107 protein-coding genes and 2 pseudogenes (1 of these 109 running past the window's edge) are annotated in these 115343 nt (G+C 63.4%); 45 read left to right on the top strand and 64 right to left on the bottom strand.

The features are described from left to right. The 3 genes from L6637_RS08920 to petA form a co-directional block, all read right to left on the bottom strand. Positions 1–163, bottom strand: partial view of a dienelactone hydrolase family protein gene (locus tag L6637_RS08920; RefSeq protein ID WP_237866686.1) — the 5' portion only. It extends 512 nt beyond the left edge of the window; only the first 163 of its 675 coding nucleotides appear in the window; it begins with the start codon at positions 161–163; the stop codon falls past the left edge of the window. Positions 164–311: 148 nt separating this feature from the next. Further along, positions 312–2375, bottom strand: coding sequence for a cytochrome b/c1 (gene fbcH / locus L6637_RS08915; protein WP_237866685.1), 2064 nt, complete (start codon positions 2373–2375; stop codon positions 312–314). A 62-nt stretch (positions 2376–2437) separates the two neighbouring features. After that, the gene (petA, locus tag L6637_RS08910; RefSeq protein ID WP_092227410.1) at positions 2438–2968 is read right to left on the bottom strand and encodes a ubiquinol-cytochrome c reductase iron-sulfur subunit; all 531 of its coding nucleotides are present in this window, start codon (positions 2966–2968) and stop codon (positions 2438–2440) included. 280 nt (positions 2969–3248) lie between these two features. Here petA and L6637_RS08905 point away from each other — a divergent pair, with 280 nt between their 5' ends. From L6637_RS08905 to L6637_RS08875, 7 genes are all read left to right on the top strand, one after another. Next, positions 3249–3707: a tRNA (cytidine(34)-2'-O)-methyltransferase gene (locus L6637_RS08905; RefSeq protein ID WP_237870154.1), complete on the top strand. Its 459-nt coding sequence runs from the start codon at positions 3249–3251 to the stop codon at positions 3705–3707. Positions 3708–3726: 19 nt separating this feature from the next. Further along, positions 3727–4359, top strand: coding sequence for a 7-carboxy-7-deazaguanine synthase (queE, locus tag L6637_RS08900; RefSeq protein ID WP_237870152.1), 633 nt, complete (start codon positions 3727–3729; stop codon positions 4357–4359). A 14-nt stretch (positions 4360–4373) separates the two neighbouring features. Then, entirely contained in the window at positions 4374–4739 is a 366-nt protein-coding gene (locus L6637_RS08895; protein ID WP_237866682.1) for a 6-pyruvoyl trahydropterin synthase family protein, read from the top strand. Between the two features lie 4 nt (positions 4740–4743). Beyond that, positions 4744–5643: an oxygen-dependent coproporphyrinogen oxidase gene (hemF, locus tag L6637_RS08890; protein ID WP_377802707.1), complete on the top strand. Its 900-nt coding sequence runs from the start codon at positions 4744–4746 to the stop codon at positions 5641–5643. Beyond that, positions 5634–6386 carry an HAD family hydrolase gene (locus L6637_RS08885; RefSeq protein ID WP_237870150.1) on the top strand — a complete coding sequence of 251 codons (753 nt, stop codon included), beginning with the start codon at positions 5634–5636 and terminating at the stop codon, positions 6384–6386. Before hemF ends, L6637_RS08885 begins: the two co-directional genes overlap by 10 nt. A 322-nt stretch (positions 6387–6708) precedes the next feature. Then, positions 6709–7953, top strand: a complete 1245-nt coding sequence (locus tag L6637_RS08880) for an ABC transporter substrate-binding protein (RefSeq protein WP_237870148.1) — start codon at positions 6709–6711, stop codon at positions 7951–7953. 232 nt (positions 7954–8185) lie between these two features. Further along, on the top strand, positions 8186–8398 hold the full coding sequence (locus L6637_RS08875) for a YodC family protein (RefSeq protein ID WP_237870146.1): 213 nt from the start codon (positions 8186–8188) through the stop codon (positions 8396–8398). A 241-nt stretch (positions 8399–8639) separates the two neighbouring features. On the opposite strand, the gene L6637_RS08870 is transcribed toward L6637_RS08875, so the two are convergent. Together L6637_RS08870 and L6637_RS08865 are read right to left on the bottom strand one after the other, a co-directional pair. Beyond that, entirely contained in the window at positions 8640–9446 is an 807-nt protein-coding gene (locus tag L6637_RS08870) for a substrate-binding periplasmic protein (RefSeq protein WP_237870144.1), read from the bottom strand. A 449-nt stretch (positions 9447–9895) separates the two neighbouring features. Further along, positions 9896–11392 (bottom strand): DUF1254 domain-containing protein, encoded by a 1497-nt coding sequence (locus L6637_RS08865; RefSeq protein ID WP_377802775.1) that lies wholly within the window; start codon positions 11390–11392, stop codon positions 9896–9898. A gap of 893 nt (positions 11393–12285) precedes the next feature. Between L6637_RS08865 and L6637_RS08855 the strand changes: the two genes are divergently transcribed. The 3 genes from L6637_RS08855 (at position 12286) to L6637_RS08845 (ending at position 15841) form a co-directional block, all read left to right on the top strand. Beyond that, positions 12286–13506, top strand: coding sequence for an acyltransferase family protein (locus L6637_RS08855; RefSeq protein WP_237870140.1), 1221 nt, complete (start codon positions 12286–12288; stop codon positions 13504–13506). Positions 13507–13805: 299 nt separating this feature from the next. Then, positions 13806–14807 carry a tryptophan--tRNA ligase gene (trpS, locus tag L6637_RS08850; protein WP_237866669.1) on the top strand — a complete coding sequence of 334 codons (1002 nt, stop codon included), beginning with the start codon at positions 13806–13808 and terminating at the stop codon, positions 14805–14807. A gap of 80 nt (positions 14808–14887) precedes the next feature. Further along, positions 14888–15841 (top strand): alpha/beta hydrolase, encoded by a 954-nt coding sequence (locus L6637_RS08845; RefSeq protein ID WP_237866429.1) that lies wholly within the window; start codon positions 14888–14890, stop codon positions 15839–15841. A 543-nt stretch (positions 15842–16384) separates the two neighbouring features. Here L6637_RS08845 and L6637_RS08840 read toward each other — a convergent pair. Beyond that, positions 16385–17458 (bottom strand): TauD/TfdA family dioxygenase, encoded by a 1074-nt coding sequence (locus L6637_RS08840; RefSeq protein ID WP_237870138.1) that lies wholly within the window; start codon positions 17456–17458, stop codon positions 16385–16387. Between the two features lie 715 nt (positions 17459–18173). Here L6637_RS08840 and L6637_RS08835 point away from each other — a divergent pair. The 4 genes from L6637_RS08835 (at position 18174) to L6637_RS08820 (ending at position 20502) form a co-directional block, all read left to right on the top strand. Then, complete coding sequence (locus L6637_RS08835; protein WP_237870136.1) at positions 18174–18473, top strand: hypothetical protein; 300 nt, start codon at positions 18174–18176, stop codon at positions 18471–18473. A gap of 177 nt (positions 18474–18650) precedes the next feature. Further along, positions 18651–19346, top strand: coding sequence for a helix-turn-helix transcriptional regulator (locus L6637_RS08830; RefSeq protein WP_237870134.1), 696 nt, complete (start codon positions 18651–18653; stop codon positions 19344–19346). A gap of 60 nt (positions 19347–19406) precedes the next feature. Further along, on the top strand, positions 19407–19790 hold the full coding sequence (locus L6637_RS08825) for a VOC family protein (RefSeq protein WP_237866433.1): 384 nt from the start codon (positions 19407–19409) through the stop codon (positions 19788–19790). Between the two features lie 145 nt (positions 19791–19935). Then, entirely contained in the window at positions 19936–20502 is a 567-nt protein-coding gene (locus L6637_RS08820) for a hypothetical protein (RefSeq protein WP_237870718.1), read from the top strand. A gap of 20 nt (positions 20503–20522) precedes the next feature. Here the strand turns inward: L6637_RS08820 and L6637_RS08815 are convergent. Then, a pseudogene (locus L6637_RS08815) lies at positions 20523–20660 on the bottom strand (sulfite exporter TauE/SafE family protein); the annotation flags it as partial. Between the two features lie 68 nt (positions 20661–20728). On the opposite strand from L6637_RS08815, the gene L6637_RS08810 reads away from it, so the two are divergent. Beyond that, a complete protein-coding gene (locus L6637_RS08810) occupies positions 20729–22240 on the top strand; it encodes a glucan biosynthesis protein G (protein WP_237870132.1) in 1512 nt (503 codons plus the stop codon). After that, positions 22228–24369, top strand: a complete 2142-nt coding sequence (gene mdoH / locus L6637_RS08805) for a glucans biosynthesis glucosyltransferase MdoH (RefSeq protein ID WP_237866435.1) — start codon at positions 22228–22230, stop codon at positions 24367–24369. The genes L6637_RS08810 and mdoH overlap by 13 nt, the downstream gene beginning before the upstream one ends. 39 nt (positions 24370–24408) lie before the next feature. On the opposite strand, the gene L6637_RS08800 is transcribed toward mdoH, so the two are convergent. The 5 genes from L6637_RS08800 to L6637_RS08780 are packed head-to-tail and all read right to left on the bottom strand — an operon-like array spanning position 24409 to position 27976. Next, a complete protein-coding gene (locus L6637_RS08800; protein WP_237870130.1) occupies positions 24409–25176 on the bottom strand; it encodes a sulfite exporter TauE/SafE family protein in 768 nt (255 codons plus the stop codon). After that, the gene (locus L6637_RS08795) at positions 25173–26426 is read right to left on the bottom strand and encodes a CCA tRNA nucleotidyltransferase (RefSeq protein ID WP_237866437.1); all 1254 of its coding nucleotides are present in this window, start codon (positions 26424–26426) and stop codon (positions 25173–25175) included. Before L6637_RS08795 ends, L6637_RS08800 begins: the two co-directional genes overlap by 4 nt. A 10-nt stretch (positions 26427–26436) precedes the next feature. Continuing rightward, positions 26437–26700, bottom strand: a complete 264-nt coding sequence (locus L6637_RS08790) for a DUF6111 family protein (protein WP_237866438.1) — start codon at positions 26698–26700, stop codon at positions 26437–26439. Beyond that, positions 26697–27368, bottom strand: a complete 672-nt coding sequence (locus tag L6637_RS08785) for a CoA pyrophosphatase (protein WP_237866439.1) — start codon at positions 27366–27368, stop codon at positions 26697–26699. The genes L6637_RS08790 and L6637_RS08785 overlap by 4 nt, the downstream gene beginning before the upstream one ends. Then, positions 27365–27976, bottom strand: a complete 612-nt coding sequence (locus L6637_RS08780) for a DUF1285 domain-containing protein (protein ID WP_237870128.1) — start codon at positions 27974–27976, stop codon at positions 27365–27367. Before L6637_RS08780 ends, L6637_RS08785 begins: the two co-directional genes overlap by 4 nt. 261 nt (positions 27977–28237) lie before the next feature. On the opposite strand from L6637_RS08780, the gene L6637_RS08775 reads away from it, so the two are divergent. The 6 genes from L6637_RS08775 to L6637_RS08750 all read left to right on the top strand — a co-directional run bounded on the left by L6637_RS08775 (position 28238) and on the right by L6637_RS08750 (position 38134). Next, positions 28238–29236, top strand: a complete 999-nt coding sequence (locus L6637_RS08775; protein ID WP_237866441.1) for an AAA family ATPase — start codon at positions 28238–28240, stop codon at positions 29234–29236. Further along, complete coding sequence (locus L6637_RS08770; protein WP_237866442.1) at positions 29236–30180, top strand: DUF58 domain-containing protein; 945 nt, start codon at positions 29236–29238, stop codon at positions 30178–30180. The genes L6637_RS08775 and L6637_RS08770 overlap by 1 nt, the downstream gene beginning before the upstream one ends. Further along, positions 30177–32990 carry a DUF4159 domain-containing protein gene (locus L6637_RS08765; protein WP_237870126.1) on the top strand — a complete coding sequence of 938 codons (2814 nt, stop codon included), beginning with the start codon at positions 30177–30179 and terminating at the stop codon, positions 32988–32990. Before L6637_RS08770 ends, L6637_RS08765 begins: the two co-directional genes overlap by 4 nt. A 94-nt stretch (positions 32991–33084) precedes the next feature. Beyond that, positions 33085–35148 (top strand): hypothetical protein, encoded by a 2064-nt coding sequence (locus L6637_RS08760; RefSeq protein ID WP_237870124.1) that lies wholly within the window; start codon positions 33085–33087, stop codon positions 35146–35148. A 157-nt stretch (positions 35149–35305) separates the two neighbouring features. Beyond that, on the top strand, positions 35306–35716 hold the full coding sequence (locus L6637_RS08755; protein ID WP_237870690.1) for a DUF2946 family protein: 411 nt from the start codon (positions 35306–35308) through the stop codon (positions 35714–35716). Between the two features lie 150 nt (positions 35717–35866). Continuing rightward, positions 35867–38134: a TonB-dependent receptor gene (locus L6637_RS08750; protein WP_237870122.1), complete on the top strand. Its 2268-nt coding sequence runs from the start codon at positions 35867–35869 to the stop codon at positions 38132–38134. A gap of 55 nt (positions 38135–38189) precedes the next feature. Here the strand turns inward: L6637_RS08750 and L6637_RS08745 are convergent, their stop codons facing one another. From L6637_RS08745 to L6637_RS08730, 4 genes are all read right to left on the bottom strand, one after another. Then, positions 38190–38573 carry a RidA family protein gene (locus tag L6637_RS08745; RefSeq protein ID WP_237866447.1) on the bottom strand — a complete coding sequence of 128 codons (384 nt, stop codon included), beginning with the start codon at positions 38571–38573 and terminating at the stop codon, positions 38190–38192. Between the two features lie 25 nt (positions 38574–38598). Beyond that, the gene (locus L6637_RS08740; RefSeq protein ID WP_237870120.1) at positions 38599–40209 is read right to left on the bottom strand and encodes an N-acyl-D-amino-acid deacylase family protein; all 1611 of its coding nucleotides are present in this window, start codon (positions 40207–40209) and stop codon (positions 38599–38601) included. Between the two features lie 10 nt (positions 40210–40219). Beyond that, entirely contained in the window at positions 40220–41539 is a 1320-nt protein-coding gene (locus tag L6637_RS08735; RefSeq protein ID WP_237870118.1) for an MFS transporter, read from the bottom strand. A gap of 277 nt (positions 41540–41816) precedes the next feature. Beyond that, entirely contained in the window at positions 41817–42587 is a 771-nt protein-coding gene (locus L6637_RS08730) for an IclR family transcriptional regulator (protein WP_237866450.1), read from the bottom strand. A 444-nt stretch (positions 42588–43031) separates the two neighbouring features. Between L6637_RS08730 and L6637_RS08725 the strand changes: the two genes are divergently transcribed. Next, positions 43032–46214, top strand: coding sequence for a hypothetical protein (locus L6637_RS08725; RefSeq protein WP_237870116.1), 3183 nt, complete (start codon positions 43032–43034; stop codon positions 46212–46214). Between the two features lie 116 nt (positions 46215–46330). Here L6637_RS08725 and L6637_RS08720 read toward each other — a convergent pair whose 3' ends face one another. Genes L6637_RS08720 through L6637_RS08700 form a run of 5 tightly spaced genes read right to left on the bottom strand, consistent with a single transcriptional unit; the run spans position 46331 to position 50021 of the window. Continuing rightward, entirely contained in the window at positions 46331–46798 is a 468-nt protein-coding gene (locus tag L6637_RS08720) for a DUF1801 domain-containing protein (protein ID WP_237870114.1), read from the bottom strand. A 27-nt stretch (positions 46799–46825) separates the two neighbouring features. Beyond that, a complete protein-coding gene (locus L6637_RS08715) occupies positions 46826–47341 on the bottom strand; it encodes a GNAT family N-acetyltransferase (protein WP_237870112.1) in 516 nt (171 codons plus the stop codon). 57 nt (positions 47342–47398) lie between these two features. Beyond that, positions 47399–48334, bottom strand: coding sequence for a glycosyltransferase family 2 protein (locus tag L6637_RS08710; RefSeq protein ID WP_237870110.1), 936 nt, complete (start codon positions 48332–48334; stop codon positions 47399–47401). Next, positions 48331–49482, bottom strand: coding sequence for a hypothetical protein (locus tag L6637_RS08705; protein WP_237870108.1), 1152 nt, complete (start codon positions 49480–49482; stop codon positions 48331–48333). Before L6637_RS08705 ends, L6637_RS08710 begins: the two co-directional genes overlap by 4 nt. 47 nt (positions 49483–49529) lie before the next feature. Further along, a complete protein-coding gene (locus tag L6637_RS08700) occupies positions 49530–50021 on the bottom strand; it encodes an NUDIX domain-containing protein (protein WP_237870106.1) in 492 nt (163 codons plus the stop codon). Positions 50022–50125: 104 nt separating this feature from the next. Between L6637_RS08700 and L6637_RS08695 the strand changes: the two genes are divergently transcribed. Continuing rightward, positions 50126–51007 (top strand): metallophosphoesterase family protein, encoded by an 882-nt coding sequence (locus tag L6637_RS08695; RefSeq protein WP_237870688.1) that lies wholly within the window; start codon positions 50126–50128, stop codon positions 51005–51007. A 35-nt stretch (positions 51008–51042) separates the two neighbouring features. Here L6637_RS08695 and L6637_RS08690 read toward each other — a convergent pair whose 3' ends face one another. From L6637_RS08690 to L6637_RS08680, 3 genes are all read right to left on the bottom strand, one after another. Beyond that, complete coding sequence (locus L6637_RS08690) at positions 51043–51600, bottom strand: hypothetical protein (protein WP_237870104.1); 558 nt, start codon at positions 51598–51600, stop codon at positions 51043–51045. Between the two features lie 190 nt (positions 51601–51790). Next, a complete protein-coding gene (locus L6637_RS08685) occupies positions 51791–52000 on the bottom strand; it encodes a DUF4170 domain-containing protein (RefSeq protein ID WP_008137787.1) in 210 nt (69 codons plus the stop codon). 23 nt (positions 52001–52023) lie between these two features. Continuing rightward, the gene (locus L6637_RS08680) at positions 52024–53658 is read right to left on the bottom strand and encodes an isocitrate lyase (RefSeq protein WP_237870102.1); all 1635 of its coding nucleotides are present in this window, start codon (positions 53656–53658) and stop codon (positions 52024–52026) included. A gap of 234 nt (positions 53659–53892) precedes the next feature. Here L6637_RS08680 and L6637_RS08675 point away from each other — a divergent pair, with 234 nt between their 5' ends. After that, positions 53893–55338, top strand: a complete 1446-nt coding sequence (locus L6637_RS08675) for a helix-turn-helix domain-containing protein (RefSeq protein ID WP_237870099.1) — start codon at positions 53893–53895, stop codon at positions 55336–55338. A 139-nt stretch (positions 55339–55477) separates the two neighbouring features. On the opposite strand, the gene L6637_RS08670 is transcribed toward L6637_RS08675, so the two are convergent. Continuing rightward, on the bottom strand, positions 55478–55771 hold the full coding sequence (locus L6637_RS08670; protein ID WP_074120044.1) for an antibiotic biosynthesis monooxygenase: 294 nt from the start codon (positions 55769–55771) through the stop codon (positions 55478–55480). Between the two features lie 229 nt (positions 55772–56000). Here L6637_RS08670 and L6637_RS08665 point away from each other — a divergent pair, with 229 nt between their 5' ends. Continuing rightward, a complete protein-coding gene (locus L6637_RS08665; RefSeq protein ID WP_237870097.1) occupies positions 56001–56813 on the top strand; it encodes a hypothetical protein in 813 nt (270 codons plus the stop codon). Positions 56814–56988: 175 nt separating this feature from the next. Then, positions 56989–57357 carry a hypothetical protein gene (locus L6637_RS08660; protein WP_237866462.1) on the top strand — a complete coding sequence of 123 codons (369 nt, stop codon included), beginning with the start codon at positions 56989–56991 and terminating at the stop codon, positions 57355–57357. Positions 57358–57370: 13 nt separating this feature from the next. Here the strand turns inward: L6637_RS08660 and L6637_RS08655 are convergent, their stop codons facing one another. From L6637_RS08655 to htpX, 3 genes are all read right to left on the bottom strand, one after another. Continuing rightward, entirely contained in the window at positions 57371–58012 is a 642-nt protein-coding gene (locus L6637_RS08655) for a tetratricopeptide repeat protein (RefSeq protein WP_237866463.1), read from the bottom strand. A gap of 172 nt (positions 58013–58184) precedes the next feature. Beyond that, the gene (locus L6637_RS08650; RefSeq protein WP_237866464.1) at positions 58185–58364 is read right to left on the bottom strand and encodes a hypothetical protein; all 180 of its coding nucleotides are present in this window, start codon (positions 58362–58364) and stop codon (positions 58185–58187) included. A gap of 254 nt (positions 58365–58618) precedes the next feature. Then, a complete protein-coding gene (gene htpX, locus L6637_RS08645) occupies positions 58619–59551 on the bottom strand; it encodes a zinc metalloprotease HtpX (RefSeq protein ID WP_237870095.1) in 933 nt (310 codons plus the stop codon). Positions 59552–59734: 183 nt separating this feature from the next. Here htpX and L6637_RS08640 point away from each other — a divergent pair, with 183 nt between their 5' ends. From L6637_RS08640 to L6637_RS08625, 4 genes are all read left to right on the top strand, one after another. Continuing rightward, complete coding sequence (locus tag L6637_RS08640; RefSeq protein WP_237866466.1) at positions 59735–61036, top strand: lytic murein transglycosylase; 1302 nt, start codon at positions 59735–59737, stop codon at positions 61034–61036. A 109-nt stretch (positions 61037–61145) separates the two neighbouring features. Beyond that, positions 61146–61649, top strand: a complete 504-nt coding sequence (locus L6637_RS08635; RefSeq protein ID WP_237866468.1) for a DUF1993 domain-containing protein — start codon at positions 61146–61148, stop codon at positions 61647–61649. Between the two features lie 178 nt (positions 61650–61827). Further along, the gene (locus tag L6637_RS08630) at positions 61828–62928 is read left to right on the top strand and encodes an alkene reductase (protein ID WP_237870093.1); all 1101 of its coding nucleotides are present in this window, start codon (positions 61828–61830) and stop codon (positions 62926–62928) included. Between the two features lie 131 nt (positions 62929–63059). Further along, positions 63060–63866, top strand: coding sequence for a tetratricopeptide repeat protein (locus L6637_RS08625; RefSeq protein WP_237870091.1), 807 nt, complete (start codon positions 63060–63062; stop codon positions 63864–63866). On the opposite strand, the gene L6637_RS08620 is transcribed toward L6637_RS08625, so the two are convergent. From L6637_RS08620 to glpD, 8 genes are all read right to left on the bottom strand, one after another. Then, positions 63855–64565 carry a hypothetical protein gene (locus tag L6637_RS08620; RefSeq protein WP_237870089.1) on the bottom strand — a complete coding sequence of 237 codons (711 nt, stop codon included), beginning with the start codon at positions 64563–64565 and terminating at the stop codon, positions 63855–63857. The two genes, L6637_RS08625 and L6637_RS08620, sit on opposite strands and share 12 nt — an antisense overlap. 168 nt (positions 64566–64733) lie before the next feature. Then, positions 64734–66515 (bottom strand): ABC transporter substrate-binding protein, encoded by a 1782-nt coding sequence (locus tag L6637_RS08615; RefSeq protein WP_237866473.1) that lies wholly within the window; start codon positions 66513–66515, stop codon positions 64734–64736. Between the two features lie 75 nt (positions 66516–66590). Next, complete coding sequence (locus tag L6637_RS08610) at positions 66591–66920, bottom strand: DUF2160 domain-containing protein (RefSeq protein ID WP_237866475.1); 330 nt, start codon at positions 66918–66920, stop codon at positions 66591–66593. Positions 66921–66930: 10 nt separating this feature from the next. After that, a complete protein-coding gene (locus L6637_RS08605; protein WP_237866476.1) occupies positions 66931–67737 on the bottom strand; it encodes a carbohydrate ABC transporter permease in 807 nt (268 codons plus the stop codon). Continuing rightward, on the bottom strand, positions 67737–68711 hold the full coding sequence (locus tag L6637_RS08600; RefSeq protein WP_237866477.1) for a carbohydrate ABC transporter permease: 975 nt from the start codon (positions 68709–68711) through the stop codon (positions 67737–67739). Before L6637_RS08600 ends, L6637_RS08605 begins: the two co-directional genes overlap by 1 nt. Next, positions 68711–69796 carry an ABC transporter ATP-binding protein gene (locus L6637_RS08595; RefSeq protein ID WP_237870087.1) on the bottom strand — a complete coding sequence of 362 codons (1086 nt, stop codon included), beginning with the start codon at positions 69794–69796 and terminating at the stop codon, positions 68711–68713. The genes L6637_RS08600 and L6637_RS08595 overlap by 1 nt, the downstream gene beginning before the upstream one ends. A 12-nt stretch (positions 69797–69808) precedes the next feature. Further along, complete coding sequence (locus L6637_RS08590) at positions 69809–70885, bottom strand: ABC transporter ATP-binding protein (RefSeq protein WP_237870085.1); 1077 nt, start codon at positions 70883–70885, stop codon at positions 69809–69811. Further along, entirely contained in the window at positions 70882–72432 is a 1551-nt protein-coding gene (gene glpD, locus L6637_RS08585; protein WP_237866481.1) for a glycerol-3-phosphate dehydrogenase, read from the bottom strand. The genes L6637_RS08590 and glpD overlap by 4 nt, the downstream gene beginning before the upstream one ends. Positions 72433–72700: 268 nt before the next feature. On the opposite strand from glpD, the gene L6637_RS08580 reads away from it, so the two are divergent. Together L6637_RS08580 and L6637_RS08575 are read left to right on the top strand one after the other, a co-directional pair. Next, positions 72701–72952: a type II toxin-antitoxin system prevent-host-death family antitoxin gene (locus L6637_RS08580; protein ID WP_237866482.1), complete on the top strand. Its 252-nt coding sequence runs from the start codon at positions 72701–72703 to the stop codon at positions 72950–72952. Further along, entirely contained in the window at positions 72952–73368 is a 417-nt protein-coding gene (locus L6637_RS08575; RefSeq protein ID WP_237866483.1) for a type II toxin-antitoxin system VapC family toxin, read from the top strand. The genes L6637_RS08580 and L6637_RS08575 overlap by 1 nt, the downstream gene beginning before the upstream one ends. Before the next feature lie 4 nt (positions 73369–73372). On the opposite strand, the gene L6637_RS08570 is transcribed toward L6637_RS08575, so the two are convergent. Further along, positions 73373–74218: a DeoR/GlpR family DNA-binding transcription regulator gene (locus L6637_RS08570; RefSeq protein WP_237866485.1), complete on the bottom strand. Its 846-nt coding sequence runs from the start codon at positions 74216–74218 to the stop codon at positions 73373–73375. Between the two features lie 107 nt (positions 74219–74325). After that, a complete protein-coding gene (locus tag L6637_RS08565) occupies positions 74326–75000 on the bottom strand; it encodes an HAD family hydrolase (protein ID WP_237866487.1) in 675 nt (224 codons plus the stop codon). Positions 75001–75155: 155 nt separating this feature from the next. Between L6637_RS08565 and L6637_RS08560 the strand changes: the two genes are divergently transcribed. After that, positions 75156–75548, top strand: coding sequence for a nuclear transport factor 2 family protein (locus tag L6637_RS08560; RefSeq protein WP_237870083.1), 393 nt, complete (start codon positions 75156–75158; stop codon positions 75546–75548). 124 nt (positions 75549–75672) lie between these two features. Here the strand turns inward: L6637_RS08560 and L6637_RS08555 are convergent, their stop codons facing one another. The 10 genes from L6637_RS08555 to L6637_RS08510 form a co-directional block, all read right to left on the bottom strand. After that, positions 75673–75864: a hypothetical protein gene (locus L6637_RS08555; protein WP_237866489.1), complete on the bottom strand. Its 192-nt coding sequence runs from the start codon at positions 75862–75864 to the stop codon at positions 75673–75675. A 222-nt stretch (positions 75865–76086) separates the two neighbouring features. Continuing rightward, positions 76087–76497, bottom strand: a complete 411-nt coding sequence (locus L6637_RS08550) for an acyl-CoA thioesterase (protein WP_237866490.1) — start codon at positions 76495–76497, stop codon at positions 76087–76089. 7 nt (positions 76498–76504) lie between these two features. Beyond that, positions 76505–78601 carry a 3-hydroxyacyl-CoA dehydrogenase NAD-binding domain-containing protein gene (locus L6637_RS08545; RefSeq protein WP_237866491.1) on the bottom strand — a complete coding sequence of 699 codons (2097 nt, stop codon included), beginning with the start codon at positions 78599–78601 and terminating at the stop codon, positions 76505–76507. 2 nt (positions 78602–78603) lie between these two features. Next, the gene (locus tag L6637_RS08540) at positions 78604–79887 is read right to left on the bottom strand and encodes an acetyl-CoA C-acetyltransferase (protein ID WP_237866492.1); all 1284 of its coding nucleotides are present in this window, start codon (positions 79885–79887) and stop codon (positions 78604–78606) included. Continuing rightward, on the bottom strand, positions 79887–82154 hold the full coding sequence (locus tag L6637_RS08535; protein ID WP_237870081.1) for an acyl-CoA dehydrogenase: 2268 nt from the start codon (positions 82152–82154) through the stop codon (positions 79887–79889). Before L6637_RS08535 ends, L6637_RS08540 begins: the two co-directional genes overlap by 1 nt. 213 nt (positions 82155–82367) lie before the next feature. Beyond that, positions 82368–82991, bottom strand: a complete 624-nt coding sequence (locus L6637_RS08530; RefSeq protein ID WP_237870079.1) for a flavin reductase family protein — start codon at positions 82989–82991, stop codon at positions 82368–82370. A 177-nt stretch (positions 82992–83168) separates the two neighbouring features. After that, entirely contained in the window at positions 83169–83768 is a 600-nt protein-coding gene (locus L6637_RS08525) for a TetR/AcrR family transcriptional regulator (RefSeq protein WP_237866495.1), read from the bottom strand. Between the two features lie 33 nt (positions 83769–83801). Continuing rightward, positions 83802–86939, bottom strand: coding sequence for an efflux RND transporter permease subunit (locus tag L6637_RS08520; protein ID WP_237866496.1), 3138 nt, complete (start codon positions 86937–86939; stop codon positions 83802–83804). Positions 86940–87160: 221 nt separating this feature from the next. After that, complete coding sequence (locus L6637_RS08515; protein WP_237870077.1) at positions 87161–88267, bottom strand: efflux RND transporter periplasmic adaptor subunit; 1107 nt, start codon at positions 88265–88267, stop codon at positions 87161–87163. Between the two features lie 243 nt (positions 88268–88510). Continuing rightward, on the bottom strand, positions 88511–89842 hold the full coding sequence (locus tag L6637_RS08510; protein WP_237866499.1) for an MFS transporter: 1332 nt from the start codon (positions 89840–89842) through the stop codon (positions 88511–88513). A gap of 78 nt (positions 89843–89920) precedes the next feature. Here L6637_RS08510 and L6637_RS08505 point away from each other — a divergent pair. Continuing rightward, positions 89921–90334: pseudogene (locus tag L6637_RS08505) on the top strand (ribosomal maturation YjgA family protein); the annotation flags it as partial. Between the two features lie 13 nt (positions 90335–90347). On the opposite strand, the gene L6637_RS08500 reads toward L6637_RS08505, so the two are convergent. The 3 genes from L6637_RS08500 to L6637_RS08490 form a co-directional block, all read right to left on the bottom strand. Next, positions 90348–91508 (bottom strand): winged helix-turn-helix domain-containing protein, encoded by a 1161-nt coding sequence (locus L6637_RS08500; RefSeq protein WP_237866501.1) that lies wholly within the window; start codon positions 91506–91508, stop codon positions 90348–90350. Positions 91509–91624: 116 nt separating this feature from the next. After that, positions 91625–91879 (bottom strand): hypothetical protein, encoded by a 255-nt coding sequence (locus tag L6637_RS08495; RefSeq protein ID WP_237866502.1) that lies wholly within the window; start codon positions 91877–91879, stop codon positions 91625–91627. 122 nt (positions 91880–92001) lie between these two features. Further along, on the bottom strand, positions 92002–92259 hold the full coding sequence (locus tag L6637_RS08490) for a hypothetical protein (RefSeq protein ID WP_237866535.1): 258 nt from the start codon (positions 92257–92259) through the stop codon (positions 92002–92004). Positions 92260–92658: 399 nt separating this feature from the next. On the opposite strand from L6637_RS08490, the gene L6637_RS08485 reads away from it, so the two are divergent. Then, positions 92659–93300: an OmpA family protein gene (locus L6637_RS08485; protein WP_237866504.1), complete on the top strand. Its 642-nt coding sequence runs from the start codon at positions 92659–92661 to the stop codon at positions 93298–93300. A 63-nt stretch (positions 93301–93363) separates the two neighbouring features. Here L6637_RS08485 and L6637_RS08480 read toward each other — a convergent pair whose 3' ends face one another. Continuing rightward, entirely contained in the window at positions 93364–94650 is a 1287-nt protein-coding gene (locus L6637_RS08480) for a phospholipid carrier-dependent glycosyltransferase (RefSeq protein WP_237870686.1), read from the bottom strand. A gap of 191 nt (positions 94651–94841) precedes the next feature. On the opposite strand from L6637_RS08480, the gene L6637_RS08475 reads away from it, so the two are divergent. Both L6637_RS08475 and L6637_RS08470 read left to right on the top strand, forming a co-directional pair. After that, positions 94842–95540 (top strand): FecR family protein, encoded by a 699-nt coding sequence (locus L6637_RS08475; RefSeq protein WP_237866505.1) that lies wholly within the window; start codon positions 94842–94844, stop codon positions 95538–95540. Positions 95541–95542: 2 nt separating this feature from the next. Then, positions 95543–96697 (top strand): hypothetical protein, encoded by a 1155-nt coding sequence (locus tag L6637_RS08470; protein ID WP_237870075.1) that lies wholly within the window; start codon positions 95543–95545, stop codon positions 96695–96697. Between the two features lie 91 nt (positions 96698–96788). Here the strand turns inward: L6637_RS08470 and L6637_RS08465 are convergent, their stop codons facing one another. The 3 genes from L6637_RS08465 to L6637_RS08455 all read right to left on the bottom strand — a co-directional run bounded on the left by L6637_RS08465 (position 96789) and on the right by L6637_RS08455 (position 98372). Then, positions 96789–97277: a VOC family protein gene (locus tag L6637_RS08465; protein WP_237870073.1), complete on the bottom strand. Its 489-nt coding sequence runs from the start codon at positions 97275–97277 to the stop codon at positions 96789–96791. Between the two features lie 26 nt (positions 97278–97303). Beyond that, positions 97304–97732: a VOC family protein gene (locus L6637_RS08460; protein WP_237866508.1), complete on the bottom strand. Its 429-nt coding sequence runs from the start codon at positions 97730–97732 to the stop codon at positions 97304–97306. Between the two features lie 124 nt (positions 97733–97856). Continuing rightward, positions 97857–98372 (bottom strand): cupin domain-containing protein, encoded by a 516-nt coding sequence (locus tag L6637_RS08455; protein WP_028134790.1) that lies wholly within the window; start codon positions 98370–98372, stop codon positions 97857–97859. Between the two features lie 129 nt (positions 98373–98501). Between L6637_RS08455 and L6637_RS08450 the strand changes: the two genes are divergently transcribed. Then, positions 98502–98720, top strand: coding sequence for a CsbD family protein (locus tag L6637_RS08450; RefSeq protein WP_237866509.1), 219 nt, complete (start codon positions 98502–98504; stop codon positions 98718–98720). A gap of 117 nt (positions 98721–98837) precedes the next feature. Here L6637_RS08450 and L6637_RS08445 read toward each other — a convergent pair whose 3' ends face one another. The 5 genes from L6637_RS08445 to ggt form a co-directional block, all read right to left on the bottom strand. Further along, a complete protein-coding gene (locus tag L6637_RS08445; RefSeq protein ID WP_237870071.1) occupies positions 98838–99302 on the bottom strand; it encodes an FKBP-type peptidyl-prolyl cis-trans isomerase in 465 nt (154 codons plus the stop codon). A 60-nt stretch (positions 99303–99362) separates the two neighbouring features. Beyond that, positions 99363–101654 (bottom strand): xanthine dehydrogenase family protein molybdopterin-binding subunit, encoded by a 2292-nt coding sequence (locus L6637_RS08440; protein ID WP_237870069.1) that lies wholly within the window; start codon positions 101652–101654, stop codon positions 99363–99365. A 2-nt stretch (positions 101655–101656) separates the two neighbouring features. Continuing rightward, entirely contained in the window at positions 101657–102673 is a 1017-nt protein-coding gene (locus L6637_RS08435; protein ID WP_237866516.1) for an FAD binding domain-containing protein, read from the bottom strand. Between the two features lie 4 nt (positions 102674–102677). After that, entirely contained in the window at positions 102678–103241 is a 564-nt protein-coding gene (locus L6637_RS08430; RefSeq protein WP_377802773.1) for a (2Fe-2S)-binding protein, read from the bottom strand. Between the two features lie 220 nt (positions 103242–103461). After that, on the bottom strand, positions 103462–105048 hold the full coding sequence (ggt, locus tag L6637_RS08425) for a gamma-glutamyltransferase (RefSeq protein WP_237870064.1): 1587 nt from the start codon (positions 105046–105048) through the stop codon (positions 103462–103464). 181 nt (positions 105049–105229) lie between these two features. Between ggt and trhO the strand changes: the two genes are divergently transcribed. Continuing rightward, entirely contained in the window at positions 105230–105997 is a 768-nt protein-coding gene (gene trhO, locus L6637_RS08420; RefSeq protein WP_237866537.1) for an oxygen-dependent tRNA uridine(34) hydroxylase TrhO, read from the top strand. Next, complete coding sequence (locus L6637_RS08415; RefSeq protein ID WP_237866520.1) at positions 105987–106205, top strand: SlyX family protein; 219 nt, start codon at positions 105987–105989, stop codon at positions 106203–106205. The genes trhO and L6637_RS08415 overlap by 11 nt, the downstream gene beginning before the upstream one ends. A 12-nt stretch (positions 106206–106217) precedes the next feature. Here the strand turns inward: L6637_RS08415 and L6637_RS08410 are convergent, their stop codons facing one another. Further along, positions 106218–108122: a diguanylate cyclase gene (locus tag L6637_RS08410; protein WP_237866522.1), complete on the bottom strand. Its 1905-nt coding sequence runs from the start codon at positions 108120–108122 to the stop codon at positions 106218–106220. A gap of 166 nt (positions 108123–108288) precedes the next feature. Next, positions 108289–108504 carry a hypothetical protein gene (locus L6637_RS08405; protein WP_237866523.1) on the bottom strand — a complete coding sequence of 72 codons (216 nt, stop codon included), beginning with the start codon at positions 108502–108504 and terminating at the stop codon, positions 108289–108291. A gap of 111 nt (positions 108505–108615) precedes the next feature. Here L6637_RS08405 and hemE point away from each other — a divergent pair, with 111 nt between their 5' ends. Next, positions 108616–109650 (top strand): uroporphyrinogen decarboxylase, encoded by a 1035-nt coding sequence (gene hemE / locus L6637_RS08400; RefSeq protein ID WP_237866525.1) that lies wholly within the window; start codon positions 108616–108618, stop codon positions 109648–109650. Between the two features lie 137 nt (positions 109651–109787). On the opposite strand, the gene L6637_RS08395 is transcribed toward hemE, so the two are convergent. Together L6637_RS08395 and L6637_RS08390 are read right to left on the bottom strand one after the other, a co-directional pair. After that, entirely contained in the window at positions 109788–110507 is a 720-nt protein-coding gene (locus tag L6637_RS08395; RefSeq protein WP_237866526.1) for a dienelactone hydrolase family protein, read from the bottom strand. Positions 110508–110522: 15 nt separating this feature from the next. After that, positions 110523–111500, bottom strand: a complete 978-nt coding sequence (locus L6637_RS08390) for a Bug family tripartite tricarboxylate transporter substrate binding protein (protein WP_377802771.1) — start codon at positions 111498–111500, stop codon at positions 110523–110525. A gap of 159 nt (positions 111501–111659) precedes the next feature. On the opposite strand from L6637_RS08390, the gene L6637_RS08385 reads away from it, so the two are divergent. From L6637_RS08385 to L6637_RS08375, 3 genes are all read left to right on the top strand, one after another. Then, the gene (locus tag L6637_RS08385) at positions 111660–112571 is read left to right on the top strand and encodes a LysR family transcriptional regulator (protein ID WP_237866530.1); all 912 of its coding nucleotides are present in this window, start codon (positions 111660–111662) and stop codon (positions 112569–112571) included. A 215-nt stretch (positions 112572–112786) separates the two neighbouring features. Further along, complete coding sequence (locus L6637_RS08380) at positions 112787–113734, top strand: ABC transporter substrate-binding protein (RefSeq protein ID WP_237866531.1); 948 nt, start codon at positions 112787–112789, stop codon at positions 113732–113734. A 235-nt stretch (positions 113735–113969) separates the two neighbouring features. Continuing rightward, positions 113970–114977, top strand: coding sequence for an ABC transporter substrate-binding protein (locus L6637_RS08375; protein ID WP_237866533.1), 1008 nt, complete (start codon positions 113970–113972; stop codon positions 114975–114977). Positions 114978–115343 lie beyond the last annotated feature (366 nt).

Raw genomic sequence — 115343 nt, 5'->3', positions numbered from 1 at the left:
AGCCGGCGAGCGCGAAGCGGTCGCACAGGCCCTTGATCTGGTCCGACAGGCCCCACCATTCCTGGATCACGACCACGCCCGGCGCGTTGCCGCGCGCGGCGTTGGCGAGATAGCCCGAGGCGTCCTTGCCGTCCGGGCGCTTGAAAGTGATGGTGGTTCCCATGGTGTCCTCCGACGCGTTCTGGGGAGAGCTGGGCGGTATTTTGGCCGCTGGGAGCGTGGAGCGCAATCTCGACGGACAACACACGCGCGTGTCCAACAAAAAAGCCCCCTTGCGGGGGCTTCTTCGTTCTCGTTTCGCGTCAAGCCGCTCAGTGCGAGTCGGCCCAGACCTTCTTCTTGGTGAAGTACATCAGGAACGCGAAGATGATCAGGAAGATGAAGACCTGGAAGCCGAGGCGCTTGCGCGCTTCCATGTGCGGCTCGGCGGTCCACATCAGGAACGTGGTGACGTCCTTGGCGTATTGCGCGACCGTCGTCGGCGAGCCGTCATCAAAGGTCACCTGGCCATCGCTGAGCGGCTTCGGCATCTTGATGGCGTGGCCCGGGAAATACTTGTTGTAATACGAGCCTTCCGGAATGGTCACGCCTTCCGGCACCTTGTCCTCGAAGCCCTGCAGCACCGCCGCGACGTAATCCGGGCCCTGCTCCTGGTACTGGCTGAAGAAGTCGATCAGGAACATCGGGAAGCCGCGGCCGTACGAGCGCGCCTTGGTGATCAGGGAGAGGTCGGGAGGCGCCGCGCCGCCATTCGCCGCGCGAGCGGCCTGCTCGTTCGGGAATGGCGAGGGGAAGTAGTCGGCCGCCCGGCCCGGGCGCTCGAACATCTCGCCCTGGTCGTTCGGGCCGTCCTTGATCTTGTAGTCGGAGGCAAACGCGGCCACCTGCGCCGTCGAATAGCCGGGACCACCGGGATCGCCGAGATTGCGAAAGGCGATCAGGGACAGGCCGTGGCAGTTGGAGCAGACCTCCTTGTAGACCTTCAGGCCGCGCTGGAGCGCACCGCGATCATACTTGCCGAAAGGGCCGGCGAACGACCAGCTGTTGCCCGGCGGCTTGGTGCCGCCTTCCTCGGCGCGGGCATCCTGCAACGAACCGAGGAACAGCGCGCCGGCTGCGACGAGCGCGACCGCGATCGAGGCGACGGCCTTGCCGCTCTTGGCGAGGATCGCCTCCGAGATCGAGTTCGGCACCGGCCGCGGCTTCTCGATGCGCGAGAGCAGCGGCAGCACGATCAGGAAGTAGGCGAAGTAGCAGACCGTCAGGACCCGGCCGGCGATCACGTAGATGCCTTCCGGCGGCTGCGCGCCGAGATAGCCGAGCAGGATGCAGACCGCGACGAAGATCCAGAAGAACTGCTTGGCCAGCGGACGGTACTTCGACGAACGCGTCCTCGCGCTGTCCAGCCAGGGCAGGAAGCACAGGATGATGATCGCCGAGAACATCCCGATCACGCCCGCGAGCTTGTTCGGGATCGAGCGCAGGATCGCGTAGAACGGCAGGTAATACCATTCCGGCACGATGTGCGGCGGCGTCACGCCCGGGTTTGCCGGAATGTAGTTGTCGGCATCGCCAAGATAGTTCGGCATGTAGAAGATGAACCAGGCGTAGAGCAGCAGGAAGCAGGCGACGCCGAAGCCGTCCTTGATGGTCGCATGCGGCGTGAACGGCACCGTGTCCTTTTCCGTCTTCGGCTCGACGCCGTCGGGATTGTTCTGGCCGGCGACGTGCAGTGCCCAGACGTGGAGCACGACGACGCCCGCGATCAGGAACGGCAGCAGATAGTGCAGCGAGAAGAAGCGGTTCAGCGTCGGATTGCCGACCGAATAACCGCCCCACAGCAGTGTCACGATGCTCTCGCCGACATAGGGAATGGCCGAGAACAGATTGGTGATGACGGTGGCGCCCCAGAAGCTCATCTGGCCCCAGGGAAGCACGTAGCCCATGAAGCCGGTCGCCATCATCAGCAGGTAAATGATGACGCCGAGGATCCAGAGCACCTCGCGCGGCTCCTTGTAGGAACCGTAATAGAGGCCGCGCAGCATGTGGACGTAGACCGCGAAGAAGAACATCGACGCGCCGCAGGCATGCATGTTGCGCAGCAGCCAGCCGTAGTTCACGTCACGGACCAGCAGCTCGACCGACTTGAAGGCGAGATCGGCATGCGGCGTGTAGTGCATCGCCAGGATCACGCCGGTCAGGATCTGCATCCCCAGCATGAAGGACAGGATGGCGCCGAAGGTCCACCAATAGTTCAGATTGCGCGGGGTGGGATAGACGACGAAGGAGGAATGGACGAGACCCATGATCGGCAGGCGCCGCTCGATCCATTGCAGTGCCGGATTGCTCGGCTGGTAGTCGGATGGTCCGCTCATGATGCGATCCTGAGGAAATAAAACGACGAGACGGTTCGAGGCTTCGGACGCGGGTCCGAGGCTCAGCCGATCTGGATTTTGGTGTCGGAAACGAAAGTGTACGGCGGCACGGCCAGGTTCGCGGGCGCGGGCCCCTGGCGGATGCGGCCGGACGAATCGTACTGCGAACCATGGCAGGGGCAGAAGAACCCGTCGTAATTGCCTTCATGGGCGATCGGGATGCAGCCGAGATGAGTGCAGATGCCGATCACGACCAGCCACTGATCATGGCCAGACTTGACCCGGGCCTCGTCGGACTGCGGATCGGGCAGGCTCGCGACCGGAACGGCGCGCGCCTCGTCGATCTGCTTCTTGGTGCGGTGGCTGATGTAGATTGGCTTGCCGCGCCAGAACACCTTGATGTCCTGCCCCTCGGCAACCGGGCTCAGATCGACCTCGATCGGCGCACCCGCGGCGATGGTCGAGGCGTCCGGATTCATTTGGGAGATAAAGGGCCAGAGCGCGGCCGCGCCCCCTACGGCTGCAGCTGCCCCCGTTGCAACGAATAAGAAATCACGGCGTGTCGGATGGTCCGCCGAAGACGCTGTCGTCACGATTCCAACCCTTTCTTCTTATGCTGCCGGTGGAACCGCTCCAGGAGCCCCCAAGGTCCCCGGAACAGCGCTGCCGGCGCCCGCGGCCCCCCGCGGCGGCAGAACTTGGCTTGTCCTCGCCAAAACAAGGCGAAAAACAGCAGTCCAGAATCGTTCTATTGGCACCCTTGCAGGGCGAGCGCAAGCCCGCTAACGGCGCGGGAGCGTGCAATGCACGAATTCCCGCGCTAGCGATGTTTTATTGAGACAATTCCGTCCCGGCCGAAGCCCTGTAACGCCCATGCAGATCGCACTTTTCCAGCCCGACATTCCCCAGAACACCGGCACGATTCTCAGGCTCTGCGCCTGCCTGGGCATCGCCGCCCACATCATTGAACCGGCCGGCTTCCCGGTCTCCGACCGGCATTTCCGCCGGGCGGGAATGGATTACCTCGGCCATGTCAGCATCACCAGGCACGACTCCTGGACCAAATTCGAGGAATGGCGGGCGGCACAAGGCTACCGCCTGCTGCTGTTCACCACCAAAGCCGCCACCGACTACCGCGATTTTCGTTACCAGACGTCGGACATCCTGCTATTCGGGCGCGAGAGCGCCGGAGTCACCGACGCGGTGGTCGAGGCCGCGGATGCGCGGCTGGTGATCCCGATCACGCCAGGGCTGCGGTCGCTCAATGTCGCCATGACCGCGGCGATGGCCGCAGGCGAAGCGCTCCGGCAGGTCCGGAACCCGCACGATTGAACATGACGAGGAGAGATCAGTGAGCTACGCGGTCAAGGAAATCTTCCTGACCCTGCAAGGCGAAGGCGCCCATGCCGGGCGCGCGTCGGTGTTCTGCCGCTTCGCCGGCTGCAACCTCTGGAGCGGCCGCGAGGCGGACCGCAGCCAGGCCGCATGTCAGTTCTGCGACACGGATTTCGTCGGCACCGACGGCACGCTCGGCGGCCGCTACGCAACGGCGGTGGAGCTCGCCGACACCATCGCTGGGCAATGGACTGGAGCTGCCTCCAACCGCTATGTGGTGCTGACCGGCGGCGAGCCGCTGCTCCAGGTCGACGACGCCCTGGTCGCGGCGCTCCATGCGCGAGGTTTCGAGATCGGCGTCGAGACCAACGGCACGGTCGAAGCACCCGAGGGCCTCGACTGGATCTGCGTCAGCCCGAAAGGCGGCAGCGAGCTGGTGTTGCGCAAGGGGCACGAGCTAAAGCTGGTCTATCCGCAGGCCCTCGCCGCGCCCGAGACTTTCGAACGCCTCGCCTTCGAGCGCTTCTCGCTGCAGCCGATGGACGGACCTGAAGTCATCGAGAACACCGTGCGCGCGATCGACTATTGCCTGCGCCATCCGCAATGGCGGCTGAGCTTGCAGACGCATAAATCGCTCGGCATCAGATAGGACTGAACGGACAGATGTGGGAATTGACGAAACAGTTCCGCTTCGAGGCGGCGCATACGCTGAAGGGGACGACCTTTGGTGAGGCGAGCGAAGAGATCCACGGCCACTCCTTCCGTGCCGAGGTAACGGTGCGCGGCACGCCCGACCCTGCGACCGGCATGGTGGTCGATCTCGGCCTGCTCCAGCGCGCCATCGAAGAGGTCAGGCTCACGCTCGACCACAAGTTCCTCAACAAGATCGAGGCGCTGGGCACGCCGACGCTGGAGAACCTGTCGCGCTTCGTCTGGGAGCGGCTACAGCATATCGGCAAGCTGACCCGCGTCAGCATCCACCGCGACAGTTGCAACGAGAGCTGCACCTATTACGGTCCGCAAGGCTGACGACATGACATCCATGCTGGACCCAACACTGATCGAAGACCGCAAGGCGCGCGCGCGCGCCTGGTTCGAGCGCTTGCGCGACGACATCTGCGACAGCTTCGAGCGGCTCGAGGACGACGCGCCGCAAAGCCTCTATCCCGGCACGGCCGGCCGCTTCAATCGTACGCCCTGGCAGCGCACCGACCACAGCGGGGCCAAGGGTGGCGGCGGCGTGATGTCGATGATGTCCGGCCGGCTGTTCGAGAAGGTCGGCGTGCATTGCTCGACCGTGCATGGCGAATTCGCGCCCGAGTTTCGTGCGCAGATTCCGGGCGCAGCGGACGACCCGCGCTTCTGGGCCTCCGGCATCTCGCTGATCGCGCATATGCGCAATCCGCACGTGCCGGCGGTGCACATGAATACGCGCTTCGTCGTCACCACCAAGGCGTGGTTCGGCGGCGGCGCCGATCTCACGCCGGTTCTCGACCGAAGGCGCACGCAGGAAGACGCTGATACGCTGGCCTTCCACGCCGCGATGAAGGAGGCTTGCACCGGCCCCAACGGCGTCGCCGACTACGACAAGTACAAGAAGTGGTGCGACGAGTATTTCTATCTGCCGCACCGGAAAGAGGCGCGCGGCGTCGGCGGCATCTTCTACGACTGGCACGACAGCGGCGACTGGGACGCCGACCTCGCTTTCACGCAGGATGTCGGCCGCGCCTTCCTGAAGATCTACCCTGACATCGTCAGGCGCAATTTCGCGAGCGCCTGGACCGCCGAGGACCGCGAGGAGCAGTTGATCCGGCGCGGGCGCTATGTCGAGTTCAATCTGCTCTACGACCGCGGCACCATCTTCGGGCTCAAGACCGGCGGCAACGTCGACTCCATCCTGTCGTCGCTGCCGCCGGAGGTGAAATGGCCATGAGCATCGTCAAGCCCGTCGTGAAATCTCTGCCCCGCGCCATGCTGATCGACATGGACGACACCATCCTGTCAGCCTATGGCCGGCCCGAGATCGCGTGGAACACGATCGCCGAGGAATTCGCCGAGGAGCTCGCACCGCTGCCACCGGCTCAGGTCGCCATGGCCGTGCTGGCCTATGCGCGACAGTTCTGGTCGACCGCGGGAGCGGAGTGGCGCATGAAGCTCGGCGAGGCGCGCCGCCTCACGGTGCGCGGCGGCTTTGCTGCGCTCGCTGCAAGCGGTCACCGCGCCCTGCCCGACGATCTCGCCGATCGTGTCGCCGAGCGCTTCACCACCTATCGCGAGGAAGCGATCTTCGTCTTCCCCGGCGCGCATGATGCGATCGACGCCTTCAAGGCGCACGGCGTCAGGCTCGCGCTGGTCACCAACGGCGCCGCCGACATGCAGCGCGCCAAGGTCGAGCGCTTCGAGCTCGCCCATCGCTTCGATCACATCCAGATCGAGGGCGAGCATGGCTTCGGCAAGCCCGAGGAGCGCGCCTATCTGCACGCGATGGAGGCGCTCGGCGTCACCGCTGAAGACACCTGGATGATCGGCGACAATCTGGAATGGGAAGTCGTGACGCCGCAGCGCCTCGGCATCTATGCGATCTGGCTCGACGCGCATGGCGGCGGCCTGCCCGAAGGCTCGACCGTCAAGCCCGACCGCATCATCCGCTCGCTGACCGAGCTCGTGCCGGGCTAAATCCCGAAAACAACCCCATGCACAGTAGGTGGCGCTGCACAATCAGCAGCTTGCCGCACAATGTGCCGCGACTGCGGATTTTACGAAAATTCGTTGACCCGTCGGGCAAAACAGGCGCATGATGCCATGGTGGCGAAGTTTGCCAGGGACTTCTTCGGCGGCAAGTACGAGCGCCCCGGTCAGTCATATTGACCGATCGCGCCAAGGTGCGGACGGCTCTCCCGTCGACAGGCATTGACGAAGCGCGTTCAGTCTCAACGCGAGACCCGACAAGAGGTCCTCAACGAACGAGCACCTTCATAGGTTCACAGGGAGAAACGAAATGCCTTTCGTCACGCGACAATTGGCGGCGTTGTCGACCGCCATCATTTTGTTCGCTTCCAGCGGAAGCGACGCACTTGCTCAGAAAAAATACGATGCCGGTGCAACCGATGCCGAAATCAAGATCGGCAACATCATGCCGTATAGCGGGCCCGCGTCGGCTTACGGCATTATCGGCAGGACGATGAGTGCCTATTTTCGGATGATCAACGACAACGGCGGGATAAATGGCCGCAAGATAAACTTCATTTCGTACGACGATGGCTATAGTCCACCGAAGACCGTGGAACAAGCGCGCAAGCTCGTCGAGAGCGACGAGGTCTTTCTGATTTTCGCGTCGCTCGGCACGGCCACCAACGCCGCTATCCAGAAATACATGAATACGATGCGTGTGCCGCAAATATTCGTGTCGACCGGCGCGTCACGGTTTGGCGATCCTGAGCATTTTCCATGGACGATCGGCTGGCAGCCGACGTACCGCGCGGAGGCACGTATCTATGCAAGCTACATCCTGACGAACCATCCGAACGCCAAGGTCGGCGTGCTCTATCAGAACGACGATTTCGGCAAGGACTACATTCAAGGCCTGAAGGACGGGCTTGGCGAGAAGTTTGACAAAACCGTCATCGTCAGCGCGCCCTATGATGTCGGCACCCCAACGGTAGATTCGGAAGTCGTGGCGATCAGGACTGCGAAACCCGACGTCTTCATCAATATTGCCACGCCCAAATACGCGGCGCAGGCGATCCGGAAAGTCGCTGAACTCGATTGGCACCCGATCCACATCATGACGAATGTCTCGAACTCTATTGGTGGAGTCATAAAGCCCGCCGGCGTCAAGAACGCCGAGGGGATCCTGACCGCCCTCTACAACATGGACGTAACCGATCCGCAGTGGGACAGCTACCCCGGCATGCAGCGCTTTCGAGCTTTCCTGGCAAAGTATTATCCGGAAGCCGACAAGTCCGACGCCGGCACGATCGCGGCCTACAATCTGTCGACGGGATTGGTTGAAGTTCTGAAAGAGTGCGGTGACAATCTCACACGCGAGAACGTCATGAAGGTGGCCGCCAATCTTGATTTCGAGGTCGAAACCCTCCGTCCAGGTATCCGCGTCAAGACCTCACCGACCGATTTCTATCCGATCGAACAGATGCGAATGAGCCGATTCAACGGCGAACACTGGGAGGGGTTTGGTCCGGTCATCGACTCGCACATTGATCAGGTGGCACTTTCCACCAAATAACCAGTTGCAGTAGAGGACGCGGAGATTGCGCCTCCACATTTCGAATGCACCAGGATGAGGAACGGTGATGGATTTGAGGCGGATGTGTGCCGCTGCCCCATCGCTCATTTGGCTGCGATGCCGAATTTGGTCGCTATAGGGGCATGGCGGACCCTCGCCAGCCCCGCCCCGTGTTCGGCGTGTCATGACAACTTGCTAGCGTTGCATCCGGGTCAACTCGAAAGGACAGTCCATGGAATTGAAAGCCGGCGATATCGTCATGCTCAAATCGGGCGGCCAGCCGCTGACCGTTGCGGAGGTCAAGGGCGAGGACGTGCTCTGCGTCTGGATGGGCATGGAAGGCGATCTGTTCCGCGAAACGCTGCCGCTCGCCACCCTCATCCAGGTGGAAGAAGAAGACGAGGATGAGGATGACGAGGAAGAAGACGAGGAGGACGAGGAGTAGACCCGCCCAACACCACATCCTGGTTGGATCCGAGCTTTCCGCTCCGGCACTCCCGATGTCCGCTTCTGTGCCTGCCACAGCACAACAGCGGACATTCGAGACATTAAGACAGGGAGTTACGGTGCCGGTGCACTCGACTTGCAGGACACCGCGGGTCATGAAGTGCTGGCACCGTCATCGACGCGATCCATCACACGGTCATCCACAGCCCTTGGTGCCCCGGCCTTAGTGCCCGACCTCCTTAGTGCCCGGCCTTGGGCCCCAGGTATTTCTCAAAGATGGCCTCAAAGCTGTGGTCGTCCTTCATACTCGTCAGAGCTCGATCGAAATCGGCGATGACTTTCGAATAGTCACTTTGCTTGTTGAATGCCAGATAACTTGGAATCTCGTCGATGCCTGGAGACAGCTCCCTTATCTTGTCCTGAAACCCCTTGTTGCGCGCGGCATCGAGGACGACATGCCGGTAGCCGATCGCCAGATCGATCCTCTTCAGGGCAAGCATGCCAACGAGGGTATCGACATTGTTGGTTTCGACGGTCGTCGACCACACCCCCGTCTTGAGTGCACTATCGACCTTGAGGCCGTAACTCGTGGCCCTGATTGTCCCGATCCTAAGCCTTCCCAGCTTGCCGATGTCGCCGTCAAACGTCACATCGGAATCGGCAGGGACAAAAAACGCCAGCACCTGGGTGATGACCGGGACGTTGGTGTAGGTGAGAAACTCATTTCGCTCAGGCAGCTTGAAAACCGAGAATATTCCGTCGACACGGCCGCTGCGAACTTCCGCCAGGCAACGTGCCCAGGGCATCACCTGAACTTCAATCGGCTCGCCAGTCCTTCGAAAGGCTTCGGTCACGACATCGACAAGTATTCCTGCCGGCTTGCCATCACTAATATAGGCTGTGGGCGAGCTGTCGGCGGCCACGAGGACAAGGCCGGCGGGATACGCAGTGCCGCAGCCCATTGTCGCGATCGCAAGGGCGAACAGGAAGGATCTCAGAGGACCAGCACCTTTGGCTGAATCCCCGATGCGCTGATTTCGCATCATGTTGAACTTTCGCGGCGCAGGCTCACGCGCAAATCGAAGTCACGCGCGAATCTCGCATCTCCGCGGGGAGTTGCCAAGCGCAAAGGGATTTGGAACCGAGGGAGACATTGGAATTGGCAACTGGACTTGCTCCGGCGGTACCTGCAGCGGCCGGCCTTGGCAGGAAGCGCGCATCATGTGGCGGCTGGTCCTGGCCTGCATGTCGATGCTTCTGACCGGCTTCTCATCGCACGTGCGGTCGGTCATCCTACGATGAGGATGAAGACGAGGACGAGGACGACGAGTAGGCTCGGCCAAGCCTGCATCCTCATGCGCGCTATCGGAGCGCCCGGCTCCGACGCGCAAGATGTCCGCTTCTCCGCCGACAACGGCGCAAGAGCGGGCATCGCTGGATATCGGAAAAGGGCTCCAATAGCGGAAATGAGGAGGAAGCTTCGACCTCCTCGCTGCTACAGCGGCTCAATCTCGCCGGGCCGCCAAGTCTTGTCGAACCACGGCTGGAGCGGGCCGTAAAGACGCAGGAGCGTATTCCATCCTTTGCCGGGAATGGTCTGCACCCAGTTGTTCTCCTTGCCCACCGGCGCCTTCGGCCCGAAATAGATGTCCACTGACCCGTCCGCGTTGGGCAAGAGTTTCGGGTTCTGGCTGGTTGCGGCTGGCCAACGCTGGTCGGTTTGCAGCATGGAGCGGGTCTGATTGTCGTAGAGGATGACCGACCAGAATTGCTTGACTGGGATGTTGGGCGGCAAGTGCAGCTTGTAATTTTTTCCGCCGTCGAGGGGCTCGTTTTGGCTATCAACGAACGCGGCCATGTACTGCGATCCCTCGCCAACTGACTTCGAATCCATCGCCGGCGTCACGCCCGTCGCGTAGAAGAAGAATGCGGAGTAGGCATCGAGGATACGCGCGCCGTTTTCCTCGAACTTATAACCGCCGAAGAAGCCCGTTCGCCACGCGCTGTCGGGATAATAGTAGCTTTCCTTGATCCGCAACCGGCCATTGATTGTACGGGCGGTGGCGTCACCTACCAAGGCGGCTTCGGTCAAAATTTTCTTCATGCGTGCATCGGGCGCGAAGGGCTTCCCCTTCTGGATGCCGACCGATGCGTAGAGGCCGAGTGTGACCGGGTCAACTGTATCGGTCGGCTCCTCCTGCACAACCTGATTCAGATACTCCCAAAATGGATAGTCTCCCGGCGCCAGCGTGCTAAATGCCTTACCGGAAACATGGACGAAATTGAGTTTCGGGGGATTGGCAGCATCTTTCAGGCGATAGATCCGCGTGTGTTTTTCGACCGAGTCGACGCCCGGCTTCGGATCGCCGTTCACCAAGAACGAGCGCCACGGAACCCAGACGCTGAACGTCGCCGTCTTCACGACAAAGTATCCGCTTGGCACCTCACCGTTGTAGCCGGGCGGCAGGATCAGGTACTTGCCGCCCTGCCCCTTGTCTGGCCCGACGAGCCCAACATCAGTAACAAAATTATACCACATGTCGTTGATGAGGCCGAGCACATTGGGTGGCACTTCGAGGACCAGAGGCCCGTCGCGCAGGTCGAGCCAAAACCAAGTGTAGGGCGTGTTGTTGTTCGGGGTGAGAAAAAGCGACTTCGAGTCCATCCTATCCTCGAAGATAGGCACCGTCAGATTGAACGGCCCCAGTTCCGCGATGCCCTTTCGATTTGCCAATTGGTTCACTGGAGCTAAGGCTAACAGGTAGGCTTGGACGGCGTGTTGGAAGTCTAAATTGTCGTAGAGCTTTTCCACGGTCGCATCATCAGGAAAGCCGTCGAAGAACTTCAGCGTCCCAAGGCGGGTCTCCACCTTGTCCGGGATTGCAACGCCCGGCGGTATCGGCGTTTGCATCTTGTATTGCTGAGCGTTGAGCGGAATTGCCGAGAGCGCCACAAACGACAGCGCAGCAACCATTGATGCCACCAATTTCATGATGCGGCCCGTCTTGTCAGATGTTGAACTAAAAAAACAGTTCTGCGGAAATCCGATGTTGGGATTTCGAGCAAGGCTACGAATCTCGCGAAATGACCGGTCAACGTCTGCCAGCGCGATTGACCGGGCCACCGCGATTTACGGTCCCAGCACCCACCACCGCTTGTCGTGCAACGGGCCGCGGCCGCAGCACTACGCCTGGCCGCGCGACACAATTTGCAGGATAATCAACATACGTGCAGTACACTACGGCACCCGCCTTTTCGGCGCTTGCGCCCATGATTCCTACTATCGTCAAAGCAACTAATGTGACCGAGACCGACAGCTTCATTTGGACGACCTCCATTCAGAAATTCTAGAATGAGCCTCTGGAGCGCCCCCGTCTTGATGCAAGTCAAGCGCGTCAATCCGCGCGGCGAGGGCACTATCCGAGCCGAGTCAGGACATGCCTAGTTTGGCCGCGCGGTAGCCTTGCAGACGTGCCGCTGCACCTGCCGTCCATCCGGGCGATTTTCCTTTGTGGGTTGCTGATGTCCGCTTCGGGTCGATCGCGTCGCTTCGGTCGGAGCAACGTGGCGTCCGCTTTACCCCTCACGATGACATCTACGCATGGATCGGAATCTGCCGCCAGGCGCCATGAGCGGACAACGCGCAGCTTTCCCATGGCTGATCCCGAATTTGATCCGGCGGTAGCCTCGGCGCCACCGTGAGAAACATCACACAGCGCGGAGGCGCGGTACGAAGCGTTCGCCAATATCTGCAAAGAATCCGAGCTTTTCGAACCATCGGCGGAGACAGCGTGACCAACGTCGCAGAGCCCGGTGAAGGGATCCAATATCTGCAACGGGATCGTTTCATGGATCGGAAGCACTCCCGTGAAGAACCATTTTGCATTGCTGGATCCGCTGCGCTTCGCCACCGCTCTCGGCGTCGCCGTTTTTCACCAGATGTTCTGGTCATGGGCCTGGGTTTCGATTGGCGTCCCGGGCTTCGAGCGCTACGTCGCCGCCGATGTCCTCTACCCGTCTGCCGCGCCCTTCACATGGTTCGGCTGGGTGGGCGTCGAAATCTTCTTCGTCATTTCCGGCTTCGTGATCGCCAATTCCGCGTGCAAGTCGTCGCCGGGCGAGTTCTTGCTCGGTCGTGCACTGAGGCTTTATCCGGCGGTTTGGGTTTGTGCCACCGCGACCCTTCTTGTTCTGCTTCTCTTCGGCAGCGGACCGGCATCCGAATTCATCCTGCCCTACCTCCACGCCATGCTGATGGTGCCGAAGGGGGTCACAGGGCAGTGGCTTGACGGCGTCTACTGGACGCTGGCTGCCGAGACCGCGTTTTACGGCCTCGTGTACTGCGCGATGCTCACGAAGAAGGTCACGCTGCGGCACCTGGCTTGGGGTCTCACCATCTACAGCGCGATATTCAATGCTGTCGCGTTACTGGTGCTGTCGTGCACGACGCCGTCCGATTTGCCCTACCTCGTCATCCTGATGTTTCGGGTTCCGGCCGCGGCATTCCTGTTGAATCATGGCTGCTTCTTTGCGCTCGGCATCTGGCTGTTCATTTCTTCAAACAGAGAGCTGACGAGGCTCGAGCGGGCCGCAGTCGCCATCGCCTGTCTTTCGGGCGCCGCGGAGATCTACTATTTTGCGTCTTTCTTCCTGACCAGCATTCCCGCCATCGCGGACCAGTCGGCCCTGGTGCCGATCATGGTTTGGGCCGCCGCGGTGCTCCTCATCGCCGTGGCCGCGAACCGGAACAGGCGCGCTGCGGGTGTCGCCTCTCCTGAGGCGCCGGCCTATTGGCGAACGCTCGGACTGATCACCTATCCGCTCTATCTCAGCCACAACGTCGTCGGCACCGCGATCATTCGTGCCCTGGTCGATGCCGGGCTGGATGCCACCACGGCCGTGTGGGTCGAGCTGGGCATTCTTGTCCTGATCTGCTGGTTGATTTGCGCGAAGGTCGAGCCGGTCATCAGAGCTGCGATGACCAGAACGATCACATATTTCGGACAGCTTCCGGCAAGACTGCCGACATCGACGCGCCCGAGGTTTTCCCGGGGGCTGGGCCTTCGGCCGCCCGTGCCGGCAAAGATGATCGCTACGTTGCGATAGAAGATAGAATGCCGGAGCCATCGCGCCTTAGACCAGGCTCAGGACCCATTAGCAATGCGGGCGTAACGACCGCTCCGAGCCCTTTGCCGTCATTCACGCGGCACCATATGTTGACCCGTTTCCGCGCATAGCCTAGAGAAATTTTCATGAAACGCACGATGACCATTGTCAAACTTTGGTGGCTGGCCTGCTGACAGGGCGGCCGGACGTTTCATTGCATCTGGGGCCGCCGCAAGGGCGGCCTTTTTGTTTTGATGATCCCCCCATGCGGTGTCCCCCTCATCTCACAAGGACACCCCATGACCAGACCCGTTATTCTGACCGGCGACCGCACCACCGGCGCGCTGCACATTGGCCACTATGCCGGATCGTTGCGCAACCGTCTGCGGTTTCAAGACACCCACGAGCAGTTCCTGCTCCTGGCCGATACGCAAGCCCTGACCGACAATGCTCATGACCCCGACAAGGTGCGGCGCAGTGTGATGGAGGTGGCGCTGGACTACCTTGCCGTCGGGATCGACCCAGCCAAGACCACGATCTGCCTACAATCCCACCTGCCCGCGCTTGCCGAGCTGTCGATGCTCTATTTGAACTTCGTGACCGTCGCCCGGTTGGAGCGCAATCCCACGATCAAGGATGAGATCCGCAGCCGCGGCTTCGGGCGCGACATCCCGGCAGGCTTCCTGTGCTACCCTGCGGCGCAGGCGGCGGACATTACCGCGTTCAAGGCGACTGTAGTGCCGGTGGGCGAGGATCAGGCGCCGCTGATCGAACAGACCAACGATATCGTGCGCCGTATCAACACCGCCGCCGGACAGGCCATCCTGCTGGAAGCGCAGGCCGTCATTCCACAGGCGGGGCGGCTGCCGGGCGTGGACGGGAAAGCGAAAATGTCGAAATCCGGCGGCAATGCCATCGCTCTTTCGGCCTCGCCGGACGAGATCGCGGCGGCGGTGAAGGCGATGTTCACCGACCCGAACCATCTACGGGTCGAAGATCCCGGACGAGTGGAAGGCAACGTCGTCTTCACCTATCTGGATGCTTTCGATGAAGACCGCGCCGCGCTGGAAGGGCTGAAAGCGCAGTATCGGCGGGGAGGAACAGGCGACAGCAAGATCAAGCGTCGCCTCGACGACATCTTGCAGGCGCTAATCGGGCCGATCCGAGAACGAAGGGCGCAACTGGCCAAAGATCCCGCCTTTGTGCGCGACGTGATCCGCAGCGGTACGGAAAAGGCGCGGAGCCGGACCGAGGCAACGAAGCGGGAAGTTGTCGAAGGCCTCGGGCTGTTCATGTTGTAACCTGACATAGAAGCAGGCCGTCATTGGCTTTGATCAATGAGTCCTGACCCTAGCCTTCTGAACTCGGCGGGACGTATCGGATGAAGGTCACCAGAGAAATGGTGGATGAAGACTTGCGCGGCCGATATGCCTTTGGGCGGATCATCGCAAGCTTCGTTCACACGCGATGGTTCTCTCTGCTCGTGTTCCGCTTCTCTGCGGCGATCTTGCGGGGAAGCAACATCAGGGGACTTGTCAACGAAGAGCGACACATTCCAAGCAGGAATGGCGGGGCGCCTATTCGTGTGAGAATCTATCGGCCAACCGCGGCGATTGGGCCGCTGCCGATCATGCTCTATTTGCACGGTGGCGGTTACGTTCACGGGGTGCCCGAGCAATTCGGCTCGATCCTCAAGGACTTCATCGATACGGAGCCGTGCATCATCGTCGCGCCGGACTATCGAAAGGCCGCTCAATCCCCGTACCCGGCCGCATTCAATGACTGCTACGACACCTTGCTATGGATAAGGGATCATGCGGCCTCCCTCGGCGGAAGGACTGACAAATTCATCGTGTCGGGCCATAGCGCGGGCGGTGGGCTTGCAGCCGCCGTCTCGCTCAAGGCGACCGATACCGGCGACGCAAAAATCGCGTTTCAAATGCCGCTCTATCCAATGATCGATGACCGGCAGAATAGCGCATCTGTTGTTGGAAACGACGCACCCGTTTGGGATGAACGAGCCAACAGGCTGGCGTGGTCGCGCTATCTCGAGGGCGTGAAGACCATTACGCCCTACGCGGCTGCGGCACGCTGCACGGACTATACGAAGGTGCCGCCGACGATCACGTTTGTCGGCAGTCTCGAGCCATTTCGGGATGAAACGAAAATCTACGTCGAGAACCTTCGTCGGGCCAACATTCCGGTTGAGTTCGAAATGTTCGACGGCGCGTATCACGGTTTTGATATGATGGTGCCAGACGCTCCGATCAGCAAGCGCGCACATCGGTTCTTGATGGAAAACTTCCGGAAGTTTGCTCAGCGGTATTTCAATTAGACTTCAAAACGGTGGAGCGATGCTGCGTGGACAGACATCGCTTGAGGTCGCCAGGCAACATTTGCCAAATCGCACGACTGCTCACGCGGCCCCGCGATGCCGGGAATGTGACCCGTCGTAACGCCGTGATCCGTTGGGGCTTTGCGGTCGAAGGCTAATTAAGGGAGGCAACGACACCAGGAGAAAAGCGATGCGCTCCATTTTGGCCTTGAGCCTTTTGATCGCCCTGTGCGGCGCTGCGAATGCAGCGACGGTGCATCACCCCCACCGGCACGCTGTTGTGCGCTCCCAGCAGGGCGCACCGGGTTCTTCGAGCTTTGGTTACGCGCCATCGGGGTTGTCCGGCCAACTCCGGTCCACCTCCTGTGACCGGCCCGAACCGTATTACGGCGCATGTCAGGGATATGCGCCGGGAGAAAAGGAGCGGTTTCTCGGCAGCGTCTTCAGCCCGTAGAGGCCTGAGCCCGTAGGTCCTTGGGTCGGCGATTCATATCCAGTTCGCCAGCGAGCGCTTTGGCGCGAGACGCAGCCTGACTGCGATGATCAATCCAGCGGAACGTTCAGACTTGTCCCTTTGACGATGATGCCGCCGCGGTTGCCGATCTCGATCGAGCCGTAGCGCTGCCTGAAGCAATCGGGCAGCGGCCGGTCGCCTTCCATGCTGAGCCACAGCCGCAACAGATGACGTTTCTGGCTGACCTCAGGCCAATCGCGGAATCCGGTCCGATCGTGCAGCAGGGCATGATTGTAGACGAACTGCATGTCTCCCGGCTGCAGCCGCATCCCAAAATGCAGATCGGGGTCATTTGCAAGCGCGTCGAACAGATCGAGCGCCTCGACGTGATCAGGCGTCAGCCTCATCGCATCGGGAAAGCGCTGCGCACTGTCGATGTACTGGCGCTGGTAGAACCCGGTCAGGAATCCCGCGTGCCAGTTCAGCACCGGGATTTCGAGATATGGCTTTTCGTTCTCCGGCACCTCGCCGCGCCTGTCAGTCGCGATTCCGTCGAACAAGAGAGCAAGAAGGTCGGGGCGTCTGGCAAACATCTCGTTGTAGATCGTCGACGTGCTGACAAGGAGAGAGTCCCCTCCCTCCATCGCCTCGCGGATGCATAGCAGCCCAACCACGTCGGACGAGTCGGTATGGAATGTTTGCCGTTCCGACGTCTGATAGATCCTGACGTTCGGATCCTTCGCGTCGGCACCGACGTCGCGGACATGACCGAGAATATGCCCTGCGGCATTTTGCGATCGCGCCGATCCCAAATGCGCACCCACCCCGCAGAAGATGGTCGCAGCAAACTCCTGGGTATACTTTGCGACCGGCAGGCCGCGGATGACTTCGAAGCCCAGGCCAGTGAGCAGCGTTGTCTTGAGCTGTTCCAGGTGCGCGCCGAATTGAGGCAGCGGAAAGCTCTCCTTCGTGATCTCGGCGATCTTCCTGCTCCGCCCCAGATAGGATTCAGCCGCGTTCTCGAGCTCGGCGATCTCGCCGGCGTTGAGCGATACCAACCAACGACCGGGATTGGCCTTCATCTCGGCGCCCAGCCAGGCGGAGGGGATGTCGATCTTCCCCGGAGGGCGATTGATCGCGCGGGGTGCAGAGACATCGTTCATATGATTGGTTCCTGGGAAGTGTGGTCGTCAGACCGGGCGTCGAACAAGCGACGGTATTGTGCCGACCGCTTGTTTGCAACTTGGCGAGACCGATCGCCCGAGAGCAAGCCGTGGGATGGAGTGCGCGATGGTGAAACGAAGGCGCGGTCAGTCGCGCACGCGTTTCATCACAAATTGCTTGATCGGTTGGCGTGCGACCATGTCGGACGGCTAGCGCGAGACAAGAGCGATGGATTTCGCAAGAGCTCAACTCATCCTGCAGCTCACACTGCGGTCACTCGCGAACATCACAGGATGTCACAGAAGAATCGGAAGCCGGCATCGCAACCGCGCAAGCGGCCTGCGTTCTGTTGGCGACCATGTCGATGGCGCAGACGATCATGCGGCCTTTGAATTTGTCGGTATTGGAGTGCTGTGATACAACCCTTGGCTGTCGGGACGGCTGTTCCGTCCCCGATTTGGGAGGCACCTCATGAGATTCTCGTTAGGCTTCGCCGTGCCGTCAGTCGTCGCGACCTTGTCAACTGTCTTGCTGTGCAGCAGCGCGGCAATGTCGCAACCCACACCGAACTCCTCGCTTCCCGCCGTCTCGGTCGAAGCACCGAAGGCAAGACAAACCGTTGTGCCGAGGCCGGGGCCAACGACCGCGACATCCCATCACCGGACATCTGGCTCATCGACGGCTCAGAATCCGGCGTTCGCGCCGGGTACACCATTGGCAAGGCTTGCCAAGCTGGAGCGATCCGCCAGCAGCTGCAACGGTGGTTGCGAAACCAGCTATCGAGTCGGCAACGCCCCCTGGGTCGGATGCAGCTTCAGCAGCGGCTCTGAGCCCTTTACCTCTCATTTCTCGCCAACGTGCCGAGACACGCTGACCTACAATACCTACGCGCAGTGCGTCGAGACCAAGTCCTTCCTCGGCGCATCGCCCCGAGAGACCAGGTGGCTTTGCACCAGCCTGCTGGCCGGAGGCAAGCTGGCCGGCGAAAAGCAAGTCGCCGAAAGCCGCCGCTAGTCCACACCCGCTATCGGGAGCGCCGCCCGGAATGCCGGGCGGCCGCTTCTGGTCTGCCCCGCCGCGATCCCGTCAGCTGATCTTTCCCGCAGCCCTTGGCGGCGTCACTGACGACGCCCAGCCGAGCTGGACGTCGATGCTGACAGAATCTGGCAGTAGCGCGTGATATCAGCCGGCATGTCGCGCGCTCAACGCCTTCTTGATGTGATCCAGCTCCTGCGCAGGCATCGTCGGCCGGTCGCGGCATGCCGGCTGGCCGAGGAACTGGGTGTCTCTCTCCGGACGATCTATCGGGACATCGAGACGCTGAAGGGCCAAGGCGCCCACATCGATGGCGAGGCCGGCATCGGCTATGTGCTGCGGCCGGGATTCATGTTGCCGCCGCTGATGTTCTCGGAAGAGGAGATCGAGGCGCTGGTGCTGGGCGGCCGGTGGGTTGCCGCACAGCCGGATGAGCCGCTCGGAAAGGCGGCCAAGAACGCGCTTGCGAAGATCGCCGCCGTATTGCCCGACGATCTGCAGCGGAGCCTGGAAACGTCAGGCCTGATGGTCGCTCGCCGCGATCCGGCGGCAGGCGACGCCGAATTGCCGATCATTCGCGCCGCCATCCGCAGCGAGCGCAAATTGCGCATCGTCTACAGCGACGAACGGGACAACCGCACCAGCCGCACGATCTGGCCGATCGCGCTCGGATTCTTCGATCGGGTACGCATGGTGGCGGCCTGGTGCGAGAGCCGCGGCGACTACCGCCATTTCCGCACCGACCGGATCCTGTCGATCACGCTCACGGAGCGCCGCTACCCGCGACGCCGCACCGATTTGCTGCGGGAGTGGCGGCAGCGGGACAGCATTGGCGAGCAGCAACCATGCTGACAGAAACTGGCAGCACCTTCCTGTAAGCGTCGGCCATCGCCAGCTGAACAGGAGATGCAAATGGCCGACTTCAATCTCGTGGTGCTCTATGTCAACGATGCGCAAGCGAGCTCCACTTTCTATCAGACCCTGCTGGGGTGCCCCGTCGCGCAATCATCCCCCAAATTCGTGGTTCTTCCGCTCGGGAGCGGCGTCATGTTGGGCCTGTGGCAGCGGGACGCGGTCGTGCCGCCTTCCGCTTCGGAGGCCGGCTGCAACGAGATCTGCTCCAGCGAGATCTCCTGGGCGGTCGCGAACGCGGAGGCGGTGCGCGCGACCCACGACACATGGCTGACCCGCGGGGTGCGGATTGCGCAGCCTCCGACCGCCATGCCCTTCGGCGACACCTTCGTTGCGCTCGATCCCGACGGCCATCGCCTGCGCGTGCTGGCGACCGCCGCTTAAGGGCTGCACTGCTTCGCGTGAGAGGCTGAGCGAGGCACTGCCGCGCCCAGCCTCTCTGTCGCAGCGCCTCGGCGGGGACCCCCTATGCATGCCGATCGCCGAAGCACCAATTGCGCGGAGCGAAAAGGCTGACTAGGAAATTCGGATGAATTCCGAATCGACCCCCAGTTGGCCAGTCGTGGAGCCACCGTCCTTCCTTCCCGCGCCCCGTCGCCGGTGGCCGCTTGCGCTCGTCATTGCCGTAGTCCTTGCGCTCGCGGGGGCAGCGGCCGGTTATGTCTGGCTGAACGGGGGATTGTTCCTTCCCTCCGCGGGACGCGAGGCCGCGGATGCCGAGACCAGCGCCAATGACAAAGCTGTCATGACGGACCTGCTCGCCACGCAGCAAAAGACGGCTGACGATTTGGCCGCCATCGAAAAGGCCGTCGCCGATCAGCAAGAGCAGCTGAAGGCGATCGTCAATCAGCTTGCCAACCTGAGTTCGAAGATCGACGCGCTGAAGAGCCAGGCCCCGCAGCCAGCGGCCGCACCGTTCCCGTCGCCGGGGCCTGTTACGTCGATGCCGCCAGCTGCAGCGCCCGCTGTCGCACCGGCTGCAGCAGCGCGCGTCGTCCCACGGCCAAAGAAGCCGCCGCGTGTCGCGACCCCGACGGGTCCGATCTCGGTCGGCGGAGCGCCGCTGAACGCTGCGCCCGATACGCCCGCGCGCTGACTGAGCAAGCCCATCTCAGCGATCAGCTGCTTCGCCGCCGCCGAGATCATCACCAGGCCGCCGGTGATCACCGCGACGTCGAGGATGGCTGCGTGGATGTGCACCGGCATCCGCTCGACCAAAGCCTTTGCCAGGAACGCGCCGGGGAGGCGGAGAGCCGCAGAACGAGGAATGGAACTCCGAGGAAATTGAGCCGTTTGCACTTGTTCCGAACCAGGAGACCAGTGTGAACCGCCGACAACTTCTTCGCGGATCGGCTGCAGTTTCAGCTGCAGCCATACTGCCGCGGGCCGCACACGCTCAGCCCAGCGCCGCCCCGCCCTTCAGCCCATCCTATGTGCGCGAGCTGGCGCGCGCGCTTGCGGCCAAGCCGTTCGCGGCTCCGGACGAGAAGCTGCCGGATGCACTGAAGAATCTCAACTACGACCAATACCGGTCTATTCGTTTCGCGCCCGAAAAGGCGCTGTGGCGCGCAGAAAAGCTGCCATTCGAAGTTCAATTTTTCCACCGCGGCTTCTTCTACAAGAACAGGGTCGACATCTTTCAGGTGGTGGACAGGAGCGTCACACCGGTCTCGTACCGGCGCGATGACTTTTTGTTCGGCGAGGGCCTCGGACAATGGCCGGATGCGGACCTTGGATTCGCCGGCTTCCGCATCCACGCCCCGATCAACAAACCGGATTATTACGACGAACTCTGCGTATTCCTCGGCGCAAGCTACTTCCGGGCCGTTGCGAAAGGACAGACCTATGGTCTGTCGGCGCGGGGGCTCGCGATCGATACCGGCGAAAGCAAAGGCGAAGAGTTCCCGGTGTTCAAGGCCTTCTGGCTGGAGAAGCCGGCGCTGAATGCCTCCTCGATGGTGGTCCACGCGCTGCTCGACAGCAAGAGCGCGGCCGCAAGCTACCGTTTCACCATTCGGCCCGGCCAAACCACGGTTTTCGACGTCGAGATGGCGCTCTATCCGCGGGTCGACCTCGAGCACGCCGGGCTCGGGCCGATGACCAGCATGTTCTTCTTCGGTCCGAACGATCGAAAGGATTTCGACGATTTCCGCCCCGCCGTTCACGACTCGGATGGACTTTCGATCTTCAACGGCAGAGGTGAACAACTCTGGCGACCGCTCAACAATCCGCACGATCTGCAGGTCAGCAGTTTTGCCGACGTCAATCCGGGCGGCTTCGGCCTCATGCAGCGGGAAAGGAATTATCTCGCTTATCAGGATCTGGAATCCAGTTTCGAAACGCGCCCGAGCCTCTGGTTCGAACCGATCGGCGATTGGGGCGAAGGGGCGGTAAAACTGTTCGAGATTCCGACCAAGGAGGAAGTCCACGACAATATCGCCGCGCTCTGGCAGCCGAAGCAGCCCCTGACGGCAAAGAGCGAACACATCTTTACCTATCGACTGCACTGGGGCACGGACGCGCCGAAGGCCGACGCGCTCGCACGATTTACCAGAACGGGAATCGGCAGCCGGGGAGATGACAGCAAGCTGTTCGTCCTGGAACTGATGGGCGACCGCCTCAAAGGCGTTGATCCCAAGGCCATCAAAGGGGTGGTGACCGCTGAAAAAGCCGACATCAGCAACATCGTCACGCAACCAAATCCCGTGACCGGCGGATGGCGCCTGAGCTTCCAATGTTCGGTCAAGGGGCAGGCGTCGATCGAGCTTCGTGCCTTCCTGGCGCAGAATGATGCACCGGTCTCCGAAGTATGGATCTATCGATGGACGCCCTAAAGCAATCGCAGGCGCCGCTGCGAAGCGCGCCCGCCCGCCCGTTCTTGCCGCAGGAACGCCCGCTCTCGATGCTGCCGTGTCGGCTCGACCGCGCGGCTGAAGTCAGGCAATCGCCGGTCCATAGCGGGGCCACGTTGATCGTTCGCCGTCTTTTCATCTTCGTCGGGACGGCCCTGCTGACGCTTGCAGGCGGCTACGGCATGTACGACGTGGTGAAGGTCGGCGGTGTGACATTTCTCGAGGCGCTGCTGCTTGGTCTGTTCCTCGTGCTGCTCGCCTGGGTCGCATTCTCCTTTATGTCCGCCCTCGCCGGATTTTTCGTGCTGCTGACGCGCCGGCAGCCCAATCTGCCGATCGACACGACAGGCCCGCTGCCTCACGTCACCTCGCGCACCGCGATGCTGCTGCCGACCTATAACGAGGATCCGCATCATGTCATGGCGCGGCTGCGCGCGATGTACGAATCCATCGACGCGACCGGATATGGCGAAAAATTCGATTGGTTCTTGCTGAGCGATACGACCGACCCGGACATCTGGATCAGCGAAGAGATGGCCTTCATCGAGCTACGCCGCGCCTGCGGCGGAGATCGGCTGTACTACCGGCGCCGCTCCGACAATACCGCGCGGAAGTCCGGCAACATCGCCGACTGGGTCACCAGGTTTGGCGCGGCCTATGATCACATGGTCGTCCTCGATGCGGACAGCCTGATGGAGGGTGATACGATCGTTCGCCTCGTCCACGCAATGGAACGCAACCCCTCTTGCGCGCTGATCCAGACACAGCCGGTCATCGTCAACGCGCGTACCCTGTTTAGCAGGCTGCAGCAATTTGCTGGGCGCGTATACGGCCCCCTCATCACGGCGGGCAATGCCTGGTGGCACGATGGCGACGGCAACTATTGGGGCCACAACGCCATCATCCGGCTCGAGGCATTCGCTGCGGAGGCCGGACTGCCCGAACTGCGCGGTCGCAAACCTTTCGGCGGACACATCCTCAGCCATGATTTCGTCGAGGCCGCGTTGATGCACCGCGCCGGCTGGGCGATCTACATGGTCCCAGCCGTTCGCGGCAGCTTCGAAGAGGTCCCACCGTCGCTGCTGGACTTTGCGGGGAGAGATCGTCGCTGGTGCCAGGGTAACCTCCAGCATCTGGCGGTCCTGCCCACGCGCGGGCTGCACTGGGTCTCGAGGCTACATCTGCTCACCGGCATCGGATCCTACGTGACGGCGCCACTTTGGCTTCTGTTTCTGTTGGTCGGTCTGCTCATTTCGCTGCAGGCGCACTTCATCCGGCCGGAATACTTTCCGAAGGGCTTCAGTTTGTTTCCCACCTGGCCGCAACAGGACCCGGTGCTTGCGGCCTGGGTCTTTGCCGCGACAATGGGACTTCTGATCCTGCCGAAGCTGCTGGCTTATCTTGTGCTGATCAGCAATCGTGACGAGCGGGCCGGATTTGCAGGAAGCTTCCGTGTTCTGGCGGGAGTCGTTTGCGAGACATTTGTGGCGGCATTGCTTGCTCCCTGCATGATGATCCTCCAGACCAAGGCCGTCATGGAAATTCTCGCTGGTCGAGACGCGGGCTGGCAGGTGCAACGCCGAAGCGATGGACAGCTCGCCCGCGGTGAAGTCTATCGAAAGCTCGCCGGGCCTGCACTGTGCGGCTTGGTCCTGTCGCTGTGCGCCTATGCCGTCTCTTTGCCGCTGCTGCTCTGGATGTCGCCCGTGGTGCTGGGTCTGCTGCTTTCAATCCCGCTCGGGATCATGACGTCTTCGCGATTGAGCTCGCCCGGAGTCTTTGCCACGCCGGAGACCAACTATCCGCCTGCCGTGGTGCTCCGTGCGAACGAGCTTGCCGCATCCGAGCCCGCCGAAATGGCCGGAGCTCTGCAACAGCTCAAGCTTGACCCAAAGTTACTGGGCGAGCATTTGGACTCGCTTTCGCTTGCCAGCCCCCGCAGGTTCGGCCCCATCAACGTGCCGCTTGCGACTGCAACCGCCAAGGTCGAGGAATGCAAAAGCCTGGAGGACGCCGCGACATGGCTCGACAAGCGAGAACTACTCGCTGTTCTTGGCCATCCCACGCTGCTCAAGACAGTTCTTGAGATGCCCCCGGGCAAGCAAGATTAGCGATCCAAGCGCGAATGCCACCCAAGCCGCTATTGTCTGTCAGATCAGCTGCTTCGCCGCTGCCGAGATCATCACCAGCCCGCCGGCGGTCACCGCGACGTCGAGGATCGCGGTGTGGATGTGCACCGGCATCCGCTCGACGAACGCTTTTGCCAGGAACGCGCCGGGGATGGCGATGCCGCCGATCAGCAGCGCGAAGGCGAGCACTTGCGCGGTGACGGCGCCGGCGAGGCCGAACACGGAGATCTTGATGAGGCCGGTGCCGAGCGAGATCATCGCGTCGGTCGCGATCACGGCGGCGCCTTCGAGGCCCGCGGCCATCAGCAGCGAGAGCAGGATCACGCCGGAGCCCGACGTGCCGCCGACCAGGACGCCGTAGCCGACCGATCCTGTCGCGAGGCCCGCATCTCCAATCTTGACATGACGGCGGCGGAGCACGCGGCGCAGCGGCACGCTCAGGATCAGCATGGTGCCGATCACGATCGCGGCGCCGGCGTTGGTGAGGCGGGTGTAGCCGTAGGCGCCGAGCGCGGTCGTCACCGCCGCGCAGGCCAGCACGATCGCTGCACGGCGGCGATCGGCGTAACGGAGATAGGCAATTGCGCGGCTGGAATTGGTGAAGAGCGCCGAGATCGCGATGATCGGCACCACGGGCTCGGCGCCGACCAGGGGCACCAGCACCAGGGGCATCAGGGCGCCGGTGCCGTAGCCGGCGAGACCACCGATGATCGAAGCAAACAACGCCATCATCGCGACCAGCAGCAGCTGGAAAATCGAGATGTCGGCGAAGCCTGAGACGATGGTCAATTTTTCTCGCGAGTGGCGCGTGCTGTGGCTTGATCGGCGATGGCAGCGAGTGCGGCTTCCTCTAGTGGAAAATCCGCCGCAAGCCAAGCGTCCTCGGCGAGTGTCAACACGTGTCCGAGCGCAGGTCCTTCCGCCATGCCGCGCGCGATGAAGTCGACGGCCTTCAGCGGGAATTTCGGCGCGGTCCAGCGCTGCGGCAGCTCGGCGAGCTCGCGCCAGCGCGACGAATTCGCCTCAGCGCCGCTGCGCGCCCAGGCCAGCAACACGCGATCGTGATAGCGCTCGGGCCCCAGCCGGTAGAGCAGCCGCCGTGCACGCGCCTCGTCCATGGCGGCGAAGCGCCACCAACGATGGCCCATCGAATCAAGCGCCTTGGCTTCCGCGTTGGAGAGCCGGAGGCGCGTCGCAACACGCTTGGCGTCTTCAGTGACGGCGACGGAGAGCGCAGCGAGACGGCGCGTGCTGCTGGCCGTCAGGTCAAGCGTACCCTCGATGGCGATCATCGCTACCAGCGGCCCGGCATAGGCAACGCCGCCGATCATCGCCTGCAGCAGGCCAGCCTCGACCATCGCAAGCGCTGCGGCGGATGCGCCTTGCGCCACCAGCAATTTCAGCATTTCCATGCGCACCCGCTCGGCCGAGAGCGTGGCAAGGCCTGCGCGCCCACGGATGCAGGCGAGAGTGCCGTCGCGGTCGGGCTCGCCGGCGCCGAAGGCGGCGTGGATGCGGAAGAAGCGCAGGATGCGCAAATAATCCTCGGCGATGCGCTGGTCCGGCGCGCCGATGAAGCGAACGCGGCGCGCTTTCGCATCCGCGATGCCGCCGACATAGTCGTAGACGACGCCGCCGGCGTCGACCGACAGGCCGTTCATGGTGAAGTCGCGCCGCTCGGCGTCCTTCACCCAGTCGCGGCCGAAGGCAACCTTGGCCTTGCGGCCGAAGGTCTCGGTATCCTCGCGCAGCGTCGTAACTTCATAGGGCGCGCCGTCGATGACCAGCGTGACGGTGCCGTGGTCGATGCCGGTTGGCACGCATTTGATGCCGGCGGCTTTCGCCCGCCGCACCACCTCCTCCGGCAGCGCCGTGGTGGCGATATCCATATCGCCCGGCGGCAGGCCGAGCAGCGCGTTGCGGACGGTGCCGCCGACCACGCGCGCCTCTTCGCCGTCAGCGTTGAGCAGTTGCAGGACGCGCGCGGTCCCGCCTGCAGTCAGCCAGGGCGCACCAGCAAGGATCGGCTCCGCGCTCATCGTCCGGCCCTTATCTTTCGGTGCCCGGCACGAGCCTGCCGTTCTCGACATGGGCGGGAATGTAGGTCGAGTTCGGCGCGGCGCCGGAGAAATGCGCAAGGCCAACCAGCCCGGCGATGACGAGCACGAGCGCCACCAGGATGAGGCGCGCGACGACGGTGATCGGCCAGGACGATTGCACGAACAGGCCGGACCGCGTGGCGGCCAGAAACAGCGCATAGACGGCAAAGGGAATGAGGAAGATTCCGATCTCGGTCAAAACCGGCCGGATCATGACGAATAGATCCGCTCATACAGCACACGCAGCATTCCGGCCGTGGCGCCCCAGATATAACGCTCAGCAAACGGCATCGCATAGTAAAACCGCTCCATGCCGCGGAATTCCTTGCTGTGGACCTGGTGATTGGCCGGATTCATCAGGAAGGATAGCGGCACTTCGAATGCGTCATCAACCTCGGAATGGTTGATCGTCAGTTGAAAACCGGGGCGCACCCTGGCGACCGTCGGCAGGATGCGGAAGCCGAACGCTGTGCCGTAGAGATCGAGATAGCCGATCGGGTCGACGAAATCCCTGCTCAACCCGACCTCCTCCTCGGCCTCGCGCAGCGCGGCATCGAGCGGGGAGGAATCGATCGCATCGATCTTGCCGCCGGGAAAGGCGATCTGGCCGGCGTGGTCGTTGAGATGCGCCGAGCGCTGCGTCAGGAGGATGGTCGGCTCGGGATGGTCGACCACCGCGATCAGCACCGCTGCGGGCCGCACCGGCTGCTCGCGCGCGACGATCTCCAGCATCTTGTCGGTGCCGGGATCGCCGGAAGCCGGGATGATGTTCGGATCGAACAGGCCGGGCGGCACGTCGAAGCTGAGCTTCGCCTTGGAGCGGGCGAAGAAATCCGGCGCGCGGAACGCGACTTGCCCGTTCTTCGCAATAGGCTTGTTCAAAGCGCGGCCCTCACCTGCTCCGCGTCGGCCATGGCGAAGAACTCGCCGGCCGACTCGACGCCAAACATCGGCTGGCCATCGACCATCCGCTCCTCGCCCATGTCAACCAGATCGTAATAGAGCGCGCGTGTGACCTTGGCCCAGAGATCGGCGCGGACATGCAAGTAAGGCGTCAGGCCGCCGTCGGCCGCCTGCTCGAAGCGCAGCCGGTGCGCGGCATCGCAGACGACCCAATCGTCGACATTGGTGCGGAAGCTCAGCACGCGATGGTTGTCCTCGTCGCGCTTCAGCATCTCGACCGCCATGAACGGCGCGTCGTCGACGACGATGCCGACCTTCTCCACGGGCGTGACGAGGAAATGCTTGTCGCCCTCCCGCTTCAAGATGGTGGAGAACAGGCGAACCAGCGCGTGACGGCCGATTGGCGTACCCATGTAGAACCAAGTACCATCGGAAGCGATTCGGATGTCGAGATCGCCGCAAAACGGCGGATTCCACAGATGCACCGGAGGCAGGCCCTTTTTGGCGCCTTCGGTATTGGCAGCACTTTTGGCGGCGGCAGTCAGCCCCTCAAGACCGCGATCGGCGCTCTGCCCTTGGTTCGCCATGGTTTGCTCTGACTTTGTCCGTTGGCACGATTGGTGCAGGTCTACGTTGTACGTAAGTCTACGGTTCCACCCCGGGTTCGTCCGGTGTGGAGGTCTCCACTTCGTGATGCCGTACATAACCCGAAGCCGATAAAGTGGGGATAGGTTAATTCAACGAATACATGGCGTTCCTGCAAGTCTAGCATAGGGGCCATGACGCAGATTGGTGCGATAAATTCGACGACGCAGAAAAGCCGCGTGGCAGGCTTGAGGAGCTAACGGATGGCAGAAAGTGTCGAGAAGCTCGAAGACGGCATCGTCCGTTCAGCCGAGCAGGTGTCCAGTCAGATTCGCGCAGCGAAGGATGCGATCGGGTCGGTGATCTTCGGCCAGGATCGTGTGGTTGAGAACACGCTCGTCACGATCCTTTCCGGCGGCCACGCGCTCTTGATCGGCGTGCCCGGCCTTGCCAAGACAAAACTGGTCGAGACGCTCGGCGTCACGCTCGGTCTCGATGCCAAGCGCATCCAGTTCACGCCTGACTTGATGCCGTCGGACATTCTCGGCGCCGAAGTGCTTGACGAGAGCACCGCGGGAAAACGCTCGTTCCGCTTCATCTCGGGTCCGGTGTTCGCGCAGCTTTTGATGGCCGACGAGATCAACCGCGCCAGCCCGCGCACGCAATCGGCGCTGCTGCAGGCGATGCAGGAGCAGCACATCACCGTGGCCGGCGCGCGCCACGATCTGCCGAAGCCGTTCCATGTGCTGGCGACGCAGAACCCGCTGGAGCAGGAAGGCACCTATCCGCTGCCCGAGGCGCAGCTCGATCGCTTCCTGATGGAGATCGACGTCGACTATCCCGATCGCGACGCCGAGCGCCGCATCCTGTTCGAAACGACCGGCGCCGAGGAGACGCTGGCGAAGGGATCGATGAATGCGGATGCGCTGATCACGGCGCAGCGGCTGGTGCGCCGCCTGCCGGTCGGCGATTCCGTGGTCGAAGCCATCCTCTCGCTGGTGCGCGCGGCGCGTCCGGGTCCTGACAGCGGCGAGGCCGGCAAGTTCATCGCCTGGGGCCCCGGCCCGCGCGCCAGCCAATCGCTGATGCTGGCCGTGCGCGCCCGTGCGCTGATCGACGGACGCCTCGCGCCCTCGATCGACGACGTGCTCGACCTCGCCGAGCCGGTGCTGAAGCACCGCATGGCGTTGACGTTCCAAGCACGCGCCGAAGGGCGGACGATTCCGGACGTGATCCGGCAATTGAAGACACGGATCGGTTGATGGCTGCAGAGACCGGGCACACGGCGAAGGAGATCATCGCAATCCGACGTGCAGATGGCGAAAGCCGCACGCTCGCAGCTTCCTTGCCGCGCCTGGTTCTCGAGGCCCGCCGCATCGCCGCCAACGTCATCCATGGTCTGCACGGCAGGCGCCGCGCCGGCTCCGGCGAAAATTTCTGGCAGTACCGCCGTTTCGTCTCGGGCGAGCCGTCGCAGAATGTCGACTGGCGGAGATCGGCGCGTGACGACCATCTCTACGTCCGCGAGCTCGAATGGGAGGCCTCGCACACGGTGTGGATCTGGCCTGATCGCTCGCCCTCGATGGCGTTCGCCTCGAAGACCGCGCGCGAATCCAAGCTGGAGCGCACGCTGATCGTCGCCTTCGCGCTGGCCGAGCTGCTCGTTGCAGGCGGCGAACGCGTCGGCATTCCCGGATTGATGGCACCGACCACGAGCCGCAGCGTCATCGACAAGATGGCGCAGGCGATGCTGCATGACGATGCCATCAGGCTGAGCCTGCCGCCGTCCTTCGTGCCCGCGGCGCTGGCCGAAACCATCGTGCTGTCGGATTTCTGGTCGCCGATATCAGAGATCAGGACGACGCTCGCCGGGCTGTCCGGCTCCGGCGCCCATGGCACCCTGGTGCAGATCGTCGATCCCGCCGAAGAGAGCTTCCCCTATTCCGGCCGCATCGAGTTCGTCGAACCGGAAGGCGCTGGCGTGATCACCGCCGGCCGCGCCGAGAGCTGGGCGCAGGATTACACCACGCGCCTTGCGCTGCACCGCGACCAGATCCGCGCCGAGACCAACAAGCTCGACTGGCTGTTCACGACGCATGCGACCGACCGCTCGGCCGCCGAGCTGCTGCTGTTCCTCCATGCCGGCATGCAGGTGAGCAAGTCGGGCGCCCGCGTCACCTCGATCAAGGCAGGGCCGGCCGCATGATGGGATTGCCGCTCGCCTTCACCGAACCGCTGCTCCTGATCGGGCTCGTCAGCCTCCCGGTGCTGTGGTGGCTCCTCCGCGTGATGCCGCCGCGGCCGCGCCGGATCGAGTTTCCGCCGACCCGCCTGCTGTTCGACATCGCGCCTCGCGAAGAGACGCCGGCGCGGACACCATGGTGGCTGACGGCGCTGCGCCTGCTCGCTGCGGCGCTGGTGATCTTCGCAGCCGCCGGCCCGATCTGGAATCCGCAGGTTGGCCTTGGCGCCAGCAAGGCGCCGCTGATGATCATGCTCGACGACGGCTGGAGCGCCGCTTCGAACTGGGACACCAGGATCAGGGCCGCCGACGAGCTGATCGCCAATGCCGACAACGACCGCCGCGCGATCGCGCTGGTGCCGCTGTCGGAGCCGAACCGCGACATTACGCTGATGCCGGCGGGCGCGGCGCGCGTTGCGCTGCGGCAGATCGTGCCAAAGCCCTATTCGATCGAGCGCGTTGAAACCCTCACCGCGATCGATCGTTTCCTCAAGGCAACCGGCAATTGCGAGATTGCCTGGTTGTCTGACGGCGTCGACACCGGCCGCGGCGAGGAGTTCGTGGCTGGGCTCGGCAAGACCATAGGGGATCGCAGCTTGACGCTGTTCGAAGGCGGCACCTCTTCGCCGCTCGCGCTGGTCGCGGCGGAAAACGCGGCTGCGAAGATGACAGTGAAGGTGCTGCGCACCGACAGCGGCATTCTCGCCGGCACCGTGCGGGCCCTCGACCAGAAGGCCTCGCCGATCGGCGAGGCGCGCTTCACCTTCGGACCGCAGGACAAGGAAGTCGAAGCCGCATTCGACCTGCCGGTCGAGCTGCGCAACGATATCTCCAGGCTCGAGATTTCCGGCGAGCGTTCGGCGGGCGCGGTGCAGCTGCTCGACAAGCGCTGGCGCCGCCGCGCCATCGGCATCGTCTCGGGCTCGACCAGCGAGACCTCGCAGCCACTGTTGGCGCCGACCTTCTACCTGACGCGCGCGCTGGCGCCATTCGCCGACGTGCGGCTCGCCGACAAGGGCGCCCCGCAGCAGGGCATCACCCAGTTTTTGGACCAGAAGCTGCCGATGATCATCCTCGCGGACGTCGGCACCGTCGCGCCCGAACTGCGCGAGCGCCTCAACGCCTGGATCGACCAGGGTGGCGTGCTGGTGCGGTTTGCCGGGCCCCGCCTGGCGCAAGCCGAAGACGATCTCGTGCCGGTCAAGCTGCGCAAGGGCGGCCGCACGCTCGGCGGCAGCCTGACCTGGGAGAAGCCGCAGCATCTCGCCAGCTTCACTGCCGACGGACCGTTTGCCGGCATCGCCGTACCCAAGGACGTCACCGTGAGCCGGCAGGTGCTTGCCGAGCCCGATGCCGTGCTCGCCACCAAGAGCTGGGCCTCGCTCGAGGACGGCACGCCGCTCGTAACAGGCGAGCACCGCGGCAAGGGCATCGTCACCCTGTTCCATGTCAGCGCCGACATGCGCTGGTCGGATTTGCCGATGGCCGGCACCTTCGTCGAAATGCTCCGGCGTGTCGTCGACATGTCCGGCTACACCGCCAAGCCGGGCCCCGGCGTTGCCACCGAGACGACCGCCGAGACGCTGGCGCCGCTGCACATGCTCGATGGCTTCGGCGCCTTCGGGCCGCCGCCCGCCACCGCCAAGCCGCTGACGGCTGATTATCGCGACCGCGCCACGCCGGACCATCCGCCCGGCTACTACGGTCCGGCAGAAGGACCGCTCGCCGTGAACACGCTCGCCAGCGCCGACCGCATCGCAGCCCTCAACACCGCGCCCCTGAACGCAAGGCGCGCCACCTACACCAATGCCGAACCACGCGACCTGCGTGGCTGGCTGCTGTCGACCTCGCTGGCGCTGTTCCTGATCGACGCCCTGATCGTCGCGCTGCTCGGCGGCGGTCTTGCCGCATTGCTGCGCCGGCGTGCCGCACCCGCCATGATTCTGCTTGGCGTTCTGCTCGCCGGCATCGCGGTGCTGTCTCCGACGCCCTCGCGCGCCGACAGTGCGTCGGACGAGTTCGCGATGAAGTCGACGTCGCAGACCCGCCTCGCTTATGTCGTGACGGGCAATGCCGACGTCGATTCCATCGTGAAGGCCGGCCTGTCCGGCCTGACGCTGTTCCTGGCGCAGCGCACCGCGCTCGAGGCCGGCGATCCCGTCGGCGTCGATCCCGCGCGCGACGAGCTCGCCTTCTTCCCGCTGATCTACTGGCCGATCGTGCCGGGCCAGCCGAAGCCGCCGCAGGACGCCATCAACAAGATCGACGCCTATATGAAGCAGGGCGGCACCGTGATCTTCGACACCCGCGACGCGGTCGAAGCGCCACCCGGCGATAGCGGCGCCGCGCAGACGCCGGGCATGCAGGCGCTGCGCGAGATCCTGTCCTCGCTCGACGTGCCCGAGCTCGAGCCGGTGCCGCGCGAACACGTGCTGACCAAGACGTTCTATCTGCTGCGCGACTTCCCCGGCCGCTTCAATTCAGGCCAGACCTGGGTCGAGGCGCTGCCGCGCGAGGACGACGACGAGAGCGCACAACGCCCCGCGCGCGGCGGCGACGGCGTCTCGCCGATCATCATCACCTCCAACGACCTCGCCGGCGCCTGGGCACTCCGTCCCGACGGCCAGCCAATGCTGCCGCTCACGCCCGGCGAGCCGCGCCAGCGCGAATTCGCCTACCGCGCCGGCGTCAACATCGTGATGTACACGCTGACCGGCAATTACAAGGCCGACCAGGTGCACGCACCGGCCCTGATCGAACGTCTCGGCCAATGAGCATGATCCGGAAAAGTGGAAGCCGGTTTTCCCTCGCGACAAACGCGGAACGCGTTTGCGCGGGGATCATGCTCAAAACCAATAGAAGATCGATATGAATTACGGCATCGCGTTCACGCCGCTTGTCCCAGCGATCGTCCTCTGGATCGCGCTCGCTGCGATCGTCCTCATCGCCATCGTGCTGCTGGTGGCGCGGGCACGCGGCGCGGCCGTGCGCGTGGCGGCGCTGGCGCTGTTCCTGCTGGCCCTTTCAAATCCGTCCTTCACGCGCGAGGACCGCGATCCCCTCACCTCGGTCGCCGCCGTCGTCGTCGACAAGAGCCCGAGCCAGAATTTCGGCAAGCGCAACCAGGAAGCCGCCAAGGCGCAGGAGGCGCTGGTCGACGGTCTGAAGAAGATCAAGGGGCTGGAGGTGCGCATCGTCGAGGCCGGACAGGCCGACGGCGAGACCGACGGCACAAAACTGTTCGGCGCACTCGCCTCCGCGCTGTCGGATGTGCCGGTGGACCGCGTCGCCGGCGCCTTCCTGATCACCGACGGCCGCGTTCACGACATCCCGGCCAACGCCGCCGCGCTCGGCTTCCAGGCGCCAGTGCAGGCGCTCATCACCGGACAGAAGGACGAGCGCGACCGCCGCATCGCGATCACGGCGGCACCACGCTTCGGCATCGTCGGCCAGAACCAGACCATCGGCTACAAGCTCGACGACCAGGGCGTCACCGGCGAGCGCGCCAAGGTCACGGTGCGCCGCGACGGCGAGGTCATCAACGAGCGCACGCTGACAAGCGGCCAGAGCGCAAGCGTCGACGTCGAGATCAAGCATGCCGGCCCGAACATCGTCGAGATCGAGGCCTCGCCCCTCGAAAGAGAATTGACCCCGGTCAACAACCGCGCCGTCGTCGCCATCGACGGCGTCCGCGACAAGCTGCGCGTGCTGCTGGTCTCCGGCGAGCCGCATTCCGGCGAGCGCACCTGGCGCAACCTGCTGAAGTCCGACGCCAGCGTCGACCTCGTGCATTTCACGATTCTGCGTCCGCCGGAGAAGCAGGACGGCACGCCGATCAACGAGCTATCGCTGATCGCGTTTCCGACGCGCGAGCTGTTCCAGCAGCACATCAACGAATTCCAGCTGATCATCTTCGATCGCTACGCCCGCCAGGGCGTGCTGCCGATCCCCTATTTCGAGAACATGGCACGCTATGTGCGCGCGGGCGGCGCCGTGCTGGTCTCGGCAGGCCCCGACTATGCCTCGACCAGCAGCATCTGGCGCACGCCGCTGGACGCAGTGCTGCCGGCCGAGCCGGTCGGCGTCACGGAGAAACCGTTCTATGCGCATCTCTCCGACATCGGCAAACGCCATCCCGTGACGCGCGGGCTGGAGGGCGCGGCATTCGAGCCGCCGCACTGGAGCCGCTTCTTCCGCACCGTCGAAACCCGCAATGCGGTCAACCCGCCTGTGATGACGGGTGCGGACGGCAAGCCGCTGCTGTTCTTGTCGCGCTTCGGCGAGGGCCGCGTTGCGCTCTTGCTGTCCGACCACATCTGGCTATGGGCGCGCGGTTACGAGGGCGGCGGTCCGCATCTCGATCTGCTCAGGCGGATGTCGCACTGGCTGATGAAGCAGCCCGATCTCGACGAGGAAGCGCTGCGCATGCAGGTGCAGGGCAAGGATCTCGTCGTGGTGCGCCAGACCATGGCCGACACCGTGCAGCCGGTGAGCGTGACGTCGCCTTCCGGCGTCTCCCATGATTTGACGCTCAGCCCCGGCGATCCCGGCGAGTGGCGCGCCAGCCTTCCGGCGAACGAGCTAGGCCTGTGGCAGGCGACCGACGGAACGCTGAAGGCGCTGATCAATGTCGGCCCGACCAATCCGAAGGAATTCTCGGAAGTCACCTCCACCACCGACACGCTGAAGCCGCTGACGCAGGCGACCGGCGGCAGCTCGTTGCGGATCGCGGATGGCGGCAGCGTCGAGCTGCCGCGCATCGTCCCGGTGCGCTCGGCGAGCGTCTTCGCCGGTGACGGCTGGATGGGCGTGCGGATGCGCGACGCCAGCATCGTGAAGGGCGTCGGCGTGCTGCCGATCTTCTCCGGCCTGATCGGCCTGCTGCTGCTGCTCGGTGCGTTTGCTGCGACCTGGGTCCGCGAAGGGCGGTGAGGCGCGACGATCGCGTTGCCCGAACGCCACATCGGATCGGCCGCCTGCGCGCGCCAGCCCCTCCCTCAGTTGACATCTGCTGACCGATCGGGCGATGTTACATTATAACATCGCAACGCCCGGTCGGCGTCCCGCGATGTGGGATGGTGTTTTCCAGATGAAGTGGTTCCGGTCGAATATCAGGCACGGTGCCCGGCTCGCGATATTCGCGATGCTGGTGCAGATAGTGCTGACCTTCGGCCACAGCCATTGGTTCGCACAAGCTGCACCGCTTGCTCAGTCCCAGCTGAGCGATCACGCCAAGACCGTTGCCAAGACAATCGCATCGCCCGATAGCGCGGCGGTTCAGAAGCAGTCACCTGCAAATCCCGACCGCGAACAGCCGGGAGACGACAATTGCGCGATCTGCGCATTGGTCGCTATGGCTGGCACGGTCGTGTTCGCGACGCCGCCTCTGCTGCATTTGCCGCAGGCGGTCGAGCTGCTCTATCGCACCACCGATGCCGAATTCATCCATCTGGAATCGGCAAAGCACGCGTTCCAGCCGCGCGCCCCTCCCGCCTCCTGATCTCCATCGATTGAGCTGCCTTCGGCATCGGCCGCGCATGCGCGCCGATTGCGCTGGGCTATCCAAGATGATCCGTCGCGTGTCGACGGCGCGTGCCGCCTGCCTGTGCTCTGACGAGCTGCGACGGCGCGCGATCCGGAAATCAGGACAATGGTGTCTTCAAAAGCAATATTGGCGGGCTCAAGCCTCGCCGCACTCACGCTGTTTCATTCCGGCGATGCCGCCTTGGCGCAGACGACGGCCCCGATGACGACGCTGCCCAGCGTCGAGGTCGATGCGCCCAAGCAGACGCAGGCGCCGCGCCGTCCAAAAGTTCGTGTCGCCGTCGACAAGCGACATTCAACGTCGCAGGCCCGTCCACAGACCGAGGCGCCAGCCGCAGTCGAGGGCCAGAACAACCGGTTAGATGCCGCGCGCCAATCTGTGCTTCCACCAGGCGGGGCCACGACCCACACGCTCACGCGCCAAGCGATCGAGGCGCTGCCGCAGGGCAGCAATGCCTCGCTCGACAAGGTGCTGCTGCAATTTCCCGGCGTCACCCAGGACTCGGCGGCGAGCGGCGACCTGCATATCCGCAACGAGCACGCCAATCTGCAATATCGCATCAACGGCGTGATGCTGCCCGATGGTGTCGGCGCGTTCGGGCAGATCCTCGACACCGGCATCGTCGGCAGCCTCAGCCTGCTCACCGGCGCGCTGCCGGCGCAATATGGCCAGCGCACCGCAGGCGTGCTCGACATCCAGACCAAGGCCGACGCCTTCAACAATTCCGGCGTGGTCGGCGTCTATGGCGGCAGCAACGGCACCATCTCGACCAATATCGAATATGGCGGGACAGTCGGGCCAACGCAGTATTTCCTGTCGGGACGTTTCCTGCAGAACAATCTCGGCATCGAGAACCCGACCCCGTCAGTCAACGCGATCCACGACCGCACCAACCAGGAGAAGGGTTTCCTTTATCTGTCGACGATGATCGATCCAACGAGCCGCCTCACCTTCATGAGCGGCGTGTCGAACGCGACGTTCCAGATTCCGAACAATCCCGGGCAGGCGCCCGCGAACACGGCGTTCGGCGTCTCGAATTTCGACTCGTCCCGGCTGAACGAGCACCAGAACGAATTCAACCAGTTCAACGTCGTCTCCTACCAGACCTCGAACGGCGAGTTCGACACACAAACATCGTACTTCAACCGTTACAGCCAACTCCATTTCTACCCCGATCCGATCGGCGACCTCGTCTTCAACGGCGTCTCCTCGGACGTCTATCGCCAGAGCGCGGTCAACGGCATCCAGCAGGACACCGCCTGGCGCATCGGCTATGCGCACACGCTGCGCTTCGGTCTTTCGGTGAGCGCGGAGCGAACGCTGGTGAACAGCGGGACCACGATGCTGCCGCTGGCCGATCCAAGCGATCCGACCGCGGGCACGATCGACGCGCCGTTCTCGGTGTTCGATTCCAACGCCAAGACCGGCTGGCTGGTCGGAACCTATGTCCAGGACGAGTGGAAGATCACCAATAGCCTGACGCTCAATGCCGGCCTGCGCTTCGACCAGATGGTTCAATATGTCGATGCCAACCAGCTCAGCCCGCGCGTCAGCCTGACCTGGAAGCCGTTCGACGGCACCATTTTCCATGCCGGTTATGCGCGCAACTTCACCCCGCCCTCGCAGGTGATCGCCAGCCCCGTCAATCTTGCACTCGTGACCCCGCCTGGCCCGCCTGCCAACACGCAAACGCCGGAGGTCGGACAGAGCAGCCCGGTGCTGCCGGAGCGGTCGCACGTATTCGACGTCGGCGTCACGCAGAAGATCCATGCGATCCCCGGCCTCGAGGTCGGCGCCGACGCCTATTACAAGAAGGCGCGCGACCTGCTCGACGATGGCCAGTTCGGCGCGGCCTATGTGCTGAGCGGCTTCAACTACGATCGCGGCGAGAATGTCGGCGTCGAGCTGAAATCGACCTACAGAAGCGGCAATTTCAGCGCCTATGCCAACCTCGCCTGGGCCAAGCAGATCGCGACCAATGTGGTCTCGAACCAGTATCTGTTCGGCGCGGACGAACTCGCCTATATCGACGGCCATTACATCTACACCGACCACGCCCAGATGCTGTCGGGATCGGCCGGCGCCTCCTATCTCTGGGAGGGCACGCGCTACAGCGTGTCGATGATCTATGGCAGCGGCCTGCGCTCGGGCTTTGCCAACACCGATCATCTGCCCGGCTACACGCAGGTCAATCTCGGCCTGTCGCACGACTTCAACATCGTGGCGCCGAACAAGCCGACGACGGTGCGGTTCGACGTGGTCAATGTGTTCGACACGATCTACCAGATCCGCGACGGCTCCGGCATCGGCGTGTTCGCCCCGCAATACGGACCGCGACGCGGCTTCTATGTCGGCGTCTCGCAGCGGTTCTAGCTGCGCGGCTTGCGTGCGTCGGGGCCTGCGGGCCCCCGGCGCAGCAGGCGGCGGCTCACTTGCGATAGGCGACGCAGTCGATTTCCACCTTGCAATCCACCACCATGCTCGACACCACACAGGCGCGCGCGGGCGGGTTGGCGCCGAAATATTCGGCGAAGACCTTGTTGAAGCTCTGGAAGTCCCGGGGGTCGTCGAGCCAGACGCCGCAACGGACGACATCCTTGGGCTCGTATCCAGCTTCAGCCAGGATCGCGAGCATGTTGCGGATCGCCTTGTGCGACTGCGGGATGATGCCGCCCTCGATCACCTCGCCGTTCTCCATCGGCGTCTGGCCGGAGACGTAGAGCCAGCCATCGGCTTCGACCGCGCGGGCAAACGGAAGGTGCTGGCCGCCGGTGCCGGTGCCGCCGGCCGCGCCGTATCGTTTCAACGTCATTGCATGGTGTCCTGCGTGTGATGGTTTAGGTCAGGGCACGGCCCGGCCGTGCGAAGGTGCTGCGCCCGTCCGCGACCACGGCCTCGCCGGCGACGAAGACCGCACGGATGCCTGCGGGCATTTCCGTCGGCGTCTCGAACGTCGCCTTGTCCATGATGGTCTCGTCGAACAGCGTGAGATCCGCGATCATGCCCGGCCGCAGGATGCCGCGGTCGGACAGGCCGAAGCGCTGGGCGGGCATCGCGGTCATCCGCCGTACGGCATCTTCCAGCGTGAACCAGCCCTGCTCACGTGTCAGCCGGCCGGCGACGCGCGGAAAACTGCCATAGGCCCGCGGATGCGGCTTGGTACCGGGACGTGGAATGCCGTCGGAGCCGACCATGTGCAGGCGATGGGTGAAGGCCGCGCGCAGATCGGCCTCATCGAGCTGGAACATGATGATGCCGGTCTGGGCCTGGTCCTCCTCGATGCAGCGAACCATGAGATCGAACGGGGAGATGCCGAGCTCGCGCGCGGCATCGACCATCGACTTGCCCTCGAGCGGCTTCAACGCCGGATTTGCGGTGGCGGAAATGCGGACATTGTGCCAACCGATCAGCACGATCTTGGACTGCGCCGCATGCGGATCGGGATCGCCCTCCTCCACCAGCACGCGCAGCGCTTCGCGCTGGGCGGGATCGCGCAGCCGCGCAAGCAGCGCGTCGACGCCGCCTTCGAGCGCGGCTGGCGGCAGCAATTGCAGCATGTAGGAGCTGCCGGCGGGATAGGGATACATGTCGAAGGAGATGTCGATCCCCTCTGCGCGCGCGGCCTCCAGCCGGTCGAGCGCCTTCGGGATAGCGCCCCAGTTCGGCTTGCCCGCCGATTGCAGATGCGACAGCAGCCCCGCGGCACCTGAGGCGCGCAGGATCGCGATGAACTCGTCGATGGATTGCAAGAGGCCCGCTTCGTAGCTGCGGACATGCGCGGTGAGCAGCTTGCCATGCGCCCTGACGGTCTCTGCCAGCGCGTTGAGCTCGTTGGTATCGGCATAGGCGCTCGGCGGATAGACGAGGCCAAGCGACAGGCCGGCCGCCCCCTGATCGAGTTGCTGCGCGAGCAACGCCTGCATGGCCGCGATCTCCTCGATGCTCGCCGCGCGGCGCTCGTAGCCGAGCACGGCGAGACGGATCGCGGCGTGCCCGACCAGAGAGACGAGGTTGAGTCCCACGCCCGGCCCTTCCAGGGCTTGCCGGTAGCCGTCAAAGCTGTCGAAGACTTCGTTCGTCCTGACTTCGCCAGCGAGCCCCGAGAAATGCAAACGCAGCATCTCGGCGGAGCCGGCAGTTGCCGGATAGAGCGAGAAGCAGCAATTGCCGACCACGAGCGTGGTGACGCCCTGCAACACCTTCTCGGGCCTGTCGGGCTCGCGCAGACAAATCAGGTCGTCATGGCAATGCGCATCGATGAAGCCCGGCGCGAGATAGCATCCGCGCGCGTCGATGATGTCGGCCCCCTCCGCCGGCAGCGCGGCCCCGATCGCCGCGATGCGGCTGCCGCTGACGCGCAAATCCGCCTCGAACCACGGCGAGCCAGTGCCGTCGATCAGGCGCGCGTTGCGGATCAGCGTGTCCTTGCCGTTGGAAGTCCGGGGCATGCCCCTCTCCTCAGTGAACAGGCACGGCACCGGGCGGTGGTACCTCTTCGTAATCGGGGATCGATTCGATCCGGCCGAGCACCACGACATAGAAGAAGATGCCGATCAACAGCACCACGCCGGCGATCATGAAGGCACCGGCAAAGGATTGGGTCCAGTCCACCACGATGCCTGTGACGATCGGCGCGAGCACACCCATCATGTTGTTGGTGAAGTTAACAATGCCGCCGACACTTCCCGCACCGCCCTTAGGCGCGATCAGCGACACGATCGAGGAGCCGACGGGCGCTGCGGCCGACAGGCCGGAGATCGCGATCGACAACCACAGCAGCGCCCAGCCCGGCCTCACGGTGAACGCGGCGCCAATCACGGCGAGCCCCATCAGCATACCGACAATGATCACCGACTGGCGCACCCGCGTCGAGTCGTAGCCGCGCGCGATCAGATGATCGACCAGGAAGCCGCCGATCAACAGGTCCGACAAGGTCGCGAAGATCCAGGGGATGGTCGAATAGCCCGCGGCCGACATCAGGTTCATGTGCATGGTCTGGGCGAGATAGCCCGGCAGCCACGTGAGGAAGAGATAGAAAGTGTAGCCATAGGCGGAGAAGCCGATGGTCAGGCCCCAGACCTTGCGGTTTCGCAGGAGGTAGCCGAGCATGCGGCTCTGCCCCGCTGCAGCCGGGCCTTCCGGCGTTCCGCCGCCGGCGACGATGTAGTCATGCTCCGCCTTGGAGAGCTTCGGATCCTCGCTCGGATTGCGGTAGATGATGTAGTAGGCGATGAAATAGAGGAAGCTCAGCACCGCCGTGACGCCAAAACCCCAGCGCCAGCCGTAGAGAAAGATCACAAAGGCGACCAACGGCACGCCGATCACGTTGGAGAACTTTGCGGCGGAATCGAAGATCGCGGTCGAGCGCGCGCGTTCGTCGAGCGGAAACCAGTGGCCGGTCGCCTTCTGGCTGGCCGGAAACGCCGGCGCTTCCGCGACGCCGAGCAACAGGCGAGCGCCAGCGATGCCCCAGAGCCCGCTGGCGAGTGCGGTGATGGTGGCAGCGATGGCCCAGAGAAAGCTCGAGGCGCGGCCGACCATGGTGACGCCGAAGCGATCGAGCACCATGCCGCCGGGGACTTGCAGCAGCGAATAGGTCCAGAAGAACGCGCTGCCGAGCAAGCCGATGTCGGTGGCTGTGAGGCCGAGCTCCTTGGTGAGCTCCGGCGTCGCGGCCGAGAGGCCGACGCGATCGATGTAGTTGATGAGAATTCCAACGCCGAGGAGACAACCGATCAGCCAGCGTCGTCCAGGTACCTGTTGGGTTGCCTTCGCCATTTCGAATCCTCGCTTGGACACGCAGGATCGCGTCTTCCGCCCCGACATGGGACCGAGAGAACCTCGCCGCGCCTGCAATCACAATGTCTCTTATAGTGGACAATATTATCTTATAGCGACACGTTAGATATTGCAGCGGCATGATGTCAAGCCCGGACATTCTAGTCCCGCTCGGCACGACGCGCATGCGCCGTGACGCGTTTCATTGGAACGCGCGACGACGACTCTCGAAAACGATGCGGATAAATCAGTCAGCGACGCTGACGGTCGGCTGAGTTCAGGAACGATCCGAGAGTTCCGTTGCGGTGGCGACCAGATCGTCGAGCAGCGCGGTCCTGCGCTCCTTCACCGAGTCAGCGGGAACGACGAAGCAAAGCGTCGCGGCCGCGACACCCTTCTTGTCGCGGATCGGCGCAGCAAGGCACGACGTAAAGCGATCGGACAGCGCCGTCGTCACGCATTTGCCGTCGCGCCGCGCGCGTGCGACGTCCTTGATGAAATCATCGACGTCGAGCACGCGGCCATCAGGAAGACGAAAATCCTCTTTCGGCACGAACGCGCGAATCTCCGCCGGGCTCATGTGATCCAGCAGCAACCGGCCGGATGCCGTCCAGGGCAGCGGCACCTCGATGCCGACGTCCGTCGTGATCCGGAACAGGCCCGACCCGTCACGCGTGTCGACCACCACATATTTGCGGCCGCGCAGCGCGCAGAGCTGCGCGGTGGCACTGTGCTGGGTCGCGAGACGATCGAGCGCCTCGCGGCAGCGGCGATGCAGCGGATTGGCGTCCGCATAGGCGCGCCCGTAGAGATGCACCGCCTTGCCGAAATAGACCTGGCCGCCCTCGCCGACGCTCTCGAGCAGGTCCGCCTCGATCAGGCGATTCGCAATGGCATAGACGGTCGATCGCGGCGCGCCCATTTGTTTGGCGAGGTCGCTGAGCTTGGAGGGCGCGCGCAAATGCAGCAGCGCTTCCAGGAGATCGATGGTCCGATCAATCCCGTTCTGGCGTTCCGCGGGCGAGGCGCCCTTCTTCGATGCGGCCAAACTTCACAATCCTTCGTCAGCTTCGGTTTCCGGTTTTGCCACAAACCGCGCCAACGGTATAGCGCGTCCGCCTTTGCGCATTCGGAATTCAGCTTCAATATTATCCAGTTCACAAAGCTGCAGCCGCTCAGCGACTGTTTTGCCGCAAGCGTGATCAACGCCCCTTCAAACCTGTGGTAGCATCTCCTCGTTAAGCTCTATTGGCGTGCAATTGTTTTGAGCACCATGGCAGGTTGTGATTTCAACACTGCCCGTGCCGAATTCGGCCAGCAACGATCGCATTGCTTGCGTTCAACCTGCCGGACAACTGACCCAATTTATTTGCGCGCAGGCGAGGTCAAGCGTCTGCAAGCCACAGCACCTTGAACTGCGGAATTTTCTCGAAGCCGCGCCTGCGCAAAACCAGAAGCGATCGCGAGACATTCAGTTTTAAGGAGTAGCAACATGGCCCTCAGCAGCACCAGCTTGACTGATATTGGACAAGGCGCCGGCAAGACCACCAATTTCTGGATACGATACGAGAATTCGCTGCCCGATCAGGCCAACGTCATCAACAACGCCAATTCCCTGCTCGGCAACATCAGTCCCTCGCTGAGCGTCATCGAGAACGAGTTCAACGTCACCACCGGCTGGTTCGGCACGCCCTCCTCTCAGTTCGGCACCGGCGCGCGGCAAGAGGTCCGCCTCGATCAGGCCGACTCTGCCCTTTCGGGTGGAGGCTTCTCCTTTCCCGGCGCCAGCAACAACGGCGTCGGCAATCCGATCAGCCTCGACTCGCAAAACCTGATGAGTGACGCGCCGCTGCCGGCGCAGCGCGTCGGCATGGTGTTCATTGCCGAGTGGGTCGAGGTGCTGATGGGCATCCGCGGCAACTGGAACGCCGGCGACAGCAGCGGCGAAGGCTTGTCGCATTGGTCGGCCATCACCCGCTTCCAGCAAGGCCATGACAATTACTACGGATCGTTCGTCGCGAACTGGCTGAACGGCGACGGCAACCCCAATCAGGGAACGATCCTGCCGAATCCGGCGCGCGGCGACTGGGTCACCACGACCTACACCGGCTCGACCGTGAGCGACGGCACGTTCGTCCACGGCGACGGCGATCCCGTCAGCTACGGCTGTGCGCTCGGCTTCATCTACTACCTCAACGTCCAGCTCGGCTTCAGCATCAACCAGATCATCGCGAACTACAATTCCAACCTCGCCAGCATCTATCACGCCCTGACCAGCGACAATTCCAATCCGTTCCCGATCTTCCTCGGTCTCGTCGAGAGCGTCTATCCACCCGGAGCGACCGCGTCGATTTCCGGTCCCAACCGAAACAATCCCTTCCCGATCGCCCGCGTCTCCTTCGGTGCCGGCAAGAACACGTTCGGCAAGGACGAGACGCAGGACATCATCAACACGCAAGGAGGCTACGTTCCCAACGCCTTCACGATCTTCATCGAGGGTTTCAGCAAGAACTCGTTCCTGTTGCTCGGCATCACGGTCGGAAGTTTTGGCGGCTCGTTCCCAGGCCTCCCCGGCGTGGCGATCACGCCCAGTCCTACCGGCGTGCAGTTCGAGAGCGGCATCAACGACTTCACGCCGCAGCGTATCGAGATTCCCTACGATCTGCATATCGACACGCCGTTGCTGGGGCAGTTCCCCGCAAGCAACGAGACCGAATTCGACCTCACGGTCTCGCTGAACGCCTCTGCGACCGGACAGGTCAGCGGCTCGCAGGCCACGATGCAGTTCGAGCTGATCGCCGGCGCCGATCCTTACTTCACCAATTTGAACGCGGACCACAGCAACCTGCCCTATCTCAGCCAGGACCTGCGCGTCTTCACGGTCACCCCGGCGCTCAACGCGACGCCGATCCCCGGCGTGCCTGCGCTCGCAGACAGCGTCTCCGGCGCCTACACTTACATCCAGAACCTGCTGTCGCGCTGGAATTCCGCGGCCAACGGCTTCACCAATCCGAACGGTCCCGATCCGTTCACGACGATCCTGCCCGATCAGGGCGACGCCAACCAGGGCGACTCGTCCGTGAACCCGTTCACCGTGCAGATCAGCGGCACGTTCCCGCCCAATATCAGCATCGACAACAATTACAGCTTCGCCGTCGCGCGCGTGCGGCTGCGCGGCTCCGGGGGATCGCAGGCCAGCAATGTTCGGGTCTTCTTCAGGCTGTTTACCACCCAGACCAATGACACCGACTATGACGTCAACGGCGCCTACCTCTCCAACAATGATGCCGCCGGCAAGCCGGGGTCACCGAAGCTGGGCGCCGGCAACACCTCGATTCCGTTCTTCGCAACCAACAATTTTTCGAGCCAGACCGACTATTCGACCGGCCCCAACATTCAGCCGCTGACGATCCCCGACCATCAGGATCAGCTCTGGGCATATTACGGCTGCTTCCTCAATCTCTACGACAGTGGCAACGTCATCAACGGCGCGCAGGTGCAGACCTATCTGAACGGCACGCACCACTGCATCGTCGCCCAGATCGCCTTCGACGACGCGCCGATCCCCCAAGGCGTCTCGCCGCTGTCCTGGGACCAGCTGGCGCAGCGCAATCTCCAGGTCACGCGCTCCGACAATCCGGGCCCCGCGGCCGCGCATCGCATTCCGCAGACGTTTGACACGAAGCCAGGCCGCGTCGTCCGTCCGCCGCATGGGCCGAACACGATCTATCCGGACGAATTGATGATCGAATGGGGCAACGTCCCGACCGGCTCGGTCGCCTCGCTCTACTGGCCGCAGGTGCATGCCAGCGAGGTGCTGGCGCTCGCCAAGGCCTTCTACGGCGTCTCGCCGCTCGGCATGAGCGATGCCAATACGATCCGGATTCCGATCACACGCGGCGTCAGCTATGTGCCGATTCCGCCGGGCACCGGCGAAAATTTCGCCGGCCTCATTACCATCGACCTTCCCCAGGGCGTTCGCAGCGGACAGGTGTTCGACGTGACGGTCAAACGGCTCGGCACGCGCATCGGCAAGCCGCTGCCGCCGCCACCTCCACCTCCGCCGCCCGGCCCCAAGCTGCAGACCGCGCCGGCATTGCTGCATGCCGACGGCAAGACGGCACAGGTGGGAACCGCCAAGGGCAGCTCCAAACCCCATCGCACGCGGCCAACGGAGGTGGAGCGGCTGACGCAATGGCGCTACGTCGTCGGCACGTTCCAGATCCGCATTCCCGTGACCACGGGCGACAAGATCCTCCCCGCTGAAGAGACGACGCTTGCGATCATGAAATGGCGGCTGGAGCAGATGTCACCGTCCAATCGCTGGCACCCGGTGCTGGTACGTTACATCAAATACATCTCCGACCGCGTCGACGGCCTCGGCGGCAATGCGAGCGCCGTGCCGCCTTCGCTGACCTTCGTGCCGCCCTTGCCGAAGCGGCCGCATGAACCGGAGCGAGAGCGTTGCGGTAAGGTCTGCGAGGTTCTGTACGACTGTCACGGCGAGTTCACCGGCTTCATTCTCGAAGATTGCTGCGAGACGCATGTGTTCCACAGCCGAGCCAGAAACGTCGGCAGTCTTGCCGTGGAAGCCTGTCGCTACGGATTGACACTGTGCGTCTGGGTCGACGGCAAGGACCGCGAGAAGATCCGCAAGCTCGCGATCAAGGCTTAGAGCTGGGGCGACGACGCGATCCCGGTCGATAGGATCGCATGATCGTGAGAACGCAAGCTAACTCGAGAGAAAGCGCCGCGCACAAGGGCTCACACCTTTGGCGCGGCGCCGCCAGATCAGGACCCCTGCATGTAGCGAACGGGATTGTCGGGATCCGCTTCGAAGATGCCGGCAACCTCTGCGAACAGGATCGATACGGCACCCTGCTTGAGATCGTCGAACCGCTCGAAACTGAAGTTGTTGCCGCCCATGCGCAATTCGCCCAGCTTGCCGGCATAGCGGGATACGACCGGCGCGCCCTGCCTGGTTACCGTCACGTACACGCTGATGTAGTTCTTCTGGAGCGCAACACCGATCACCGGCCAGTCCGTGCTTTTTCCAGACTTGATGGCGTAGCGAAACTTGCCATAGCCGATCATCTTCATGCGCATGCCCGCCTCGCCCGCCGGCGTTCCCTGATGGAAATGGCGCTTGAGCGCTGGCGCGACCGAGACGATGAGCTTGTGCAACGCGGTCAGATCGCGCTTTCGCTCGGGATCGAAATCGAGATAGGCCTGCAATGTATCGGCGGTGACGCGGAACATGTGAGCCTCGACCGGTGGTTGGGTAGGCTACCCCCGCGCCTTGCTCCAGTCCGGAGCAACCGCGCCCGAGACGCCTTCGAAGGCGCCGTCGACGAGCTCGAACACCAGGACACGCGCGGCATCGACCGGGCCCGGCATGGTGACGCGGCCCTTAGGGACCAGCTTGAAGCCCACACGGCTGTAATAGGGCTCGTCGCCGACCAGCAGCACGATGCGATGACCCTTGTCCCTGGCCTCGTTCAACGCCCGGTCCATCAGCCTGCGGCCGATGCCGCGGCTGCGGAACGGCGGCTCGACGGTGAGCGGCCCGAGGAGCAGCGCCGGCGTCTCGCCGACCGTCACAGGCAATTGCCTGACGGAGCCGACCAGCAGCGTGCCGATGCGGGCGGTGAAGGAGACGTCGAGCAGGTGCTCGACATGCTCGCGGATGCGATAGGCGCTGAGAACGAAACGGCCGGGGCCGAAGGTGCGTTCGTGCAGCCGCTCGATCGCCTGGGCGTCGCCTGGAGCTTCGGGACGGATCGTGATTGAGAGATCGTTCATATTACGTTGCGGGATAGCATCTGCGCCTGTTGAGGTCCATGGGCGTCGCGCCCAACTTCAGTCGCTTTTCAGCGCCGGCTGGGACAAATAGGCCAGCATCTTCATCTCCCGCCGGCCGCGCGTCACGGTATCGAGCACGAGCCCGGACGAGACCGACAGCATCGCCATGATCATCAGGCCCATCGACAGGATGGCAGTCGGAAAGCGTGGCACCAGTCCGGTCTCGATGAAAGTGATGACGATCGGGATCGCGAGGATGATCGCGACCAACGCCAGCAGGATTCCGATCACCGTGAAGAAGCGCAGCGGCCGCTCCGAGCGGTAGAGCTTGAGCATGGTGCCGAGAATGCGAAAGCCGTCGCGCCAGGTGTTGAGCTTCGAGAATGAGCCCTCGGGGCGGGCGTAATAGGGTGTCTCGACCTCGGCCACCGGCAGCGACAATTCCAGCGCGTAGACCGCAAGCTCGGTCTCGATCTCGAAACCGTCGGAGAGCACAGGGAAGGATTTGACGAAGCGGCGCGAAAAAACGCGGTAGCCGGACAGGATGTCCTTGAACTCCTGTCCGAAGGTGGATGACAGGAAGCCGGTCAGCATGCGGTTGCCGGTGCGATGGCCGAGACGGTAGGCCGCCTGCGACTGGTCGATGCGGAGCCCGACCACCATGTCGAGATGCCCGTCGAGCAGCTTGTCGATCATATTGGGGGCGCTTGGCGCGTCGTAGGTGGCATCGCCGTCGACCAGCACGTAGATGTCGGCCTCGACGTCGGCGAACATACGGCGCACGACGTGGCCCTTGCCCTGCCGCCGCTCGCTACGGACGATCGCACCGGCCTCACGCGCGACGGAAGCGGTGCGGTCGCGTGAGTTGTTGTCGTAGACATAGATCTCCGCGGCAGGCAGCGCGCTGCGGAAATTGGCGACGACGGTCGCGACCGCCGCCTCCTCGTTGTAGCAGGGCACCAGCACGGCGATGCGAGGTTGGGCCGATGTCATTGCGGTATCGCTCCGAGACTGGCCGGCTCATGCCGAGCCGATGCAGCCTCAGGCACAGCGGCAGGCTGCAGCAGCCGGGCAAACGACAGCGTCCACAGCGACAGCATCGCAATCGGCACGACATAGTACGGCGTGAAGATCGGATGGCTCATGAAGAAGCCGAGATTGACGACGAGGTTGCCGGAAACGACGAGCGCGGCCTGTCGCATATGCCCCTCGCCGGCCCGCAGCAGCCAGAGTGTCGCGCCGATCGCGAGCACGATCAGCACGAACTGCATGTCGCGCAAATACTGGCCGAACACGGCAAGATCGAAAGCGGGCGCGACCACGTCGGCGCTGCCATAGGTCGTCGCCAGCGCGCTGCCGGCGTTGATCGCCTGCGCGACCAGCGTCGGCGCCATACCGACTAGCACGCCCGCACCGAAGGCAAGGCCCTGCACGAACGTTGCGAGGGAGCGCGTCCACAAAAAGGGAATGCCGAGAAACAGGAAATAGCCGGCAGCGAGCAGCGCGTTCGGCAGCCTGAAATTGACTGATACGCCGAGCAGGAGACCTATCAACGCGACCAGCAGAACGCTGCGTTTGTCTCTGCTCAGCCAAACCGCGGTCAGGAAACCGGCAACAGCGCACACGGCCATGGTCGGCGCGATCGAATAGCTCGCCTTCGCCGGGTTGATCATGAGATAGACGGCAAGCGCGCCGAACAAGCCTGCGCCGACGACGGACGGCAGCGTCCGCGCCAGACCGATGCCTGCTAGCGCGAGGCCGCACACGACCAGGCTCGCGGCAATGTAGAGCGGCACCACCTGATGGCCTTCCGGAAACAGCGCCAGCAGGAAGCCCGTGCCCGGCGGATATTGCAGCACGATCTTGCCGCCCCGCATCGGATTGTGGCAGGGCCAGCGGAGCTGATCCTTCCACTCGGGAAAGGCGATCTCCTTCATCTTGCCTTCGAAGTAGCGATCGTCGTCCTTCACCACGTTGGTGTCGAGCCCGCCGGCGCCGAAGCGCTGAAACAGATGTGCCTGCCTGAGATAGCAGATGTCGTCATAGACCCCGCGCGCCTCGCTCCAGCGCGACATTGTCCAAATGTTGCTGGCGAGGATCGCGAGGCAGATCAGGCCGAAGACGAGTTTTGCAGCTTTCATCAGTTTTCCGTGGCGTCCGTACGGACCCCTACTAGCATAGCCCGCCCTCACCGCCACGTCGTCATCACGGGCTTGCCATCGAGCACTTCCGCGATCCGCAGCCGCGTGCCGGGCGTTACCCCCTCCGGTAGCGCGGCGGCGTCGAAGAAGCCGCATTCGATGATCTCGCGGTTGGGCTCGGGCAACCGGTCCTGCCGGAAATGCCTGACGACGTAGACCGCGACATGGTCGCGGCGGGAGACATGGCTGTTCAGGAAGATGCCATGCAGCAGGGCCTCTCCGGTCACGTCGATGTCGCCCTCCTCCTTGAGCTCGCGGCGCATCGCCTGTTCCATGGTCTCGCCAAAGTCGACGCCGCCGCCAGGCAGATACCAGCCGGAGACGTAGCTGTGCTTGACCAGAAACACCCTGTTGTCGGCATCGAGCACCACGGCGCGAACGCCCAGCGTCATGCCACGGACCACCAGGAAATAGGCGTGGAAGAACCGCCGCAGCAGCGGCTCGAATTTCCGTCGGACCCGGTACAGACGCTCTCCCATCAGTCTCTCAGGCTTCCCTCTCTCAGGCTTCCCTTGCACGTTGCAGGCGACCTTGCCATTACAGCATATGAATAGCGAGGCAATCGCGCGCGATGGCATCTTTCATGGCACCCTTCACGCTCGCCCATCTGTCCGACCCGCATCTGCCGCCGCTGCCGAAGCCGCGGCTGACCGAGCTCGCCGGCAAGCGCGTGCTCGGCTACGTCAACTGGACGCGCAACCGCCATAAATACCAGCGCCGCGAGGTGCTCGACGCGCTGGTTGCCGATGTGCAGGCGCAGGCGCCGGACCATATCGCGGTGACCGGCGATCTCGTCAACCTGGCGATGGAGGCGGAATTCGCACCGGCGCGCGCCTGGCTCGACAGCGTCGGCCCGCCCGACCGCGTCACCACAATTCCCGGCAATCACGATGCCTATGTCCGCGCGACCTATCACCGCTTCGGCGAGACCTTTGCGCCTTATCTCGCGGACGACGAGGGCCGCGTTGGCTTTCCCGGCGTGCGCCGGCGCGGGCCGGTTGCGCTGATCAGCCTCTCCAGCGCCGTGCCGACGCTGCCCTTGATGGCGACGGGCACGCTCGGGCGCGATCAGCTCGCCAATCTCGAACAGGTGCTCGTGCAGCTCGCGGCCGAAGACGTCTTCCGCGTGTTGCTGGTGCATCACCCCCTGAAGTCCGACGCGCGCCAGAAGCGGCTGACGGATTCGGTCGCGCTGCTGGCGCTGCTGAAGCGCCGGGGTGTCGAACTGATCCTGCACGGGCACGACCACATTCATTCGACGATGTGGTTCGAAGGCCCCAACGGCAAGATTCCCGCGATTGGCGTGCCATCGGCCTCCGCGCTCGCGCACGGGCGCTATCCCGCGGCGGCCTACAATTTGTTTGCGATCGAGAAGGACAATGCCGGCTGGCGCTGCGAGCAGATCGTGCGGAGCATCGATCATGGCCTGCAGATCCGGGAGATCAAACGCACGCGGGTGGTGTAGCTGGCTGTCATTCCCCGGAATGACGGTGGATAAAACTACCAGCTCCGCAACACCGCGAGCACGGCGACACCGAACAGCGCGGCGGCCCCGAGGATGAAGCCGAACAGGAACGGCCAGACGCGCGAGCGGCGCGGCGGCTGCTCCGCAACTTCTTCCTTGGGCTCTGGCGGCACCACCATCGCATGCTCGCGCTCGATCATGCGGCGGGCGACGTAGTCGGTCACGGCGTCCACGATCACGGCGGTGTCGTGCGATTCGGCGAGCACGATGCGGCCGAACCGGGTGTCCTGGACGAAGCGGTATTGCCGCTTGTCGCGTCCCATCATGATATGGGCAACGACGTCGACCCAGAGTCTCGGCGTATCACCCTGGCTGATGCCGCGGTCGAACAGATCGATCCTGTCAGGCACCTGGGCGAACAGCGGATCGAGCGCGTCGTTGAGGATCTCGAGCCGGGCCACCTCGGCGTCCCTGAGATCGACGACCACGCCGGTCCGATCGGCAGCCTCGATCCGCGCGCGCAACAGCGCATCGCGCAGCCGCACCGGGCGCGGCTGGCCGGGATTGATACCGCTGGTCTCGGGCTCTGACATTGTCGTCCTCGTCCTCAACTCTCCCCATTAACCTATCAGCAACCAACACCCCCGCAAAGGGTCCATTATTCCAGATACTTACGGTGCCCACAGGCCGCTGATGTGTGCCAAAAACAGACGATCCCACCCGGCTTGCGCCGGATGGGACCCTCCGTCCTTGGACGTCTTCTTAGAGTTTATCAGCCAGCCGTCAGGCCGAGACCCGGGACGGCTCTTCCACGATCGAGAAACGGACGCCGGCCTTGTGGCGGTTCTCTTCCGAAACCGAGCGCCAGGCGTCTTCGGCTTCCTTGCGGGTCTTGAACGGACCCTGCACCTGGGCCGAGCCTTCGACGAGCTTGTGGAAGTTCATCGAGCCGAACTCGCCGCCGATCACCCAGAAATTGCTGCCTTTGGTCATTGTCAGTCTCCTGTCGAGGTGCGTTAGCCGAACTGGTTCATGGTGTTGTGGGCGCCGCCCGCCTTCAGGGCCGCTTCGCCCGCAAAGTATTCCTTGTGGTCGTCGCCGATGTCGGAGCCGGCCATGTTCTGGTGCTTGGCGCAGGCGATGCCCTGACGGATCTCCTGGCGCTGCACGTTCTTGACGTAGCCGAGCATGCCCTGCTCGCCGAAATACTCGCGTGCGAGGTTGTCGGTGGACAGCGCGGCCGTGTGGTAGGTCGGCAGCGTGATCAGGTGATGGAAGATGCCGGCGCGCTTGGCCGAATCCGCCTGGAAGGTGCGGATGCGCTCGTCGGCTTCGATCGCCAGCGGCGTATCGTCATATTCCGGCTTCATCAGCTCGGCGCGGCTGTACTTGCTGACATCCTTGCCGGCTTCCTTCATCGCGTCGTAGACCTGCTGACGGAAGTTGATGGTCCAGTTGAACGACGGCGAGTTGTTGTAGGCGAGCTTGGCGTTCGGGATGACCTCGCGGATGCGGTCGACCATCTTGGCGATCTGCTCGATATGCGGCTTCTCGGTCTCGATCCACAACAGGTCAGCGCCGTTCTGGAGCGAGGTGATGCTGTCGAGCACGCAGCGGTCCTCGCCCGTACCGGCACGGAACTGGTAGAGGTTCGAGGGCAGCCGCTTCGGACGCATCATCTTGCCGTTGCGGTTGATGATGACGTCGCCGTTCCTGGCATTCGCCGCCGTGACTTCCTCACAGTCGAGGAAGCTGTTGTACTGGTCGCCGATGTCGCCGGGCTTGTGGCTGACAGCGATCTGCTGCGTCAGGCCGGCACCGAGCGAGTCGGTGCGGGTGACGATGATGCCGTCTTCGACGCCGAGCTCGAGGAAGGCGTGGCGGCAGGCGCGGATCTTGGCGATGAACACCTCGTGCGGCACGGTGACCTTGCCGTCCTGGTGACCGCACTGCTTCTCGTCCGAGACCTGGTTCTCGATCTGCAGCGCACAGGCGCCCGCTTCGATCATCTTCTTGGCGAGCAGATAGGTCGCCTCGGCGTTGCCGAAGCCGGCGTCGATGTCGGCGATGACGGGAACGACGTGGGTCTGGAAGTTGTCGATCTTCGCGATCAGCTCCTTCTCGCGCGTGGTGTCGCCTTCCTTGCGCGCCTTGTCCAGGCTGCGGAAGATGTCGTTGAGCTCGCGGGAATCCGCCTGACGGAGGAAGGTGTAGAGCTCCTCGATCAGCGCCGGCACCGAGGTCTTCTCATGCATCGACTGGTCGGGCAGCGGACCGAACTCGGAGCGCAGCGCCGCGATCATCCAGCCGGACAGGTACAGATATTTGCGATCGGTCCTGCCGCCGAAGTGCTTCTTGATCGAGATCAGCTTCTGCTGGGCGATGAAGCCGTGCCAGCACCCCAGCGACTGGGTGTACTTGGTCGGATCGTTGTCATAGGCCGCCATGTCGGCCCGCATCAGCGCCGCGGTGTAGCGGGCGACGTCGAGGCCGGTCTTGAAACGGTTCTGCAGGCGCATGCGCGCGACGGCCTCGGCCGTCACCCCGTTCCAGGTCGGCTGGGTCTGGAGGAGCGCCTGGGCCGCATCGATCTCGCTCTGATACGAGGCCGGGCCCTGAAGGGTGCTGATGCCGCGGGGCTGGTAATTCATGTGCCTTATCCTTCTCGACGGATGACAAAACGAAGTGCTTCGTCATCGACATTTTTGACAATGCATTGCGAAATGCGTGTCACGAGATAAACGCGAGAAAGAGAAGTTCGTACAGGGGTCTTGTATTTGAATGGTGATGTCATGTAACATCAGAACATGTAATAGATGTTATTTTGTAAATCTTGTAAATTATAGGTCAGGAAGGCTGACCTTGATGCCTCTGGAGGCCTGAAAATGCCCGCTGAGCCCGGGAAAAAGCTGTTCGTCGGCCCCCGCTTCCGGCGGATCCGGCAACAATTGGGACTGTCCCAGACCCAGATCGCCGAGGGGCTCGGGATCTCGCCGAGCTATGTCAACCTGATCGAACGGAACCAGCGCCCGGTGACGGCGCAGATCCTGCTGCGGCTGGCCGAGACCTACGACCTCGACTTGCGCGACCTCGCCACCGCCGACGAGGACCGCTTCTTCGCCGAGTTGAACGAGATCTTTTCCGATCCGCTGTTCCGCCAGATCGACGTGCCCAAGCAGGAGCTGCGCGACCTCGCCGAGCTCTGCCCCGGCGTCACCCATGCACTGCAACGGCTCTATGCCGCCTATACCGAGGCGCGCCAGGGCGAGACGCTGGCGGCCGCGCAAATGGCCGACCGCGACGTCGGCACGCGCTATGAGGCCAATCCGGTCGAGCGCGTGCGCGAGCTGATCGAGGCCAATCGCAACTATTTTCCGGAGCTCGAGCAGGCCGCGGAAAACCTGCGCGACGAATTGAATGTGCCGGCCGAGGGGCTCTATGCCGCGCTTGTGGAGCGCCTGCGGGAAAAGCATTCGATCCAGACCCGCATCATGCCTGTCGACGTAATGCGCGAGACGCTCCGCCGTTTCGACCGCCACCGCCGCCAGTTGCTGATCTCGGAGCTGGTCGATCCGCCCGGCCGCGCCTTCCAGCTCGCCTTTCAGCTGGGCCTGGGCGAATGCGCGCAAGCCCTGGAGACCATCATCGGCCGCGCCGGTCCGCTCGACGATGCGCCGCGGCGGCTGTTCCGCATCACGCTCGGCAATTACTTTGCGGCCGCCGTGATGATGCCGTATCCGGCGTTCCTCGCCGCGGCCGAAGCACTGAACTACGACATTCACGTGCTGGCGCAGCGCTTCAATTCCGGCTTCGAGCAGGTCTGCCATCGCCTCACCACCTTGCAGCGGCCGAACGCGCGCGGCATTCCGTTCTTCCTCCTGCGTGTCGACAATGCCGGCAACGTCTCCAAGCGCTTCTCGTCCGGCACGTTCCCGTTCTCGAAATTCGGCGGCACCTGTCCTTTGTGGAACGTGCACTCGACCTTCGACACGCCGGATCGCCTGCTCAAGCAGGTGATCGAGCTCTCCGACGGCACGCGCTATTTCTCGATCGCGCAGATGGTGCGCCGTCCCGTCGCGCCGCACCCGCTGCCACAGCCGCGCTTCGCCATCGGCCTCGGCTGCGAGATCCGTCATGCGTCACGCCTGGTCTATGCAGCCGGCATGGATCTGGAGAAAACGGAAGGCACACCCATCGGCGTCAACTGCCGCCTCTGCGAGCGCGAAAACTGCGCCCAGCGCGCCGAGCCGCCGATCACGCGCACGCTGATTTTGGACGAGACGACGAGAAGGGTATCGAGCTTCGCGTTCTCGAATGCAAGGGAGTTGTGAAGCTCAACTGTCATGCCCCGCGAAAGCGGGGGCATCCAGTACGCCGCGGCGCCTCGGTTCAACCACCACCGTCTCGGCGTACTGGATCGTCAAGCCGGGCGATGACAGTTGAGCGCGAGGCGAGCGCGAACCGCCACCCTCACGCCAGCGTATGCACGATCACCGGCCCGGCCGCGGCGCTCGCGTGCCCGGCGAGCAGCGAGCCCAGATCCTTCTCGATCCAGGCGATCGCGCGCTTGTTGGCCTCCTCGGCCTGCTCGAATTTGTCGAAGATGGAGATCGCGGTCACGGTGTCGTCGCCGGCATAGACCACGTAATAGGCCCTGAAGCCGTCGACGTCGCTGATGATCGGAACGGCACCGTCCTTGATGCGGCGAGCAAGCTCCTCGGCGCTTCCGCTCTTGGCCTTGGCCTGACGGATGGCGGCATACATGGCATCCTCCCTTCCGGGTATTGCTGTGGGCATGGTGCCCGGCTTCGATCCTACGCCGAAGCGCGGAGCCGGGATACCCTGCTTGGTTAACCCTGCCCTAATCCGCCTGCGCGATCTGCAACCAAGGATTAAGCACGCCTCAACATCGCTGCCTTAGTCTCGCCCCACTCACTTTTCGCAAACAACGGCAGCTTATCCTGCCGCGTGAAGTGACATCAGGGGGTTCATCATGCGCATTGCGTTGCTGCTGACCGCGACCGTTGTCGGCGCGCTCTTTGCCAATCCGTCCAACGCCGGCTCGCTCGACGTTGCGTCGGCCGATGCCGCGAAGCCGCTGCCGCCCGGCTTTCAGAGCTATCGCGGCTACATGTTCGACGTGTCGGAGGCGTCCGATCGCAAGGACCTCGACAAGCTCACAGACAATCTGAAGCAGCAGATCGACGTCGTCGAGGCCGCCGGCCTCTCGCCGCGCGTGATGCGTTTCTTCCACACCGTTCCGATCATCGCGAGCGAGCTGGCTTGCCTGGACGAAGGCGCCGCGACCGCCTGCTACGGCCGGGTCACGCCGGACATCCAGCGCACCTCGCCCCGCACGCTGACGGTGTGGGACCATGACAAGCAGCGCTGGACCAATCCGAACGCCGTCGACCTCGCGGTCGATTCCGGGCTCGGCGTGATCATGATCCGGCCGGACATGATGCGCTACGAGAAAGAGGCCGTGCTGCTGCATGAAATGCTGCACGCCTATCACGCACGACTCTTGCCCGACGGCTACGCCAACAAGGGCGTGATCAGCTATTACGCCTATGCCAAGTCCAAGGATCTCCTGCCCAAGGAGGCCTACGCGATGAAGAATCACATGGAATTCTTTGCCGTGACCGCGAGCATTTTCCTGGCGGGAAAGAGCGATTACCAGGATCCGAAGACCCGCGCGGCGCTCAAGGAGAAGATGCCGGACTATTACAAATATCTGGTCGGCGTGTTCGGCTTCGACCCCGATCCGGCAGCGGCCTCGAGCGGACCGGTCGCCTCGCTGAAGTGAGTTCGGTCTGGCTCACCTGCGCCAACCTCAAGCCAAAAGCCGCGCGACATGCGCGGCTTTTTCGTTTTGGAAGGCCGGAAGCTGCGGATGACGCACGGGCGGCAATTGCCAAGGCGGGGGCTGATCTGCATAGTCCCGCCGCATCGATTGGACTGTTTCGAAGAGGATAGAAGACATGGCGGACGCCGACCTGGATGTCGTGATCCGGCAACTGGCAAGACAGCTGCAGACGGGCCTGATGACCCGCGCCAAGGAGCGGCGGGATCGCTTCAGCGGCCTCGCAGCCAAGGCCAAGAGCAAGGAGACCGGCGCCCGCTTCAAGATGATGGCCAAGGCCACCATGGAACAGGCCACGGCCGCCGCAAGGCGCCTGCAGATGTCCGCAGACAACGTCGCCGACAGCTACGCCCGCGCGATGCGGCTCGCCGCCAGCACGCAAGCCGAGGTGAAGGCGGAAAAGCCTGCCAAGGAAAAGCCCGTGAAAGACAAGCCGGCGAAGAAGGCCGCGAAGGCCAAGGCGGCAAAAGCAAAGAAAGCAAAATAGCCGGCCGGCGCTTTCACCGCCGCGGTGTCGAGACCTCGGTCGGCTCGGAACGGGTGAGCTCGGCGAGCTTGGCGCGCGCGGCGTCATGGGCCCGGCTGTCCTTGCCGGGAGGCAGCGCAAGGGCGGCTTCGAAATCGGCGCGGGCCTCGATGGCCTGGCCGCGCGCAAGGAATGCGAGGCCACGGTCGAGGCGGGCCTGCGCATCGCGGGGGTCGAGACGGACCGCCGTGCTGTAGCTCAGGATGGCGCGGTCGAGATCGCCTTTGGCGATGAGTGCACGGCCGCGCTCGCGATAGGGCGCCGCCGGCTTGGGATCGAGCGCGATCGCCTCGTCATAATCGGTGATCGCAAGCTCCGGCTCGCCGTTCTGCCGATATGCCTGCGCGCGGTCGCGGTAGAGCGAGGCGCGGTTGGGATTGAGCTGGATGGCCTCGTTGAAATCGGCGATCGCCCGGCCGTTGTCGCCGTGCCGTAGCGCGATCCGTCCACGTCCCTCATAGGCGAAGGCGATCAGGGAGCCGCGCAACGGCGAGAAGCCGATCACGGCCGAGCAGATGTCGGGCTCATCCTCGTCGCCGCAATTCACGACCGTATGCGTGGACAGGCCGATGGCCACGCCCAGGACGATCAATAATGGCAGGGCAACTCTGGTCATCTTCGACGGCGACCGGCAGGCCGGCCGCACATCCCCTTTCGAAGGAACACTCTGGGTCGGCTGTTAACACCCCCCGAGGCGGCCCTCTGTGCGCCAGATCACAATGGCAGCATAATGCATGACCGCGCAAGGCGGCCTCCCGCTCGCCTGCCGTCCCTTGGGCTAGGCCAATCTAGGCCAATTGGAGCACCCAGATGCAGCACTTCCAGACCACCAAACCAAGCAGGTAGCACCAGACCACCGTTACCGAGGCCAGTGACGTCAGGAGAAGCGCGCCTTCCATTCGTTCCAGAAAGCCTTCACGCGGCGCAATGTCGCGTTCGACCACACGCTCGATCTGCAACGGTACCATGCGAACCTCCGGCGATTTGCATGCGCAAATCTTGCCACTCGGCAAGCATTCCAACCTGTTGCTCCCCCAGCCAAGGCGAGCAGTGACAGGTCTGGCGCAACGGCCGACGGAGTGCAAGCTACATTTCGGATCGTGCGCAGCAACAATCGGCACCCTGACGATGATCACGCCAGACGCCGGCAATGCGACGTTGCATCAGAAATTTCTCGCTTGAATTGCAGCGCCGTGAGAATACGCCGGCGCTGCTCGCGAGCTCATCCCCACGGACCGCGCGAGGATGATCGGCCCCACGGGCCGTGCGGCGGATAGTTCTCGTTGGCGCCGACCGAGGGCGTCGCCTGCGTGCCGAGCTCGGCCGCGAGCTGCTGGAGCGCCGCGATGCGGTTCTGCGTCGAGGGATGGGTGGTGAAGAGATTGTCGATGCCGTGGCCCGACAGCGGGTTGATGATGAACATATGCGCGGTCGCCGGATTGCGCTCGGCATCATAATTCGGCACCTGATGCGCGGCACTCTCGATCTTCACCAGCGCCGAGGCAAGCCACATCGGCTGTCCCGCGATCCGCGCGCCAAGATTGTCGGCGGCATATTCGCGGGTGCGGCTGATGGCCATCTGCACCAGCATGGCTCCGAGCGGGGCGAGGATCATCATCAGGATCGAGCCGACGATGCGGGGACCGTTGTTGTCGCGATGGCCGCCGAAGAACATGCCGAACTGCGCCAGCATGGAGATCGCACCCGCGATGGTCGCGGTGATGGTCATCAGCAGCGTGTCGTGATTTTTGATATGCGCAAGCTCATGCGCGATCACGCCGGCGAGTTCCTCGCGGCTGAGCTGGTTCATCAGGCCGACGGTGACGGCGACGGCGGCGTTCTCGGGATTGCGGCCTGTCGCGAACGCGTTCGGCTGCGCCTCGTCCACCACGAACACCCGCGGCATCGGCAACCCAGCGCGGCCAGCAAGCTCGGCCACGAGCCCGACCAGCTCCGGCGCGCTTTGACGGTCGACCTCATGGGCGCCGTACATCGAGAGCACCATGCGGTCGGAGTTCCAGTAGGTGACGAGATTGGTCGCCGCTGCAATCACGAGCGCGATCATGGCGCCTGAGGCGCCGCCGATCAGATAGCCCACGCCCATGAACAAGGCGGTGAGGCCTGCGAGAAGCATTCCGGTACGTAGATAGTTCATGACCGTCTCCAGCGCCGGCCATGGCCGCCAAAGGCACTGCGGGCCGGCAGACATCAGGTAGGAACGACCCCTGCTGAAGCGCAAGGTTTCAAGGTGCGTCGCGGAGCCGCGGCACTGGCTTGAGCTCGATCATTCCATTAAACTTCGTCGAGAATCCAAGCCTCCTCCCCTTTCGGAAACCTCATGCTCCTGACCCGATTTGCGATCGCGGCCGTTACCCTCGCCGCGCTCTCCCTTCCCGCCTCCGCCCAGTTCGCGCCGCCGCCCGCAAAGCCCGCGGCGCCCAGGGCGACTGCGCCGTCGCCACGCGCCGCCTCGTGCCACAACGGAGCGGGCTTCGATCGCTTCCTCGCCGAGGTGAAACAGCAAGCGGTCGCCGCAGGCGTGTCGCAACGAACGATATCGGAGGCTTCGCCCTACCTCGTCTACGACCAGGGCATCGTCAATCGCGACCGCGGCCAGCGCGTGTTCGGCCAGCTCTTCACCGAATTCGCCGGCCGCATGGCCGCGCCCTATCGCATGCAGAACGGCCAGCAGCACATCAAGCAGCACGCGGCCGCATTCGCGCGCGCCGAGAAGGAGTACGGCGTGCCGCCTGCGGTCATCGCCGCGTTCTGGGGTCTGGAGAGCGACTTCGGTGCCAACATGGGCAATCTGCCGACGCTGAAATCGCTGGTGTCGCTCGCCTATGACTGCCGGCGCTCGGAGATGTTCGTGAACGAGACCATCGCCGCGCTGAAGATCATCGATCGCGGCGATCTCACGCCCGACGAGATGATCGGCTCATGGGCCGGCGAGCTCGGCCAGACGCAATTCCTGCCGACGCATTATGTCAACTACGCCGTCGACTATGATGGCGACGGGCGGCGCGACCTCTTACGCAGCGGAGACGATGTGATCGGCTCGACCGCGAACTACATCGCCAATGGGTTGAAGTGGCGGCGCGGCGAGCCGTGGCTGGAAGAGATCAAGGTCCCGCAGAACCTGCCATGGGATCAGACCGACCTCAGCGTGCAGCTGCCGCGCTCGAAATGGGCACAGTTCGGCGTCACCTATCCCGACGGCCGGCCGCTGCCGAACGATAATCTTCCGGCTTCCGTGCTGCTGCCGATGGGACGCTTTGGGCCAGCCTTCATGGCCTACGCGAATTTCGCCGCCTATACCGAATGGAATAACTCGCTGATCTATTCGACCACCGCAGGCTATCTCGCCTCGCGCATCGCGGGCGCAGCGCCGATGCGCAAGCCTGCCGGGCAAGTGGCGCAATTGCCGTTCAACGAGCTCAAGCAATTGCAGCAGCTGCTGGTCCAGGCCGGCTTCAATGTCGGCAAGGTCGACGGCGTTCTCGGCCAGCAGAGCCGCGCGGCCGTCAAGGCGATGCAGATCAAATACGGCCTGCCGGCCGATTCCTGGCCGACCGTGGAGCTTCTGGCCCGCATGCGCGGCGGCACGGCACAGGCGCAGCCCCAGGCGACAGTGCGATAGAATTTTCGCACCGCACAAGCCATTTTCGCAATTGTATTATTCCATGAGGCTCCCATGTGAGTGGCTCAGGTTTTCCGCCTGAGATTCCCACCATCAAAGCGAGCATCACATGTCCTTCTATGACGCCGTCGTCCCCGCCTATTTGCAAATGCTGAACAGCTTGACCGGCTTGCTCACCAAGGCCGAGGCGCATTGCGCGGCCAAGAAGATCGACCCGAGCGTCATGCTCGGCTCCCGCCTGTTCCCGGACATGCTGCCGCTGTCGAAGCAGATCCAGCTGGCCAGCGATTTCGCTGCCAAGGGCTGCGCCCGGCTGACCCATGGCGAGCTGCCTTCGATGCCCGACACGGAAAAGACGTTTGAGGAGCTGAAGCAGCGGCTCGCGAAGACGATCGACTATGTGAAGTCGTTCAAGCCAGAGCAGTTCGAGGGCGCCGACAGCAAGGACGTGACCTTCCCGGCGGGCCCGGACCGGACCATGACGCTCAGGGGTCAACAGTTCTTCAGCGCCGTCTCGCTGCCGAACTTCTATTTCCACGCCACGACCGCTCACGGCATCATGCGCCACAACGGCGTTGAGATCGGCAAACGCGATTTCCTCGGCGCGAACTGATTGCTGGATCGCACGGCCACGACAGCGGAAATCCGCTGCCACGGCCGAATTTGCGCATGAATCATGCTGCGCGGGCCCTGCCGCGCAGCTCGCCTGCACTTTCCGTATGGCTCATCCCTTGCGCCTGATGCCGCGATGCACAAGTGTTCCAGACCTCTTAACCTCTGGAAGCATCCCGATGAGCCGTTCGACCAAATTGTTTGAGACCTACAAGCTCGGCCCGATCACGCTGGCCAACCGCCTGGTGATGGCACCGCTGACGCGCAACCGCGCCTCGCCCGGCACCTTCGTCCCCTCCCCGCTCGCAGCTGAGTATTACGGCCAACGCGCTTCCGCAGGCCTGCTGATCACCGAAGCGAGCCAGGTCTCGCAGCAGGGCCAGGGCTACCAGGACACCCCCGGCATCTACAGCAAGGACCAGGTCGCCGGCTGGCGCAAGGTCACCGACAAGGTGCATGAGCGCGGCGGCAAGATCTTCATCCAGCTCTGGCATGTCGGCCGCATCTCGCATGTCGACCTCCAGGCGAATGGCGCAGCCCCGGTGGCGCCGAGCGCGATCCGCGCCAAGGGCAAGACGTTCGTGAACGGCACCTTTGCCGACGTCTCCGAGCCCCGTGCGCTCGAGCTCTCCGAAATTCCGGGAATCATCGACGATTTCAAGCGCGCCGCGAAGAATGCGCTGGAAGCCGGCTTCGACGGCGTCGAGATTCATGGCGCCAACGGCTATCTGCTCGAGCAGTTCGCCAAGGACGGCGCCAACAAGCGCACCGACGCCTATGGCGGCTCGATCGAGAACCGCGCCAGGTTGATGCTGGAAGTCTCCAAGGCCGTCGTGACTGAAGCCGGCGCCGACCGCACCGGCATCCGCATCTCGCCGGTGACGCCCGCCAACGACATCTCGGATTCGAACCCGCAAGCTCTGTACGACCATATCGTCGACGGCCTCAGCGCGCTGAAGCTTGTCTATCTCCACGTCGTCGAAGGTGCCACCGGCGGTCCGCGCGACGTCGCCCCGTTCGACTATGCGAGCATCCGCAAGCGCTTCGCTGGTGCCTACGTCGCCAACAACGGCTACGATTTCGATCTCGCCACCAAGGTGCTCGACGCAAACGCGGCCGATCTCATCGCCTTCGGCAAGCCGTTCATCTCCAACCCCGACCTGGTCGAGCGGCTGAAGACGGGCGCGGCGCTGAACGATTGGGACAAGAACACGTTCTACGGCGGCGGCGCCAAGGGATACACGGACTACCCGACGCTGGCGGCCGAGCCGGCGGAGTGATCGTCTCCCTCTCCCCGCTTGCGGGGATAGGTGAGAAAGACAAAAGGCCGGGATCACTCCCGGCCTTTTGCCTTGGGTGCGCCCAGTCCCGCTATATTGCTGGACCCTCGCATCCTTGCTCTAATGCGGCGATGGATGACACTGAGACACTCGTTCGCCGCGCGGCTGAAGCGTTCAATGCGGGCAAGCCGGACGAGGCGCAGCGTCTATGCGAAAAAGGCCTTGCACGCGCGCCGGCCGATCCGGTGCTGCATCATCTGCTGGCCGCCGTGTTGTTCTCCAGAGGCGTCATCGCCCCGGCTCACGCACATATCGACGTCAGTCTGGCCAAGCGGCCCAACAATGCGCCGGCCCGACTGCTGGCCGCCCGCATCGCGCGCAGCGAAGGCCAGCTCGACGCCGCGCTCGGACATCTCGATGCCGCGATCGCCACCAGCCCGCAGCGCGAGATGTTCGTCGAGAAGGCCCGGACGCTCGATATGGCCGGACTGCGAGATCAGGCGCGCGGGGCGTGGCAGGCGATCCTCAAGGTCGTCCCCGGTCATCAGGAAGCAACGGCGCGGCTCGGACGGCTGGCGTGGGAAGACGGCGATCCCGCCACCGCCGCAAGCCTGCTCGCGCAAGCGGTCGCAGCGAGCGCGCCGGCTTCGGTGTGGTTCGATCTCGGCGTTGCGCGGCAGGATCTGCGCGATCACACCGGCGCTGCCACCGCCTACCGCAAGGCGCTCGAGCTCAAGCCCGATCATGCCGAGGCCGCACTCAACCTCGGCATTGCCCTGCAGGAGGGTGGTGACGTCGACGCCGCCATGGGTGCCTTTGCCCAGGCCTATCGCTTGCGTCCACAGCTGTTCGGCTCGATCGCAATGGCGCTGACGTCGGCCTCGCACGGCCGTCTTTGGCTCGACGAGGACGGGCTGCGCCGCGCTCTAGCGCGTTAGCCGCCCGCGTTTTGCGCGAAACTGCTTCCGGTAGACGTTGGGCGCAGCCAGCACGTCGGCGACAACCTTCGCGTAGGATTGCCGATGCGCCTCGTCGAAGGACTCGAACATCAGCTCGGGCGCCTGCCGCGGAACGGCAAAGCATTGCGCGATCGGCGTGCCCTTTTCCAGGACACCTGAGAATTCGGGCTTGATCCAAACGGCCGGAAAATTGATGCCGCCGTCGTGGAAGCGATCGGCGTCGACCAGGCCCGACACCAGGCGAAACGGCAGGTCATCCCGATTGACGGGATGCGTCGCGAACAGCGACCAGCCGGGCTCGAGCTCGATGGTCCAGAAGCTGTTGAACTTGATGGCGGAGCGTCCGTTCGCGAAAGGCGCAGCAGCGAACTGCGCAGCGGGATGGAAGCTCAGAGGCGCGCGCGGATGCCCCGCCGTCTCCGGCTCGGGGATGTCCCAATCCCACGAAAACTGCCCTGACTCGATCCTGATGTCGCACGGCAGCGGAATCATGACTCCATAGGCCATCGCATCGACGAAGGGCGGGCACTGCTTGACCGTGCGGATGTCGCGGTCGTGGATGTCCGAATGCGCCGTCGCCGGCATTGCCCGCAGCCAGTCCGGCAAGGCGCTGCGCGCCGGAAAGGGCTGCAGCAGATGACCGGCCAGCTTTGGATCGCAACGGAAAATCATTCGCATGGTGAAGTCTCGCGTCTGAATCCGAGCCATCCAGGACCGGATCTTGGCCAATTCAGATCACCACCGCCGATAAGGCAATAGCCAATAAGACAAAAGGCCGGGATTGCTCCCGGCCTCCTGCTTTCATGGATAGCCGGGACGAGCCCGGCCATCATGATGTCTCGCGAATTACTTCGCTTCGGCGCGCTTCGGCGGCGAGGCCGGCCACGACTTGATCAGCGTGTCGTAGTCGACGGTTTCGCCCTTCGGCTTCTCGTTCGCGAGCTTGCGCTGCGGAGCGATGTTGCCGTCCTTGGCCGACTTGGCGAACCAGTACTCGGCGGTCTCCTTCTTGTTGAGCTTCGGACCGCAGGCACCCTGCACGCCCGACTTCTCGAGACGCTCCATGACCGAGTCCTGAGCGGCTGCCAGCGCATCCATCGCCGCCTGCGGCGTCTTCGCACCGGACGACGCATCACCGATGTTCTGCCACCAGAGCTGAGCGAGCTTCGGATAGTCAGGCACGTTGTTGCCGGTCGGGGTCCACTGCACGCGCGCGGGCGAGCGGTAGAACTCGATCAGGCCGCCGAGCTTCGGCGCGCGTTCCGTGAAGGACTTGTCCCAGATGTCGGATTCACGGATGAAGGTCAGACCGACATGGCTCTTCTTCAGCGACACCGTCTTGGAGACGATGAACTGGAGGTAGAGCCAGGCCGCCTTACGGCGATCGACCGGGGTCGACTTCAGCAAGGTCGCCGATCCCACGTCCTGGTAGCCGAGCTTCATGCCGTCCTTCCAGTACGAGCCGTGCGGCGACGGGGCCATACGCCACTTCGGCGTACCGTCCGCGTTCATCACCGGCAGGCCGGGCTTCACCATGTCGGCGGTGAAGGCGGTGTACCAGAAGATCTGCTGGGCGATATTGCCCTGCGACGGAACCGGACCGGACTCGGAGAAGGTCATGCCCTGTGCCTGCGGCGGAGCATACTTCTTCATCCAGTCGAGGTACTTCACGATCGAATAGACCGCCGCCGGACCGTTGACGTCGCCGCCGCGCTCGACGCTCGAGCCGACGGGACGGCAGCCTTCCATGCGGATGCCCCATTCGTCGACCGGCAGACCGTTCGGAATGCCCTTGTCGCCGTTACCGGCCATCGACAGCCAGGCGTCGGTGAAACGCCAGCCGAGCGACGGATCCTTCTTGCCGTAATCCATGTGACCATAGACACGGACGCCGTTGACTTCCTTGATGTCGTTGGTGAAGAACTCGGCGATGTCTTCATAGGCCGACCAGTTCACGGGAACGCCGAGATCGTAGCCATACTTGGCCTTGAACTTGGCCTTGTAGTCGGGATTGGTGAACCAATCGTACCGGAACCAGTAGAGGTTCGCGAACTGCTGGTCGGGCAGCTGATAGAGGTGACCGTTCGGCGCGGTCGTGAACGACTTGCCGATGAAGTCGTTGACGTCGAGCATCGGGTCGGTGACGTCCTTGCCGTCCTTCGCCATCCAGTCGGTCAGGTCGACCGCCTGGCCATAGCGGAAGTGCGTTCCGATGAAGTCGGAGTCGTTGATCCAGCCGTCATAGACGTTCTTGCCCGACTGCATCTGGGTCTGGATCTTTTCGACGACGTCACCTTCCTGGATGATGTCGTGCTTGACCTTGATGCCGGTGATTTCCTCGAACGCCTTCGCCAGCGTACGAGATTCGTATTCGTGCGTGGTCAGCGTCTCGGAGACAACGTTGATCTCCATGCCCTTGAAGGGTTCAGCGGCCTTGATGAACCACTGCATTTCCTTCAGTGCGTCGTCCTTCGAGAGGGTCGACGGCTGGAATTCGCTGTCGATCCACTTCTTGGCGGCGGCTTCGTCCGCGCGTGCAGGCGCGGCGATCGTCACCGAAGCCGCGATCAGCGCAACCGCGCTGCTCATGGTCAGAAGACTGGCCTTGGTCGTTCTCAAGTGTCGCATTAGTTTCCTCCGGTTGAAGCGACAAACTAAAATCCAGGCCCGGGTAGACCCCGGATCTGCTCTTTCTCGCCTGCCTCAGACGGTGCGAAAAATCACCGCGCCTGAGACAAGCGAAATCACGGTTGCGAGCCACAGGCTCGTAATCTCAAATCCCTCCTCTCCGATCGGGACCGTTGCGATCGGGTCAGTGCCGACGAGACCGATCCACACCAGATGGATGACGGCAGCCACGATCAGCGAGATGAACAGCCGGTCGCCGCGCGTGGTCGGGATACGCAGAATCCCGACACGTTCGGCCTCGGGATAGGTGGCGGCGAGCCAGGTCATCACCGCCAGAGTGCAAGCCAGCGCCGCAAAGAAGATCGCGGTCGGCAGCGTCCAGGCCATCCATGCGATGGATTCCATCGTTGCCCCCTTACACCCGGCCGAGCGCGAAGCCGCGCGCAATGTAGTTGCGGACGAACCAGATCACGAGCGCGCCCGGAATGATGGTGAGCACGCCGGCCGCCGCCAGCAGGCCCCAATCCATGCCGGCCGCCGACACCGTGCGCGTCATCACTGCGGCAATCGGCTTGGCATTGACCGACGTCAGCGTGCGCGCCAGCAGCAATTCGACCCACGAGAACATGAAGCAGAAGAAGGCGGCGACGCCGATACCGCTTGCAATCAGCGGCACCAGGATCCGGACGAAGAAGCGCGGGAAGGAATAGCCGTCGAGGAAGGCCGTCTCGTCGATCTCGCGCGGCACGCCGGAGACGAAGCCCTCGAGTATCCACACCGCCAGCGGCACGTTGAAGATGCAGTGCGCGAGCGCAACCGCCCATGGCGTATCGAACAGGCCGATCGCCGAATAGAGGTTGAAGAACGGCAGCGCATAGACCGCCGCCGGCGCCATGCGGTTCGACAGCAGCCAGAAGAACAGATGCTTGTCGCCGAGGAAGCGATAGCGCGAGAACGCATAGGCCGCAGGCAACGCCACCGAGATCGAGATCAGGGTGTTGATAACGACGTATTCCAGCGAATTTATATAGCCGGAATACCAGCTCTCGTCAGTGAAGATGCGCCTGTAGTGCTGCAGCGTCGGGGCGTGCGGCCACAGCGTCATCGTCGAGATAATCTCGCCGTTGGTCTTGAAGCTCATGTTGACGAGCCAGTAGATCGGCAACAGCAGGAAGATCAGGAACAGCCCCATGATGAGGCGGCGGCCGGGAATCGAATGCATCAGGCCACTCCTTCCTTCGGCGTGAGTGCGGGCGCGGGCTGGAGCGCGCCTGCGGGCTTGGGCTCCGCCGCCGGCTCCTTCGCCGTCTGTGCCTTACGCTCGACGCCGGCATTGGTCATGACGGTGTAGAAGATCCAGCAGACGATCAGGATGATCAGGTTGTAGACCAGCGACAGCGCGGCAGCCTTGCCGAGATCGAACTGGCCCAGCGCGATCTTGACCAGCTCGATCGACACGAAAGTGGTCGAGTTGCCGGGTCCGCCGCCGGTGACGACGAAAGGCTCGGTGTAGATCATGAAGCTGTCCATGAAGCGCAGCAGCACCGCGATCAAGAGCACGCGGTTCATCTTCGGCAGCTGGATCGCCTTGAACACGGCCCAGCGCGAGGCGCCGTCGATCTGGGCGGCCTGGTAATAGGCCTCGGGAATCGACTTCAGGCCGGCGTAGCAGAGCAGCGCGACGAGGCTGGTCCAGTGCCAGACGTCCATCACGATGACGGTGACCCAGGCGTCGACTGCATCGGACACGTAGTTGTAGTCGATGCCCATCGCGTTGAGCGTATAGCCGAGCAGGCCGATGTCGGGCCGGCCGAAGATCTGCCAGATCGTGCCGACCACGTTCCACGGAATCAGCAGCGGCAGCGCGAGGGTGACGAGGCAGGCCGCTACCGTCCAGCCCTGCCGCGGCATCGACAGCGCGACGACGATGCCGAGCGGCACCTCGATCGCAAGGATCACCAGCGAGAAGAACAGATTGCGCCCGAGCGAGGCCAGGAAACGGCCGCCGAGATCGGTCGAGGGATCGAGCAATTCCTTGAACCAGCCGACGCCGTTCCAGAAGAACTGGTTGTTGCCGAAGGTGTCCTGCATCGAATAGTTCACCACGGTCATCAGCGGCAGCACCGCCGAGAACGCGACGACCAGGAACACCGGCAGCACCAGGAACCAGGCTTTTTGGTTGACGGTCTTGTCCATCAGGCGGCTCCTTCCACCAGAAGGCTGTCGGCATAGACGTGGACGTGTGCCGGATCGAATTTCAGCCCCGCATTGCCATCGGAGCCGGTGAAGCCCGCCGGCGCACGCGCCGCGATCCTGGCCTCGCCGAGGCGCACACGCGCGAAACGGATGCGGCCGAGGTCGTCGATGCGCTCGATCCTTGCGCTGAGCAGGCCGGGGGCCGGCGCAACCGCGTCGACGAATTCCGGACGCACGCCGATCTCGATCTTGGCGCCAGCGGGCAGGTTGTCGTAGCTGCGGTTCAGCGCAATGACATGGCCATCGACCTTGGCCTCGCGCCCCTTCACTTCGGCCGGCAGGATGTTCATGCCGGGGGAGCCGATGAAATAGCCGACGAAGGTGTGAGCGGGCTTGTCGAACAGCTCGGCCGGCGTGCCGCTCTGCACCACGCGGCCGTCATGCATGACGACGACGGTGTCGGCGAAGGTCAGCGCCTCGGTCTGGTCGTGGGTGACGTAGATCATCGTGAGATCGAGCTCGCGATGCAGCGCCTTCAGCTTGGAGCGGAGCTGCCATTTCAATTCGGGATCGATCACCGTCAGCGGCTCGTCGAACAGCACGGCGGCGACGTCGGAGCGGACGAGGCCGCGGCCGAGCGAGATCTTCTGCTTGGCGTCGGCGGTGAGCCGCGTCGCCTTGCGGTTCAGATAGGGTTCGAGGTCGAGCAGGCGGCCGATCTCGGCGACGCGTCTGTCGATCTCGGCCTTCGGCACGCCACGGTTCTTCAGCGGAAACGCCAGGTTCTGCCCCACCGTCATGGTGTCGTAGATCACCGGGAACTGGAACACCTGGGCGATGTTGCGCTTCTGCGTTGACAGCGGTGTGATGTCCTGGCCGTCGAACAGGATTTTCCCGCGCGAGGGCGTGATGATGCCGGAGATCACGTTGAGCAGCGTGGTCTTGCCGCAGCCGGAGGGCCCAAGCAGCGCATAGGCGCCGCCCTGCCGCCAGGTCATGGTGACCGGCTTCAGCGCAAAGGTTTCCTGCGGCGCGTCATTGCCGCCGTAGGAGTGAGCGAGATCGACGAGGTCAATGCGGGCCATGGCGCATCTCCCTCAGGAACCGGGTGCCGCGACGAGGCGATCAGCCGCGTCGAAGACAAAAACATCATTGGGATCGAGCACGGCATCAATGGTCTGGCCGGGCTCGAACTCGTGCACACCGTGCAACACCGCAACCCAGTTCGATCCGTCGCGGGTCAAGTGCACAAAACTCTCCGAACCGGTGATCTCGGTCACCGTGACAGTGGCATGGAAGGCGTGGCGGTCAGTCTCGCCATTGGCGAGCGCAAGCTGGTGGGCGCGAAAACCGACGCGGTAGGCGCCATCGGCGAGCGAGGAATAGAGGCCGGACGCCGGCGCGGCGATGACTCCCGCATATTGCACGGAGCCGTTCTTCTTCTCGATGCCGACGAGGTTGAGCGGCGGATCGGAAAAGACCTGCGCGACCCGCAGCGTCTGGGGACGGCGGTAGACGCCGGGCGTCTCGCCGATCTGGAGCGCCTTGCCTTCCCACATGCACACCGTGTTGCCGCCGAGCAGCAGCGCCTCGGTCGGCTCGGTCGTGGCATAGACGAAGATCGCGCCTGATGCCTCGAAGATGCGCGGCAGCTCGGCGCGCAGCTCTTCACGCAGCTTGTAGTCGAGATTGGCGAGCGGCTCGTCGAGCAGCACGAGATCGGCACCCTTTACCAGCGCGCGCGCCATGGCGGTGCGCTGCTGCTGACCGCCGGAGAGTTGGAGCGGCGTTCGCTTCAGGAACGGCTCGAGCCGCAACAGCCTGGCGGCTTCCGCCACGCGCGTCTCGATCTCCGCGCGCGGCTTGCCCTGCACGCGCAGCGGCGAGGCAATGTTCTCGTAGACTGTCAGCGAGGGGTAGTTGATGAACTGCTGATACACCATTGCGACCGAACGCTGGCGCACGTCGATGCCAGTGACGTCCTTGCCGTTGACCAGCACCTTGCCCGTGGTCGGTTTGTCGAGGCCGGCGAGCAACCGCATGATCGAGGTCTTGCCAGACAGCGTCGGCCCGAGCAGCACGTTGAGCGTGCCGCTCTCGAGAGTCAGCGAGACGTCGCGGATATGCTCGATACCGTCGACGGTCCGGGTCACGTGCTCGAGTGTCACACTCATGAGCGTCCTCCTGCTTCCAGCAGAGGACTTTGCGATACAATGTGCGTGCTGATCCAGTCGTCCAGTGCGGCAATCTCGTCGGCAGACAGCCGCAGACCGAGCTTGGAGCGGCGCCAAACGATATCTTCGGCGGTCACCGCCCATTCGTTGATCATCAGGTAGCGAACCTCACGTTCGGTCAGGGTTGCGCCGAAGGCCTGGCCGAGATCGGCCGCCGATTTGGCGTCGCCCAGCAGCTTGATGGCGCGGGTACCGTAGGCGCGCGCGAGACGACGCGCATGCTCATGGCTCAGGAAGGGATAGCCGCGCTGGAGCTCGGCGATCAGACCATCGACGGCAGAGACGTCCATGTCCCCGCCCGGCAGCGGCCATTTGCCGGTCCAGCCTTCGCGCGCCTTCGCACTGCGAAGATAGGGCGCGAGCCGCTCCAGCGCCTCTTCGGCAAGGCGGCGGTAGGTCGTGATCTTGCCGCCATAGATCGACAGCAGCGGCGAGCCGCCGGGCGTGTCGAGCTCGAACACATAGTCGCGGGTCGCGGCCTTGGCTTCGCTGGCGCCGTCGTCATAAAGCGGTCGCACGCCGGAATAGGTCCAGACCACGTCTTCCGATGTCACGGGCTTGGCGAGATACTCGCTGGCGGCCTTGCAGAGATACTCGATCTCCTCCGGCGTCGCCTTCACCTTGGAGGGATCGCCGTCATAATCGCGGTCGGTGGTGCCGATCAGCGTGAAGTCGTCCTGATAGGGGATGACGAAGATGATGCGGCCATCGGCGTTCTGGAACATGTAGGCGCGATCGTGGTCGTAGAGTTTCTTGACCACGATGTGCGAGCCCTGCACCAGGCGCACCTTGGCTTTCGCGTTGACGCCGGCACCGCGGCCGAGCACGTCCTCGACCCAGGGGCCACCGGCATTGACCAGGGCACGCGCCTGGACCTGCGAGCGCGCGCCGGTCAGCGTGTCGACCATGCTGACGGTCCAGACGCCGTCGGACTGCTTGATGTCAGTCGCACGGGTGCGGGTACGGATCTCGGCGCCCTTGTCGGCGGCGTCTCGCGCATTGAGCACAACCAGGCGGGCGTCATCGACGAAGCAGTCGGAATATTCGAATGCGCGGCCGTAGCGATTCGGGATCAGCGGCTTGCCGACCTCGTCGCGCCTGAGATCGAGCGAACGGGTCGCCGGCAACAGATGCCGACCGCCGATGTGATCGTAGAGGAAGAGGCCAAGGCGCAGCAGCCAGGCCGGGCGAAGGCCGGCGTGATGCGGCAAAACGAAACGCAGGGGACGGATGATGTGGGGCGCGATGCCCCAGAGAATCTCGCGCTCGATCAGCGCTTCGCGGACCAGGCGGAACTCGTAATATTCGAGATAGCGCAGGCCGCCATGCACCAGCTTGGTCGACCAGGACGACGTCCCGCTCGCCAGATCGTTCATTTCGCACAGGAAAACAGTGTTGCCGCGGCCCACGGCATCGCGCGCGATGCCGCAACCGTTAACACCGCCTCCAATGATGGCGAGGTCGAAAATACGCTCCAACAGACGCATCCCCCGGAAACCGCTCGTTCAGTCGCGCGGCAGCTTTCGTTTTTGATTAGATCACACCGCAAAACGAAAGCAAGACGAAAGAGAGACGAAAGAAAGCGAAAATGGAACTTTCCACCGATCAAGATGGCGCAAAAATCGGCAGGTAGATGGGCGATTTCCCGGGCATCGGGCGCGATTGAACGGCAGGCGCCGCCTACAGCCTTGAATGTAGCAACATATCTACATATCTTTGCGCACGTGTGATGCGTCCTCAATTGGAGTGCTGACGATGGTGACCACCCTCACCAGCCGAGAATTCAATCAGGACACCAGCGGTGCAAAAAAAGCTGCGTCGCAAGGACCTGTCTTCATTACCGATCGCGGTCGCCCGGCCCATGTGCTTCTGACGATCGAGGATTATTTGCGTCTGAGCGGCGGACACATGAGCCTTGCCGAGGCTCTGGCGCAAACCAGTGCGGACTTTGACTTCAATCCGCCTCGCGTATCCGGCGAAATCTTCAAGCCCGCCGATCTCGACTGATGTTTCTGCTCGACACCAATGTCATTTCCGAGCTCCGACGACCGGATAAAGCCAATCCCAATGTCGTCGTCTGGGCCAATTCTGTTGCTGCAACGAACTTCTTCGTGTCCGCCATCTCGATTCTCGAAATCGAATTTGGCGCACGCCTGATCGCGCGCAAGGACGCAGCACAAGGTGCCGTCCTGCGCGCCTGGATCGACGGTCAGATTCTGGCTCGCTTCGAAGGGCGAATCCTGGCGATTGATACGCCAGTCGCGCAGCGCTGTGCACAACTTCACGTCCCCAACCCACGGGCTGAACGCGACGCTCTCATCGCAGCGACCGCGCTTGTTCACGGCTTGACGGTTGTCACGCGCAATGTGGAGGATTTCGAACCTACGGGCGTGCCGCTGCTCAACCCGTGGGACGCGGGCTGAGCCGCTAGCGCAGCCTCACCACCGGCGCGGCTTCAGGCGCCGCATCCTGGACTTCGGCCTGGCTCTCGTCGATGTCAGCGCCCTTTGGCATCGCTTCCACCACCTCGATGCCCTTGCTGTGGCAGATGGTGGCGAGGCGCTCGGGCAGTTCCTGGTCGGTCACGAAGGTCTGGATCTGGGTCATGTGGGCGATGCGGACCGGCGCGCTGCGGCGAAGCTTTGTGGAATCGGCGACCAGCATGACGCTGCGGGCGTTGGCGATGATGGCCTGGGCCACCTGCACCTCGCGATAGTCGAAGTCGAGCAGCGCGCCCTCCTCGTCGATCGCGGAGGCGCCGATGATGGCGTAGTCGACCTTGAACTGGCCGATCAGCTGCGTCGCGGTCGAGCCGACCACGGCGCCATCGGCGCGCCGCACCGTGCCGCCGGCGACCACGACCTCGATGCGGGGATGGCGATAGAGCAGCATCGCGACATTGAGGTTGTTGGTGATGACCAGCAGATCCTCGTGCGAGGTCAGCGCGCTCGCCACCTCCTCGGTCGTGGTGCCGATGTTGATGAAGAGCGAGCAGCCGTTCGGGATCAGCGAGGCGGCGGCCGCGCCAATCGCCTTCTTCTCGTCGGCGGCAACGAAGCGGCGCGCCTCATAGGCGAGGTTTTCCACGCCGGAGGCGATGATGGCGCCGCCGTGGATACGGGTGAGCGATCGGCGCTCGCAGAGATCATTGAGGTCCTTGCGGATGGTCTGCGCCGACACTTCGAACCGGCGCGCCAGCTCCTCGACCATGACGCGGCCGGAGGCGCGGGCGATGTTGAGGATTTCGGCTTGGCGATGGGTCAATCCGGTCACAGCAATGGCCTCACGTCAGAATGATGCATGGTGCGGCTTCTCGCGGGCGCGGTCAATGCGCATGCCGATCACGGTTAATGGATGAAGATCTCTTACCAGGCCATCTCTTACCAGTTCATGGCGCGCGCGAGCCGCCCGAGCAGCGTGGGATCGTCGAAAGCGCTTGCTGAGGCGATCGCGCCTGCGCCGACAAGGTCAGCATCGCTGAGGCTGGTCCGGATCCCGACGGTCGGGATACCGGCGGCGGTGGCCGACTGCACGCCGGAGCGCGAATCCTCGAACGCGATCGAGGCTGCAGCGCTGGCGCCGACGAAGCGCAACCCCTCCTGATAGGGCAGCGGATGCGGCTTGCCGTACGGCAATTCATCACCAATCACGAGTGTCTTGAAGCGATGCGTGATGCCGAGACCGGAGAGCAACAGCTCGGCATTGAGACGCGGCGCATTGGTGACGGCGACCATGGGAACGCCGGCGCCATCCGCGCGGTCGAGCAGCGCCATCAGACCCGGCAACGGTTCGATCTGCCCTGCGACCAGGTCGCGAAACACTTCTTCCTTCTCACCGAGAATCTCGGCGCGGCGCTCCAATGTCTCGTCAGGCAGGAAGCGTTCGCCGATCGACACGTTGGCGAAGCCCTGCAGCTCCTTCGAGAAGCGCGCGTGGTCGAAGACATGCCCGCGCGGCCCCAGCACCTGGTTGAACGCCTTCAAGTGCAGCGGGTCGGTGTTGGCGAGCGTGCCGTCGATGTCGAACAGCAATGCCCTTCCAAGAGTTTCGATCATGTCAGCACTTTCCCGAATGCGCGGCGCATCAATGCCGAACACGTATCAATAGAGCCTCGCGCGCGCAATGACGCAGGCGCATGGCGACCACGCGCCACTCGACAAAGTCGCACTCGGCTGCAACAGTGGGCGCAAGATCAAGACCGGAGGATGTAATGACACTGAATCGCGATCATGCTGCCACGACGGACCATGAGGCGGTGGCAAAGAACGTCGAGGCCTTTCGCCTCGCCCAGATCGCGGCCGATCCAAAGGCGCTCAGCGCGCTGTGCGCGGACGATCTGAGCTACAGCCATTCCAACGGCTTCCTCGAGGACAAGGCGGCCTTCGTCGCCAATGCCACAGACGGCAAGACGAAATTCCTGTCGATTGCGTACAAGGATCCGATCATCAAGATCGTCGGCCCTGCCGCGATCGTGCGCTTCCACTGGATGGCCGAGATGGTGACCGACGCAAAGAAAGTGGCAAACAGCCTTCACATCCTGATGAACTGGCAGAAACAGGGCGACGCGTGGAGGCTGTTGTCACGCTCCGCGACAAAGTTGTGATCGTCGGCGTCATTCGAGAACGCGCAGGGCGCGGAATCTGCATGGCGCGGAATCTATTGATCGGCAATTTCTGCAGCGTGATCAATTCCGGGCTCGCGTTGCGCGCCGGAACGACCAGCAGGCACTACGCCGCCTCCCTCACATCGCCATTCACCAGTTTGCGCGCAGCGCGTTCGGCTTCGCGGGCGTTACGGAAGAGTTGGCCTTCGAGGCGATTGAATTGGTGGGACGAGGCGAAGAAGCAGTAGCCGCCCTGACCGCGAACGACGATGCCCGCGGTCTCTGAATTAACTTCGATGATGTAGCTGTCCGGCATGGCCCGTAGAGTCCTCAATGCGGGCAAATAACGACGGTTCTGCCCAAAGGTTCCTGAGGGCAAATCGGCCGTTTCCACCCCGAATCGACGGGCTATTGAGTACGCCTGAACGTCATCCGTTTTGTGACCCGTTCTTGGCAAAGAAGCGACGCGTTGACTCATCAGTGCCGCGTTTCGCGAGCCTGCAAGTCTTCGTGAAATGGGACGATACGCCGCGCGCGGTTACGTCGCGATCGGCGGATCGTTGCGCTGGATCACTTGCGGATGGCCGTTATCGTCGATCGAGACATAGGTGAAATTGCCGTCGGTCACGAGGATCGGTTGCAGCTCGCGCCGCCGCAGCGCCCAGGCTTCGAGATGGACGGTCATCGAGGTGCGGCCGACCCGCACGAGAGTGGCGTAGACGGAAACGAGATCGCCGACATAAACCGCTTTGCGAAAATTCATCGCCTCGATCGCAACCGTGACGGTGCGCGACTTCGCGACCTTCGAGGCGAACACGCCGCCGCCGACATCCATCTGGCTGAGCAGCCAGCCGCCGAAAATGTCGCCATTGGCATTGGTGTCAGCGGGCATCGCCAGCGTGCGAATGCAGAGATCGCCGCTCGGCTCGGTGTCAGACTTTTCAGTCATAAGCGTCTCACTTGAAATTGTCCCAGCCCGGATCGGGCGCGAAGCGCTCGCCGAATCGCTCGGCCAGCGCGCGCAAGGTGGATACAATATTTTCCACGCCGCGCGTGCGCGCATAGTTCAGGGGACCGCCGCGGAACGGGGCATAACCCGTGCCGAAGATCATCGCGCCGTCGACCGCATCGCCATCGTCGACAATGCCTTCCCGCAGCGCTGCGACGCAGACATTGGACATCGGAAGCACCAGGCGGTCGATCATCTGGTCGGTCACGCGCGGACCGGTCTCGGGCAATGGCGCCTTCTCCGCCTTGCCATCCTTCCAGGTGTAAAATCCCTTGCCGGACTTGCGGCCGAGCTCGCCCTTGGCAACCTTCTCGCGCAGCCAGGCCGGCGTCGGCGGCAGCAAATCGCCGAACTTGGCGCGCAGCATATCGCCGACATCGAGGCAGATATCGAGCCCCACCTGGTCGGCCAGCTCGATCGGTCCCATCGGCATGCCAAACTGTTCGGCCGCGGCGTCGATCAGGCGCTGGTCGGTCTTCTCGTCGAGCATCACCATGGCTTCCAGCATGTAGGGCGTCAGTGCACGGTTGACGAGGAAGCCCGGCGAACTCTTCACGGCGAGCGGCAGGCGGTCGATCGCGCCGACGAAGGCGAGCGCTTCCTTCAGCACCTGTGCGTCGTTGCCGTCATGGCTGACGACCTCGACCAGCTGCAGCCGCGACACCGGATTGAAGAAATGCAGGCCGACCAGGCGCTCCGGCCGCGCCAGGGTGGTGCGCAAATCCTGAAGCGGGATGCTCGACGTGTTGGTCGCCAGGATCGCGCCCGGCTTCATCCTGGGCTCGAGACCGGCATAGACTTTCTGCTTGAGCTCGAGCTTTTCCGGCACCGCCTCGATGATGAGATCGGCGTTACGGACGCCCTCCCCGTCCATATCAGGGATCAGGCGATCGAGCGCGTCGCGCACCTCAGTCGGCTTGCGGATGATCTTGCCGTAGAGCTCGGCGGCGCGCTTCACCGCGCCCGCGATCGGCTCGGCCTTCATGTCGGCGAGCGAGACGCGCAAGCCTTGCCCGGCTACCCAAGCCGCGATGTCGCCGCCCATGGCGCCGGCGCCGATGACGTGGACGTGCTTGACAGTGTTGCCACTGCCAGCCGCCTTCTTCATCTGCTCGCGCAGGAAGAATACGCGGATCAGATTCTGCGCGGTCGGCGTCACCATCAGCTTGGCGAAGGAGGCCTGCTCCGCCTTCAGCATCGCGGCCTTGCTGCCGCCATGCGCCTCCCAGAGATCGATCAGCGCGTAAGGTGCCGGATAATGTTCGCGTGGCGCCGCCTTCGCCGCCTCGGTGCGCATGCGCTTGGCGAGCAGCCCGCGCACGGGGCCGAGATTGGCCGCGCGGGTGAGCAGGCTGGGCTTAGCCCGCTTCAGCCGGCCGAACAGCACGTCCTTCACGGCGCCCCTGACGTGACGCTCCTGCGTCACGCTGTCGACGAGGCCGAGCGCCTTGGCCCGGCGCGCGTCGATAGTGCGGCCGGTCAGCATCAGCGCCATCGACTGGGTAGGGTTGACCAGCGCGGTGAAGCGCGCGGTGCCGCCGAGGCCGGGATGCAGGCCCAACATCACCTCCGGAAAGCCGAACCGCGCGCCATCGATGGCGATGCGCGACTGGCAGGCGAGCGCGACCTCGAGCCCGCCACCGAGGCAGAAACCGTGAATGACCGCAACGGTCGGCAGCTTGAGCGCTTCCAGATGATCGACCACCGCATGCGCAGCGCGAATCCGCGCTTCGACCATCTCCGGATCGGACGCACCGCGGAATTCGTTGACGTCGGCGCCGGCGATGAAGCCGGACGATTTTGCCGAGCGGATCACAAGACCGGCGGGACGCTCAGTCTCGATCGCGGCGAGGGCTGCGTCGAACTCCTCCATCACGTCGGCAGACAGCGTATTGGCGCTGGAATCGGCGCGGTCGAACAGCAGCCAGGCGACGCCATCGGCATCGCGCGTCAGGTTGAAGTGCTTGTAGGGACCATCTGCTGCAGGCGGGGGCCCGAGCGAGAGCACGCGATTGCCGAGCGCGGTCATGATTTTTGAATCCATGGTCACACCGCCTCGATCAGCATGGCGCCGCCGAGCCCGCCGCCGATGCACTCGGTCGCAATCCCGCGCCGCGTGCCGAGCCGCTTCATGGCATTGACGAGATGCAGCACGATGCGGTTGCCTGACGTGCCGACGGGATGGCCAAGCGAGATTGCGCCGCCATCAACGTTGAGCTTTTCACGATCGATCTCGCCGGCGGCGCCGTCGAGCCTGAGAATCGCGCGGCAGAACTTTTCGTCGTTCCAGGCGGCGAGGCAGCCGAGCACTTGCGTGGCAAAGGCCTCGTTCAATTCCCAGGTCTCCACGTCCTGGAGCGTAAGATTGTTGCGGGTCAGGAGCGGCGTCGCCGACATCACGGGACCGAGCCCCATGATGCTCGGATCCAGCGCGGCCCAATTGCTGTCGACGATCGCAGCCTTCGGCGTCAGCTTGTGCTTCGCCACCGCGGCGTCGGAGGCCAGGATTACCCAGGACGCACCGTCGGTGATCTGCGAGGAATTTCCGGCGGTGACCTGGCCCCAGGGACGCTCGAACACCGGCCTCAGTTTCGCGAGCGACTCGGCCGTCGAGTCCCGCCGCACGCCGTCGTCATGATCGAAGAACTTGCCGTCGCGGGAGAACGCGGTCTCGACCTCGCCTTTCAGATAGCCCTCGGCCTGCGCATGCGCGAGCCGGCGGTGGCTCTCGGCCGCATAGGCGTCCGACTGTGCGCGGGTGATGCCGAAGAGATGGCCGACGACCTCGGCGGTCTGGCCCATGTTCAGATCGGTGACGGGATCGGTCAACCCGCGCTCAAGGCCGATGATCGGCTTGAGATAGCGCGGCCGCAGCTTGAACGCGGCGGCGAGCTTCGCGGCTACGCCTTTGGCCGTGGCGAGGCCAGCGAACCAGCGCACGCCGGAATTCGGCCAGACCAGCGGCGCGTGGCTGAGCGCCTCGGTGCCGCCAGCCAAGATCATGTCGGCATGGCCCTCGCGGATGTAGCGATAGGCCGTGTCGATCGATTGCATGCCGGAGCCGCAGTTGATCTGCATGGTGAAGGCAACCATGTCTTCGCCCATGCCAAGCCGGAGCGCGGCGACGCGCGCCGGGTTCATTTCGTCGGCAATGACGTTGACGCAGCCGAGAATGACCTGGTCAAAGTCGCTGGACGCAAACGGCTGGCGCGCCAAAAGCGGCCGGCCGCATTGCACGGCGAGATCGACAGGCGTGAACGGGCCGGGCCCGGAGCGCGCTTTCAAAAACGGCGTCCGGCTGCCGTCGACGATGAATACCGGTCGTGCCATCAGCTCGCCGCCCTCTGTTCTCCGAGTTCCTGGAAGAACTGATGCACGTCGCCGGTTTTCCTGTAAATCGGCGACAGCGCCTCCGGCGCAAAATCGTCGACCTCGATAACTCCTGCGACGGCTGCATGAGCGGAAGCGAGCTGCTCGCCTTCGGCCTGCGTGATCACGCCCTTCGTCACGGCCTCCTTCCAGTCCCGCACATGCGCGGCGCGCATGCGCTTGGCAATGGCGTCGGTCGCCGCGACCAGCTTGAACGCGCGCTCCAGCCGGGCGAAGCCGCTGTCGTCGTCGACATGGGCGAGATCCGGCGTGAGACGCTCCCGCGCGGTCGACGGCTCGAGCACGATGCCAGCGCATTGGTGCACGATTCGGTCGGAGGGGCCGAGCACGCGGGCGCCGAAGGGCTGGACCACGAGCTTGAGGATGACGGCAACGAGGCGGTTCGGCAGATTGGCGAGGATCTCCGCGAGCCTGATCTCGATCGTCTTGAAGCCGGTCGCCATGCACCATTCCAGCGCGGCAAAATCCTCCTTCTGCCGGCCCTCATCCTGCCAGCGCTTGAGCGCGGCCGACAGCAGGTACAGCTCGGAAAGGATGTCGCCGAAACGCGCCGACAGCATCTCCTTGCGCTTGAGCGCGCCGCCGAGCGTCAAGAGCGCCATGTCGGCGCAGAGCGCAAACGCCGCGGAGTAACGCGAGAGCTGGCGATAGAACGGCGTCGCATCGCCCGCGTCGGGCGCGAGCGCGAAGGCGCCAAAGCTCCAGCTCCGGCCGAAGGCGCGGAACAGCGTCTGAAAGCTGTGACCGACATGTTTCCAGAACGCCTTGTCGAATGCGGTAAGCCCGCGCTCGCGGTCGGTGTCCGCAAGCGCGTTCATCTCGTCGAGCAGATAGGGATGGGCGCGGATCGCGCCCTGCCCGAATATGATGAGGTTGCGCGTGAGGATGTTGGCGCCCTCTACCGTGATGCCCACGGGCACGGCGCGATGCAGATTACCGATATAGTTTTGCGGCCCGTCGATCACGGCCTTGCCGCCATGGATGTCCATGGCATCGTCGATCGCGATGCGCATCCGCTCGGTCGCGTGCAGCTTCATGATGCCGGAGATCACGGCGGGATGGACACCCGCATTCAGCGCCGCGCAGGTGAGCCGCCGCGCCGCGTCGAGCTGGTAGGCGGTGGCGACGATGCGCGCGAGCGGCTCCTCGACACCCTCGAACTTGGAGATGGAGATGCCGAACTGCTCGCGGATGCGGGCGTAAGCACCGGTCGTGCGCGCCGCATACGCGGCACCGGCTGCCGAGAGCGACGGCAGCGAGATGCCGCGGCCGGCGGCAAGCGCCGTCATCAGCATCTTCCAGCCCTGGCCCAGCCGCTCCTCACCGCCGATGACATAGTCGAGCGGAATGAAGACGTCGCGGCCCCAGTTCGGACCGTTCTGGAACACCTGCATCGACGGCAGATGGCGGTGGCCAATCTGGACACCGGGCAGATTTGTCGGGATCAGCGCGACGGTGATGCCGAGCTCTTCCTGGTTTCCGACCAGATGATCGGGATCATAAGCCTTGAAGGCGAGACCCAGCAGCGTCGCGACGGGGCCAAGCGTGATGTAGCGCTTGTGCCAGTTCAGCCTGAGGCCCGTCACTTCGCGGCCCTCGAACACACCTTTGCAGATGATGCCGGTGTCGACCATCGAGGCGGCATCGGAGCCCGCCTCCGGGCTGGTGAGGCCGAAGCAGGGAATGTCGCGGCCGTCGGCAAGCCGCGGCAGCCAGCGCTCCTGCTGCTCTTTCGTTCCGAAGCGCATCAGGAGCTCGCCGGGGCCGAGCGAGTTGGGCACCATCACGGTGACGGCGGCGGCGATCGAGCGGGTCGAGATTTTGCGCACCACTTCCGAATGGGCATAGGGCGAGAAGCCGAGGCCGCCGAATTCCTTCGGAATGATCATGCCGAAGAATTTCTCGCGCTTGATGAATGCCCAGGCGTCCTGCGGCAGGTCGCGCCACTCCCAAAAGATCTTCCACTCGTCGAGCATGGCGCAGAGCTCATCGACGGGACCGTTGAGGAAGGCCCGCTCCTCGGCGGTCAATGTCGCCTGCGGGATCTTGAGGAGCTTCGACCAGTCGGGGTTGCCCGTGAAGAGGTCAGCGTCCCACCAGACGTCGCCGGCCGCCAGCGCCTCACGCTCGGTGTCGGACATCGCCGGCAGCACGCCGCGGGCCCAGGAGAAGATCGGCTTGGTGAAGGTGTCGCGGCGGAAGCTCATGGCGGACCTCATGCAACGGCGCGGTGACAGGTCATTTTAGCGGAAAATGGCCGCGAGGCGTGAAGACTTCGCCTGCAAAAGGATGCGAATTGACGCGGCCGGGCGGCCGCCCCCGGGGACCATAACGGTCGGGGCGCGCGGGCAGTTCCGGGAGGGGGGAAGCGTCATTCCGGGGCTCGCGCCTGACGGCGCGCCCCGGAATGACGGAGTGCCTTAATCCGGCCGGACCATCTCGAACATGTTTTCCGGCTGAATCTCGAAATAGTCGCCGCGGCGCCCCGCGCGCATGATCGGGCGGGCTGCCGCGGTCTGGTAGACGCCGTCCTTGATCATGGCCTTGTCGATGTGGACGGCGACGACCTCGCCGAGGGTCAGCCAGGCATTCGCCTCCCTGCCGTCGGCACCCTTGAGGCGGATGATATCGGACACCTTGCACTCGAAGGCGACCGGGCTCTCGCCGACGCGCGGCACGTTGACGAGCTTGCCCGGGACTGCGGTCAACCCTGCGAGCTTGAACTCATCGACTTCGGGCGCGACATGCGCGGCGGTGGCGTTCATTTGCTTGGCAAGATCCTTGGTGGCGAGATTCCAGACGAACTCGCCCGTCTGCTGGATGTTCTCGACCGAGTCTTTCCAGTGGGTGGAGGAGAAGCCGATGATCGGCGGCACATAAGCGAACGCGTTGAAGAAGCTGTAGGGCGCCAGATTGACGTGGCCCTTGGCGTCGCGCGAGGAGATCCAGCCGATCGGCCGCGGCGCGATGATGGCATTGAAGGGATCGTGCTTGAGGCCGTGGCCCTTGGAGGGTTCGTAGAAATGCAGGTCTTTCTCGGTCACGCGCTGCTTCCTTTCGTCATTGCGAGCGCAGCGAAGCAATCCAGAATCCCTCCGCGGAGACAATCTGGATTGCTTCGCTGCGCTCGCAATGACGGAATTTGTTGATCCGTCGTCGCACACCGCCAGCCGGTCAGTCCGGCGCGGTCAGCTTGCTTATATGGGAAAAGCTCCGCCCCGTCAGTGGCGCGGGGACAGACCGGCGATGACAAAATCGATCATCTGGTCGATGGTCGGGCCCGGCTTGTTGTCGGCCTGGGCGATCATCTGGGGGTGGAAGAACCGGATCATCGCGGTGCAGGTGCAGAGCGCGGCGAGCGGCAGATCGGGCGCCTCGAAATCGCCTGAGGCCACGCCTTGGGCAATCACCGCGCCGATGGCCTCGGTGACGCGATGGATATGGGCCACGCAAACCTCCCAATCCTCCTCCATCGCGATCTCGACCATCTCGTGCAGCTTGGAATCGCCGACATAACGCTCGGTGTTCATGCGATGGACGGTGGTGAGCAGCTCACGAAAGCGCTCCTTGACCGGACCGGGCTTGGCCACGATCCGCTGCGCCTCGAGCTCGACCTCGCCCATCAGGCTCTGCGCCACCGCCTGGTGGATCGCCTTCTTCGATTCGAAGAAGCGATAGACATTGGCGGGGCTCATCCGGAGCTCTTTGGCGATGTCCCCGACCGTGGTCTTTTGATAACCGATCTGGCGGAACAGCCGCTCGGCCACCTCGAGAATACGATCCCGGGTGTCGCCTTCGATATGTTCCGCAACCAATGTCATGTGTCAGGACTCGTCCATCGCTAGTCTTCTCATTTATTCAGCCGCCTCAGCAAGCGGAATTGCGTGCTGGTCATCGCTCCCATGCTGCGGCGCGGCAGGCTGTTCCGGCGTGCCGGCTTCGTCCAGGCTCTTCCTGAACCACAGAGCATAGAGGCCCGGCAGGTACAGCAGCGTCAGGAAGGTCGCGACAAACAGGCCGCCCATGATGGTGATCGCCATCGGGCCCCAGAAGGCCGAACGCGACAGCGGTATCATGGCGAGGATGGCGGCAAGCGCCGTCAGCACCACCGGACGGGCGCGGCGGACGGTCGCCTCCACGATCGCCTCGCGGCGGGTCAGGCCGTGCGAGACGTCGGTCTCGATCTGGTCGACCAGGATGACCGTGTTGCGCATGATCATGCCGGCGAGCGCGATCAGGCCGAGCAGCGCCACGAAGCCGAACGGCTGGTTGGCGACATTCAGACCGAGCGAGGCACCGACGATGCCGAGCGGCGCGGTGAGGAATACCAGCGTCAGGCGCGAGAAGCTCTGCAACTGGATCATCAGCAGCGTCAGCATCACCATGACCATCACCGGGAAGAGGATGAAGATCGAGGCATTGCCCTTGGCGGATTCCTCGAAGGCGCCACCCGGCTCGATGCGGTAGGCCGGCTCGAGGCTGTCCTTGATCGCCTGAAGCTTCGGCGTGATCTGGTTGGTGACGTCAGGCGCCTGCACGCCGTCGACGACGTCGGAGCGCACGGTGATCGCCATGTCGCGGTTGCGCCGCCACATGATCGGTTCCTCGTGGGCATATTCGATCTTGGCGATCTGCTGCAGCGGCACGGCAACGCCGTTCTTCGAGGTGATGGTGAGATCGCCGACCCCGCCGAGGTCGAGACGTTCGGACGGAATCGCACGGGCGACCACGCCGACCTTCTCGATGCCGTCACGCACGGTCGTGACCTGCGCGCCGGAGATCAGCATCGACAGCGCCTGCGAGACGTCCTGCGGGGTCAGGCCCATGGCACGGGCACGGTCCTGATCGACGACGAGCTTGAGGTAGGGCGACTGCTCGTTCCAGTCGAGCTGGACGTCCTTGACGTTCTTGTTCTCGCGCATGACGTCGCGAACCTGATAGGCGATCTCGCGCACCTTGTTCGCGTCAGGCCCGATCACGCGGAACTGCACGGGGAAGCCGACGGGGGGGCCGAAATTGAAGCGGTCGACGCGCACACGCGCCTCCGTCAGCATGCCATCGGCAACCGCACCCTCGATCTTGGCCTTGACCCGTTCGCGCGCCTCGACGCCCTTGGCGACGATGACGATCTCGGCGAAGGACTCGTTCGGCAGCTGCGGGTTGAGGCCGAGCCAGAAGCGCGGCGAGCCCTGGCCGACATAAGACGTATAGGTCTCGATATCCTTGTCGTCCTTCAGAAGCGTCTCGGCCTTCTTCACGGCCTTCTCGGTAACGTTGAAGGCCGTGCCCTCGGGCAGGCGCAACTGGAGGAACAGCTCGGGCCGTTCCGACAGCGGGAAGAACTGCTGCTGGACATGACCGAAGCCGACGATGGAAGCGACGAACACGCCGACGGTCGCGACCACCACGGTGATGCGATGATTGACGCACCATTGCACGATGGCGCGCAAGCCGCGGTACATCCGGGTCTCGTAAACCGCATGCGGATCGTGATTGTGATGCACCTTTATCTCCGGCAGCAGCTTGACGCCGATATAGGGCGTGAAGATCACCGCCACGAACCAGGAGGCGACCAGCGCGATCGCCACGATCCAGAAGATGCTGCCGGCATATTCGCCGACCGCCGAATTGGCAAAGCCGATGGGGAGGAAGCCAGCGGCCGTGACCAGCGTACCCGTGAGCATCGGAAACGCGGTGGATTCCCAGGCAAAGGACGCCGCACGCATGCGGTCCCAGCCCTGCTCCATCTTCACCACCATCATCTCGACCGCGATGATGGCATCATCCACGAGAAGTCCGAGCGCGATGATCAGCGCACCGAGCGAGATGCGGTGCAGATCGAGCGACATCGAATTCATGACTATGAAGACGATACCGAGCACCAAGGGCACGGACATCGCGACCACGATACCGGTACGCCAGCCGAGCGCTAGGAACGAGACGAACAGCACGATCGCGAGCGCTTCCATGAAGGAGTGCACGAACTCGCCGACGGCGTGCTCGACCACCTTGGGCTGATCGGCGATCAGCGAGACATCGATGCCCTGCGGCACCGCCTTCATGAAATCTGCGGTCGCCTTCTCGACGTCCTTGCCGAGCTCGAGGATGTTGGCGCCCTTGGCCGTGACGACGCCGATGCCGATTGCGGACTTACCTTCCTGGCGCACGACGAAGCTCGGCGGATCGACATAGCCGTGCGTGACGGTGGCGATGTCGCCGAGGCGGAACACGCGGCCGTTGCTCTCGACCGGCGTCTCGGCCACGGCCTTGGCGCCGTCGAGCGCGCCGGTGACACGCAGCGGCACGCGCTGCGACGAGGTCTCGACCGTACCGGCCGGCGTCACGTTGTTCTGCTTGGCCAGCGAATCGAACAGCGCCTGCGGCGTGATGCCGAGGGTGGCGAGCTTGGCATGCGAAAACTCGACGTAGATGCGCTCATCCTGATTGCCGTACATATCGACCTTGGTGACGCCAGGCACCTTAAGGAGGCGCTGGCGAAAACCTTCGGCGACCTTCTTGAGCTGGGCGTAGTCGGCGCCGTCGCCGGTCATCATGTAGAGGATGGAATCGACGTCGGAGAACTCGTCGTTGACGACGGGTCCGAGAATCCCTGCGGGCAGCTGGCCCTGAACGTCGACCAGCTTCTTGCGCAGCAGATAAAAGAGATACGGCACGTCCTTCGGCGGCGTGGAATCGCGGAAGGTGACCTGGAGCGCGGTGAAGCCGGGCTTGGAATAGGTCTGCACCTTCTCGAAATAAGGCAGCTCCTGGATCTTCTTCTCGATGGGATCGGCGACCTGGGCCTGCATCTCCTGTGCGGTCGCGCCCGGCCAAAGCACGGAAACGTTGACGACCTTCACGGTGAAGAACGGATCTTCGGCGCGGCCGAGCTTCTGATAGGAGAAGAAGCCGGCGACGCCGAGCACGAGCATCAGGAACAGGACCAGCGTCGGATGGCTGACGGCCCAGGCCGAAAGGTTGAAGCGCTTCATCGCACTCTCCGGAAAATCGATCCAATTGCCAAAACGACAGCCGCTCTGTTCAAACCGTCGTCGCGAGGCAGCGAAGCAATCCAGGGGGCTGGGCAGGTTCTGGATCGCTTCGCCGCTTCAGCCTTTGCGTAGGGGCAAAGGCAGAAGCTCACCTCACACGACGTAGCTCGCTTCTCCTGTCATTCCGGGGCGCCCGCAGGGCGATCCCGGAACAACGGTAGTTAGAAAGACAGCGCCGACACGACCCGCACCTTCTGGCCGGGATCGAGCTTCTGCACGCCGAGTGTGACGATCTTGGCGCCCTCGTCGACACCCCCAGTGATGATGACGTCGTTGCTGTCGTACGCCTTCACCGCAACCGGCTTCAGCGAAACCGCGCCGTTGTCGTCGACGACGAAGAAGGACGACTTGCCGCCTTCGTTGAACAGCGCCGACAGCGGCAGCCGCGCGACGCGCTCGGTGGCGGCGTCCGACAGCGTCAGCGTCGCCGTCATGCCGAGCGCGACCTTGTCGCCGGCCTCGGGCAGCGAGAATTTTGCGAGATAGGTGCGCGTGGCCGGATCGGCAGCAGGCGCAATCTCGCGCAGCTTCGCGGCGTATTTCTTGTCCGGCTCCGACCAAAGAGTGACGCTGGCGACGCCCGACTTGGCGCGTCCGACCAGCGTCTCAGGGATCGCGACGACCGCTTCCTTTTCGGCAAAGCGGGCGACACGGATCGAAGCCTGGCCCGCGGCGACCACCTGGCCGGGCTCGATCAGCGTCGCGGTGACGACGCCACGGGCGTCGGCGTTGAGCGTCGCGTAGGAAAGGGAATTCTTGGTCAACTCGACCGAGCGGATGGCACGGTCAAGGCGCGCACGGGCTTCGTCAGCTGCGGCGCGGCTCGAATCCATCGCAGCGTCCGTGGTCCAGCCCTTGGCTTTCAGATCCTTGGCGCGCTGCTCGGCTGCGGCAACCTGGGCAAGCACACCGGTCGCAGCGGTCTGCTCGGCGACCGCCTGCTCGGCCTGGAGCTTCAGATCGACCTCGTCGAGGGTGGCGAGTGCCTGGCCGACTTCCACGGTCTGGCCGACCTCAACAAGGCGTTTCGCGACCTTGCCGGCGACGCGAAAGCCGAGGTCGCTCTCGATCCGGGGCTTGATGGTGCCGACGAAGCTGCGCTCCGGGGTCTCGGCATCATAATGCGCTGTGGCGACCAGAACCGGCCGCGGCGGCTCGGCTTTTTGCGCCACGGAATCGTTGCATCCGGCCAGCGCCGCGGCCATCAGGGCCAGCGACATACCTGCCAAGAGCCTGGAATAGCTGGACAAAACCGACCGAACGAACATCGGGGGACACTCCTGCGTCTGCGATGAGAGGAATGTCGAATAATCACTGATAAAAGTCAATAATCGTCAGTCATCAGGAATGCGTGATCGTTAAGGGGTGGTAAGGATCAGAAGGAGATTACCAGGAAGGTGCTATCGTAGGGTGGCCAAAGGGTAGCGTGTCCATGCCCTTGGGCCTATCGGAAGAGATCGTGGGCACGGCGCGCGAAGAGCGCGCCTTTCTCCCACCCTACGAGACTGCCCTTACCGCCCCTGGTCGGCGAATTCGTGCTTGGTCTCGTGGCCGCCGATGAAGACCAGGATGCCGGCGAGGAGCGGCAGCACGGCAAGCACCAACAGGCCGGTCGAGGTCTGCCCTGTTGCTTCCTTGACCCAGCCGATCAGGTAGGGGCCGCCGAAGCCTGCGAGATTGCCGATCGAATTGATCAGCGCGATGGCGCCGGCAGCTGCCGTGCCTGACAGCCAGGCGGTCGGCAAGGTCCAGAACACGCCGAAGACGCAGAACACGCCGATCGCGGCGAAGGTCAGCGCCACCATCGTCATTGTGGGATCGGTGAGATAGCTGGAGATGGCGAGCGCGATCGCGATCAGGATCATGGGCACGCCGACATGTATCACGCGCTCGCGCGTTGAGTCCGAATGCCGGGCCCATAGGATCATGGCGATCGTACCGAACACATAGGGGATTGCGGTCACGAAGCCGGTCTGGGCGTTGGTGAGGCCGAACGCCTTGACGATCTGCGGCAGCCAGAACTGCATGCCATAGAGCGCGCCGACGAAGCCGAAATAGATCAGGCTGAGTGCGATCACCTTCGGCGAGGACAGGGCTTCACCGAGCGAGAAGTGCTTCACCGCCTGCTTGGCCGCGATCTCCGAATCGAGCTTCGCCTTGAGCCAGGCCTTCTGCTCGGCCGAGAGCCAGTCCGCCTTCTCCGGCTTGTCGGTGAGGTAGAACCAGGTGACGATGCCGAGCAGCATCGAGGGGATCCCCTCGAGAATGAACAGCCACTGCCAGCCCTTCAGTCCCATGACGCCGTCGAGCCCGAGCAGGAGGCCCGAGATCGGCGCGCCGATCACGGTCGAAACAGGAACGGCGATCGCGAAGGCCGCAAGGAAACGACCGCGATATTCGGCCGGATACCAGTAGGTGAGATAGAGGATGATGCCGGGGAAGAAGCCGGCTTCCGCCACGCCGAGCAGGAAGCGTAGGACGTAGAAGCTGGTCACGCCGCTCACCAGCGCCATCAGCGCCGAAATGATGCCCCAGGTCACCATGATACGGGCGATCCAGCGGCTGGCGCCGAACTTTTCCAGCGCGAGGTTGCTCGGCACCTCGAAGATGAAATAGCCGATGAAGAAGATGCCGGCGCCCCAGGAGAAGATCAGCGGGGTGAACTTCAGCTCGGCGTTCATGGTCAGCGCGGCGAAGCCGAGATTGACGCGATCGAGATAGGAGAAAAAGTAGGCCAGCACCAGGAACGGAATCAGGCGCCAGGAGATGGCGCGGATCGTCGAGGTCTCGATTTCGCTCTTGGTGATACCGGCCGAACCGGCATAAGTCGTGGTCTGGCTCATCGCTTCCCCCGGGGTTGTTGCTTTTGTGGGCTGATTGCGGTTTTCAGCATCGCGGACAAAGAGTCAATGGAGCAAGCAATGCACGGGACGCAACCGGCCAACACCGTTGCACCGCTCCAGGCATCGCTGATGCGCGCCGCCCTGGCGCTGGTCGTGATCGCCTGCGGCCTCTCCTTGCGCTGGTACGGCTTTCAGCTAGGCCTGCCCGCCTTCATGGTGAAATACGGCGGCTCGCTGTTGTGGGCGACGATGGTGTTTCTGTTGGTCGGGGTTTTGCTGCCGCAGCTGACGCGGACGCAGCTTGCGGCGATCGCGATGGTGATCGCGATCGCGGTCGAGTTTTCGCGGCTGGTGCACACGCCGTGGCTCGATGCGTTCCGGCTGACAACGGCCGGCGCGTTGTTGTTGGGACGGATTTTCTCGCTGTGGAATGTGCTGGCGTATGCGATTGGGATCGCGTGCGGCGTTTGGATCGATCGGCTGGTCGCGCGCGCGGTCTCGCAACTCACTCATCAAGCTGAAACCGCTCGAAGCGATCCAGCTCTTCCTCGATCTTCCGCTTCAGCTCCTTGCGCCCCGCCGTCTTCTTGCCCTGCCCGACCCAAGTCCATTTCTGCATCAGCACCTTCTTCGCCTGCCGGTCGGTCTTGAGATCGAGCGCGGCGACGATCTCGTCGCCGACCAGCACGGGCAGCGCGAAATAGCCGAGCTTGCGCTTGGCCTTCGGCACATAGGCCTCGAACAAATGATTGTAGCCGAAGATGAGATTGGTGCGCTTGCGCTGGATGATCAGCGGATCGAATGGCGAGAGGATGTGGACGAGGTCGGACGATATTTCGGCAGGCTCGAGCGTCGCTGGTGCGGTCCAATGCTCCTGCTTGCCGGCGCCTTCGATCGCGACCGGCACGAGCTCGCCGCGGCGGACGCGCGAGGCGACCAGGCTTGCGACCGCCTTCTTGCTCGGCGCATCGAGATGGCAGATCGAATCGAGGCTGACGACGCCTTGCGAGCGCAGCGCACGATCGAGCAGATAGGCCGTGATCTCCTTCGCTGAAGCCGGCTTCGGCAATTTGTCCCAGCCGAAATGACGCGTCATCAGATCATAGGTCTTCAGCATGCCCTGGCGCGCGCTGATGGTCGCGACGCCGGTATAGAAGGCCAGCTGAAGCGCCCGCTTCGAGGGTTTTCGGCTCTGCCAGAGATGCTCCTTCTCGATGAGCACGTCGTCCTCGATGTCGCGGATGGTCAGCGCACCCGCGCGCAACAGCCGCATCACCTTGCGGGTGTCAGCCAGCGTCACCGAGGCATACCAATTGTGCCCCTCGCGCTTGTGCTCGCGCATCGCCGGCAGGAAGAAGCGAAAATCGTTCGACGGAACGTAGGACAGCGCATGGGTCCAGTATTCGAACACGCTTTTGTCGACGCTCTGCGCCTGACGCAGATCGGCGCGGCGATAGGACGGAATGCGGCTGAACAGGATATGGTGATGGCAGCGCTCGATCACGTTGATGGTGTCGATCTGCACATAGCCAAGATGGGCGACCGCGTCCGTGACGGCCTGGGCGCCCTCGCCGAACGGTGCGCGCGTGTCGAGCCGCTGGGCCCTCAGCCAGATCTGCCGGGCCTGTGTCGTCGGTATCAGAAGGGGTTTTGGTGCGCGGGGCATTGCGAGAGGCAATGTAGCGGGATTCGCACCAAGAGAAAGAACAGGAAAAACAACCCGGCATACGAAAGCCGCGCTGCCATCTGCTGACAGCGCGGCTTGATGGTGGGGGGCGAGGCCTACTTCATCATCATCGCCTTCTGCGCCTTCATGTAATGCATGCAGGCGCCCTTCATCTTGCCCATGCTCATGTCCGTGTTGGCCATGGCCATTTCCTTGTTCATGGCCATCTTGGCGGGCGTGTCGGCGGTGCCGGTCATCGCGGCCGTCGATTTCATCATGTTTTCGCCGGTGCACGCCATCATCGCGGCGGAGGCGGGCGAAACGGAGAGAGCGAACGCGACAAAGGCTGCGGCGGTGAGCAAGGTCCTCATCGAAAAGTCTCCTCAAGTAAAACGAAACCGGCGTCATGCCGGCATTCGCAAATACGTATTCTCTCGTGAGAACGTTTCGTGGAGAAGACAATTTTCTTGCTGCAACGCAAAGCAGGCCGACATTAGCGACCGTCCTTGGGCGCCTTGACCCGGTCGTTGGGCCGGTCGCTGAGGCTGCCGGTGGCGATGTCGGGCTCGCAGGAGGCTCTGCCTCGCCCCTCCGCCTGACAGCGATAGACGCTGCCGGTCAGGCGATCGACCAGCCACATCGTCTCGTCTGTCGGAGCTTCGAGGCCGATATAGCGAGAGGCCAACCCAGTGATCAGCGTCGAGAGCAGGATCGCCACCGCGATCATCGCCGCACCGATATAGATCGGCATGGCGCTGAGAAACACGGTCCGATCCGGCCGGCCATTACGATAGAACTGGTAGTCACTCGGCCTCGGCACTGGACGGAACTCGGCTCCCTCATCTACGATTGTCGAGTGACGTTGCTTGCTAGGCGCGCATCTGGCCGAAAGCTTGTCCGCGGGCGGACCATGCCGCGACCGCTTTGCGACGACCGGTGTACACGGGTTTCAGCAATGCTCTGCCTCAGTCCCCCTAGGTCGGGGCGGAAGCGCAGCTCAGGCTCCTTAAGAGAGCCAGCTTATTAAGAGAGCCAGCTTAGCCCGGAAGCCCCCGCCCACGAATGTGACGAAGATCACATCGAAGCCTTTGAACCTTCCCTATGCTCGCAGCATCAAATCGCCATCAGGCGTCACAGCGAGGATACGACAATGACCCATTTCGATAGGTTTTTTGGACTGAAGGCGATCACGCTCACGGCCGCGCTGTCGCTGACCGCGGGCCTGGCTTTCGCCGGCGACAACAACGTCTCGTCCAGCCAGATCCTGGATGCGTTGAAGCCGAAGCCGATCACCCGCGGCCTCTCCGTCGGTCCGCAGGCCGATCCGACGGCGCAGGCCAAGGAAGCGACCTTCCTGAACACCGTGCGCAACCGGCAGACCCGTTCGCTCTCGATGGGCGAACGTGACCAGATCGCCGAGCTCGCGTCGACCAAGCCGAACATCGATCTGGAGATCCAGTTCGACTATAACTCGGCCGACATTGCCAAAACGTCTGTGCCGTCGGTGCAAGCTCTCGGCAAGGCGCTGTCCGACCCGTCGCTGAAGGGCTCGACCTTCGTGGTCGCCGGCCACACCGATGCGATCGGCACCGAGGAGTACAATCAGGGCCTCTCGGAGCGTCGCGCCGACACCATCAAGAAGTACCTGGTGCAGAACTACGGTCTCAACGGCAGCGACCTGGTCACCGTCGGCTATGGCAAGACCAAGCTGAAGGACGCCGCCAACGGCGCCGACCCGATCAACCGCCGCGTTCAGGTCGTGAACATGGACACCAAGACCGCGTCCAAATGATCTGAGAAACGATCGCAACAGCCGACAAACCGCCTGCCGCGTGTGGCAGGCGGTTTTCTGTCGTCAGATCCAGCTCTGAAACAGCATCAGGTGGTTGAACGTCTGCATCGATGTGCCGATGAAGGCCGCCGAGATCGGCAGCATCACCGCGAAGCCGATCGCGACCATGCCCACATAGGCCCACAGCAGCCAGCGCGGCAGCCCCTCTCGGCGCAGCGCATAGACCAGGGCAAGCGACGCAACCGTTGCAGCCGGCAGATAGTAGTAGATGAAGCCCAGCGTGCGTGGGAGCAAAGCCCAGGCGAGCCAGCAGCCGAAATAGAACGCCGCGATCAGGAACGCATCCCAACGGCGCGCGACGACGAAGTCGCGCAACACAACGGCAAGCGCGAGCAACGCCGGCCAGGCGACCAGCGGATTGCCGAGGAAGACGATCGCTGCAATGTTGTCGTCCGCGGTCTTGTCGAATAGGAACCACACCGGGCGCGCCAGCAACGGCCAGGACGGCCAGGAGCTCATATAGGTGTGGCCGGCGATCGCAGTGGTGGTGTTGTCGGCGAAGATCCGGCGCTGCGCCTCGATCAGATCGGATAGCGACAGGCCGTAGAGCGGAACGAAGGCGGCGAAATACGTCACGGCCGGCAACAGCGCAAAGCACAGTGCGGCATGATGCGCCCTGAATGTGGGCCAGAGGTCAGGGCGGTACCAATCGGTTGGCCTCGCATCGCCAAACAGAGTATGCCAGCCCTGCATCAGGCGGATCACCGCAACGATCGCGATGCAGACAGCGAGCGGAAACAAGCCGCTCCATTTGCAGGCAGCTGCAAAACCGAACAACGCCCCTGCGATCGCGAACAGCGCCTGCGGACGCTCTCGTCGAAAGCCGTGCATGAAGGCAGCGATGGCGAGCAAGCCAATACCCAGCGCAAAGATGTCGAGCATCGCGATGCGCGCCTGCACATAGAGCATCTGGTTGAAGGCCGCGATCAGCGCCGTCGCAATCGCGGGTCCTTGCGACCCGAACAGTGCGAGCCCGCAGAGATAGATCGCGACAACGGCGAGCGCGCCGAACAAGGTCGCCGGATAGCGCCAGCCGAGCGCGTTGTCGCCGAATGCCGCGATCGATGCCGCGATCAGCTCTTTCGCAAGCGGCGGATGCATCGGATTGAGCATCGGCTGTGGCGCAGTGAAGCCCAGCATCTGCCGCGCTGCCGGCACGTAATGAACCTCGTCGAACACGAACTTGTCCGGCGTCGTCAGCCCGATCAGCAGCGCGAAATGCGCGGCTAGGAAGATCGCGACAGCGATCACTGCGCTTCGCGACAATCCAGGAACTGGATATGCTTCCAGCGACTGCGATAGGGCTATTTTGCGTGGCAAATCTGCGTCACCGCGAATAAAAAATAACTCAGGCGATCCATTGAACGCATTCTGCCGCAACTGTCACTAAGCTAACGCTCGTCTCGCGCGGCCTGTGATAATTCTGCCACAACACAAGCGCGCGCGATCCAGTACGATCAGGGACCTCGATCGGTTACGATATGAATTTGCGTTTTCTGCTTTTCCCAACACTGCTGTCGGCTGCACTTTGCGCTGCGCCTTCTGTGCAGGCCCAGACGCGCGTCGGCGAAGCCGTCCTCGTCCAGAACGAAGTGGTGCGTGTGGCCGCGAGCACGACGCCGATCAATGTCGGCGATAGCATGCTGCGCGATGAAACCGTGCGCACCGGTGCGGACAGCGCGGCGCGCTTTGTCATGGCCGACAGCACCAACCTGTCGCTGGGGCCGAGTGCGACGCTGAAGCTCGACCGCACCGTCTTCAACGACGAGCACAGCTATCGCGACGTCGCCATCCGAATGGCGACCGGCGCATTCCGCTTCGTCACCGGACATTCGGAGAAGACCGCCTACAAGATCACGACGCCGCTCGCGACCATCGGCGTTCGCGGCACGATCCTCGACATCCTCTCGCAACGCGGCCGCTCGGTCGTCGTCCTTCAAGAGGGAGCGGCAAGCGTCTGCACGCTGAGCTTCCAGTGCATTCAGCTCACCCAGCCGGGCGACACCGCGATCATCACCTCGACCGGCGGCAAAGTCACGATCACCAAGACCAACTCGCCGCCCTGGACGTTCGCAGCCAACTGCGCCGCCAATGCCGGGCTGTGCACCGTCAACCAATATGCCGATGCGTCGCCGACCACACCCGCCGTCCATGACGATGGCATGCTGTGCGGGCGCTGACGATGGCAAAGCCCGGCTTCAAACGCCTCGTCCTGGCCTATACACTCGGCGCCGCCGCCGCGCTCACGCTGTTCGCGCTCAACGCCCGTCCAGCGACAGCCGCGACCTTCTGCGAATCCGAGTGCGGCAGTCCGACCCCCTCCCCGTCACCGACATATTCGCCGTCCCCGACGCCAGGCGCATCGCCCTCCCCGAGACCGTCTCCGTCACCAAGCCCATCTCCGTCGCCGAGCCAGGCTCCGTCGCCGACCCCAACGCCGACCGGCTCCGATTCCAGCGGCAACTCGGTCAACGGACTCGCCAACCAGCGCTTCAATCAGATGATCACCAACCGCGTGCTCGGCACGGTGCTGCTTGGCGTCAACGAGCAGGTCAATTGCAGCGACTGCATCAGCGCGTTCGGCTCGGCCGGCTCGTTCTCGGCCGGCATCCACGGCCGCAAGGAACTGACGCCCAACCTGTCGCTGCTTGCCGGCATCGCCTACACGCAATACAGCGAGGGCGGCTATCACATCACCAGCGCACCGATCGGCGCCTTTGCGCTGCGTTATGACTTCACCGATTGGGGCTCGTCGCGTCCGTTCTTCGACGTCGGCACGATCCTGACGCCGTGGGAGAAAGCGCGCTACACCCGCAGTTACAATACCAGCCTGGGTCCGGTGAGCGTGACGAGTTCAACGGACGCCTCCAATTATGCGGTCTTTGGCCGCGCCGGCTGGATCAGTCGCCTGTCATCGCGCGACGAGGTCGCAGCCTCCATCGAGGTCTGGCAGCTCTGGCAGCGCGTGTCCGGCTATGCCGACAACACGGTCGCGTTCAATCCGTTCGACGCCACCATTGCAACAGGCACCGACCGCACCAGCCTGGTCAAGATCGGCGGCCAGTGGACCCATCTCTTCGCCGGCAATATCGAGACCAACATCAACGGCGGCTGGGTGCAGTCGTTCGCCAGCCATAGCGGCATCGTCGCCACAGTGACCGGCGACGGCATGGTGGTGCCGACGATGGGCAACCAGGGCTGGTTCGAATATGGCGGCCGCCTCGGCTTCCGTGTGCAGAAGGGCTGGGTCGTGGATCTCTTCGCCAACGGCACATTGGGCCCGCAGCCGGTGGGCAATACGATCCATGGCGGCGTAGGGCTGCGGATCAATTATTAGCTGGCGCGGTTCGCGCGAGCAGCCCAAACCTCCGCTGTCATGCCCGGCTTCGCGGGCGATGACACTTGTCGTGTAGGAACGGCACTGGCCGTCACGCCGCAGACTTGCCCTCGAACGCTCGCCGCAGGACCTCCACGTCCAGCTTCACCATCTTCATCATGGCTTGCCAAGCGCGGGCGGCGGCAGCCTTGTCAGGGCTCGACAGGTACTCGAACATCACCTTCGGCACCACCTGCCAGGCCACGCCCCAGCGATCCCTGAGCCAGCCGCACTGCTCTTCCTTGGCGCCATGAGCGAGGAACGCATTCCAGACGCTGTCGACCTCAGCCTGGTCGTCGCAATGGATCATCAGCGAGATCGCGTGCGTGTATTCCATCTTCATGCCGCCGTTGAGCGCGACCAGCGGCTGCCCGGCCACCGTGAACTCGACGACCAGCACCGAGCCCTCCTTGCCGGATGGGCCGTCCGAAACGTTGTGCTGAACGTGCGTGATCTCCGAATTCGGAACGAGCGAGACGTAGAACTTGGCGGCCTCCACGGCATCGCCGTTGAACCACATGCAGGGCACGAGCTTGGACATTGCGACTGCTCCTCTTCAGGCTTCGATCAGGCGTTCGCCATGGCGGGCTTCGCGGGGACGGCTGCCATGTCCAGCCAGTTCACGCCCCACATATGGCCATCCGGATCCTCAAAGCTGCGGCCATACATGAAGTCGTATTCGTCGACAGGGCTTGGATCGGCCACGCCGCCAGCAGCCTTGGCTCTACCGACGATATCGTCGACCTCGTTACGGCTCTCGGCGGACAGGCAGAACAGCGCCTGGTTCGAGGTCTTCGCATCCGCGATCGGCTTCGGCGTGAAATGACGGAATTTATCGTGGGTCGTCAGCATGACGTAGATGGTCTCGGAAAAGACCATGCAGCTAGCCGTGTCATCGCTGAATTGCGGGTTCCTGGTCGCTCCGATCGCCTCGTAAAAGGCGGTCGCACGCTTGAGGTCGGTCACCGGCAGATTGAGAAAAATCATCCTGGGCATCGGAAGCTCCTTGGGGGTTCTGCCCAAGGACGGATGGCTGGGCGGCCATCCGACAGCGCTTCCGGATATTTTTTAGACCGTGCCTGCGGGGTCTGGTCGTACCGAACCCGTGTGGTCCTCGATGTTACTTCTTCTCGTTCGGATCCCGATGCACGGGGTCGATCCACAGCACGGTCTCGGGCTTCTCGACCGGTTCGATGTCGAGATTGATCGCAACCGCCTCGCCATCGCTGCGCACCAGCACGCATTCCAGCACCTCGTCGGGGCTGGCGTTGATCTCCTGATGCGGCACGTAGGGCGGCACAAAGATGAAATCGCCGGGGCCGGCCTCGGCGGTGAACTGCAGGCTCTCGCCCCAGCGCATCCGCGCCTTGCCCTTCACCACGTAAATGACGCTCTCGAGATGGCCGTGGTGATGCGCGCCGGTCTTGGCGTCGGGCTTGATGCTGACGGTGCCGGCCCACAATTTCTGCGCACCGACGCGGGCGAAATTGATCGCGGCCGCACGGTCCATGCCGGCGGTCGACGGCACGTTGGTATCGAGTTGATTGCCGGGAATGACGCGCACGCCGTCATGTTTCCAGCGATCATCGTGGTGATCGTGGTCATGGTGAGAGTGGCTGTGGTCATGGCCGGTCATTGATCTTGCTTTCTGCTGGTTCTGTGCGCGCGAAACTAACCAAAGCCGGCCTATCAAGCCATACAAAAATCGGAACTCTCATAGCTGCCCAGCGTTGTCATTGCGAGCAATCTGGAAGGAGAGAGTTTCATGGGTAGCACCAGCGACAAGATCAAGGGCAACGCCAACGAAGTCATTGGCAAGGCGAAGCAGGGCATCGGCGAAGCCACCGGTTCCGAGCGTCTTCAGGGAGAAGGCGCGGTCCAGGAAGTCAAGGGCAAGGGCCAGAAGGCCATGGGCGATGCCAAGGATGCAGCAAAGGAAGCGATCGATCGCGCCGCTGCGGCGGCCCGTCGCACCACCGAGTAAACTGCGTTGGACTGAAAGCGAAAAGACCGGCCGAAAGGCCGGTCTTTTTGTTTAGGCCGGTCTTTTTGTTTAGCAAGTCATTCCGGGGCGCGATGCGAACCCGGGACGGCTGCGCCGTTATTTCACGCCGAGCAATTCCACATCGAACATCAGCGTCGCGTTCGGCGGGATGACGCCGCCGGCGCCGCGCGCGCCATAGCCGAGCTGTGGCGGGATGATCAGCGTGCGCTTGCCGCCGACCTTCATCGTGGCAACACCCTCATCCCAGCCGGCGATGACGCGGCCCTTGCCGATCGGGAATTCGAAGGGCTCGTTACGATCGACGGACGAGTCGAATTTCTTGCCCTTCTGGCCGTTTTCATAGAGCCAGCCGGTATAGTGCATCACGCAAATCTGGCCGGGCTTCGGCAAGGCGCCGGTGCCGACGACGCTATCGGTGATCTGCAATCCTGAAGCTGTGGTCATGGTCTTTCCTGCGGTCTGGGCCGAGGCCGTGGTTGAAACGAATGTCGACACAGCGCCGATCGACGTGATCGCGAATGCCGACATGATGGCGAGGAGCACGCGCTGGAAACGCTGCATAAGGCACCTTCCGTTTGAGGCGGGAGGTGTCTAGCGCAAGGCCGATGCCGTTTCCACCCCTTAAACTTCGATATTTTCCAGCCGCACAGGGAGCTTGCGGATACGCTGGCCGGTGGCGTGATAGATGGCATTGCAGATCGCCGCATTGGTGCCGACATTGGCGAGTTCGCCGAGCCCCTTTGCGCCGGCCGGGTTGATGTGATCATCCTGTTCGGAGAGCAAGATCACCTCGACGCCGGGGACATCTGCATTCACGGGCACGAGATAGTCGGCAAAGTTGTCGTTGACGTAACGTGCGGTGCGCTCGTCGATCTCGGTGGCTTCGAGCAGCGCCGAGGACATGCCCCAGATCAGGCCGCCCATCAGCTGACTGCGGGCCGTGCGCGGATTCATGATGCGGCCAGCCGCAAACGCTCCGACCAGGCGGGGCGCGCGGATCTCGTGCGTGAAGCGGTTGACTCTGACCTCGACGAATTCGGCGCCAAAGGCATAGGCAATCTTGTCCTTCATGGCCGCACCGCCGACGAGCCGCGCGTGCCCGCTGTGCATCGCCTTGAAGGAATCCAGCGGCGCGCCTTCCGGCTTCCACTCACCATATTCCTCGACCACGCCGGCACCGAGAGCGTCGAACGCTTTCTCCAGATCGAGCGGGCGATCGCTCCTGGCCGCCTCTGTCGATGGGGTCTGCCCCATGCCGACCGTTTCCTTGGCCTTGTCCGCGAGGCTCTCGTTCGGCATCAGCGCCTTGAACAGCCGCTGACGAACCTGGTCACACACCATCATCACAGCGGAGCAGGTGCTGGCCGTCGAATTCGATCCGCCTGCAACGGGGCCCGGCGGCAGGTCGCTGTCGCCAATGAAGACCGCGACCTTCTCCAGCGGCACGCCAAGCCGCTCGGCGGCCGTCTGCGCAAGGATCGTATAGGCGCCCGTGCCGATCTCGTGGCCGGCGATCTCGACGCGGGTACGGCCGTCGCGCTGCAGGCGAACGCGCGCTGCCGCGGGAGCCATCTGCGTCGGATAGCAAGTGGCCGCGCAGCCGTAGCCGATCAGCCAATCACCATCGGACATCGATTTCGGCGCCGCTGAGCGCTGCGCCCAGCCGAAAGCCTTTGCGGCTTCATCGAAACACGCCATCAGCGAGCGCGATGTGTAGGGTTTGCCGCCGATCGGCTCATTGGTCGTGTCGTTGATGCGGCGGAGCTCGACCGGATCCATGTTCAGCTTCACAGCCAGCTCATCCATCGCGCTCTCCAGTGCAAACAGATAGGGCACCTCCGGCGGCGAGCGCATGAAGCCGGGCGTGTTGCGGTCGGCGCGCACGATCGACACGAGACTGTCGACATTCGGGCAGGCATAGAGCCGCGTCGTGGTCTTGGTGCCGCCGACGCAATAGGGGTCGGCGCGCGAGGAGACCTCCGCGCCTTCATGTCTGAGCGCGACCAGCTTGCCGTCCCGGCTCGCGCCGAGCTTGATCTCGTGGCGGGTCTCGGCGCGATAGGTGGCAATGGTAAAGCCTTGGTCGCGGGTCGGGACCAGCTTGATCGGCCGGTTCAGCCGCTTCGCGATGCCGGCAATGATCGCAGTTCTCGGTGTCATCGAACCGCGCGAGCCAAAGCCGCCGCCGACATAGGGATTGACCACCCGCACCTTGTCGGCATCAATGCCGAGCTGTTCGGCGACGCCGTTCTTCAAGCCGTAGACATATTGGCTGGGTTCATAGATGACGAGAGTGTCGCCCATCCAGGCACAGCTCGTCGAAAACAGCTCCATCGGATTGTGGTGCTGCGTCGGCGTCTCGTAGGACGCGGTGAGCTGGACCTCGGCCTCGTCGAACGCCTTGGCAAAGTCGCCGACCTTCGGGTCTTCCTTGAATTGCGCGTTCTGGCCTTTCGCCGCAGCTTTCGTCGTTCCCTGCGAGTCGAAGCTCGCACTCGGGGTTACGGCTGAGTAGTTGACCTTGACGCGATTGGCGGCCTCGCGCGCAGCCTCGTAGCTCTCGGCTATAACCACCGCGATGATCTCGCCGTCATGGGCGATGTCGGCCGATTTTAACGGCTGAATCGTGGTTCCGGCATAGCCGCCATTGCTGAAGAGTTTTGACTCCTTCAGTTTTGGCGCGTTCTCGTGCGTGACGATGTCGATCACACCGCGGACACGCTTGGCATCTTCAAGGTCGAAACTGTTGATGCGGCCCTTGGCAATCGCGCTGGTGACGAGGAACGCATAGGCCGGATTGTCCAGCGGCATGTCGGACCCGTAGGTCGCCCGCCCCGTGACTTTTGCAACCGCATCATAGCGCGGTACCGGCTTGCCCATATTCGCTTTCGGCTCGGGAGCGGCAGCGGTCATGGTCATATCTCCATCATTACGGCCTGTTGCAGCGCGCGCATCACCACGCGCTTGCCGAGCGCAATTTTGAAGCCGTTGTGCTGGCGTCCCCTGGCGTCAGCGAATGCAGCATCGGCGGCGCGCTGCGCCAGACCGTCATCGAATTTTTGCCCCTTGAGCTGCGCCTCCGCCTCGCGGGCGCGCCACGGCACGGTAGCGACGCCGCCGAGCGCCACCCGCGCGTCCCGGATCGTCCCGTCCTGCACGTCCAGCGCAACGGCGGCCGAGGATAGCGCGAACTCATAGGACTGTCGGTCGCGCGCCTTCAGGTAAACCGAGCGCGGCCAGCGGCCGGGAATAAGAAAGGCCGAGATCAGCTCGCCGGGCTGAAGCGTAGTCTCGATCTCGGGCGAATTACCCGGCGCCTTGTGCAGCTCCGCAAACGGCATGCTGCGAGTCCCGGATCTGCCGGTAACCTCGACCGTGGCATCCAGCGCGATCAGCGCCTGGGCGAAATCGCCGGGGTAGGTCGCGATGCACTGATCGGAGATGCCGAGCACCGCATGCATGCGGTTGACGCCGTCCATGGCCGCGCAGCCGGAGCCGGGATTGCGCTTGTTGCAATTCTCATAGGAGACGTCGCGAAAATAGCTGCAACGCGTCCGCTGCATCACGTTGCCGCCGAGTGTCGCCATGTTGCGCAGCTGGGCGCTGGCCGCGAGCTTCAGGGAATTAACGATGACCGGATAGTTTCGCAGGATCTCGCCATGCTCCGCGACATCGGACATCTTTGCGAGCGCGCCGAGCCGCAGGTTCTCGCTGCCAGGCTCGATCGCCGACCAGCCTTGCGCGAGCGGATTGATGTCGATGATCGCGGTGGGCCGCATCACGTCGAGCTTCATCAGATCGATCAGCGTGGTGCCGCCGGCGAGCGGCTGGGCTGAGGCCTGCGTTAACGGCTTGCTGGCGGCCGCAGCGGCGCTTAGCGCCTGCACGGCCATGTCAGGGTCTGTGGCCCTCTGGTAGGAAAATGGTCGCATGCGCCTAGCCTTTCACGATCTCGGGCGCGGCCTGCTTCACCGCAGCGACGATGTTGGGATAGGCGGCACAGCGGCAGATATTTCCGCTCATGTATTCGCGGATGTCGGCATCGGTGCCCGCATGTCCCTCCTTGACGCAGGCAATCGCAGACATGATCTGGCCCGGTGTGCAATAGCCGCATTGGAACGCGTCATTATCAACGAAGGCCTGCTGCATCGGGTGCAGACGGTCGTTGGTGGCAAGGCCTTCGACGGTCGTGATCTCCTGTCCTTCAGCGGCCAGCGCGAGCGTCAGGCACGACACCACGCGGCGATCGCCGATCAGCACCGTGCAGGCACCGCACTGGCCGTGGTCGCAACCTTTCTTGCTGCCGGTAAGCTTGAGATGTTCGCGAAGCGCGTCGAGCACCGTGGTACGTGCATCGAGGCTCAGGCGCTTGTCCTGGCCGTTCACGCGCAGCGTGACGTCAACGGGAAGCGCCGGATCCTGCACCGCAGGCGCTCGTGCCTCCTGCGCGGTCGCGCGCGCGGTCAGCGGAACAAGCGCGCTGCCGGCAGCACCTGCCATGAAGGCGCGCCTGTCGAATCCAGATGATTGGGAACTTGAGATATCGGACATGGACGGCCTCCGCCGCTTCGAAAACAAAGCAGCGCACGCCTGCGCCGCTCACCGCCCACCAACTTGGGGCCATGAGCTCCGTTCCGAACGGGAAAGGGCGACGCTGCCGATGCCGCGTCGCCCTCCGTCAACTTTTCCTGATCTTGTCGCGAGGAACCTCGCGCGACGCTCAATAGCCGAGCGCGCAGCCGTCCTTGCGTGGGTCGGAACCGCCGGTCAGCGTGCCCTTGTCCCAATCGATCCAGATCGCCTGGGCGCCGCCGAGCGGGCCGACCACGCTGGTGGTCTTGTGGCCGAGCTTCTTGAGGCCCTCGACGATGTCAGCGGGCACGCTGTCTTCGAGCTGATACTGGCCCTCGTAATGCAGGCCGCGCGGCATGTCGATTGCCTCCTGTACGTCGCAGCCATAGTCGAGGATGTTGGTCAGCAGATGGGTCTGCCCGGTCGGCTGGTACTGGCCGCCCATCACCGCAAACGACATCGTGGAGCGGCCGCCTTTGGTGAGCAGGCCCGGCATGATCGTGTGCAGCGGACGCTTGCCGCCTTCGATGCAATTGGGATGGCCTGGCTGGATGCGGAAGCCGCCGGCGCGGTTCTGGAACAGCACACCCGTCTTGTTGGAAACGATGGCCGAGCCGAAGGAATGCGCGACCGAATTGATGAACGAGCAGACGTTGCGGTCCTTGTCCACCACCGTGATGTAGATGGTCGAGGGATTCATCGGCGGCGCGACATTGGGTAGGTCCAACATGCCGTCCATGCGGATCTTGCTGATAAACTCGTCGGCAAAGCCCTTCTCGAGCATCTCGGCGACGTTGATCTTCATGTGGTCGGGAGAGGCAACGTGCATCTCGCGGTTCATGTAGGCGATGCGCGCAGCTTCCGCCTCGAGATGGAAGCGCTCGACGCTCACGGGCGCGTACTTGGTCAGGTCGAAGCGCGACAGGATGTTGAGCATCAAGAGCGCAGTGACGCCAGGGCCGTTCGGCGGGCACTGCCAGACGTCGTAGCCCTTGTACATGGTGCCGATCGGGGTTGTCGTTTCGGTGGTATGGGCGGCGAAATCGTCGAGCGTGTGCAGGCCGCCGATGCCGCGCAGGGTCTCGACCATATCCTCCGCGATCGCGCCCTTGTAGAAGGCGTCGCGGCCATCCTTGGCGATCGCGCGCAGCGTCTTGCCGAGCTCGGCCTGGCGGATGACGTCGCCGGCGACCGGCGGCTTGCCGCCAGGCAGCAGGTAGCGCACCGTGTTGGTACCGTTCTTCAGCTTCTCGAACTGGTTCTTCCAGTCGAAGGCGATGCGGGGCGCGACGACGTAGCCTTCCTCCGCCGCCTTGATCGCGGGCTGGAGCAGCCGGTCGAAGCCGAACTTGCCGTGGTCGCGCAGCACGGTGGCGAAGGCGTCGATCACTCCGGGAATGGACACCGCATGCGCGGAGGTCAGCGGTACCGAGGTCATCTTGCGCTCGAGATACCAGTCGGCGTTGGCGGCCTTCGGCGCGCGGCCGGAGCCGTTATAGGCGATGATCTTGCCCTCGCCGCGCGGCTGGATCAGCGCGAAGCAATCGCCGCCGATGCCGGTCGACTGCGGCTCGATCACGCCGAGCAGGGCAGAACCCGCCACCGCCGCATCCACAGCCGTGCCGCCCTCGCGCAGCACCTCGATCGCGGCAAGGGATGCCTGCGGATGCGAGGTCGCCACCATCGCGTTGGTGGCGTGGACCGTGGACCTGCCGGGGAAATGGAAGTTTCTCATCGAAGTTTTGCTCTCTCAGACCGTGGGCGCGCGCCGCGCCGTCTCGGAAAAACCGGGCCTTCATGACACATTCCAGGGCGTCCGGGCAATGCTGGCATACCAGGGAAATGGCTGCCATTCGCCGGGAATAGAGCTGTTCGTTGCGGGTTTTCTGGGCGCCGGCCGCCTGCTAAACGGGCGCATGATTTACAAGGTCTGCGCCTTCTACCAATTCGCCGCCCTGCCCGACTACCGCGAGCTGCGCGAGCCGCTGCGCGCGTTCTGTGCCGGCCTGTCCCTCAAGGGCAGCGTGCTGCTGGCACAGGAGGGCATCAACGGCACCATCGCCGGGGCGCCCGACGCGATTGACGCCTTCGCCCATGAGCTCGCACATGGGCCGATGTTCGGCGGTCGGCTGAACAATCTCGAACTGAAGTGCTCGACTGCCGAAGCAATGCCGTTTGGCCGGCTCAAGTTGCGGCTGAAGAAGGAGATCGTCACGCTTGGCGATACAGCCGCCGATCCGACAAGGCAGGTCGGCATTTATGTCGATGCTGCGGAATGGAATGCGCTGATCGCCTCGCCCGATACGCTGGTGCTCGACACCCGCAACGCCTTTGAGGTGGCGATGGGGACATTCGAGGGCGCGGTCGACCCTGACATCAAGAGTTTTGGCCAGTTCAAGGACTTTGCCGCGCAAAAGCTCGATCCCGCCAAGCATCGCAAGATCGCGATGTTCTGCACCGGCGGCATCCGCTGCGAGAAGGCGAGCGCGCATCTGCTCGCGCGGGGCTTTGCCGAGGTCTATCACCTCAAGGGTGGCATCCTGAAATATCTGGAAGAGGTGCCAGAGGCGCAGAGCCGCTGGCGTGGCGAATGTTTTGTGTTCGACGAGCGTGTCGCGCTTGGCCACGGCCTGCAAGAAATTGGTCTGCGCGAACGGGACAAGGACGTCGCACGTGACGAATGACATCAAGACGCTCACTGAGCGCATCGACGCCCTGGAGATGCGCCTCGCCTATCAGGACGACACCATCGAGACGCTGAACCAGACCATCACCGCGCAATGGAAGCAGGTCGATGCGCTGATGCGGAAGGTCACAGAGCTCGGCGAGCGGTTGCAGGAAGCCGAGACCAATGCGCCGGGCCCCGCCAACGAGCGCCCGCCGCATTATTGAGCTGACGCCCGCCTACTGGCCAGATGCCTTGCGCAGCAGGTTCGCGACCTCGCCCGACATCATCAGGCGATCGCGGCCGGCATCCTTGGCGGCGTAGAGTGCGCGGTCGGCGGCCTCCACCAGCGAGCTCGTGCCCGCGGTCCGCTCCACCGCAGGCCGGCAAGCCGCGCCGCCAACCGAGACGGTGACGCAGGGCCCTGCCGGATTGGAGGCATGAACCAGGCCGGCATCGTGGATGGCGTTGCGGATCCGCTCACCGAGCCGGGCGCAGCCGGCGGCATCGGTGTTCGGCAGCAACATGGCGAATTCCTCGCCGCCGTAGCGGGCTGCGAGATCGCCGACCCGTTGCACCTCGGCCGCGATGGTTTTTGCCACCACGCGCAGGCAGGCGTCGCCCGCGGGATGGCCATATTCGTCGTTGTAGGCCTTGAAGTGATCGACGTCGATCATCAAGAGGCCAAGGCTGGAGCGATCACGATATGCGCGCGCCCATTCCTCCTTCAGCCGCTCGTCGAAGCGGCGGCGATTGGCCAGCCCGGTGAGGCTGTCCTCGATCGCGAGGGTCTCGAGCCTTGTCTCCAGATTCTTCTGCTCGGTGATGTCGCGCGAGATCGCGACCACGCCGTCGACACTGCCGTTCTCCTTGCGCGTCACGCGCATGGTCGATTCCAGCCAGACCTCGGACTTCTGCCGATGCGTGTTGCGGTAAGTGACGCGCGCTTCTTCCGCGTCGCCACGCTTCATGGCATCGACGATGGCCTGGACGTGCGGGCGGTCTTCCGGATGGATTCCCGCGAGCGCCTCCGTGCCGATCAGCTGGTTGGGTCGCCAGCCGACGACGCGGTTGGACGACGGCGAAACATAGCGCAGCCGCTCGTCGAGCCCGATGCGGGTGACCATGTCGCTGGAGCCTTCCGCGAGCAGGCGGAAATGCGCCTCCTTCTCGATCAGGGCCGCCGCCATGCGCTGGCCGCGCTGCAACTGCCGCACCAACACGGCGCCGATGATCGCGATCAGCATCACCAGCGCGAGCACGTACAGCATGCGCGAGATCGCCGCAGCCCGCCACGGCGCGAGCAATTCGTCCTTGTCGACGGTTGCGAGCAGCACGAGCGGATAACGGCCGGAGCGCTTGAAGAAGCTGACGCGCTCGGCCCCATCCAGCGGCGAGGTGAAATGATAGGCGCCGCTCGGCCGCTGCAGGCTGGCGTCGCGGAACAGCGGCGTATCGCCGACATTTCGGCCGACGAACTTTTCGTTGTTCGGATTGCGCGCGATGATCGAGCCGTCGCCGTACATCAGCGTCACGGAGCTGTTGCGGCCGATCTCGAACTGCTCGTAGAAGTGCGATAGATAGCGAGAGCCGATGGCCGCGAGCACCACGCCGCCAAAGCTTCCGTCCGCCTTGTTGAACCGCCGCGACAGGGTCACGACCCATTCGCCGTCCACGAGGCTCTTCACGGGGTGGCCAATATAGGCCTCGCGCTTGGGCGAGAGCTGGTGGTGACGGAAGAAGGCGTCGTCGCTGAGCGTCGAGGCGATCGTCCCGGGCGAAGTCAGCCAGTTGCCCTTGTCGTCGATGATGGCGAGGCTATGGACCCGGTCGATCGCCTTCTTGCGCGCCTCGAGCAGGTTGCGCAGCTTGCCGATCGTGGCGGGATCGGCGCCATCCATCTCGAGACGGCTGACGACGCCGACGACGCCGGAATCCAGGAGATCGAGGCTGTCCTCGGCATGCTGCGTCAACGAGCGGGCGACGTTCGCCATCTCGGTTTCGGCGCCCTTGAGCACCTGATCGCGCGCGGCCCATTCACGCCAGCCGCTGACGCCGAGGATCGCGACGCAGGTGAGCACGACGAACGCCGCCGCGCGCAACGGCAAGCGGCTCCATCCGGCTCTCTGTGAGGCGAGGTTCATGCGGCAGAAATCTCCGATCGCCGGAAACTCTGCCGCTTCTGTTATTGAACCCTGAAGCGCTGACAGGGATTCGCATTCATCTACGGGTTTTTCCGTACTCCTACGGACCGGGGTTTCCGCAGATCACTAACAAGGTCTTAGCAAGCCTATCGGAAACTGGCGGTCCCTAGCTGAAGATCGCCTTGACCTTGTCCCACAGCGAGGGATTGTCGGCGTCAGCATCGGCCTTCGAGGGCGTCGGCTGCGCGGCGCTGACGGGATCGGAGGCGGGGAAGGTATCCTCCAACCCGGTGTCGAGCTTGGCGTGGCGATCGGCCGCGAGGGCTTCGCGCAAGTCCTCGGCGTGCTTGTCATGCGGCGCGGGATCGAATGTCTGGGCCATGGAATTCCTCCTCCATTGGCGGGTCAACGCGGCGCATTTGCGCTGGTTCCCCTGTTCCGCTTCTGCCCGCGGCGGTGTATCAGGAACCTCAACTCTGCATCAGGACCATTCGTGCCCCAGTCTGCGACAAAGCCCTTCATCGACGTGCTCTCCGGCCAGCGGCAAGCCGTCCCGCCCCTGTGGATGATGCGGCAGGCGGGCCGCTATCTGCCCGAATATCGCGAGGTGCGTGCCAAGGCGGGCGGCTTCCTCGATCTCTGCTTCAATCCGGAGCTTGCCGCCGAAGTCACGCTACAGCCGATCCGAAGGTTCGGCTTCGATGCGGCGATCATCTTCTCCGACATTCTGGTGATCCCCTACGCGCTCGGTCGCTCGGTGCGCTTCGAGGTCGGCGAAGGTCCGCGGCTCGAGCCGCTCGACGATCCCGCCAAGGTCGCAACGCTCGCCGCGCGGGCCGACTTCGGCACGCTGCATCCGGTGTTCGAGGCGCTCAAGATCGTGCGCGCCGCGCTTGATCCGAAGATCGCGCTGATCGGCTTCTGCGGCGCGCCGTGGACGGTTGCGACCTACATGGTCGCGGGCCACGGCACGCCCGACCAGGCGCCGGCGCGGATGATGGCCTACCGGCATCCCGAGGCGTTCGCGAAGATCATCGACGTCCTCGTCGAGAACTCGATCCACTATCTGCTGGCGCAACTCGAGGCCGGCGCCAACGCCTTGCAGATCTTCGACACCTGGGCCGGCGTGCTGCCGCCGGCCGAATTCGCGCGCTGGTCGACCGAGCCGACGCGCCGCATCGTCGAAGGCGTCCGCGCCAAGGTACCTGACGCGAAGATCATCGGCTTCCCCCGCGGGGCCGGCGCGCAGCTGCCTGGTTATGTCGAGGCCACCGGTGTCAACGCCGTCAGCATGGACTGGACCGCCGAGCCCGCCTTCATCCGCGAGCGCGTGCAGAGCAAGGTCGCCGTGCAGGGCAATCTCGATCCGCTGGTGCTGATCACGGGCGGTGCGGCACTCGACCGCGCAATCGACGACGTGCTGGCGAACTTTGCGCAAGGGCGCTTCATCTTCAATCTCGGCCACGGCATCCAGCCGGAGACGCCGATCGCCCATGTCGAGCAGATGATCAAACGCGTGCGGGGGTGAAAACAAAAGCCGCGGAAACAACCCCATGCACAGTACAAATCATTGAAGAATTTTGCACCGCGCCTATTTTGTATTTTCCGAATATCGTTTGACGCGTCGGGCAAAACAGGTGTACGATGGCATCATCCCGCCGATCGTCATTTCGCAGGCTGCCAGCGACCGGGCGACGCCAGACCTTTGAGAATCTCTCGGGCACGCCTCATTGAAAAATCATATGCTGCCCGATCGAAGCACGGACTTCCCCGCATCATGTAGCCGTGGCGCACGTCGGGAAGGATGTGTACGTCGACGTTTTCCATGCGCATCGCTACGTCGCGATACGCCTCCAGCACCTCGATCGGCGCGCGGTCGTCCTTGTCGCCCCAAATCAGACAAACCTGCTGGCGAACCCCGACAAGCTCGTCAAGATAATCCAGCATCTGAGATCCGTGGCAGCAGATACCGGCAGCATAGCCAAGCCGCTTGGGTCCGAGAATCGCATACGGACCGCCGTAGCAAAATCCCATAACCGCCGCCTGGCCATTGAACTCAGGGATTGTGCCGAGGTGTCTCAAGGTGTCGATCATATCCTCTTCGCCGACCTTGATTTGCTCCAGGCGCGGCTGCGCGCGCTGCGCCGCGCGCGGGTCGCTTCGGGACAGCGGACCGGCAATCGAACGCCAGAACAGATCCGGCACTGCTACGATGAAGCCGTATCCCGCCAGCTCGTCGGCGATAGCGATCATGTCGGCATCCACGCCGTGAATGGCGCAAGCCAGCACAATTGCAGCAACCGCCGTTTCAGTCTCGGGCGCGACCAGATAACAATCGAACGCGCCGCCGCCTTTCGCGCGGACCTTTCCGAACCTTCCATGCATGCAAGACTTCCCGCGCTACTCCGGTCGGATCTTCGCGAGGCTGATCACTTTGGCCCACTTCTCGGTTTCAGCGGCCATCAGCTTGCCGAAATCGGCGGGCGAACCGCCCAGTTCCGTCGCATCAAGGGTGCGCAGGCGCATCCTGAAACCGGGATCGGCCAGAGCGGCATTGGCTTCCATGTTGAGCCTGTCGATCATCGCGGCCGGGGTGCCTTTCGGCGCACCGATGCCGAACACCGAACTCGCTTCATAGCCGGGCACGAACTCGCCGATAGCCGGCACATCCGGCAACGCCTGGGATCGCGCCGCTGTCGTTATCCCGAGTGCGCGTAGCTTGCCGCTTCCGATGTATCCAATCGATGGCGCCAGGTTGACAAAGACGACCTGCACCTGCCCGCCGAGCAGATCCGTAATTGCGGGCGCCACGCCTCGATAGGGCACATGTTGAAGATCGAGCCCGCCGGCGGCCTGCTTGAACAGCTCCGCGGCGATATGCGTGATCCCGCCGACGCCGCCCGAACCATACGAGAGCCTGCCCGGATTGGCCTTGGCATAGGCGATGAACTCCGGAATCGTATGGGCAGGAACCGACGGGTGTATGACCATCACCAGGGCGCCGCGGGTCAGACCGACGACCGGCGCGATATCCTGCAGGAAATTGAAATCGAGATTTTCATAAAGCGTGGCATTGATCGCGTTGGGAGAGCCGACCAGCAGGAGTGTGTAGCCGTCGGGAGGCGCGCGCACGACCGCCTCGGTGGCGAGATTGCTCCCTGCTCCCGGCCGGTTCTCGACGATGAATTGCTGGCCGAGCCGCTCCGACCACCACTCCCCGAGCAGGCGCGCGAGAATGTCGTTTGGGCCGCCGGCGGCAAAGCCGACCATGATCCGGACCGGCCGGGCGGGATAAGTCTGCGCCCAGGCCGGGCCTGAGAGCAGCGCCGGTGCGGCCACTCCCGCTGCAAAGCATAGAAATCGACGTCGGGAGGGAATCATAGGCTTTGCTCCGTCGAACCGGCACCCGCGCGGGCTCTCGTCGACGGCCGAGGATAGTTGATGCTGTCATAAGCGCATAAGGCTATTGTCTGATGAGGTCATCTCAAGACGGAAATGGGTGCTCCCATGCAGATGAGCGATCGCATCGGAAAGCGAATGAAGCTGCAGGACCTGCATGTGCTGATGACGGTGGTGCAGGCCGGCAGCATGGGCAAGGCGGCGCTCATGCTCAACACGACCCAGCCCAACGTTTCGCGATCGATCGCGGAACTGGAGCATGCGTTTGGCGTCCGCTTGCTGGATCGCCACCGGCGCGGAATCGAGCCGACCGAGTGCGGTCGCGCCCTGATCGATTGCGGCGCAGCCGCCTTCGACGAACTGCGCCGGGGCGTGAAGAGCATCGAATTCCTGGCCGACCCCACCGCTGGAGAAGTGCGGATCGGGAGCACGGCCTTTCTGGCGGCGAGCTTCGTTTCCGCGCTCGTCGACCGGCTCTCCCGGCGTCATCCGCGGATCAAGTTTGAGCTCGTAACCGGCTACATCGAGACATTGCACCGCGAGTTGAGCGAACGCAAAGTCGATCTGCTGTTCGTGCGGAGCAGCGGCTCGATGACCGACGAGCGATTGCATTTCGAGTTTCTTTTTGAAGATCGCTACGTCATCGCGGCAGGCGCGAAAAATCCATGGACGCGTCGGCGCAATATCCAGCTCCCGGATCTGGCGGAGGAGCGTTGGGTGCTTCCGCCGCGGGAGAGCGTGATCGGCTCCATCATCACGCAAGCCTTTCTGGCCCGAGGCCTCGCGTATCCCCAGGCAACGGTGGTCACCGATTCCCCCCACATGCGGGTCAGCTTGCTGGAGACGGGGCGGTTCATCACGGTTTTCCCGGCTTCGGCGCTGAAATTTCTCGCCAGGGAGGCCACGCTCAAGGTCTTGCCCATCGAACTGCCGGCGGCCCGTCGACCGAACGGGATGGTCACGATCAAGGACCGCGCCGTCAGCCCGGTTGTGCAGCTCGTCATCGACAGCGCCCGTGAACTCGCAAAGCCGATGGCGAAACGGAAGTGACGGACCAGATGTCTGCTTGTGGGACCCTTAGCTGACTTTCCTCAAGCATTGCGGAATGGACCGGTTTTGACCCAAGGCGGACCTCCGAGGTCACCCTAATTTGGCTGGTCGAGCATAACGGCCTATGATCAAATGTTCTTTCGGACGGGACAACGTCGGGCAGGTGGATGAGACGGCGGGAATTCATCGCAGGCTGTTTCGCCGGATCAGTTGCGTTGTCTGGTATCTCCAGAGCGCAGCCGCCGGGAAAGAGGCGGATCGCCGTTGTGGCACCTTCCCGCTCGATTGAAAGTCTCAGGACAAACTCTTACAATCGGGCTTTCCTCGATGAGCTTGCGCGTCTGGGATTTGCCGAAGGGCAGAATCTTGTCATTGAGCGCTATTCGGGAGGCGGCGATATGGATCGCTATCCTGAGTTGGCCAGAACGGTTGTAAGCACCAATCCAGAAGCAATCCTGACCTCAGCCGGTCCTATGACCCTCGCTCTCAGGGCAGCAACACAGAGCATTCCAATAGTCACCATCATTGGTGACCCTGTCGTCTGGGGGCTTGCGGCAAGCCTCGCGCGACCGGGAGGAAACGTAACCGGCGTGACCGTCGACGCCGGGATAGAGCTTCATGGAAAGCGTCTGGGGCTTCTTCGAGAGATAAGGCCTAACGGTTCGCGAGTCGCCTATCTTTCGTCTTCGCAGGCTTGGAAGCAACCTCAAGCCTCTATGGTTCGGGAGGCGGCACAATCGTCCAAGCTGTCGCTTTCACAGGTAGACCTCGGAAGCGATCTGGACGATGCGGCCTATGAAACTGCCTTCGCCTCAACCGACTGGACCAAGATCGACATGCTACTGGTCTCGGACGAGCCGGAGCACTTGTCTCACGGCAAGACGCTCGTCGATCTGGCCACTCGTACTCGTCTCCCCGCCTGCTATCCCTTTCACGATCTCGTCGTGGCGGGAGGGCTGATGGCTTATTATCGCGATTTGCCTGATGCGTTTCGGCAGATGGCCGCTCAGATGGCGCAGATATTATCCGGCCAAAGCCCCACCGAAATTCCGTTCCGGCAACCGACCGCTTTCCGCCTATCGCTTAATACCAAAGCGGCGCAAAAAATTGGCATCACTCTACCGCAGACGTTGCTCATCAGCGCCAACGAGGTGATCGAATAGTGGCATTGCACGAGTCCGGAAGTGGCCCATCGCGTCAGTTAGTCCGATGCAGCGATTTGTCTGGAGTGGGGGTAAGGCCGACCCGCCGGCTGAGCGCCCGGACTTCTCAGTTTGACCCAAAGCGGATATCCAATGCACCACGCCCCGAGACTAATTGCTTACCATTTCCCACTCTCCGCTACGTCGCGAAATGATAGAATAAGAGTCCTCGTTGGGTGGGCTTATAGGGGGATGTGTGCGGCGGCGCGGCGTCATCCAGCTCTTGGTCGGCGGTGGCGCGGCTTTGTGGCCCGCCGTTGCACGCTCGCAAAAACCCACGAAGATGAAGCGGATTGCAATGGTTTCCGCAGGAACCCAGACGAACGCAATGAATAACGACAATAAATATTTCCGCGCCTTTTTCGAGGAGTTGGCTCAGCTTGGCTATGTGGAAAGCCAAAATCTCTCGGTGGAAAGATATTCCGCAGAGGGTCAACTTGACCGGTTTGCTGAACTTGCCCGCAACGTCGTCGCTACGCAGCCCGATCTGATCTACGCGATGTCTGGTCCCTTGGCACTTGTCTTTAAAGTGACAACGGCAACAATACCGATTGTCGCAATATCTGCCGATCCGATTGCACTTGGACTTGTCCCGAGCATTGCGCGATCCGGCAGTAATATTACAGGCGTTAGTGTAGATGCCGGAATCCAAATATGGGGCAAGCGTCTTGGGCTTCTGATCGAAGCTGCGTCGACACTCTCCAACACGCGTTTTCTTGCGTCGCAGTCACTATGGAAGAGGGCGTCAGGCTCGGGGGCGGCAGTCCAGGAGGCCGCGCGGCAGGCCGGAATAAAGCTGTCAGGCGCGCTGCTCACGATGATCAGCGAGCCAGCATACCGGCCGGTTTTTCAGTTGATGGAGCAAGAACGAGCGGATTCAATCGTCGTGTCGGACGAGCCTGAGCATCTTCCCTATCTCGGCTTGATTACGAAACTGGCCGCCAAGGCGCGAATTCCCGCGGTGTATCCTTATCGAGCGTTCGTCGACCTTGGCGGCCTGCTGGCTTATTCGACCGATCTACTGGATATTCAGCGGCGATGCGCCAACCTTGTGTATCGCATTCTCCAGGGAGACAATCCGGGAGACATTCCATTTTACCAGCAGACCCGCTTCGAGTTGGTCATAAATCTCAAGACCGCCAAGGCACTGGACCTTGCAATACCGGCAACACTACTCGCCAGGGCCGACGAAGTGATCGAATGACCGCTTCTGTGCAGGTTTTTGGACGCCGGCGACAAAGAGGCTCCGCACGCCGAACTGACCGGCGTCCAAAAAGCGCCAAGGCACGAAGTCGCGGGAAGTTGAGCACCGGGTAAGCAGCGAGCGCTATGGGGATTTAATGCCGGCGTCGGGCTCGATGATAGACGTGACGGCGACAGGATTTGACCTGCGTGTCCGGACGTAGGGCAGTTCAGGAGAGTGCATTAGGCTTTTGGGCGGGCGTTCGGAGCGCACCAATGCGCGATGTGCGCACGGATGGATGCCGCTGGGTTGAGCGAGATCGCCGCCAGCATTTAGCCAGCGCATCGGAGCAGGACAACAGCAACGCTCACAGGAGGTCTTGGTCAT

Source organism: Bradyrhizobium zhengyangense (genome assembly GCF_022012435.1).
GTDB lineage: Bacteria > Pseudomonadota > Alphaproteobacteria > Rhizobiales > Xanthobacteraceae > Bradyrhizobium > Bradyrhizobium zhengyangense.
Note: the sequence above shows the minus strand (reverse complement) of the source record. Positions and strands in the feature narration are given on the sequence as shown.

Excerpts from the sequence above, each read along its gene's own strand:
- L6637_RS08670 (WP_074120044.1), bottom strand. The coding sequence starts at position 55,771 with ATGTATGCCGCCATCCGTCAGGCCAAGGCCAAGAGCGGAAGCGCCGAG.
- L6637_RS08710 (WP_237870110.1), bottom strand. The coding sequence starts at position 48,334 with ATGACATCGGCCCAACCTCGCATCGCCGTGCTGGTGCCCTGCTACAAC.
- L6637_RS08615 (WP_237866473.1), bottom strand. The coding sequence starts at position 66,515 with ATGCGACACTTGAGAACGACCAAGGCCAGTCTTCTGACCATGAGCAGC.
- L6637_RS08465 (WP_237870073.1), bottom strand. The coding sequence starts at position 97,277 with ATGTCCAAGCTCGTGCCCTGCATGTGGTTCAACGGCGATGCCGTGGAG.
- L6637_RS08650 (WP_237866464.1), bottom strand. The coding sequence starts at position 58,364 with ATGGTACCGTTGCAGATCGAGCGTGTGGTCGAACGCGACATTGCGCCG.
- L6637_RS08905 (WP_237870154.1), top strand. The coding sequence starts at position 3,249 with ATGCAGATCGCACTTTTCCAGCCCGACATTCCCCAGAACACCGGCACG.
- L6637_RS08865 (WP_377802775.1), bottom strand. The coding sequence starts at position 11,392 with ATGAAATTGGTGGCATCAATGGTTGCTGCGCTGTCGTTTGTGGCGCTC.
- ggt (WP_237870064.1), bottom strand. The coding sequence starts at position 105,048 with ATGAGAAACTTCCATTTCCCCGGCAGGTCCACGGTCCACGCCACCAAC.
- L6637_RS08385 (WP_237866530.1), top strand. The coding sequence starts at position 111,660 with ATGAAGCTGCAGGACCTGCATGTGCTGATGACGGTGGTGCAGGCCGGC.
- L6637_RS08790 (WP_237866438.1), bottom strand. The coding sequence starts at position 26,700 with ATGATCCGGCCGGTTTTGACCGAGATCGGAATCTTCCTCATTCCCTTT.
- fbcH (WP_237866685.1), bottom strand. The coding sequence starts at position 2,375 with ATGAGCGGACCATCCGACTACCAGCCGAGCAATCCGGCACTGCAATGG.
- L6637_RS08470 (WP_237870075.1), top strand. The coding sequence starts at position 95,543 with ATGGCAAAGCCCGGCTTCAAACGCCTCGTCCTGGCCTATACACTCGGC.
- L6637_RS08880 (WP_237870148.1), top strand. The coding sequence starts at position 6,709 with ATGCCTTTCGTCACGCGACAATTGGCGGCGTTGTCGACCGCCATCATT.
- L6637_RS08590 (WP_237870085.1), bottom strand. The coding sequence starts at position 70,885 with ATGAGTGTGACACTCGAGCACGTGACCCGGACCGTCGACGGTATCGAG.
- L6637_RS08775 (WP_237866441.1), top strand. The coding sequence starts at position 28,238 with ATGGCAGAAAGTGTCGAGAAGCTCGAAGACGGCATCGTCCGTTCAGCC.
- L6637_RS08820 (WP_237870718.1), top strand. The coding sequence starts at position 19,936 with ATGAATTCCGAATCGACCCCCAGTTGGCCAGTCGTGGAGCCACCGTCC.
- L6637_RS08440 (WP_237870069.1), bottom strand. The coding sequence starts at position 101,654 with ATGACCGCTGCCGCTCCCGAGCCGAAAGCGAATATGGGCAAGCCGGTA.
- L6637_RS08455 (WP_028134790.1), bottom strand. The coding sequence starts at position 98,372 with ATGACCGGCCATGACCACAGCCACTCTCACCATGACCACGATCACCAC.
- L6637_RS08460 (WP_237866508.1), bottom strand. The coding sequence starts at position 97,732 with ATGCCCAGGATGATTTTTCTCAATCTGCCGGTGACCGACCTCAAGCGT.
- L6637_RS08715 (WP_237870112.1), bottom strand. The coding sequence starts at position 47,341 with ATGAACGATCTCTCAATCACGATCCGTCCCGAAGCTCCAGGCGACGCC.
- L6637_RS08580 (WP_237866482.1), top strand. The coding sequence starts at position 72,701 with ATGGTGACCACCCTCACCAGCCGAGAATTCAATCAGGACACCAGCGGT.
- L6637_RS08845 (WP_237866429.1), top strand. The coding sequence starts at position 14,888 with ATGAAGGTCACCAGAGAAATGGTGGATGAAGACTTGCGCGGCCGATAT.
- L6637_RS08625 (WP_237870091.1), top strand. The coding sequence starts at position 63,060 with ATGGATGACACTGAGACACTCGTTCGCCGCGCGGCTGAAGCGTTCAAT.
- L6637_RS08545 (WP_237866491.1), bottom strand. The coding sequence starts at position 78,601 with ATGGATTCAAAAATCATGACCGCGCTCGGCAATCGCGTGCTCTCGCTC.
- trpS (WP_237866669.1), top strand. The coding sequence starts at position 13,806 with ATGACCAGACCCGTTATTCTGACCGGCGACCGCACCACCGGCGCGCTG.
- L6637_RS08825 (WP_237866433.1), top strand. The coding sequence starts at position 19,407 with ATGGCCGACTTCAATCTCGTGGTGCTCTATGTCAACGATGCGCAAGCG.
- L6637_RS08600 (WP_237866477.1), bottom strand. The coding sequence starts at position 68,711 with ATGGACAAGACCGTCAACCAAAAAGCCTGGTTCCTGGTGCTGCCGGTG.
- L6637_RS08875 (WP_237870146.1), top strand. The coding sequence starts at position 8,186 with ATGGAATTGAAAGCCGGCGATATCGTCATGCTCAAATCGGGCGGCCAG.
- L6637_RS08555 (WP_237866489.1), bottom strand. The coding sequence starts at position 75,864 with ATGCCGGACAGCTACATCATCGAAGTTAATTCAGAGACCGCGGGCATC.
- mdoH (WP_237866435.1), top strand. The coding sequence starts at position 22,228 with ATGGACGCCCTAAAGCAATCGCAGGCGCCGCTGCGAAGCGCGCCCGCC.
- L6637_RS08780 (WP_237870128.1), bottom strand. The coding sequence starts at position 27,976 with ATGGCGAACCAAGGGCAGAGCGCCGATCGCGGTCTTGAGGGGCTGACT.
- L6637_RS08605 (WP_237866476.1), bottom strand. The coding sequence starts at position 67,737 with ATGCATTCGATTCCCGGCCGCCGCCTCATCATGGGGCTGTTCCTGATC.
- L6637_RS08755 (WP_237870690.1), top strand. The coding sequence starts at position 35,306 with ATGAAGTGGTTCCGGTCGAATATCAGGCACGGTGCCCGGCTCGCGATA.
- L6637_RS08725 (WP_237870116.1), top strand. The coding sequence starts at position 43,032 with ATGGCCCTCAGCAGCACCAGCTTGACTGATATTGGACAAGGCGCCGGC.
- L6637_RS08840 (WP_237870138.1), bottom strand. The coding sequence starts at position 17,458 with ATGAACGATGTCTCTGCACCCCGCGCGATCAATCGCCCTCCGGGGAAG.
- L6637_RS08535 (WP_237870081.1), bottom strand. The coding sequence starts at position 82,154 with ATGAGCTTCCGCCGCGACACCTTCACCAAGCCGATCTTCTCCTGGGCC.
- L6637_RS08660 (WP_237866462.1), top strand. The coding sequence starts at position 56,989 with ATGGCGGACGCCGACCTGGATGTCGTGATCCGGCAACTGGCAAGACAG.
- L6637_RS08500 (WP_237866501.1), bottom strand. The coding sequence starts at position 91,508 with ATGCCCCGCGCACCAAAACCCCTTCTGATACCGACGACACAGGCCCGG.
- L6637_RS08515 (WP_237870077.1), bottom strand. The coding sequence starts at position 88,267 with ATGTTCGTTCGGTCGGTTTTGTCCAGCTATTCCAGGCTCTTGGCAGGT.
- L6637_RS08520 (WP_237866496.1), bottom strand. The coding sequence starts at position 86,939 with ATGAAGCGCTTCAACCTTTCGGCCTGGGCCGTCAGCCATCCGACGCTG.
- hemF (WP_377802707.1), top strand. The coding sequence starts at position 4,744 with ATGACATCCATGCTGGACCCAACACTGATCGAAGACCGCAAGGCGCGC.
- L6637_RS08430 (WP_377802773.1), bottom strand. The coding sequence starts at position 103,241 with ATGGCAGGTGCTGCCGGCAGCGCGCTTGTTCCGCTGACCGCGCGCGCG.
- L6637_RS08540 (WP_237866492.1), bottom strand. The coding sequence starts at position 79,887 with ATGGCACGACCGGTATTCATCGTCGACGGCAGCCGGACGCCGTTTTTG.
- L6637_RS08655 (WP_237866463.1), bottom strand. The coding sequence starts at position 58,012 with ATGACCAGAGTTGCCCTGCCATTATTGATCGTCCTGGGCGTGGCCATC.
- L6637_RS08475 (WP_237866505.1), top strand. The coding sequence starts at position 94,842 with ATGAATTTGCGTTTTCTGCTTTTCCCAACACTGCTGTCGGCTGCACTT.
- L6637_RS08450 (WP_237866509.1), top strand. The coding sequence starts at position 98,502 with ATGGGTAGCACCAGCGACAAGATCAAGGGCAACGCCAACGAAGTCATT.
- L6637_RS08760 (WP_237870124.1), top strand. The coding sequence starts at position 33,085 with ATGAATTACGGCATCGCGTTCACGCCGCTTGTCCCAGCGATCGTCCTC.
- L6637_RS08575 (WP_237866483.1), top strand. The coding sequence starts at position 72,952 with ATGTTTCTGCTCGACACCAATGTCATTTCCGAGCTCCGACGACCGGAT.
- L6637_RS08630 (WP_237870093.1), top strand. The coding sequence starts at position 61,828 with ATGAGCCGTTCGACCAAATTGTTTGAGACCTACAAGCTCGGCCCGATC.
- L6637_RS08435 (WP_237866516.1), bottom strand. The coding sequence starts at position 102,673 with ATGCGACCATTTTCCTACCAGAGGGCCACAGACCCTGACATGGCCGTG.
- L6637_RS08485 (WP_237866504.1), top strand. The coding sequence starts at position 92,659 with ATGACCCATTTCGATAGGTTTTTTGGACTGAAGGCGATCACGCTCACG.
- L6637_RS08690 (WP_237870104.1), bottom strand. The coding sequence starts at position 51,600 with ATGTCAGAGCCCGAGACCAGCGGTATCAATCCCGGCCAGCCGCGCCCG.
- L6637_RS08685 (WP_008137787.1), bottom strand. The coding sequence starts at position 52,000 with ATGACCAAAGGCAGCAATTTCTGGGTGATCGGCGGCGAGTTCGGCTCG.
- L6637_RS08560 (WP_237870083.1), top strand. The coding sequence starts at position 75,156 with ATGACACTGAATCGCGATCATGCTGCCACGACGGACCATGAGGCGGTG.
- L6637_RS08735 (WP_237870118.1), bottom strand. The coding sequence starts at position 41,539 with ATGGCGAAGGCAACCCAACAGGTACCTGGACGACGCTGGCTGATCGGT.
- L6637_RS08765 (WP_237870126.1), top strand. The coding sequence starts at position 30,177 with ATGATGGGATTGCCGCTCGCCTTCACCGAACCGCTGCTCCTGATCGGG.
- L6637_RS08395 (WP_237866526.1), bottom strand. The coding sequence starts at position 110,507 with ATGCATGGAAGGTTCGGAAAGGTCCGCGCGAAAGGCGGCGGCGCGTTC.
- L6637_RS08620 (WP_237870089.1), bottom strand. The coding sequence starts at position 64,565 with ATGCGAATGATTTTCCGTTGCGATCCAAAGCTGGCCGGTCATCTGCTG.
- L6637_RS08740 (WP_237870120.1), bottom strand. The coding sequence starts at position 40,209 with ATGCCCCGGACTTCCAACGGCAAGGACACGCTGATCCGCAACGCGCGC.
- L6637_RS08745 (WP_237866447.1), bottom strand. The coding sequence starts at position 38,573 with ATGACGTTGAAACGATACGGCGCGGCCGGCGGCACCGGCACCGGCGGC.
- L6637_RS08495 (WP_237866502.1), bottom strand. The coding sequence starts at position 91,879 with ATGAGGACCTTGCTCACCGCCGCAGCCTTTGTCGCGTTCGCTCTCTCC.
- L6637_RS08635 (WP_237866468.1), top strand. The coding sequence starts at position 61,146 with ATGTCCTTCTATGACGCCGTCGTCCCCGCCTATTTGCAAATGCTGAAC.
- L6637_RS08705 (WP_237870108.1), bottom strand. The coding sequence starts at position 49,482 with ATGAAAGCTGCAAAACTCGTCTTCGGCCTGATCTGCCTCGCGATCCTC.
- glpD (WP_237866481.1), bottom strand. The coding sequence starts at position 72,432 with ATGCGTCTGTTGGAGCGTATTTTCGACCTCGCCATCATTGGAGGCGGT.
- L6637_RS08700 (WP_237870106.1), bottom strand. The coding sequence starts at position 50,021 with ATGGGAGAGCGTCTGTACCGGGTCCGACGGAAATTCGAGCCGCTGCTG.
- L6637_RS08595 (WP_237870087.1), bottom strand. The coding sequence starts at position 69,796 with ATGGCCCGCATTGACCTCGTCGATCTCGCTCACTCCTACGGCGGCAAT.
- L6637_RS08770 (WP_237866442.1), top strand. The coding sequence starts at position 29,236 with ATGGCTGCAGAGACCGGGCACACGGCGAAGGAGATCATCGCAATCCGA.
- L6637_RS08795 (WP_237866437.1), bottom strand. The coding sequence starts at position 26,426 with ATGAGCGCGGAGCCGATCCTTGCTGGTGCGCCCTGGCTGACTGCAGGC.
- L6637_RS08490 (WP_237866535.1), bottom strand. The coding sequence starts at position 92,259 with ATGCCGATCTATATCGGTGCGGCGATGATCGCGGTGGCGATCCTGCTC.
- trhO (WP_237866537.1), top strand. The coding sequence starts at position 105,230 with ATGATTTACAAGGTCTGCGCCTTCTACCAATTCGCCGCCCTGCCCGAC.
- L6637_RS08665 (WP_237870097.1), top strand. The coding sequence starts at position 56,001 with ATGCGCATTGCGTTGCTGCTGACCGCGACCGTTGTCGGCGCGCTCTTT.
- L6637_RS08680 (WP_237870102.1), bottom strand. The coding sequence starts at position 53,658 with ATGAATTACCAGCCCCGCGGCATCAGCACCCTTCAGGGCCCGGCCTCG.
- L6637_RS08885 (WP_237870150.1), top strand. The coding sequence starts at position 5,634 with ATGGCCATGAGCATCGTCAAGCCCGTCGTGAAATCTCTGCCCCGCGCC.
- L6637_RS08405 (WP_237866523.1), bottom strand. The coding sequence starts at position 108,504 with ATGGCCCAGACATTCGATCCCGCGCCGCATGACAAGCACGCCGAGGAC.
- L6637_RS08410 (WP_237866522.1), bottom strand. The coding sequence starts at position 108,122 with ATGAACCTCGCCTCACAGAGAGCCGGATGGAGCCGCTTGCCGTTGCGC.
- L6637_RS08830 (WP_237870134.1), top strand. The coding sequence starts at position 18,651 with ATGTCGCGCGCTCAACGCCTTCTTGATGTGATCCAGCTCCTGCGCAGG.
- htpX (WP_237870095.1), bottom strand. The coding sequence starts at position 59,551 with ATGAACTATCTACGTACCGGAATGCTTCTCGCAGGCCTCACCGCCTTG.
- L6637_RS08675 (WP_237870099.1), top strand. The coding sequence starts at position 53,893 with ATGCCCGCTGAGCCCGGGAAAAAGCTGTTCGTCGGCCCCCGCTTCCGG.
- L6637_RS08610 (WP_237866475.1), bottom strand. The coding sequence starts at position 66,920 with ATGGAATCCATCGCATGGATGGCCTGGACGCTGCCGACCGCGATCTTC.
- L6637_RS08895 (WP_237866682.1), top strand. The coding sequence starts at position 4,374 with ATGTGGGAATTGACGAAACAGTTCCGCTTCGAGGCGGCGCATACGCTG.
- L6637_RS08695 (WP_237870688.1), top strand. The coding sequence starts at position 50,126 with ATGGCACCCTTCACGCTCGCCCATCTGTCCGACCCGCATCTGCCGCCG.
- L6637_RS08870 (WP_237870144.1), bottom strand. The coding sequence starts at position 9,446 with ATGATGCGAAATCAGCGCATCGGGGATTCAGCCAAAGGTGCTGGTCCT.
- L6637_RS08640 (WP_237866466.1), top strand. The coding sequence starts at position 59,735 with ATGCTCCTGACCCGATTTGCGATCGCGGCCGTTACCCTCGCCGCGCTC.
- L6637_RS08445 (WP_237870071.1), bottom strand. The coding sequence starts at position 99,302 with ATGCAGCGTTTCCAGCGCGTGCTCCTCGCCATCATGTCGGCATTCGCG.
- L6637_RS08510 (WP_237866499.1), bottom strand. The coding sequence starts at position 89,842 with ATGAGCCAGACCACGACTTATGCCGGTTCGGCCGGTATCACCAAGAGC.
- L6637_RS08720 (WP_237870114.1), bottom strand. The coding sequence starts at position 46,798 with ATGTTCCGCGTCACCGCCGATACATTGCAGGCCTATCTCGATTTCGAT.
- L6637_RS08750 (WP_237870122.1), top strand. The coding sequence starts at position 35,867 with ATGGTGTCTTCAAAAGCAATATTGGCGGGCTCAAGCCTCGCCGCACTC.
- L6637_RS08550 (WP_237866490.1), bottom strand. The coding sequence starts at position 76,497 with ATGACTGAAAAGTCTGACACCGAGCCGAGCGGCGATCTCTGCATTCGC.
- L6637_RS08525 (WP_237866495.1), bottom strand. The coding sequence starts at position 83,768 with ATGACATTGGTTGCGGAACATATCGAAGGCGACACCCGGGATCGTATT.
- L6637_RS08565 (WP_237866487.1), bottom strand. The coding sequence starts at position 75,000 with ATGATCGAAACTCTTGGAAGGGCATTGCTGTTCGACATCGACGGCACG.